The 113880-nt window shown below is 71.0% G+C and carries 97 protein-coding genes and 1 pseudogene (2 of these 98 running past the window's edge); 45 read left to right on the forward strand and 53 right to left on the reverse strand.

What is annotated here, in order from left to right:
- On the reverse strand, positions 1–238 hold the 5' portion of the coding sequence (locus tag OHA17_RS04245; RefSeq protein WP_406504163.1) for a GlxA family transcriptional regulator. 755 nt of this gene lie to the left of the window's left edge; 238 of the gene's 993 nt are visible here — the first part of the coding sequence; it begins with the start codon at positions 236–238; the stop codon falls past the left edge of the window.
- Positions 239–376: 138 nt separating this feature from the next.
- Between OHA17_RS04245 and OHA17_RS04250 the strand changes: the two genes are divergently transcribed.
- Positions 377–580 carry a hypothetical protein gene (locus OHA17_RS04250; RefSeq protein ID WP_406510631.1) on the forward strand — a complete coding sequence of 68 codons (204 nt, stop codon included), beginning with the start codon at positions 377–379 and terminating at the stop codon, positions 578–580.
- Between the two features lie 142 nt (positions 581–722).
- Positions 723–2216, forward strand: a complete 1494-nt coding sequence (locus OHA17_RS04255; RefSeq protein WP_406504165.1) for a flotillin family protein — start codon at positions 723–725, stop codon at positions 2214–2216.
- Positions 2217–2330: 114 nt separating this feature from the next.
- On the opposite strand, the gene OHA17_RS04260 is transcribed toward OHA17_RS04255, so the two are convergent.
- A complete protein-coding gene (locus tag OHA17_RS04260; RefSeq protein WP_406504167.1) occupies positions 2331–3782 on the reverse strand; it encodes an APC family permease in 1452 nt (483 codons plus the stop codon).
- A gap of 162 nt (positions 3783–3944) precedes the next feature.
- Here OHA17_RS04260 and OHA17_RS04265 point away from each other — a divergent pair, with 162 nt between their 5' ends.
- From OHA17_RS04265 to OHA17_RS04275, 3 genes are all read left to right on the forward strand, one after another.
- The gene (locus OHA17_RS04265) at positions 3945–5120 is read left to right on the forward strand and encodes an ROK family protein (RefSeq protein ID WP_406504169.1); all 1176 of its coding nucleotides are present in this window, start codon (positions 3945–3947) and stop codon (positions 5118–5120) included.
- Between the two features lie 202 nt (positions 5121–5322).
- Positions 5323–8070 (forward strand): glycosyl hydrolase 2 galactose-binding domain-containing protein, encoded by a 2748-nt coding sequence (locus OHA17_RS04270; RefSeq protein WP_406504171.1) that lies wholly within the window; start codon positions 5323–5325, stop codon positions 8068–8070.
- Positions 8067–8636: an SRPBCC family protein gene (locus tag OHA17_RS04275; protein WP_406504173.1), complete on the forward strand. Its 570-nt coding sequence runs from the start codon at positions 8067–8069 to the stop codon at positions 8634–8636. Before OHA17_RS04270 ends, OHA17_RS04275 begins: the two co-directional genes overlap by 4 nt.
- A gap of 40 nt (positions 8637–8676) precedes the next feature.
- Here the strand turns inward: OHA17_RS04275 and OHA17_RS04280 are convergent, their stop codons facing one another.
- The 4 genes from OHA17_RS04280 to OHA17_RS04295 are packed head-to-tail and all read right to left on the reverse strand — an operon-like array spanning position 8677 to position 12756.
- On the reverse strand, positions 8677–9822 hold the full coding sequence (locus OHA17_RS04280; protein ID WP_406510632.1) for an RNA polymerase sigma factor: 1146 nt from the start codon (positions 9820–9822) through the stop codon (positions 8677–8679).
- An 8-nt stretch (positions 9823–9830) separates the two neighbouring features.
- The gene (locus OHA17_RS04285) at positions 9831–10238 is read right to left on the reverse strand and encodes a YciI family protein (protein WP_053725410.1); all 408 of its coding nucleotides are present in this window, start codon (positions 10236–10238) and stop codon (positions 9831–9833) included.
- A 44-nt stretch (positions 10239–10282) separates the two neighbouring features.
- On the reverse strand, positions 10283–11809 hold the full coding sequence (locus OHA17_RS04290) for a carboxylesterase/lipase family protein (RefSeq protein ID WP_406504175.1): 1527 nt from the start codon (positions 11807–11809) through the stop codon (positions 10283–10285).
- 29 nt (positions 11810–11838) lie between these two features.
- Positions 11839–12756 carry an MBL fold metallo-hydrolase gene (locus OHA17_RS04295; protein WP_406504177.1) on the reverse strand — a complete coding sequence of 306 codons (918 nt, stop codon included), beginning with the start codon at positions 12754–12756 and terminating at the stop codon, positions 11839–11841.
- A gap of 136 nt (positions 12757–12892) precedes the next feature.
- Here OHA17_RS04295 and OHA17_RS04300 point away from each other — a divergent pair, with 136 nt between their 5' ends.
- Positions 12893–13819: a helix-turn-helix domain-containing protein gene (locus OHA17_RS04300; protein ID WP_406504179.1), complete on the forward strand. Its 927-nt coding sequence runs from the start codon at positions 12893–12895 to the stop codon at positions 13817–13819.
- Here OHA17_RS04300 and OHA17_RS04305 read toward each other — a convergent pair.
- On the reverse strand, positions 13758–14504 hold the full coding sequence (locus tag OHA17_RS04305; RefSeq protein ID WP_406504181.1) for a TetR/AcrR family transcriptional regulator: 747 nt from the start codon (positions 14502–14504) through the stop codon (positions 13758–13760). The two genes, OHA17_RS04300 and OHA17_RS04305, sit on opposite strands and share 62 nt — an antisense overlap.
- A gap of 98 nt (positions 14505–14602) precedes the next feature.
- On the opposite strand from OHA17_RS04305, the gene OHA17_RS04310 reads away from it, so the two are divergent.
- The 6 genes from OHA17_RS04310 (at position 14603) to OHA17_RS04335 (ending at position 20779) form a co-directional block, all read left to right on the forward strand.
- A complete protein-coding gene (locus tag OHA17_RS04310; protein WP_406504183.1) occupies positions 14603–15466 on the forward strand; it encodes an SDR family oxidoreductase in 864 nt (287 codons plus the stop codon).
- Between the two features lie 198 nt (positions 15467–15664).
- Positions 15665–16168, forward strand: coding sequence for an LURP-one-related/scramblase family protein (locus OHA17_RS04315; RefSeq protein WP_406504185.1), 504 nt, complete (start codon positions 15665–15667; stop codon positions 16166–16168).
- Between the two features lie 166 nt (positions 16169–16334).
- Positions 16335–17036 carry a metal-dependent hydrolase gene (locus tag OHA17_RS04320; protein WP_406504187.1) on the forward strand — a complete coding sequence of 234 codons (702 nt, stop codon included), beginning with the start codon at positions 16335–16337 and terminating at the stop codon, positions 17034–17036.
- 195 nt (positions 17037–17231) lie between these two features.
- The gene (locus OHA17_RS04325; protein WP_406504189.1) at positions 17232–18044 is read left to right on the forward strand and encodes an SAM-dependent methyltransferase; all 813 of its coding nucleotides are present in this window, start codon (positions 17232–17234) and stop codon (positions 18042–18044) included.
- Between the two features lie 281 nt (positions 18045–18325).
- Positions 18326–18739, forward strand: a complete 414-nt coding sequence (locus OHA17_RS04330) for a hypothetical protein (RefSeq protein ID WP_398873268.1) — start codon at positions 18326–18328, stop codon at positions 18737–18739.
- Positions 18740–19639: 900 nt separating this feature from the next.
- Complete coding sequence (locus OHA17_RS04335) at positions 19640–20779, forward strand: 4-hydroxy-3-methylbut-2-enyl diphosphate reductase (RefSeq protein ID WP_406504191.1); 1140 nt, start codon at positions 19640–19642, stop codon at positions 20777–20779.
- Positions 20780–20871: 92 nt separating this feature from the next.
- On the opposite strand, the gene OHA17_RS04340 is transcribed toward OHA17_RS04335, so the two are convergent.
- Positions 20872–22263: a hypothetical protein gene (locus tag OHA17_RS04340; protein WP_406504193.1), complete on the reverse strand. Its 1392-nt coding sequence runs from the start codon at positions 22261–22263 to the stop codon at positions 20872–20874.
- A gap of 537 nt (positions 22264–22800) precedes the next feature.
- Here OHA17_RS04340 and OHA17_RS04345 point away from each other — a divergent pair.
- The 9 genes from OHA17_RS04345 (at position 22801) to OHA17_RS04385 (ending at position 32700) form a co-directional block, all read left to right on the forward strand.
- Positions 22801–23673, forward strand: a complete 873-nt coding sequence (locus OHA17_RS04345) for an ACP S-malonyltransferase (RefSeq protein ID WP_406504195.1) — start codon at positions 22801–22803, stop codon at positions 23671–23673.
- Positions 23674–23701: 28 nt separating this feature from the next.
- Positions 23702–25576: an acyl-CoA dehydrogenase gene (locus OHA17_RS04350; protein WP_406504197.1), complete on the forward strand. Its 1875-nt coding sequence runs from the start codon at positions 23702–23704 to the stop codon at positions 25574–25576.
- Positions 25573–26643, forward strand: a complete 1071-nt coding sequence (locus OHA17_RS04355) for a 3-oxoacyl-ACP synthase III family protein (protein ID WP_406504199.1) — start codon at positions 25573–25575, stop codon at positions 26641–26643. The genes OHA17_RS04350 and OHA17_RS04355 overlap by 4 nt, the downstream gene beginning before the upstream one ends.
- Positions 26640–27488, forward strand: coding sequence for an SDR family NAD(P)-dependent oxidoreductase (locus tag OHA17_RS04360; protein ID WP_406504200.1), 849 nt, complete (start codon positions 26640–26642; stop codon positions 27486–27488). The genes OHA17_RS04355 and OHA17_RS04360 overlap by 4 nt, the downstream gene beginning before the upstream one ends.
- 20 nt (positions 27489–27508) lie before the next feature.
- A complete protein-coding gene (locus OHA17_RS04365; RefSeq protein WP_406504202.1) occupies positions 27509–28564 on the forward strand; it encodes a beta-ketoacyl-ACP synthase III in 1056 nt (351 codons plus the stop codon).
- 2 nt (positions 28565–28566) lie between these two features.
- The gene (locus OHA17_RS04370; protein ID WP_406504204.1) at positions 28567–28836 is read left to right on the forward strand and encodes an acyl carrier protein; all 270 of its coding nucleotides are present in this window, start codon (positions 28567–28569) and stop codon (positions 28834–28836) included.
- On the forward strand, positions 28836–30065 hold the full coding sequence (locus OHA17_RS04375) for a beta-ketoacyl-[acyl-carrier-protein] synthase family protein (protein ID WP_406504206.1): 1230 nt from the start codon (positions 28836–28838) through the stop codon (positions 30063–30065). Before OHA17_RS04370 ends, OHA17_RS04375 begins: the two co-directional genes overlap by 1 nt.
- A 601-nt stretch (positions 30066–30666) precedes the next feature.
- Positions 30667–31524: an oxaloacetate decarboxylase gene (locus OHA17_RS04380; protein WP_406504208.1), complete on the forward strand. Its 858-nt coding sequence runs from the start codon at positions 30667–30669 to the stop codon at positions 31522–31524.
- An 81-nt stretch (positions 31525–31605) separates the two neighbouring features.
- Complete coding sequence (locus tag OHA17_RS04385) at positions 31606–32700, forward strand: bile acid:sodium symporter family protein (RefSeq protein WP_406504209.1); 1095 nt, start codon at positions 31606–31608, stop codon at positions 32698–32700.
- A 548-nt stretch (positions 32701–33248) separates the two neighbouring features.
- On the opposite strand, the gene OHA17_RS04390 is transcribed toward OHA17_RS04385, so the two are convergent.
- The gene (locus tag OHA17_RS04390; RefSeq protein WP_406504211.1) at positions 33249–35594 is read right to left on the reverse strand and encodes an FtsX-like permease family protein; all 2346 of its coding nucleotides are present in this window, start codon (positions 35592–35594) and stop codon (positions 33249–33251) included.
- Positions 35591–36334 (reverse strand): ABC transporter ATP-binding protein, encoded by a 744-nt coding sequence (locus OHA17_RS04395; RefSeq protein WP_406504213.1) that lies wholly within the window; start codon positions 36332–36334, stop codon positions 35591–35593. The genes OHA17_RS04390 and OHA17_RS04395 overlap by 4 nt, the downstream gene beginning before the upstream one ends.
- A gap of 194 nt (positions 36335–36528) precedes the next feature.
- Here OHA17_RS04395 and OHA17_RS04400 point away from each other — a divergent pair, with 194 nt between their 5' ends.
- The 3 genes from OHA17_RS04400 to OHA17_RS04410 all read left to right on the forward strand — a co-directional run bounded on the left by OHA17_RS04400 (position 36529) and on the right by OHA17_RS04410 (position 39039).
- Positions 36529–37338 (forward strand): sensor histidine kinase, encoded by an 810-nt coding sequence (locus OHA17_RS04400; protein WP_406504215.1) that lies wholly within the window; start codon positions 36529–36531, stop codon positions 37336–37338.
- Positions 37339–37373: 35 nt separating this feature from the next.
- The gene (locus tag OHA17_RS04405) at positions 37374–38129 is read left to right on the forward strand and encodes a response regulator (protein WP_406510633.1); all 756 of its coding nucleotides are present in this window, start codon (positions 37374–37376) and stop codon (positions 38127–38129) included.
- Between the two features lie 580 nt (positions 38130–38709).
- A complete protein-coding gene (locus OHA17_RS04410) occupies positions 38710–39039 on the forward strand; it encodes a hypothetical protein (protein WP_406504217.1) in 330 nt (109 codons plus the stop codon).
- 755 nt (positions 39040–39794) lie between these two features.
- Here the strand turns inward: OHA17_RS04410 and OHA17_RS04415 are convergent.
- The 3 genes from OHA17_RS04415 to OHA17_RS04425 all read right to left on the reverse strand — a co-directional run bounded on the left by OHA17_RS04415 (position 39795) and on the right by OHA17_RS04425 (position 42224).
- Positions 39795–40103 (reverse strand): SCO5918 family protein, encoded by a 309-nt coding sequence (locus tag OHA17_RS04415; RefSeq protein WP_406504219.1) that lies wholly within the window; start codon positions 40101–40103, stop codon positions 39795–39797.
- Between the two features lie 104 nt (positions 40104–40207).
- Positions 40208–41719 (reverse strand): DEAD/DEAH box helicase, encoded by a 1512-nt coding sequence (locus tag OHA17_RS04420; protein WP_406504221.1) that lies wholly within the window; start codon positions 41717–41719, stop codon positions 40208–40210.
- Positions 41720–42020: 301 nt separating this feature from the next.
- Positions 42021–42224 carry a cold-shock protein gene (locus OHA17_RS04425; RefSeq protein WP_031141049.1) on the reverse strand — a complete coding sequence of 68 codons (204 nt, stop codon included), beginning with the start codon at positions 42222–42224 and terminating at the stop codon, positions 42021–42023.
- Between the two features lie 310 nt (positions 42225–42534).
- Here OHA17_RS04425 and OHA17_RS04430 point away from each other — a divergent pair, with 310 nt between their 5' ends.
- Positions 42535–43680: a DUF4185 domain-containing protein gene (locus tag OHA17_RS04430; protein WP_406504223.1), complete on the forward strand. Its 1146-nt coding sequence runs from the start codon at positions 42535–42537 to the stop codon at positions 43678–43680.
- Positions 43681–43698: 18 nt separating this feature from the next.
- Here OHA17_RS04430 and OHA17_RS04435 read toward each other — a convergent pair whose 3' ends face one another.
- The 18 genes from OHA17_RS04435 to OHA17_RS04520 form a co-directional block, all read right to left on the reverse strand.
- Positions 43699–44139 carry a DUF5994 family protein gene (locus OHA17_RS04435; RefSeq protein ID WP_398873232.1) on the reverse strand — a complete coding sequence of 147 codons (441 nt, stop codon included), beginning with the start codon at positions 44137–44139 and terminating at the stop codon, positions 43699–43701.
- Between the two features lie 91 nt (positions 44140–44230).
- Entirely contained in the window at positions 44231–45121 is an 891-nt protein-coding gene (locus OHA17_RS04440) for a slipin family protein (RefSeq protein ID WP_406504225.1), read from the reverse strand.
- A gap of 79 nt (positions 45122–45200) precedes the next feature.
- Entirely contained in the window at positions 45201–45473 is a 273-nt protein-coding gene (locus tag OHA17_RS04445) for a hypothetical protein (protein ID WP_406504227.1), read from the reverse strand.
- A 5-nt stretch (positions 45474–45478) separates the two neighbouring features.
- Positions 45479–46066, reverse strand: a complete 588-nt coding sequence (locus OHA17_RS04450; protein ID WP_406504229.1) for a DUF5994 family protein — start codon at positions 46064–46066, stop codon at positions 45479–45481.
- Positions 46067–46281: 215 nt separating this feature from the next.
- On the reverse strand, positions 46282–48813 hold the full coding sequence (locus OHA17_RS04455; RefSeq protein ID WP_406504231.1) for an aldehyde dehydrogenase family protein: 2532 nt from the start codon (positions 48811–48813) through the stop codon (positions 46282–46284).
- Entirely contained in the window at positions 48810–49982 is a 1173-nt protein-coding gene (locus tag OHA17_RS04460) for an acyl-protein synthase (protein WP_406504233.1), read from the reverse strand. The genes OHA17_RS04455 and OHA17_RS04460 overlap by 4 nt, the downstream gene beginning before the upstream one ends.
- On the reverse strand, positions 49979–51118 hold the full coding sequence (locus OHA17_RS04465) for a GNAT family N-acetyltransferase (RefSeq protein WP_406504235.1): 1140 nt from the start codon (positions 51116–51118) through the stop codon (positions 49979–49981). Before OHA17_RS04465 ends, OHA17_RS04460 begins: the two co-directional genes overlap by 4 nt.
- Positions 51115–52443: an MFS transporter gene (locus OHA17_RS04470; protein WP_406504237.1), complete on the reverse strand. Its 1329-nt coding sequence runs from the start codon at positions 52441–52443 to the stop codon at positions 51115–51117. Before OHA17_RS04470 ends, OHA17_RS04465 begins: the two co-directional genes overlap by 4 nt.
- On the reverse strand, positions 52440–53708 hold the full coding sequence (locus OHA17_RS04475; protein WP_406504239.1) for a phenylacetate--CoA ligase family protein: 1269 nt from the start codon (positions 53706–53708) through the stop codon (positions 52440–52442). The genes OHA17_RS04470 and OHA17_RS04475 overlap by 4 nt, the downstream gene beginning before the upstream one ends.
- Before the next feature lie 327 nt (positions 53709–54035).
- Positions 54036–55094 (reverse strand): class I SAM-dependent methyltransferase, encoded by a 1059-nt coding sequence (locus OHA17_RS04480; RefSeq protein ID WP_406504240.1) that lies wholly within the window; start codon positions 55092–55094, stop codon positions 54036–54038.
- A gap of 56 nt (positions 55095–55150) precedes the next feature.
- Positions 55151–56347 carry a glycosyltransferase gene (locus OHA17_RS04485; protein WP_406504242.1) on the reverse strand — a complete coding sequence of 399 codons (1197 nt, stop codon included), beginning with the start codon at positions 56345–56347 and terminating at the stop codon, positions 55151–55153.
- Positions 56344–57201, reverse strand: a complete 858-nt coding sequence (locus OHA17_RS04490) for an alpha/beta fold hydrolase (protein ID WP_406504244.1) — start codon at positions 57199–57201, stop codon at positions 56344–56346. The genes OHA17_RS04485 and OHA17_RS04490 overlap by 4 nt, the downstream gene beginning before the upstream one ends.
- Complete coding sequence (locus OHA17_RS04495; protein WP_406504246.1) at positions 57192–57545, reverse strand: acyl carrier protein; 354 nt, start codon at positions 57543–57545, stop codon at positions 57192–57194. Before OHA17_RS04495 ends, OHA17_RS04490 begins: the two co-directional genes overlap by 10 nt.
- Positions 57542–62083: a type I polyketide synthase gene (locus OHA17_RS04500; protein ID WP_406504248.1), complete on the reverse strand. Its 4542-nt coding sequence runs from the start codon at positions 62081–62083 to the stop codon at positions 57542–57544. Before OHA17_RS04500 ends, OHA17_RS04495 begins: the two co-directional genes overlap by 4 nt.
- Before the next feature lies 1 nt (position 62084).
- Complete coding sequence (locus OHA17_RS04505) at positions 62085–68924, reverse strand: SDR family NAD(P)-dependent oxidoreductase (RefSeq protein WP_406504249.1); 6840 nt, start codon at positions 68922–68924, stop codon at positions 62085–62087.
- Between the two features lie 12 nt (positions 68925–68936).
- The gene (locus OHA17_RS04510) at positions 68937–69272 is read right to left on the reverse strand and encodes a hypothetical protein (protein WP_406504251.1); all 336 of its coding nucleotides are present in this window, start codon (positions 69270–69272) and stop codon (positions 68937–68939) included.
- A gap of 110 nt (positions 69273–69382) precedes the next feature.
- Entirely contained in the window at positions 69383–71524 is a 2142-nt protein-coding gene (locus OHA17_RS04515) for an alpha-galactosidase (protein WP_406504253.1), read from the reverse strand.
- Between the two features lie 330 nt (positions 71525–71854).
- Positions 71855–73111 carry an ROK family protein gene (locus OHA17_RS04520; RefSeq protein WP_406504254.1) on the reverse strand — a complete coding sequence of 419 codons (1257 nt, stop codon included), beginning with the start codon at positions 73109–73111 and terminating at the stop codon, positions 71855–71857.
- A gap of 154 nt (positions 73112–73265) precedes the next feature.
- On the opposite strand from OHA17_RS04520, the gene OHA17_RS04525 reads away from it, so the two are divergent.
- Positions 73266–75095, forward strand: a complete 1830-nt coding sequence (locus tag OHA17_RS04525) for an RICIN domain-containing protein (protein ID WP_406504256.1) — start codon at positions 73266–73268, stop codon at positions 75093–75095.
- A gap of 119 nt (positions 75096–75214) precedes the next feature.
- On the opposite strand, the gene OHA17_RS04530 is transcribed toward OHA17_RS04525, so the two are convergent.
- The 3 genes from OHA17_RS04530 to OHA17_RS04540 all read right to left on the reverse strand — a co-directional run bounded on the left by OHA17_RS04530 (position 75215) and on the right by OHA17_RS04540 (position 77781).
- Complete coding sequence (locus OHA17_RS04530) at positions 75215–76021, reverse strand: VOC family protein (protein ID WP_406504258.1); 807 nt, start codon at positions 76019–76021, stop codon at positions 75215–75217.
- Between the two features lie 418 nt (positions 76022–76439).
- Complete coding sequence (locus OHA17_RS04535; protein ID WP_406504260.1) at positions 76440–76721, reverse strand: hypothetical protein; 282 nt, start codon at positions 76719–76721, stop codon at positions 76440–76442.
- 169 nt (positions 76722–76890) lie between these two features.
- A complete protein-coding gene (locus tag OHA17_RS04540) occupies positions 76891–77781 on the reverse strand; it encodes a LysR family transcriptional regulator (RefSeq protein WP_406504261.1) in 891 nt (296 codons plus the stop codon).
- A 106-nt stretch (positions 77782–77887) separates the two neighbouring features.
- Here OHA17_RS04540 and OHA17_RS04545 point away from each other — a divergent pair, with 106 nt between their 5' ends.
- The gene (locus OHA17_RS04545) at positions 77888–78253 is read left to right on the forward strand and encodes a YybH family protein (protein WP_406504263.1); all 366 of its coding nucleotides are present in this window, start codon (positions 77888–77890) and stop codon (positions 78251–78253) included.
- 84 nt (positions 78254–78337) lie between these two features.
- Here OHA17_RS04545 and OHA17_RS04550 read toward each other — a convergent pair whose 3' ends face one another.
- Complete coding sequence (locus OHA17_RS04550; protein WP_398873194.1) at positions 78338–78739, reverse strand: VOC family protein; 402 nt, start codon at positions 78737–78739, stop codon at positions 78338–78340.
- 192 nt (positions 78740–78931) lie between these two features.
- Between OHA17_RS04550 and OHA17_RS04555 the strand changes: the two genes are divergently transcribed.
- Positions 78932–79603 (forward strand): NADPH-dependent FMN reductase, encoded by a 672-nt coding sequence (locus tag OHA17_RS04555; RefSeq protein WP_406504266.1) that lies wholly within the window; start codon positions 78932–78934, stop codon positions 79601–79603.
- A 321-nt stretch (positions 79604–79924) separates the two neighbouring features.
- Here OHA17_RS04555 and OHA17_RS04560 read toward each other — a convergent pair whose 3' ends face one another.
- The 3 genes from OHA17_RS04560 to OHA17_RS04570 all read right to left on the reverse strand — a co-directional run bounded on the left by OHA17_RS04560 (position 79925) and on the right by OHA17_RS04570 (position 81641).
- Positions 79925–80656, reverse strand: a complete 732-nt coding sequence (locus tag OHA17_RS04560) for a ubiquinol-cytochrome c reductase iron-sulfur subunit (RefSeq protein ID WP_406504268.1) — start codon at positions 80654–80656, stop codon at positions 79925–79927.
- A complete protein-coding gene (locus OHA17_RS04565; RefSeq protein WP_406504270.1) occupies positions 80646–81293 on the reverse strand; it encodes an RNA polymerase sigma factor in 648 nt (215 codons plus the stop codon). The genes OHA17_RS04560 and OHA17_RS04565 overlap by 11 nt, the downstream gene beginning before the upstream one ends.
- Before the next feature lie 69 nt (positions 81294–81362).
- Positions 81363–81641 (reverse strand): hypothetical protein, encoded by a 279-nt coding sequence (locus tag OHA17_RS04570; RefSeq protein WP_406504272.1) that lies wholly within the window; start codon positions 81639–81641, stop codon positions 81363–81365.
- 564 nt (positions 81642–82205) lie between these two features.
- Here OHA17_RS04570 and OHA17_RS04575 point away from each other — a divergent pair.
- The 3 genes from OHA17_RS04575 to OHA17_RS04585 are packed head-to-tail and all read left to right on the forward strand — an operon-like array spanning position 82206 to position 85102.
- Positions 82206–82586 carry an acyl-CoA thioesterase gene (locus OHA17_RS04575; RefSeq protein WP_406504273.1) on the forward strand — a complete coding sequence of 127 codons (381 nt, stop codon included), beginning with the start codon at positions 82206–82208 and terminating at the stop codon, positions 82584–82586.
- Positions 82587–82625: 39 nt separating this feature from the next.
- Positions 82626–84161, forward strand: coding sequence for an acyl-CoA dehydrogenase family protein (locus tag OHA17_RS04580; RefSeq protein ID WP_406504275.1), 1536 nt, complete (start codon positions 82626–82628; stop codon positions 84159–84161).
- Positions 84158–85102, forward strand: a complete 945-nt coding sequence (locus tag OHA17_RS04585; protein WP_406504277.1) for a DMT family transporter — start codon at positions 84158–84160, stop codon at positions 85100–85102. The genes OHA17_RS04580 and OHA17_RS04585 overlap by 4 nt, the downstream gene beginning before the upstream one ends.
- A gap of 152 nt (positions 85103–85254) precedes the next feature.
- On the opposite strand, the gene OHA17_RS04590 is transcribed toward OHA17_RS04585, so the two are convergent.
- Positions 85255–85482 (reverse strand): hypothetical protein, encoded by a 228-nt coding sequence (locus OHA17_RS04590; RefSeq protein ID WP_406504279.1) that lies wholly within the window; start codon positions 85480–85482, stop codon positions 85255–85257.
- Positions 85452–87074 (reverse strand): class I adenylate-forming enzyme family protein, encoded by a 1623-nt coding sequence (locus OHA17_RS04595; RefSeq protein WP_406504281.1) that lies wholly within the window; start codon positions 87072–87074, stop codon positions 85452–85454. Before OHA17_RS04595 ends, OHA17_RS04590 begins: the two co-directional genes overlap by 31 nt.
- 240 nt (positions 87075–87314) lie before the next feature.
- On the opposite strand from OHA17_RS04595, the gene OHA17_RS04600 reads away from it, so the two are divergent.
- Together OHA17_RS04600 and OHA17_RS04605 are read left to right on the forward strand one after the other, a co-directional pair.
- A complete protein-coding gene (locus OHA17_RS04600) occupies positions 87315–87902 on the forward strand; it encodes a DUF2975 domain-containing protein (protein WP_406504282.1) in 588 nt (195 codons plus the stop codon).
- Positions 87902–88135 (forward strand): helix-turn-helix domain-containing protein, encoded by a 234-nt coding sequence (locus OHA17_RS04605; protein ID WP_406504284.1) that lies wholly within the window; start codon positions 87902–87904, stop codon positions 88133–88135. Before OHA17_RS04600 ends, OHA17_RS04605 begins: the two co-directional genes overlap by 1 nt.
- Positions 88136–88207: 72 nt before the next feature.
- Here OHA17_RS04605 and OHA17_RS04610 read toward each other — a convergent pair whose 3' ends face one another.
- From OHA17_RS04610 to OHA17_RS04620, 3 genes are read right to left on the reverse strand one after another with little or no spacing between them, the layout of a single operon-like run.
- The gene (locus OHA17_RS04610; RefSeq protein ID WP_406504286.1) at positions 88208–89059 is read right to left on the reverse strand and encodes an aldo/keto reductase; all 852 of its coding nucleotides are present in this window, start codon (positions 89057–89059) and stop codon (positions 88208–88210) included.
- Between the two features lie 38 nt (positions 89060–89097).
- Positions 89098–89778 (reverse strand): alcohol dehydrogenase catalytic domain-containing protein, encoded by a 681-nt coding sequence (locus tag OHA17_RS04615; protein ID WP_406504288.1) that lies wholly within the window; start codon positions 89776–89778, stop codon positions 89098–89100.
- Positions 89779–89825: 47 nt separating this feature from the next.
- A complete protein-coding gene (locus tag OHA17_RS04620; RefSeq protein ID WP_406504289.1) occupies positions 89826–90803 on the reverse strand; it encodes an aldo/keto reductase in 978 nt (325 codons plus the stop codon).
- A gap of 218 nt (positions 90804–91021) precedes the next feature.
- Between OHA17_RS04620 and OHA17_RS04625 the strand changes: the two genes are divergently transcribed.
- Positions 91022–91930: a helix-turn-helix transcriptional regulator gene (locus tag OHA17_RS04625; RefSeq protein WP_406504291.1), complete on the forward strand. Its 909-nt coding sequence runs from the start codon at positions 91022–91024 to the stop codon at positions 91928–91930.
- Positions 91931–91951: 21 nt separating this feature from the next.
- Here the strand turns inward: OHA17_RS04625 and OHA17_RS04630 are convergent, their stop codons facing one another.
- Together OHA17_RS04630 and OHA17_RS04635 are read right to left on the reverse strand one after the other, a co-directional pair.
- Positions 91952–93367 carry a DHA2 family efflux MFS transporter permease subunit gene (locus OHA17_RS04630; RefSeq protein ID WP_406504293.1) on the reverse strand — a complete coding sequence of 472 codons (1416 nt, stop codon included), beginning with the start codon at positions 93365–93367 and terminating at the stop codon, positions 91952–91954.
- Positions 93368–93414: 47 nt separating this feature from the next.
- Complete coding sequence (locus tag OHA17_RS04635; RefSeq protein ID WP_406504295.1) at positions 93415–95010, reverse strand: flavin-containing monooxygenase; 1596 nt, start codon at positions 95008–95010, stop codon at positions 93415–93417.
- Positions 95011–95462: 452 nt separating this feature from the next.
- Here OHA17_RS04635 and OHA17_RS04640 point away from each other — a divergent pair, with 452 nt between their 5' ends.
- Complete coding sequence (locus tag OHA17_RS04640) at positions 95463–96827, forward strand: (2,3-dihydroxybenzoyl)adenylate synthase (RefSeq protein WP_406504297.1); 1365 nt, start codon at positions 95463–95465, stop codon at positions 96825–96827.
- Positions 96828–97254: 427 nt separating this feature from the next.
- Here the strand turns inward: OHA17_RS04640 and OHA17_RS04645 are convergent.
- Both OHA17_RS04645 and OHA17_RS04650 read right to left on the reverse strand, forming a co-directional pair.
- Positions 97255–97923 (reverse strand): annotated as a pseudogene (locus OHA17_RS04645) (DUF4157 domain-containing protein); the annotation flags it as partial.
- Between the two features lie 150 nt (positions 97924–98073).
- Positions 98074–99120: a glycosyl hydrolase family 18 protein gene (locus OHA17_RS04650; protein WP_406504298.1), complete on the reverse strand. Its 1047-nt coding sequence runs from the start codon at positions 99118–99120 to the stop codon at positions 98074–98076.
- A 71-nt stretch (positions 99121–99191) separates the two neighbouring features.
- On the opposite strand from OHA17_RS04650, the gene OHA17_RS04655 reads away from it, so the two are divergent.
- Positions 99192–99653 (forward strand): type II toxin-antitoxin system PemK/MazF family toxin, encoded by a 462-nt coding sequence (locus OHA17_RS04655; RefSeq protein ID WP_406504300.1) that lies wholly within the window; start codon positions 99192–99194, stop codon positions 99651–99653.
- A 42-nt stretch (positions 99654–99695) separates the two neighbouring features.
- Here OHA17_RS04655 and OHA17_RS04660 read toward each other — a convergent pair whose 3' ends face one another.
- A complete protein-coding gene (locus OHA17_RS04660) occupies positions 99696–100550 on the reverse strand; it encodes a TIGR02452 family protein (RefSeq protein ID WP_406504302.1) in 855 nt (284 codons plus the stop codon).
- 135 nt (positions 100551–100685) lie between these two features.
- On the opposite strand from OHA17_RS04660, the gene egtA reads away from it, so the two are divergent.
- Genes egtA through egtD form a run of 4 tightly spaced genes read left to right on the forward strand, consistent with a single transcriptional unit; the run spans position 100686 to position 104951 of the window.
- Positions 100686–101939, forward strand: a complete 1254-nt coding sequence (gene egtA, locus OHA17_RS04665; RefSeq protein WP_406504304.1) for an ergothioneine biosynthesis glutamate--cysteine ligase EgtA — start codon at positions 100686–100688, stop codon at positions 101937–101939.
- Entirely contained in the window at positions 101936–103237 is a 1302-nt protein-coding gene (gene egtB / locus OHA17_RS04670; RefSeq protein WP_406504306.1) for an ergothioneine biosynthesis protein EgtB, read from the forward strand. The genes egtA and egtB overlap by 4 nt, the downstream gene beginning before the upstream one ends.
- Positions 103237–103989, forward strand: coding sequence for an ergothioneine biosynthesis protein EgtC (egtC, locus tag OHA17_RS04675; RefSeq protein ID WP_406504308.1), 753 nt, complete (start codon positions 103237–103239; stop codon positions 103987–103989). The genes egtB and egtC overlap by 1 nt, the downstream gene beginning before the upstream one ends.
- Positions 103989–104951, forward strand: a complete 963-nt coding sequence (gene egtD, locus OHA17_RS04680; RefSeq protein WP_406504310.1) for an L-histidine N(alpha)-methyltransferase — start codon at positions 103989–103991, stop codon at positions 104949–104951. Before egtC ends, egtD begins: the two co-directional genes overlap by 1 nt.
- Before the next feature lie 54 nt (positions 104952–105005).
- Here the strand turns inward: egtD and OHA17_RS04685 are convergent, their stop codons facing one another.
- Positions 105006–105452, reverse strand: a complete 447-nt coding sequence (locus OHA17_RS04685) for a nitroreductase family deazaflavin-dependent oxidoreductase (RefSeq protein ID WP_398872905.1) — start codon at positions 105450–105452, stop codon at positions 105006–105008.
- A 251-nt stretch (positions 105453–105703) separates the two neighbouring features.
- Here OHA17_RS04685 and OHA17_RS04690 point away from each other — a divergent pair, with 251 nt between their 5' ends.
- Together OHA17_RS04690 and OHA17_RS04695 are read left to right on the forward strand one after the other, a co-directional pair.
- Positions 105704–106192, forward strand: a complete 489-nt coding sequence (locus OHA17_RS04690; RefSeq protein WP_406504312.1) for a DUF2243 domain-containing protein — start codon at positions 105704–105706, stop codon at positions 106190–106192.
- 2 nt (positions 106193–106194) lie between these two features.
- On the forward strand, positions 106195–107034 hold the full coding sequence (locus OHA17_RS04695) for a cytochrome c oxidase assembly protein (protein ID WP_406504314.1): 840 nt from the start codon (positions 106195–106197) through the stop codon (positions 107032–107034).
- Here OHA17_RS04695 and OHA17_RS04700 read toward each other — a convergent pair.
- The 3 genes from OHA17_RS04700 to OHA17_RS04710 all read right to left on the reverse strand — a co-directional run bounded on the left by OHA17_RS04700 (position 107014) and on the right by OHA17_RS04710 (position 110416).
- Positions 107014–108375 carry an NAD(P)/FAD-dependent oxidoreductase gene (locus OHA17_RS04700; RefSeq protein ID WP_406504316.1) on the reverse strand — a complete coding sequence of 454 codons (1362 nt, stop codon included), beginning with the start codon at positions 108373–108375 and terminating at the stop codon, positions 107014–107016. The genes OHA17_RS04695 and OHA17_RS04700 overlap by 21 nt on opposite strands.
- Before the next feature lie 211 nt (positions 108376–108586).
- Complete coding sequence (locus OHA17_RS04705) at positions 108587–109078, reverse strand: peptidylprolyl isomerase (protein ID WP_406504318.1); 492 nt, start codon at positions 109076–109078, stop codon at positions 108587–108589.
- A gap of 84 nt (positions 109079–109162) precedes the next feature.
- On the reverse strand, positions 109163–110416 hold the full coding sequence (locus OHA17_RS04710; RefSeq protein ID WP_406504320.1) for an extracellular solute-binding protein: 1254 nt from the start codon (positions 110414–110416) through the stop codon (positions 109163–109165).
- Between the two features lie 240 nt (positions 110417–110656).
- Between OHA17_RS04710 and OHA17_RS04715 the strand changes: the two genes are divergently transcribed.
- Positions 110657–110878 carry a dodecin gene (locus tag OHA17_RS04715; protein ID WP_053725434.1) on the forward strand — a complete coding sequence of 74 codons (222 nt, stop codon included), beginning with the start codon at positions 110657–110659 and terminating at the stop codon, positions 110876–110878.
- 131 nt (positions 110879–111009) lie between these two features.
- On the opposite strand, the gene OHA17_RS04720 is transcribed toward OHA17_RS04715, so the two are convergent.
- Positions 111010–111498: a hypothetical protein gene (locus OHA17_RS04720; protein ID WP_406504322.1), complete on the reverse strand. Its 489-nt coding sequence runs from the start codon at positions 111496–111498 to the stop codon at positions 111010–111012.
- An 81-nt stretch (positions 111499–111579) separates the two neighbouring features.
- Here OHA17_RS04720 and OHA17_RS04725 point away from each other — a divergent pair, with 81 nt between their 5' ends.
- Together OHA17_RS04725 and OHA17_RS04730 are read left to right on the forward strand one after the other, a co-directional pair.
- A complete protein-coding gene (locus tag OHA17_RS04725) occupies positions 111580–112602 on the forward strand; it encodes an LLM class flavin-dependent oxidoreductase (RefSeq protein ID WP_406504324.1) in 1023 nt (340 codons plus the stop codon).
- A 55-nt stretch (positions 112603–112657) separates the two neighbouring features.
- Positions 112658–113880: the 5' portion of an ATP-binding cassette domain-containing protein gene (locus OHA17_RS04730; RefSeq protein WP_406504325.1), read on the forward strand. 1120 nt of this gene lie beyond the right edge of the window; only the first 1223 of its 2343 coding nucleotides appear in the window; its start codon is at positions 112658–112660; its stop codon lies beyond the right edge, outside the window.

Below are 113880 nucleotides of genomic sequence, written 5' to 3' on the forward strand. Positions count from 1 at the left end.
CGGGCACCAGCAGGGTGTCGACCCCCGCGCCGACCTCGTCGAAGGACAGGTCGGCGAGCAGCCGCACCCCCGCCGAGGTCCGCACCTCGCCGGAGGCGGGCCCGGCCAGGCGGACCTCGTATCCGGCGCCGCCCGCGGTCTCCCGGTTGGCCAGGGCGAAGACCTCGGCCGGTCCGGTGACGTCGAGGAGGTCGACATCGGGGAAGACCGCGATGACGACCCGGTGCGAAGTGGGCATGACCCCATCCTCACCGCCGGCCCCAGCGGCCGCAATGACGATTCCCTGTCACATCCGGACACGGGACCGGGCCACCCGCTCGCCGGAGCCCCGTCGCCGCATGGCCTCTCGGGTTAGGCTCCCCCGATGAGCGAGGACATGGTGGGGCTGCTCGGGCGGGTGACCGGAACGATCGGGCCCGGCCTTGTGGGCGAGGTCATCGTCAGGATCCGGGGCGGGGCCGAGCACTTCCTGGCCCACCCCGCGCCGGGCACCGGCCGGATCGAGACGGGGACGGTCGTGACGGTGGTGGAATATCTGCCTCCACGCACCGTGTACGTGATGTCCGCATACGACAACTGAGCGCTCCCACGCTCAAGTTGACCTGCGCTTTCACCCGTGCGTATCAAGATTGCGACAAGGAATCGTCAGCGTCTTCACGACACCCGCGGCCGGGAGCAAACTCCCTCCATCAGTGCCGAGCGGCACTGCATGAAGGGGGCGCATGCCGATGGTCATCGGCGTCGCGGCGGGACTGGTTCTCGCCGCCATCATCGTTCTGGTAGGCCTGTTCAAGCTGATGTGGCGGGTGGCCGAACCGAACGAAGCACTCGTCATCTCCGGTTCGAAGCACCGGACCGAGGGGCTCGGCGAAGGCATGGGGTTCCGGATCGTCACGGGTCGCGGAACCCTCGTACTGCCTGGTGTGCAGGCGGTCAGGAAGCTGTCGCTCGATCTCAACGAGACCGAGCTTTCGGTGGACTGCGTGACGCAGCAGGGCATTCCGCTGAAGGTGCGGGGCGTGGTCATCTTCAAGGTGGGCGACGACTTCGTGTCGATCGCCAACGCGGCCCGCCGCTTCCTCGACCAGCAGCGCATGATGGCGGAGCGGGTGCACAACGTCTTCGCCGGTCATCTCCGTTCCATCGTGGGCGGGTTGACGGTCGAGGACATGATCCGGGACCGGGAGAAGCTCACCGGGCAGACCCGGGCCGCGTGCGGTACGGAGATGGAGAAGCTCGGCCTGATCGTCGACTCGTTGCAGATCCACGAGATCGAGGACCCGACCGGGTACATCAAGAACCTGGCGATGCCGCACGCGGCCGCGGTGCAGCGCGACGCGCGGATCGCGCAGGCCGAGGCGAACCTGCGGGCCACCGAGGCCGAGCAGGCCGCGTTCGCGCGGATGTCGGAGGCGACCCGGGACAGCGAGATCCTCCAGGCCGGCTATCAGGCCGAGCGGGACAAGGCCGCGGCGAGCTCCCGGCAGGCGGGCCCGCTCGCGGACGCCGCCGCCCGGCAGGAGGTCGTGGTCCAGGAGACCCGGGTGGCCGAGCTGGAGGCGCAGCGCCGTGAGCAGCAGCTCCAGGCGGATGTGCGCAAGCCGGCCGATGCCCAGGCGTACGAGAAGCGGACGCTGGCCGAGGCCGAGCGTGACGCCCGCATCTCGGCCGCGCAGGCCAAGGCGAAGGAGACCGAGCTCGCGGCGGCGGCCGAGGCGACCCGGGTCAAGACGGCCGCGGCCGCCGAGGCCCAGGCCACCGAGGCGCGCGGGCTCGCGGCCGCGAAGGCGACCCGGGCGACGGGCGAGGCCGAGGCGTCGGCGACGCAGGCCAAGGGTCTCGCGCAGGCAGAGTCGGCGAAGGCCCAGGGCCTCGCGGAGGCCGAGGCCATCAAGGCACGCGCGGCGGCCCTCGCGGAGAACCAGGAGGCCGTCGTCGCCCAGCAGCTCGCCGAGAACTGGCCGCAGATCGTGGAGGCGGGCGCTTCCGCCTTCGGCAATGTGGAGCACATGGTGCTGCTCAACGGCGCCGAGGGCATGTCGGAGATGTTCGCGAAGGCCCTGACGATGGGCGGTACGGGTCTGGGACTGGCGCGGCAGCTCCTCGCGTCGATGAACCAGAACGGCGACTCCCCGAACGGGCATGCCCCGGGCACGAGTTCGCCTCTCCCCAAGTCGATACCGATCACGGAGGAGGTCCGGCCGGGCGACAAGTAGCGTACGGATACGTGGCATTGGCCATCGTGCGCAACCAGAGCCTCAAGTGCCCTATGGGATAAACGATTTGGTCCCCGTCCGGCATGCGGACGGGGGCCTTTCCGCAGAAGCGGCTCAGGCGGCGGGCAGTGTCTGCGCCGAAGTCTCGTCGAGGTACTCCTCGCGGATCTCGCGCGGCCCGAACGGCCAGACCTTCTCGAAGCGTGCCCACAGGACGAAGGCGACGCAGCCGAGTGCCAGCCAGGCCAGCGACCATTCGATGGGGTGGCGGCCGGGCGAGTTCTTGTCGGCGTAGCCGTAGATGGTGAGCCAGCCGACGAGGGCGATCAGGCTCGGCAGCGGGTAGAGCCACATCCGGTAGGGGCGGCGGAGCCCCGGCTGCCGCCTGCGCAGCACGGTCACGGCGAGGATCTGGGCGAGCGCCTGGACGATGACCATCACCGTGGTGAGGAGCTGGATGAGGGTGGTCAGATCGGTGTGGCGGCCGATCATGAAGCCGACGGCGGTGATGACGCCCATGGTGACCAGGCCCAGCATCGGGAAGCGGTGCTTGGGGTGCAGCTTGGCGTACGGGCGGAAGAACACCTTGTCGCGGGCGGCGTCGTACGGGACCCGGGAGCCGCCGAGCAGCCCGGTGAAGACGGAGGCGAACGCGGTGACCAGGATGAGGACGGTGACGACGTCGGCGGCGCCCTTGCCCCAGGTCTTCTCCAGGACCGCGGAGGCGACCGAGGTGGAGGCGATGTCGTTCGGGTCCAGCATCCGCTGCCAGTCGATGACGCCGAGGGTGCCGATCTGGAGCAGCAGGTAGATCGCCATGATGCCGAGGACGGAGTAGATGATGGAGCGCGGCAGGGTGCGCCCGGGGTCCTTGATCTCGGCGCCCATGTAGGCGGTGGTGTTGTAGCCGAGGTAGTCGTAGATGCCGATGGTGAGGCCTGCGGCGAATCCGATCCAGAAGTGACTGCTCGTCAACTCGAAGGCGCCAGAAGGGTAGTTGAAGGCGAGGTGCGGGCTGAAGTCGGTGACGGCGGCGGTGATCACCAGGGCCACCGAGGCGATCATCACGACCCACATCACCGCAGTGATCCTGGCGATGTGCTCGATGCCGCGCCAGAGCAGCAGGACCACGAGGACGATGATGCCGAGCCCGATCAGGTCACCGGAGGTCTTGCCGAGGTCCGGGGCGAGGTAGCCGAGGTACTGGACGAATCCGACGACGCCGGTGGACATGATGAGCGGGATGAAGAGCATGGCCGTCCACACGAAGAGGAACGGCATCAGCCGGCCCGTGCGGTACTGGAAGGCCTGGCGCAGATAGACGTAGCTGCCGCCGGATCCGGGCAGCGATGCGCCGAGTTCGGCCCAGATCAGCCCGTCGGCCAGGGCGAGTATCGCGCCCGCGACGAAGCCGATGACGGCCTGCGGCCCGCCGAAGGCGGCGACCATCAGCGGGATGGTCACGAAGGGGCCGATCCCGCACATCTGGCTCATGTTGATGGCGGTGGCCTGGAAGAGTCCGATCCGGCGGACGAAACCGCCGGCCGGCGGAGGGGTTCCGGACACTGGGGTCCTCCCTGGGCTGATGACGAGAAGAGGAAGCTCTGCTGCCGATTCGCCAGTGCAGGGATTCGCCTCGGCGTTGGGCGTGCTTAAGTTAAGGACCTTTACTTTCACCGTCAAGGGGTCGTCAGTGAACAGCTCGGACCGATGCGTGAGAATGATGCGATGACCAGCAGCGACGAGGGTGGCGACCTGCCCTGGAACCCGCAGCGGCAGCGCAGTTCCAACGAGCGGCTGCTGCTCGACCGGCTGCGCGCCGGGGGCCCCGCGTCCCGGGCCCAGCTCGCGCGGGACACCGGCCTGTCCAAGCCGACCGTGTCCAGCGCGCTCGCCTCGCTCGAACTGGCGGGCCTGGTCCGCGAGGCGGGCACCATCACCCCCGAGCGGGGCCGGGCCGCCGTGCTCTACGCGCCCGACCCGACGGCGGGTTACGCCCTCGGCGTCGACATCGGCCGGGCCTGGCTGCGGATCGCCCTGGCCGACCTCGACGGCAAGGTGGTCGCCCGCTCCGAGGTCCGCAACCACGCCCGCACCTCGGCCACCATGGCCGACCTGGTCGTCACCAGCGCGCACCAACTCGTCGAGGGTTCGGGCGTGGACGCGGACAAGGTCGCCCAGGCCGTGGTCGGCACCCCCGGCGTGTACGACGCCGAGAAGCGGCGCGTCCGCTATGCCCAGCACCTGCCGGGCTGGGGCAGGCCGGGCCTCTTCGACCAGATGCGGGAGCGGCTCGGCATACCGCTCGCGGTCCACAACGACGCGAATCTGGCGGCGCTCGGCGAGTACACCTTCGGCGTCGGCGCGGGCAGCAGGCTCTTCGTGTACGTCATGATCGGCACCGGCCTCGGGATGGGCGTGGTCAGCGAGGGCCAGCTCTTCACCGGCGCGCACGGCGGCGCCGGCGAGATCGGCTTCCTGCCGTGGCCCGGCCGCCAGAAGCCGGACACCCTGGAGGACGCGGTCTCCGGGGACGCGGTCGTCGCGGCCGCGCGCTCGCTCGGCATGGCGGGCCCGCTCACCGCGAAGGACGTCTTCGACGCGGCGCGGGCCGGAACTTCCCCCGCGGTCAAGGCAGTTCAGCTGGAGGGCGAGCGGATCGCGCACACCGTCGCGGTGGTCGCGGCCGTCCTCGACCCCGATCTCGTAGTGCTCGGCGGCGGCGTCGGCCACAGTGCGGACCTGCTCCTGCGGCCAGTACGGGAGACGCTGCGTACGCTCACCCCGCTGCGGCCGAAGGTGGCGCGGAGTTCGCTCGGGGAGGACGCGGTGCTGCTCGGCGCGGTGGCGACCGCGCTCGGCACGGCACGGGACGTGGCCTTCGAGCGGCGCTCGGCGCACTGAGGACACCGCGTCACCCCTCAGGCCTGCGATTGACATGCCCCTCTCACCCCTCTAGCTTGCTGGTACGAGTTAGTAAGGTTTCTTTACTTGGATTTCTTCACTTGGGCGGTTCCCCTTCGTCGAGTTCGTCGAGCCGCTCCTGAACCCCGAGCTGTTCTCGACTTGAGCTGTTCTCCAGCCGAGTCGCCCTAGCGATGCGCGGATGTTCCGACCAGCCCCCTGGGAGACCGCCGTGTTCCACCGCCCCGCCTCCGTGCGCCGAAGGACCGCCGCTGTCGCGGTACTTGGCCTGGTCCTCGCCCTCACCGCCGGCACCTCGTCGGCGACGCCCAGCACGCCTCCTGCCAACGGCCGGGCGACCGTCGTCGCCTCGACGCCGGGCAGCACGACCGCCCTCGCCGGATATGCGATCCAGTCGACGGCCAAGGTCACCGACTCCCCGGCCGCCGTATCGAGCCCCGGCTATCCCACCACCGGCTGGGTCGCGGCCGCCCCGCGCTCCACGGTCCTGGCCGCACTGCTCGCGGCAGGCAAGTACGCGGACCCCTTCTACTCGACCAACCAGCAGAAGATCCCGAAGTCCGATTTCACGGTCCCCTGGTGGTACCGCTCGGACTTCACCGTCGCCGACACGGCATCGCGCACCTACCTCGACTTCAGCGGGGTGATCTCCGCCGCCGATGTGTACGTGAACGGCAAACAGGTCGCCGACAAGGGTACGGTCACCGGCGCGTACACCCAACACGAGCTGGACGTAAGCGAGTTGGTGAGGTCGGGCGCGAACACGGTGGCCTTCCGGGTCCAGCCCAACGACCCGAAGAAGAACCTCACGATGGGCTGGATCGACTGGCTGCAGCCGCCGCCCGACGAGAACATGGGCATCGTCCGCGATGTGGTCGTCAGACGCGGAGGCTGGGTCGCGCTGCGCGACGCACATGTGGTGACGTCTCTCGCGGTGCCGTCCCTGTCGTCCGCCGACCTGACCGTGAAGGCACAGGCCCGCAACGACTCGGCGGCCCCGGTCACCGCGACCGTCTCCGGCACGATCGGCCAGCTGGCGTTCAGCCAGGACGTCACGCTCAAGCCGCACGAGACGAAGCCGGTCACCTTCACCCCGGCCGACTTTCCCCAACTCCGCCTGACATCACCGCAGGTGTGGTGGCCGGCGGGCATGGGGGCGCAACCGCTGTACGACCTGAACCTGACGGCGTCGGTCGCCGGGAGCGCGTCCGATACGGCTCGCGAGTCGTTCGGCATCCGCGATGTGAAGGCCCCGCTGAACGCCGATGGCGCGCGCCAGTACTCGGTCAACGGGCGCCCGCTGCTGATCAAGGGCGGCGGCTGGTCCCCGGACGAGTATCTGCGCTGGGACCACACCTATGTGGAGGACCGGCTCAAGTACGCACTCGACCTGGGGCTCAACACGATCCGCCTGGAAGGGCACATCGAGCCGGACGAGTTCTTCGATCTGGCCGACCGCTACGGCATTCTGACCCTGCCCGGCTGGGAGTGCTGCGACAAGTGGGAGGGCCAGGTCAACGGCGGCGAGTCGGGCGACAAGTGGACCGCCGCCGACTATCCGGTGGCGAAGGCGTCCATGGCGGCGGAGGCCGCCCGCCTGCGCGACCACCCGAGCGTGATCTCGTTCCTGATCGGCAGCGACTTCGCCCCCGACAAGACGATCGAGAAGAACTACGTGGACGCCCTGAAGGCGGCCGACTGGCCAACCCCGGTGGTGGCCGCCGCGTCCGACAACTCCGCGCCGATCACGGGCAGTTCGGGCATGAAGATGACGGGCCCGTACGACTGGGTGCCGCCGGACTACTGGTACAACAAGCAGGAGGGCGGGGCCACCGGGTTCAACTCCGAGACCAGCGCGGGCCCCGACATCCCCACCCTCGACACCCTGCGCCGCATGCTGTCACCGGCGGAGCTCGACACCCTGTGGAAGTCCCCGTCGGCGAAGCAGTACCACCGCTCCCCCTCCTCCACGTTCGCCACGCTGAAGCTGTACGACGACGCCCTGGCCGGCCGTTACGGCACCCCGACCGGCCTCGCCGACTACGTACGCAAGGCGCAGCTGGCGCAGTACGAGAACGTGCGGGCCCAGTTCGAGGCGTACGGCCGCAACGCGAAGGACGCCACGAAGCCGGCGACCGGGGTCGTGTACTGGATGTTCAACAGTGGATGGACGTCCCTGCACTGGCAGTTGATGGACCGATACCTGGATCAGGGCGGCGCCTACTTCGGTGCGAAGAAGGCGAACGAGCCGCTGCACATCCAGTACTCGTACGACAACCGCGCGGTGTCGGTCGTGAACAGTCGCCGGGACGCGGCCTCCGGGCTCACCGCCCACGTCTCGCTCTTCAACCCGGACGGCACCCGCGCGTACGACCGCACGGTGACGGGTGTGGACGTCGGCGGCGACGGCGCGAGCACCACCGCGCTGACCGTCCCGGCGTCGGTGGGCGGCCTGTCGACCACGTACCTGGCCAAGCTGGTGCTGAGCGACGGTTCGGGCAAGGAGGTGAGCCGCAATGTGTACTGGCTCTCCACCAAGCCCGATGTCCTCGACTACGCCCACACGGACTGGTTCCACACCCCGACCACGGCGTACGCCGACCTGAAGGGCCTGGCCGCGATGCCGAGGGCGACGGTGTCCGCGAGCGGGACGACGAAGGTGGACGCGGACGGCACGTCGACGACGACGGTGACCGTACGGAACACGGGCCCGGGGAAGACCCCGGCACTCCTCACGGACGTACACCTGGTGAACTCCGACGGGACCCCGGTCCTCCCCGTGCAGTGGTCGGACAACCAGGTGAGCCTGTGGCCAGGGGAGTCGACGACCCTGACGGCGACGTACCGCACGGCGGACCTGCACGGCTCGGCGCCGATGCTGCGCGTGTCGGGGTGGAACACGGCGACGGCTACGGTGCCCGGGAATTGACGCGCTTCGCCGAGCTGTGGATCAGCCGGTTCGACCGCGGGCGGGTCAACGCCCTCGCGGACCTGAAGAGAGCATTGGAGCAGCCCCCCATGGACAGCAAGACGTTCGTGTACACGACCTACATCCGCACCACCCCCGAACGGCTGTGGCAGGCCCTGACGGACTCGGCCTTCACCGAGCAGTACTGGGGCCTGAGCTTCGAGAGCGACTGGAAGAAGGGCTCGCCGCTCGTGTGGAAGCAGGGCGGAGCGACGGTGTCCGACCCCGACCAGATCGTCCTGGTCTCCGATCCGTACCGCCAACTCGCCTACACCTGGCACTCGTTCACGGACGAATGGGCGAAGGCCGTGGGCATCGCGGAGGACGTACGGGCGCAGATCGCGGTGGAGCGCCGGTCGAACGTCACCTTCGACCTTGAGCCGCAGGGCGACCAGGTCAAGCTGACCGTCACCCACGACTTCGACCCCGAGGGCATCGTGCACGGCATGTGCAGCCAGGGCTGGCCGCCCGTCCTCTCCAGCCTCAAGACGCTGCTTGAGACGGGCGAGCCGCTCCCGTCCCGCTGAGTCGCGATCTCGGCCGACCGGCCATGACGTCAGCGGGCCGTCAGCGATGCCCGTGGGCGTTGAGCCGGGCGGCCTGGCGCGTCAGGTGGTCGCGTTCGGCGAGGTTGGCCGCCTTACGGGCCGCCTCGGCGTAGAGCCGCGCCGCCGTCGCCAGGTCGCCTTCGCGCTCGTGGAGGTACGCCGCCACCGCGGTGTGGCGGGGCAGCGCGTCGTCAAGGGTGGCGAGCACCGCGAGGCCGGCACGCGGCCCGTCGGCCTCACCGACGGCCACCGCGCGGTTGAGCCGGACGACCGGGCTGTCGGTCAGCCGCACGAGCTCGTCGTACCACTCGACGATCTGCACCCAGTCGGTCTCCGCGGCGGTCTGCGCGTCGGCGTGCAGCGCGGCGATGGCGGCCTGCGCCTGGAACTCGCCCAATTGGTCGCGGGCGAGGGCCGCTTGCAGGATCGCGACGCCCTCGGCGATCGCTGCGGTGTCCCACCTGCCGCGGTCCTGTTCGGCGAGCGGCACCAGGCTGCCGTCGGGCCCGGTCCGCGAAGCACGCCGGGCGTGGTGGAGCAGCATGAGGGCGAGCAGCCCGGCCACTTCGGGGTGGTCGACGACGGCCGCGAGCTGCCGGGTGAGCCGGATCGCCTCGGCCGCGAGGTCGACGTCGCCGGAGTAGCCCTCGTTGAAGACCAGATAGAGGACGCGCAGCACGGTGGCGACATCGCCTGGCTGGTCGAACCGTATGCCGGAGACGGTGCGCTTGGCCCGGCTGATGCGCTGCGCCATGGTCGCCTCGGGCACCAGGTAGGCCCGGGCGATCTGACGGGTGGTCAGCCCACCCACGGCGCGCAGCGTGAGCGCCACTGCGGACGACGGCGTCAGCGACGGGTGGGCGCACAGGAAGTACAGCTGGAGCGTGTCGTCCGCCGAGGGCACGGGCCCGGGCGCCGGTTCCTCCTCCACGCGGTCCTCACGCCGGCGCCGGGCGGTGTCCGCCCGCGTCGCGTCCAGGAACCGGCGCCAGGCCACCGTGACCAGCCAGCCCTTCGCATCCCGCGGAGGGTCGGCCGGCCAGGCGCGGACCGCCTCCACCAGCGCGTCCTGCACGGCGTCCTCGGCCGCCGCGAAGTCGGCTCCGCGGCGGACGAGGACGGTGAGCACGCTCGGCGTGAGGCTGCGCAGCAGTGCCTCGTTCACCGGGGACGTCACTCCGTGATCGTGGGCGGCGCGGCCAGGAACGGGCGCACCTCCAGCCACTCGTGGATCGGCTTCCCGCCCGCGCCCGGAGCCGCGGACAGCTCCCCGGCCAGCTCGACGGCCCGCTCGTAGGAGTCGACGTCGATCACCATCCAGCCGGCGATCAGGTCCTTGGTCTCGGCGAACGGCCCGTCGGTGACCGGCGGCCGCCCCTCGCCGTCGTACCGGACCCACGCCCCCTCGGGAGCGAGCGCCTGCCCGTCGACGAACTCCCCGGTCTTCTCCAGCCGGTCCGCGAAGTCCTGCATGTACTGCATGTGCGCCGAGATCTCCTGCGGAGTCCACTGGTCCATGGGCACGCAGTTGACCGCGGACGGGGCGCCACGGTAGTGCTTGAGCAGCAAGTACTTGGCCATGATGTTCTCCTCGGTACTGATGCGACCCATTGTGGTCGCGCTCACTACGGGGACGGAGCAGATCCCGGGTTCTCGACATGGCCGCCACATCTTTTTTCTGGCTCTTCCGCCGGCTGATGTCTGCCGGAGCGTCTCCCACTCGGTCCGAGTGAGCTCGTACTCAAGGTCCGGGCTTTCGTCCAGCCGGGGTCCCCCGTGCGGGCGAACGCGACCCAGGCGCCGTGTACCTCGGCTGCGAGTCCTGGCGGGGCGGGGTCGGGGCCGAGCAGGCCGGTGTTCCCGTGCAGCCGGGGTTCGTCGGCCGTGTCGAACACGAAGGGCAGTTCAACGGTGTGGGCGGCGCCGAGTCGCCCGTCCAGGGCCGTCGAGCGGTACCCGAACGAGTAGAGGTGGGTGCGGCCGCCCGAGATCCGTGCGTGGGCCTGCGCCATGCGCGTCGTACCGGCTTGGAACAAGGCCTGTCCGAGTACGGCGGAGTGGAGTTCGCCCGGTGTCGCGTTCGGCCGCGCCGCGCGCAGAGCGGCGAGTTCGGTCCCCGGATCTGCCTGGACGCGGGTGGCGGCGGCGAGCAGGTCGGCTTCCGTCGTGGACTCCAGGTGGCCCTTCGGTACGAGGTAGAGGTGCCCTTCTTCGGTGTTGGTGCCGATGAGCAGGTCGACGTTGCCGGCCGGGCCTTCGGCGAGGGTGTCGGCGGGCTGGACCGGCAGGACCAGGCTGAAGGGGCTGAGCCCGGCCAGCGGGTCCCTGGCCGTGCGGGTGTCGAGGTCGAGGCCGGCCAGTGCGGGCAGGATCGCCAGGAAGCGCTCGTCCGGGATCGGGGCGAACGCCTCGGCGGTCGGTTCGACGCCCAGTGCGGCGGCTGCCGCGGCGGCGACCCGTTGCGCCTGTTCGGGGGTGAACGCGCCGGTTCCGTTGCCGCTTTGGATGATCGCCCGCCGGAACAGCCCGGTGGCCCGCGGTGTCGCGAGCAGCGCGCCGGTGAGCGTGGCGCCCGCGGACTGTCCGAAGATCGTGACGTTGTCGGGGTCGCCGCCGAACGCCGCGATCGTGTCCTGTGTCCAGCGGAGGGCGGCGAGCACGTCGAGCAGTCCACGGTTGGCCGGGGCGCCCGCCAGATCGAGGAAACCGGGGATGCCGAGGCGGTAGTTCACCGTCACGAGGACGACGCCGTCGCGGGTGAACGCGCTGCCGTCGTAGAGCGCGGCGCGGTTCGAGCCGGTGACGAAACCGCCGCCGTGCACGAAGACCATGACGGGGCGCCTGCCGTCGTCGGCGGCGGGCGTGTGGACGTCGACGGTGAGGTACTCCTCGCCGGGCACCCAGCCCGGTCCGAAGTAGGGGGTCATGTCGAGTGGGCCGAAGTCGCGGGTCGGCTGGGGAGCGGTGGGCGAGGGCTGCGCGGCGTCGCGGACGCCGGACCAGCCCGGGTGCGGTGCGGGTGGGGCGAAACGGCCGGCCCCGGTCGGTGCCGCCGCGTAAGGCAGGGCGCGGTAGCGTTCGCCGGATCCGCCACGGATGCCGCGCACGGCGCCCGCCGGGGTTGTGACGACTGGATCTGTTTGCTGCGGCACGGGACACGTTTCCTCTCTGGAAGGGGACCTCAGGAGAGGCGGGAGTAGCCCGCCCACTCCTTGATCGCGAACTTCGACCCGCGGCGGACGACCTCTGCGGCGCCTTGGCCGCCGAAGTGCGCCGGGAAGACAAGTGCGTTGTCGTCGGCGGCGCGGCCGAGCAGCTTGTGCCGGGTGGCGCGGGCTTCCGCCGGGTCTTCACAGAAGCAGGAGTTGGTCTCCGGCTCTGCGACTTGCAGCGGCGTGTGCACCAGGTCCCCGACGAACAGGGCCTGATCGCCGCCGGATTCCAGGGTGAGTACGGACGAGCCGGGGGTGTGCCCGGGAGCGAGGTCCAGCCGCAGGTTCTTGTCGATCCGGTACGTCGTCTCCCACAGGTGGGTGAGTCCCGCCTGATGGACCGGCGAGACGCTGTCCTCGAAGACGTTCTGATTCCCGCGGCCCAGTACGGTCGTGTTCTCGTTGGCCGGGTCCCAGAAGTCGAAGTCCCGCCGGGTCATCAGGTACGTGGCGTTCGGGAAGGTCGGCACCCAAGTCCGGCCGTCGAGGCGGGTGTTCCAGCCGACGTGATCGATGTGCAGATGGGTGTTGACCACGATGTCGACATCCTCGGGCCGCACCCCGGCGGCGGCGAGGTGGTCGAGGTAGTCCGTGTCCAGGCGGCTCCACACCGGCGCGTAGGGCCGGTCCTTGTGGTTGCCCACGCCGGTGTCGACGAGAATGGTGCGTCCCTCACTGCGCAGCAGCCAGGACTGGATCGCCGACTGGCACTCGTCCGTCCGGGGGTTCCAGAAGTCGGGCGCCAGCCATGCGCGGTGCTCGTCCCACGCGCCGTCGGGGCTGTCCGGGAAGAACTGGCCCGGGGACATCCGCGCCGAGCCGTAGAACTCTTTGATGCGGGTGACCGTGACGTCTCCGAGAGTGATCTGCTCCGGGTTCTGATCCATGTGGTCCGTCCTCAAGCGGGGTATGTCGCCGAATGAGACCGAGCCTGGACAAGCGAACGGGCCCGCACCACTCCCGCCTTGTCCTACCCCTCGCAGGGTGTGGCTGAGTGCGGGCCGCGCACCGAATACTGGGGCGATGAACGGACCCGGCCCGCTCGGCACCTTCCTCCAAGCCCGACGGGCACGACTGCGCCCCGAGGACGTCGGCCTGCACGACTTCGGACCGCGCAGACGGGTGGCCGGGCTCCGGCGCGAGGAACTGGCCCAACTGGCGGGCGTCAGCGTCTCGTACTACGCACGACTGGAACAGGGCCAGTCCCGCGGCGCCTCGGCCGAGGTGCTCGACGCGATCGCCCGCGCTCTCCTGCTCGACCACCACGAACGCGAGCACCTCGACCGGCTCGCCGACGCCACCCGCCACGCACCCCGGTCACGCCGCCCGCGCCCCGAGAAGCTCACCGACGAAACACGCGACCTCCTCCGCGCCGTCAACGGCGTCCCGGCGATCGTGCTCGGCCGCCGTACGGACGTACTGGCCTGGAACACCCTCGGGCACGCCCTCCTGGCCGGCCACCTGGACTTCCACGGCCCCAACGACCCGGCACGACGCCCGAACATGAGCCGAATACTGTTCCTGGACCCACACTGTCGAGAGCTGTACGCACACTGGGAACCCAAGGCCCGCGCGGTGGTGGGCAACCTGCGCATCGCCGTCGGCAGGCACCCGGACGACCCGCTGCTCTCGGAGCTGATCGGTGAACTGACCGTGAAGAGCCCGGAGTTCGTCGCGCTGTGGGCGGACCACCGCGTGACGCCCTGCGACGCCGCCTCCTACGAGTTGCACCACCCCGTCGTCGGCACGCTGACGGTGACACAGCAGACACTGTCCATCGCCCGCTCACCGGACCAGGCACTCATCGTGTGCACCACTCCCGCCGGTTCCTCTTCCGAAGAGGCCCTCGCGCTGCTCCGGCAGGTGACCGGCCGCCGGGCGCCATCAATCACCCTTCGGCGGCAAGGCGGTTCAGCCACTCCTTCAGCAGATGTTGCTCGGCGCTGCTGAGGTTCGTCCGGTCGGTCAGTGCGGCGCGCAGCGCGCGGGCCGCGCCGGCCGGGCCCGATTCCTGTACTGCGGGCTGCTGGTTGGTGACAGCGGTGACCATGGACTCCCGCAAGGTGGTCAACAGGGCCGGGTTGCGCCGGTCCTGGGGCAGGGACAGCCAGGTGAGGACCGCGCCGCGCGCCGTGGCGTTGATGATCTGGACCGCGAGTTCCTCGTCGACGCGGAGCCAGCCACCCGCGGCGAGGCGCCGGATGCGGCCCCTGAGGATCTCCATACCGGCCTTGAAGGCGGCCGACGACGTCCTGTTGGGCTCGGTGTACATCAGCGTGAACAGTGCGGGGTTGGCCAGGCCGAACTCGATCGCGACGTCCCAGCCCGCTCTCAGGTCGTCGATGGGGTCCTGGGGGTCGGGGTCGACGTGCTTGGTGGCGAGAAACGCGGCGAAGCCGTGCTCGGCCACCGCGTCGAGCAGGCCGTCCTTGTCGCCGAACAGCCGGTAGAGGGCCGGTGGCTGCAGGCCCGCCGCATCGGCGACCGCGCGGGTGGTGACCGCGTCGCGACCCCCGCGCGTCAGCAGGTCGATGGCGGCCTCGACGACGCGCTGCCGGGTCTGTTCCCGGCTCGGGGGCGTGGTCTCGGGCTTGTCGGCGGTGTTGCCGCTCCGGCCGCGTGAAGGCGATGGCATGAATCAATGGTACCGCAGGAGAATTTCCATCGTTATTATCAGTGCTACCTTGAACGTGATTCCACTGGAACCACGCCATCGCGACACTGGAGCACATCATGATCATCGTGACCGGAGCCACCGGGCAGCTGGGACGTCAGATCGTCGAGCGGCTGCTCACGCTCGTCCCGGCGGACCAAGTCGGCGTCAGCGTCCGCGACCCGCGGAAGGCGCAGGCGTTCGCCGACCGAGGCGTACGGGTGCGGCAAGGCAGCTTCACCGACCCCGCCGGCCTCGCCCACGCCTTCCAGGGCGCCTCACAAGTGCTCGTCGTCTCCGTCGACAAAATGGGCGAGGAGTGCGTCAAGCAGCACCGCACCGCGATCGAAGCAGCCGTCGCGGCGGGCGCCCGCCGCATCCTCTACACGAGCCAGATGGGGGCCGGCTCGACGTCGCACTTCCAGGCGTGCCGCGACCATGCCGCCACAGAGGAGATACTGCGCGCCTGTGGCGTGCCGTTCACTTCGCTGCGCAACGGCTTCTACGCCGCCAGCGCGGCGCACTTCGTCGGCAACGCGGCGGAGCGCGGCCGGCTCGTACTCCCTGCGGACGGTCCGGTCGCCTGGACCGCGCACGCCGACCTTGCCGACGCAACTGCCGCCATCCTGGCCGACGAAGGCCGTTTCGAGGGCCCCACGCCGCCGCTCACGGCTCAACAGGCACTCACCTTCGACGACATCGCCTGTATCGTCACCGAGGTCACGGGCCGCACCACGACGAGGATCACCGCACCCGACGACCAGTTCCGGGAGCAGCTGGTGAGCCAGGGTGCCCCGGCTGAGACGGCGGATCAGTTGCTCGGCATCTTCGCCGCCAGCCGTGCCGGTGAGTTCGCCGCCGTCGACCCGACACTCACCCGCCTGCTCGGCCGTGAACCCATAGCCATGGGCGCGGTGTTGCGCGAGCGGCTGTCCAGGGACTGATCCGGAGCCCTGGGTTCCACTTGCCCCACCAGCGCCTTTCCAGGTGCGACTGCTGTCGGCGGCCTTCCATCAAGTTGATTTCAACTTTGCGCAATTCGGCAACTATCATGCACGGCACGGGCGTTCCTCGCTCACGGCCAACGGTTACGCCGCTGGACTCGCGCAGCCCGGGAACGTGACTGACAAGGAGGGGACTTGATGCGTTACCTGGTACGCGATCGCATGCTCGCCTTCCACGAAGAAGCCTGGATCGAGACCGAACAGCGGCAGAAGCTGTACAAGGTCAACAGGAAGCTGTTGCGTCTGCGGACCACGTTCCACTTCATGGACACCCGCGGCGACCAGGTGGCCGGCATCGTCAAGAAGAGGGTGTCCCTCCACCACACGATCCTCATCCGGCGAGACGGCAAGGCAGTGGGCCGGATCAGCAAGCGGAGGTTCCGGATCTTCGGGGACCGGTTCAAGGTCAGCCTGCGGGACGGCCGGCGGCTGAAAGTGGTCGGCAACTTCTGGGACCGCGAGTTCGACATCCAGCACGCGGGCACCACCCTCGCACACATCTCCCGGCGGTGGTTCGGCATCCGTGACGCCTACGCGGTCGATGTGCTGAGCGAGCAGGACGCGACGTTGCTGATCATCCTCGCGGTGTGCGTGGACCACACCCTCGAAGACCGCAAGGGCGAAAGGCTCACCAACCTCTAGGCCATTGCCACCCGAGACGAGTCATGCCGGTTACCCCCCGGTGGAGTTGGCGGCTGTCGACGGGCAGAGCAGGATCCTCACGTCCGGCAGGCGCTCCGGGAGCGCCTGCCGGACTCAACAGAGCGCCGCTGAGGCGGCGCCCGATCGGGAGAGAACGAACAACGCCATGATGGGCCACTCTCATGCCGTCAGCGGTGCCCTGCTCTTCGCGGGGACCGCGCCGTACCTGCCGCCGTTGGTACTGCACGCGCATCTTGCGCCACAGGAAATCCTGATGGGCACCGTGCTGTGCGCCGGCGCCGCGCTGCTGCCCGACCTGGATCACCACGACGGAACCATCGCCAACTTCCTGGGTCCGGTCTCCAAGCTCCTCTGCCGGTTCGTCGCCTGGATCTCCGGCGGCCACCGCCACGCCACGCACTCGCTGTTCTTCGTGGCCTTCATGACCCTGGGCAGTTGGGCCGGAGTTTCCTACCTGGGCCGACCGTTCACCCTGAGTATGACCTTCTTCCTGCTGGCCCTCGCGGTGCGCGCCCTCAACATCTGCCCGCCCGGCCATGGCTTCCACGCCTGGGGCACCATCGTCGCGATGGCCGGTGTCGGCACGGCCGCCATCGCCAAGTTCATCCCGTCGGCGCCCGGTTGGCTGCCCTACGCCATCGGCCTCGGCTGCCTGGCTCACCTTCTGGGGGACTCGATCACCAAGCGCGGCGCCCCGTGGCTGTGGCCGCTCAAGAACCGCTACGAGATCGTGGTGATCAAGCGCAGCGGAAACAAGCTGGAGACGGAGATACTCACCCCGGCCATGGGCGTGGCCACCATCGCGCTGCTCTGGTTCAGTGTGCTCTCGCCCCACCCCATCAGCTGACGGACCGACGGACCGTGCGAGCAGCTCGACCGGCGGGCCGGTGGGGATGTTTCCACCCCGGCCGGGGGGGGGCATGGCAGCCGAATCCCGGGACGTCGTGATCCACGAGCATCACAATGGCAGTAACGTTCCGCTGTCGCCGTGGCGGCCAACCGTCCAGGACTCCTCGTGGGTGAGCAAGAGAAAGAGGAAGACGTGAGTGAGAGCCAGCACCCGTCCGACGTGTCGGGCAGGCTGAATACCGGGGTCGCGCACAACGCACGGGTGTGGAACTACTGGATCGGCGGGAAGGACAACTACGAGGCCGACCAGCAGGTTGGTGACCAGGTCGCCGCGATGTTCCCAGTGATCCGGGACGTGGCTCGCGCGGACCGTGCCTTCCTCGGCCGTACGGTCCGATTCCTCACCGCCGACTGCTCGGTGCGGCAGTTCCTGGACATCGGCACCGGACTGCCGACCCTGGACAACACCCACGAGATCGCCCAACGGATCGCACCCGAGTCCCGGGTCGTCTACGTCGACAACGACCCCATCGTGCTCGTCCATGCCCGCAGCCTGCTGACCGGCACTCCCCAGGGAGTCACCGATTACATCGACGCCGACGTCCACCACCCGGACCGCGTCATCGAGGGCGCCTCGGACACCCTCGACCTTGAGCGGCCCGTCGCTGTCCTGATGCTGGGAATCCTCAACTTCGTCCTCGACACGGGCCAGGCGCAGGACATCGTGCGCCGCATCATGGCCTCGGTCCCCTCCGGCAGCTATCTCGCCCTCACCCACCCCACCACCGACACCGACCTCGGCGGCGAGGGCAACATCGAAGCCATGAAGTTCTGGAACAAAAACGCCACGCCACCGATCACCGCCCGCAGCCGCGCAGAGATCAGCGCCTTCTTCGACGGCCTGGACCTGCTCACTCCCGGTCTCGTGTCCTGCTCGCAGTGGCGCGCCGAGTCCAACTCCGCTGCCGTACTCCCCCAGTTCGGCGCAGTCGCCGTAAAACCCTGACAGACGCCGGCACGTCTACGCCGAAGGACAATGTGCAGGCGCCTGGTGCCGTGCTCGCCGCCCTACGCCTGCCGCGTGACCGCAGCGCCGCCGGCCACGGTATAAGTGCAGCCTCGACCCGCCAGCGAGTGGCTCGCCAGCATCGGACCAGCGAAGTGAGTGTTGGCCCAAATGGGGGCAATTGGTGACGTATTGCGCATGCTCGTCGTTCCAAGGGGCGACGGGCTTCCCTCAGGACGAGCCTGTCACCCCTCTCTGATCCACCGAACGGGAGCACAACCGTGATCAAGCAGGTTCTCGCCGGGGCGGTTTTCGCCACCGCCGCAACGATGGCCATCGCCGCGCCCGCCTCGGCCACCACGGGCCCCCAGGCCCCCAAGACGCCCGCCAACGGGCTCCAGAGCATCCCCGCCAGCGCGCTCGCCGGCATCCTCGCCAACGCGCTCGCGCAGGGCGCGACCGTCAGCGGCACCGGTGCCACGGACTTCGCGACCCGCAACGGTGACACCGCCATCGTCGGCGAGGCGGGCGGCATCCTCAACACCTACGGTGCCTCGCTCGTCAACGTCGACGGTCGCTGCCTGGTGCCGCTGCCGGAGGGCGAGGGCATCGGCGGGCACCTCCTCGGCGGCCCCAAGGCCGCGTGCAACATCGCGCCCGTCGACCAGTTCCAGGCCCCGCAGAAGCTCCTCTGACCCTTCAAGACCGCTGACCTGCCCCACACAGCACACCGGCCCCGTGCTGCTGCCCGCACACCCTCAGGTGTGGGCAGCGGCACGGGGCCGGCAGGCACGTAACCACGCTGATACCTTCGCCGCCAGCACGGCGAGGGAAAGGCGGCGAGCCCGGCACTGGGTGCGATCTCCCCGTTCCGTGCCAGCAAACGAACTCCACACACGCCGCCCAGCGACAGCACCCGGCGCCCACCCCATCTCCCATCCGCTGACAGTGGCAGCGCGTACGCCGCGTCCCAGAGACGGCCCACACGCTCCTGTGGCCCCTGCGGGGACGGGCGCTGCCCCACCCAGGATGGTGACAGCGGTCGGTGTCACAGCGGCGAGGACGGTACGGATGCGCGTGGAAGCCCTTTTCGCGGTGGTCTGATCGGACACGACAGAAGTGCCGTCCTACCCTCCGGTGCACGACATCGACCGCAGCGCTCCCACCCGAATGAGCCTGATCCACCAGCCCAGCTCACGGGATTGCCTCAGCTGTCCCACCAGCAGGTCCTTCCGCGGATCGGCCTGCCGGTGACGACCGGAAAGGTCGAGGGGCCAGCACCTGCACGGCAGTGTCTCGCGTGATCACCGACCGCGACAGATCCTCCCGGTCCCTCTCCTGCCGGACCGCCAACTCCGCTGCCTCGGCCCGGAGTTCTGTCACACGCTGTCGAGCCGCGGCCTCCCGCGCCGGAGTCTTTCCTGCAACGCCCGCAACGACACACACCATGGCGCCCCACCTCCACCTGTCCATGGTGGGAGCACGGGGGCATCCGGCGGCAACAGGAGCAAGTCCCTGCCTCAGGTCGAACCGCACACGACTTCGTGGGAGGCGCCCCGTGACGCGCGTCCTCTCTCTTCCCCTGGAGTAATTCGATGAACCGCAGTGTGCTGTTGGAGACGCTGGAGGGCTGTGTTCCCGCAAGGCGGGGCGCCTTGATCGTGGCCCGGTCGTGGATGCATCCCGATCGGGGCCGGGTCGGCTGTCCGGCGCACCCCGCTGTGATCGCGGCCGCCGAAGAGGCCGGCCTCGCCGTCCAGGCGTGGGACCTGGGCGTCGAGCAGCAGGTGAGCGGGGAGACGACTCGTGGCGAGGGAACGATCTTCGCCGTGTCGTACGAAGATCCGGGAGGTGGTTTCCGCGGTCTCGCGGTCGCCGCGCATCGCGCGGACTTCGCCGCGAGGGCGTGGGCCGGCGAAGAGATCGCCTCGTGGCGGTCGGTGATGCGCACCCGTCGGACCTTCACCCTTGATCCTGCCGACGGTCCCGCGCCGCGCAGCGGGGACACCGCGGCCTTTGCGGGGGTGTTCCCGGCGCAGCCCGAACCGCAGGACAGCGCATGGGCGGCCTGTGGTTGCGCTACTCAGGCGCGTTGCCCTGCAGCAGGGCACAGCGCGTCCGCCATGCGTTCCTTCCGGGCGCGAGGGGATGAGGTTGTGCTGGTGGGGGAACCTGTGTGGGGCTCAGGCGTCGGCGTTCCGGTTGAGTCGGGGGGCGGTGAGTCGTACCGGGTCAGGTCGGTCCGGGATGCCGAGGCTCTCACGGCCTGTGCGCCGGAGCGACTCGCTTTCGTGGTCGCGCCAGGCAGCGTGAGCGTCGAGGTTGCCCGGTTGCTCGCGGTCCTGCGCAGGAGGTTTCCCCGCTTGCGCGGACAGCACCCTGATCAGTGGTGCTACACCATGACCGACCTCCTCTCTGCGGCGCGTTCCTCGCTGGCCGAAAGCGATGTGCTGTTGCTGGCGGGAGCCGGTGCCAGTCCGGTCACGGCCGCTGCGCAGGCTGCCGCCGCCCTGACGCCGGTCCACCGGATCAGTGCGCTGGGCCAGCTTCGGCCCCGCTGCATCGATGTCGCAACGCTGACGATCGCCGACTGCGGAGCCCGGTTGGGTGGCCAGGTGCTGCAGGTGTTGTCCGGTCTGGGCCCGCTCGGCGTGCTGAGGCGTGCGACCCGTACCGAGTCGGTGCCCGTGGCGTCTCCGGTGGGCGGTGAGCAGACCGGCCGGGTCCGCTCCTGATCGCCGCACGGCCGGTGGTACGAGCCGGGTTGATGACTGATCGCTGTTCCTTGCCCGTGTGGGTCAAAGGCCTGTTGCTTTTGGGGTGCGGCTCATGGCGGGTCCTCTGCGTCCTTCCCGGTCGCGCGTCGGGGCCGTAGTTGTTGTGCTCGGTCGAGGAGGGCCGCAGCTGCGCGGTTGTGGCGGTAGGGACGTATGCGAGCGATGAGTGTGGCGAGGTGTCCATCCACGCGGGCGCTGCTGATCTGGGAGTGCACGGTGAGGAATTCGGCCCAGGTGTGACAGGCGAGTTCGAGACTGCCGCAGTTGAGCTGGGCCTCGGCGAGCTGGGCGAGGGTGATGGCGCGGGAGCGGTTCTCGGTGGGCGGCCGGTGGCGCAGGGAGGCTTGCAGAGATGTGGCCGCCCGGCGGTGATCACCCAGACTGCCCGCGACGACGGCGTGGTGGAGGGCCAGAGCTGCCGGGTGGTAGGCGCCGACCGGTGACGTGCTGGAGGCTGCCCCGTCGAGCAGGCGCTCGGCGGCTGTCAGATGGCGGGCGGCGGCCTTCGGGTCGTTCAGGCTCGCGCGGGTCACGGCGAGCTGGCCGAGGAAGAAGGCCTGTTGGCCGGGCGGGGTGTGGGGGAGGCCGAGGCTGACGGCCTGGGCAGCGAGCCGGTCGGCCTGCGGGAAGTGCCCCAGCGCGTGAGCCTGGACGCTCAGTCCTCGCAGGCCCAGTGCGTAGCCGGCTCGGTCGCCCGCCTCGTGGGCCAACGCGAGCGAGGTGAGGTAGTACTGCTGGGCTCGGCGGTGGAGGTTGGAGTCGAAGTGGGCGAAGGCACAGAGGTAGGCCATCTGCCCGGCGACCGTGCACAGACCGCGACGGAAGCGGGGCTCGGCCGGCAGCCGGAGCCACCCGGCCGCACTGATGGCCAGAAAGCGGCTCAAGGCCTCGCGCATGACACCGGCGCCGAAGCAGGCGTCGGCCCGGGAGAAGACCGGCAGCAAGGACTGGCAGGCGGCCACCTGCTCCGGCCCCACGACCGGGTCCCCCGTACGGGTGCTGACGGACCGTTCTGCCCGCGGTGCCCAGGTCGGGAGGGCCAGCCCGGCAAGGCTGTACACGGCGCCGAGAGAGTGGCCGCCCTGGCCGGGTGGCTCGTTGAGGTGTTCCAGCATGTCCACGGCAGCGTCTCCCCACGGCACTGGACCGCTCGCACCCGATTCGGCAGGAGCAGGGTTCAGGCCAGTGTCGGTGACGCTGACGGGTCTGCCCAGGGCTCGGGACAGCACTTCTGCCGCGAGTTGGGCGATGTGCGGGCGGGGCCGGGTGCCGGCGAGCCAGTGGGACACCGTGGTCCGGTCGTAGGTGAGCGGCCACCCCTGTTCTGTCGCTGCCGCATTGAGCTCGCGGGCGAGCCGGGCACCGCTCCAGCCCGTTTCGGACAGCAGCCGGCGCAGTGGCTGGTTGGGAATTCGGCCGGGTGTCGTGCGGCGGGACGGCATGGGCACTCCGCTTTGCGACGTTCAACATCCGTTTCTGTTCAACACGTTGCCCCCTGGAACGCCGCGTCCCTGAGGCCGAGGCGGAGCAGTCTTCAGAGTGAGACGTGAACGGGAGCAGCGGAAGGGCGCATTGGGGCGTTCGTCCGCGTCAGCGTGGGCGCCCGTACGTACATGCCATGTCTCGGTCCCTCAGAATTGCCACGCCGAGGTGACGTAATGCCCGTGACGGGTATCCATGGTTCTCCTGTGGTCCGCGACCACGGCGGCACGGCCGGTCCCCGCTGTTCCGAACACCTTTCCTGGACGGCGGCTGGGCTGCTCGCCCAGGTCTTCGGCGACCCGACGGCCGGTTGGACCCGGCGCCGGGACGACGGGCCGCCCTCTTCGGGAGCAGTACCGGCCGGTCCTGAGGAGAACACCGTGCAATGGCAGCGGACGAGTACGACGGCCGCGCCTGATCCCCGCCATGTTCACCTCTTCGCAGGGCAGGGGGACTTCCCCTTGTCACCGCTGCTTCGGGCGGCTGGTGCGCACGGGATGCTGCGCCGGGTCATGGGTGAGGTGTTCGAGGAAGTGGACCCGGTGGCGAAGCGCCGCGGACTGCCGATGCTGGCGCCGTGGTTGCTGGGTCCGGCACCTCCCAACGGGCGTGATCTCGCGCGGGCCCCGGTGGGGGTGGCGCAGTTGGCCTTGTTCGGGGCGTCTTTGACGGTGCACCGGGCCCTCAGCGAACGCTTTGGGCCTCCTGACGCGGTGGTCGGGGTCAGTTTCGGGGAGATCGCCGCGTTGACCGCGGCAGGCGTCTTCGACGTGCCTCAAGGGGCGGCGATCGCCTGGGAACTGGGCCGAATCCTGACGAGTTCCTGTCCGGGCGGTCTGACCCTGCTGGGCTGCGGGCAGGCCGCGGCCCGCGGCATGGTGTCGCAGGCCGGCGGCCGGGAGGTCGTGGTGGCCTGCGTGAACGACCCCCAGGAATGCGTTGTCAGCGGCCCCGTCGATCAGTTGCGGCGGGTGGAGAAGAGCGCTGCCGCGACGGGCATCGCTTCCGCGCGGCTCCGGCTGCCGTTCTCCTCCCACCATCCTGCGCTGGGCCGGCAGGCCGAGGAGTTCGCACAGGTGGTCCGCCGCTATCCCACACAGCCCATGAGCTGTGCGGTCCTGTCCGCCGTCGCCCGCCGCCCCTACGTTCCGGGAGACGACGTGCCGGCCCGCCTCGCCGACTGCCTGGTGTGGCCCGCCCATGTACCCGATGCCGTCGCGCTGGCCACCGGGCATGCCCTGCCCGGACAGAGGGTGCGGCTGTTCGAAGCCGGCACTGGCAGCGCCTTGGCCGCGAACGCCCGGCGGATCCTGAAAGGGCGGTCCGTCACGGTGCATGCGCCACTGGCCGATCCCGGCTTCTCCTGGTGACCGCCCCTCCCCCGCTCCGGAGGCCCCCATGAACGCCCCCTCACTCCCCCGCTCCGACACCGGCCCGCTGCACGAGCTGGTGCACAGTGGCTGTGCGCCAACGTTCCTCGCGGCCCTCCACGAGGCACTGCGCCACCACCCCGCGCCCGACCCTCCCGACCCCACCGGCAGGGACGCCCGCCTGACGGCACGCCTGCGTCAGCTGACCCGCGCCCTCCCCCGGGCCAGGGACCTGTTCCGCTCCCCCGCACAGCTCGCCACCCTCATCGCCTGGAGCGCGGCGGCCGAGCCGGCCCTGTGCATGACCGTCATCAATCACAGCGTCCTGGGGCTGGGTTCCCTGATCTGTCTGGCCCCTGACCACGGCCCTCTGCGCGAACAGTTCGAGACGCTGGAGACAGCCCGCGCGAAGTGCTCCTACCTGGTCACGGAGATCGGCCAGTCCAACAGTCACCTGGCCACCCGCACGGTCGCCGAATTCGATGCACAGACCCGTGAGTTCATCCTGACCACGCCGGACCAGGGGGCGGTCAAGTTCTCCAGTACCGCCGCCCACGGCATCCCCCGCGTCGGCGTCGCCCTGGCCCGGCTGGTCGTGGAGGGGGACGACTGCGGCGTCTTCCCGTTCCTGGTCGAACTCAGCGACGCATCCGGTCCGCGGCCCGGCGTCGAGATGACCGGCCCGGTCGAACTCAGCGCCCTGCCGCTGGACTACGCCTACGTCTGCTTCACCGGCGTACGGCTGCCATGGGAGCACTGGCTGCGCGACGATGCGACCATCGGCCCGGACGGCGCCTTCCACGAACCGCTCGGCTCACCGGACCGGCGCCTGGCGCGCACGCTGTGTGTGGGGCAGGCCCTGTGGGCCACGCTGCCCGCCGCGGCCGCGGCCCTCGCCCGGCAGGCCGGGGTGGCAGCCGTCCGCTACGCACGCCGGCGCCGCACCCAGGGGCGCCTCGCCCCCGGTACACCGCTGCTCGACTACCGCAGCCAGCAACATGCGGTGCTCGGCGCCATGGCCGATGCCTTCGCTCTGACCTGCGCCGCCGCCCGCGCCCTTGAGCTGTGGACCGCCTCCCGGTCCGCACAGCGCAAGGGCTATCCCGACGGCACCGACCCCATCGGGTTCGCCCCGTGGTCTGCCGTGAGCCGGCCGCTGTCCGCGTACAAGGCCCACAGCATCCGTGAGGCAGCGCGGATCACCGCCCTGTGCCAGCGCCACTGCGGGTTCGCCGGATTTCTGGACGCCAACCGTCTCGCCTCGTATCGCGGGTTCCTCGAAGCTTTCGAACCCGCCGGCGGAGACAGCCAGTTGATCTGCTACGACCTCGGGCGGGCCCTCGCCGACGAAGTCACCGCACCTTCATCGGACGACGTCACGCCCTTGCCGCCGCTCCAGGACCCGCAGTGGTGGCCCACGTTGCTGCGTCGGCACACCCAGGAGCTCACCCGCCGGCTGACGACCCGTCGTGACGCTTTCGCCGCGGCGGGCCACCACGCCAAGGACAGCTTCGCGGTGTGGAACCCCCTGCTCGACGAAGCGGCCGAGCTCGGATCCGCGTACGCCGCCCGGCTGGCCGCCGATGACGTCACCCGCACCCTGACCGCGATCACCGATCCCGAGACCCGGAGCCGCCTGGACCCACTCGCCGCGCTGCACGGCGCCCTGGCAGCCCGCCGCCATGCCGGCTCCCTGCTTGCCGCGGGAACGCTGGCCCCCGCCGACCTGGACGAGCTGCCGCAGGTCACCGACCTGCTCTGCGACGCGGTTCTGCCCCACCTCCGCTGGCTGGAGGACGCTTTCGCCCTGCCCTCAGACGTCGTCCCCGCCCCCCTGGGAGCCGAGGACTACAACCAGGCCCTCGCCCAGACCCTCACTTGGAAGCATGGAGCGATGTCATGAACCGTCCCGCTTCCCCACGCCGCATCGGAATCCGCGGCATGGGCAGCTACCTGCCCCGGCATCTGCGCACCAACGAGGAGGTGGCCTGCCAGACCGGAGTGAGCGCCGAATGGATCCACGAACGCACCGGCGTCCGCAGCCGGCACATCGCCGCCCCCGACGAAGCCGCCTCCGACCTCGCCGCCTGCGCCGTGCGAGCCGCCGCCACCGCCGCCGGTCTGGACGCGTGTGACATCGGCCTGCTGATCTGCGCCACTTCCACCCCCGACGAACTCGGCCCCTCCACCGCCTGCCGTATCCAAGCCCTCCTCAAAGCCGACCACGCCGTGGCCCTCGACGTCAGCGCAGCCTGCTCCGGCTGGCTCTTCGCCATCAAGGTGGCCCACGACTGGCTGCGCGCGGAACGCGCACCCCGCTACGCCGCCGTGGTCGGCGTCGAGGCCTACTCGAAATTCCTCGACCCCACCGACCGGGCCACTTCCGTGCTCTTCGCCGACGGAGCGGCTGCCGCCATCCTCGGCCCCGCCGACCTCGAAACGGGCTTCCAGGACTTCTCGTTCGGATCCGACGGCACCCTCGCCGATCACGTCCTCATCCCCGCCGGCGGCAGCCGAAACCCCGCCACCGCGGCCACCCTGGCCGACAAAAGCCATTGCATCCAGATGGACGGACGCGCTGTCGGCCGCTTCATCAGCGCCATTTTCCCCCGCCTGGTGAGCGAGGCCCTCACCCGCAACAACCTGGACCTGGGCGACCTCGACTGCCTCATCGCCCACCAGCCCAACCCGGTCCTGCTGCACCGCCTGGGCGAGGAGCTCGGCCTCGACGCCGGCACGCTCGTCATCGTCGGCGACGAGGTCGGCAACATCGGCGCGGCCAGCGCCCCCTACGCCCTCACCGCCGCGGCCGCACGCCATACCCTGCGCCCCGGCGCCCGCATCCTGATCACCGTATTCGGAGCCGGCATGACCTGGGGCAGCGCCCTGCTCACCTGGAGCGGTGCCCCCGCCGTACGCATCGGCCCCACCCCCGTCGCCCAGCCCCGACAAGAAGGGACCCTCACATGACCACTGCTCCCAGCGCCCTCGACCGCTTCCGCATCGACGGAGCGCGCGCCCTGGTGACCGGAGCCTCCCGAGGCATCGGCAGAGCCGTCGCACTGGCCCTCGCCGACGCGGGTTGCGACCTCGCCGTGTCCGCCCGCACCTCAGCCGCCCTGGACGCCACCCTGCGAGGCGTCGAAGAACGCGGCCGCAAGGCCGTCGCCGTCCCGGCCGACCTCACGCACCCCGGCGCACCGGCCACCGTCGTCGACCAGGCAGCCGCCTTCTTCGGCGGCCTCGACATCGTCATCCACAACGCCGGCGCCCTGCCCACCGCACCGGACGGCTCCCCCGTCATGGTCCCCCTGCAGGGCAGCGAACAGAGCCACTGGGACCAGGTCATCGCGCTCAACGTCAACGCCACCGCCGCGCTGTGCCGGGCCGCCCACCCCTACCTGGCCGCCTCCCGGAGAGCCAGCCTGACCCTCATGTCCTCCGTCGCCGGACTGGTCGGCACCCCCATGATGGAGGCCTACGCCGCCTCGAAAGCCGCCCAGATCTCCCTCGCACGCAGCCTCGCCACCGGCTGGGCCCGTCAGGGCATCCGCGTCAACGCCCTTTGCCCCGGATGGACCCGCACCGACATGACCGAATTCGCCGCCACGGGCCCGCTCTCCGACTGGCTGATGGCGCACGTCCCGCTCGGCCGCTGGGCGGAACCCGACGAAGTCGCCCTCGCGGCCCTCTTCCTGGCCGGCCCGGCCGCGGCATTCCTCACCGGCCACGCCCTCGTCCTGGACGGCGGCCTGTCCGTCCCCGACGGAGGACTGGCCGGCATCCCCAAACCGCCCTCGCCATTCGCCGCCTGACCTCGCTCCCGAAGGCACCCATGCATTTCGACGACACCACCGCCGTCATCACCGGCACCGGCTCCTGTCTCCCCGCAGACACCCTCAGCAACAACGACATCATCAGCACCGGAGACCTCAAAACCACCGACGACTGGATCCGTACCCGCACCGGCATCACCCACCGCAGGCGCATCAGCCCGGGGCAGGCCACCAGCGACCTCGCCACCGCAGCCGGCAGCGCCGCGATCGACTCCGCGGGAAGCCCCACCGTGGACATGGTCATCCTCGCCACCACCACCCCCGACCACCCCTGCCCGGCCACCGCACCCCAGATCGCCCACCGTCTGAACCTGGGCACCGTGCCCGCCTTCGACATGGCAGCCGTCTGCTCCGGGTTCCTCTACGCCCTGGCCACGGCCACCGCCCTCATCCGCGGCGGCCTCAGTCACACCTGCCTGGTCATCGGCGCCGACACGTACTCCACCATCGTCGACCCCCACGACCGTGAAACCGCCGCCCTGTTCGGCGACGGGGCCGGGGCCGCCGTCCTGAGCCGGGGCAGCCCCGCGACACCGGGCGCGATCCATGCGGTCGACCTCGGCTCCGACGGCAGCGGCCGCGACCTCATCACCATCCCCGCGGGCGGCTCCCGCCAGCCGAATCACCAGCCCCCGCCCGAACCCACCGCCCACTACTTCCACATGCACGGCCGAGAGGTCTACGCACGCGCCGTCCGCCACATGACACGCTCCGCCCACCAGGTCCTCACCACGGCCGGCTGGGCCCCGGAGACCGCACGCGCCTTCATCGGCCACCAGGCCAACCAACGCATTCTCGACTCCGTCGCCGACCGTCTCGGCCTGCCGACCGAGCACTGCTTCGGAAACATCGCCCGCCTCGGCAACACCGCCGCGGCCTCCATCCCCCTCGTTCTCACCGACCCCGCCGTCCACCACGCCCTCCACCCCGGCGACCGCACCGTCCTGACCGCCTTCGGCGGCGGCCTCACCTGGGCCTCCATCGCCCTCACCTGGCCATCCGCCACCCCCCGCAGCAAGCCTGCCGAACCTCCGAACCCAGCAAGGAGCCAGTAGCCATGGACACCGTCCTGACCCACCTCACCACGGTCCTCACCACCAAATTCGAGGTGCCCGCCGACCTGATCACGCCCCGCAGCACCCTCGCCGACCTCGAACTGGACTCCCTGGCAGCCGTGGAGCTCTACGTCACGCTCCAAGAACACTGGAACGTGCCCCTGGACGACAGCGAGGCCACCCCCGACCGCACCGTCGGGGAAATCTCCCGAACCATCACCACCCTCCTGCCCCAGCGCGAACAGCCCGCAGCGGGCGACGAGTCCGGCTGATGCCCGACGCCCTGGCCGTCACCGGCATCGGCCTCGTGACCCCGGGCGGAATCGGGACCGAGGCCACCTGGCAGGCCGTATGCGCCGGACGCTCCACCGCCCGTACCGATCCTGAACTCGCGGGACTCCCCGTCGACTTCACCTGCCGCGTCCCCGGCTTCGGCCCCGACGCCCTGCCCGGCACACGCCAGCCGTGGCGCTACGACCGCTCCACCCAACTCCTGCTCGCCGCGGCCGCCGAGGCCCTGCGCTCAGCCCGCCTCGATCCCGCCGACTGGGACCCCGCCCGCATCGCCCTGGTCGTCGGATCCGCAGCGGGCGGCATCTCCACCCTCGAAACCCAGCACCGCAGATTCCTCGACCACGGCATCACCGGCCTGTCCCCGCTCACCCTCACCGCCTACCTCCCGAACATGGCCGCCGGCCACCTCACCCTCGCACTCGGCATCACCGGACCGGCCCTGCAGACCTCCACCGCCTGCGCCTCCGGGGCGAGCGCCATCATCACCGCCGGCCTCCTCCTCGACATGGGCCTCTGCGACATCGCGCTGGCGGCCGGGGGCGACTCCATGACCACCCCGCTGTGCGCGGCCGCCTTCGCCAAAATGGGAGCGCTCTCCCGGCGCACACACGACCCCGCGCGCGCCTCCCGCCCCTTCGACAAGGACCGCGACGGCTTCGTCCTCGGCGAAGGCGCCGCCGTGATCGTCCTCGAACGCACTGCCCACGCCGCGGCCCGCCAGGCACCGACCAGTGCCTACCTCATCGGCCACGCCACCACCAGCGACGCCCATCACCCCACCACCCCCCATCCGGAGGGCGACGGGCTGCGCCGTGCCGTCCTCCAAGCACTCCACACCGCCGACGCGACCACCCACGACGTCGACCACATCAACGCGCACGGCACCAGCACCCGCCTCAACGACCGCACGGAAGCCGCCGTCATCCGCGCTCTGTTCGCCTCCCGTCCGCCGTCCGTCACCTCCGCCAAAGGCGTCCTCGGCCACACCATGGGCGCAGCCGGAGCCATCGAGGCGGCCCTCACCGTCACGTCCCTGCAGCGCTCGACCGTCCCGCCCACCGCCAACTTCGCCGAACCCGACGCGGCCACCGCCGACCTCGACCTCGTCACCGGCCGTGCCCGCCGGCAGCGCCTCACCGTGGCCCTCAGCCACTCGCTCGGATTCGGCGGCCACAACACCGTCCTCGCCTTCTCCACGAGCACCTGACCCCCGCCCCGCCCTGCGGCGCGGGGCCGGCGGGCCTCCCGGGGACAGGTCACTGCATTGGATTTGAATCAGTCCTGCGGCCAGCACGGCGTGGCCAATTCCCCTGCGACAGGTGGCGTAATCCAGCGCATTAGCTGCCCACTGGGGCCATGCGGATCGATTCGGACTATCAGGCGTCGACACTGCCGAATCTGACAGGTGGTCAGTTACTGAAGCCGTCGCGCTCGAAATGCCGCTGGACCTGCGGTCGCGCCCTTTTTCGGTAGGCCTTCCCGTGGTGGCCGCGGTCGGCGACGACCGGCGCAAAATTAGCCACGAGCCTCCCACATTACGAAGTCATGGCTGTTGCATGACCAACTCTTTTCCTATGCTGCTCGTGCCGGGAACGAGATCAGCAATTCCTGTAATTGCTCATGCCGTTGACCGCGCGCAAGGGAACGAACCGCACGCACGACAGACATGTGCACACAGAAATGGGGCCACACCGAAACGGCATGGCCCCAGGGACGCTTTGGTATGCAACGCCTCGCACCGGCCGTCGACTTGGCAGGCAACGGGCCGGCCGCGAGACACATGACCGCGACCTCATCGGAGGGTACCCGTGAATCACCCCAACCGGCTACGCACCGCGATACACAGCGACGGCACCACCCCCCTGATCGGCATTTTCGACATGTTCTCCGCGTCCGTGGCGGCGCGGCACTACGACGGGATGTTCGTCTCGGGATTCGGCTTCGCGGCCTCCCACTACGGCCTGCCCGACATCGGCTTCATCGCCTGGCCCGACATCGTCGCGTTCGTCCAACGACTACGGCTCGCCTTCCCCCAGCAGCACCTGCTGGTCGACATCGACGACGGTTACGTCGACCCGGAGACGGCGTGCCACGTGGTCCAGCAGCTGGAGAACGGCGGAGCCTCCGGGGTCATCCTGGAGGACCAGCAGCGCCCGCGCCGCTGCGGCCACGTGGACGGCAAGCAGGTGCTGGCGCTCGACCAGTACCTCGAAAAGCTCGACATGGTCCTCAAGGCACGCCAGGACCTGGTCGTCGTCGCGCGCACGGACGCCACCGAGGAGGAGGAGATCCTGCGCCGGGCCAAGGCCCTGGCCGCGACCGACGCCGACGTGATCCTCGTCGACGGGGTACGCAGCATCGACTGGATCCACAAGGTGCGCCGCGTCATCGGCGACAAGCCGTTGCTGTTCAACCAGATCGCGGGCGGCAAGTCGCCGCGGCTCTCGCTGACGGAGCTTCAGGAGCTTGGCATCGACGTCGCGATCTACAGCACGCCCTGCCTGTTCGCCGCCCAGACCGCCATCGACGGCGCGCTGAGCGAGCTCAGGGCAGCCGACGGCCGGCTGCCCGAGCACACCCCGGCCAGTGTCGGCGTCGCCGAGTGCCTGTCGCTGCTTGAGCGGAACATCAGCCGCCACCACGGCCGTGTCCCGGCCGGCGCCTGACGGTGAATCGGGAGGGGCCGCGTCGCTTGAGCGGCGGCGCGGCCCCGCGCCTCGTAAGTCCCGCTCCGTACAAGGAGATCCATGCTCCTCATCCTGCGCTCGGTCGCCCGTCACGTCCGGCACCGCGTGGACTGGTACATCGTCGCGCTGTTCGCCGTCATCGGCGTGGCGACGCTCGCCCCGGTCGAGGGGGCAGCGGCTGACGGCGTCTCGCTCGCCGTCCGGGTCGCCGTCGGGCTGCTCTTCTTCCTCTACGGTGCCCGCCTCTCGCCGCAGGCGGCGTACGACGGTCTGCGGCACTGGCGGCTGCACGTCCCCATCCTGGCTCTGACCTTCGTCGCCTCTCCTCTGGCGGGACTGGCGGCCGGGCTGCTGCCGGGTGCGGTGCTCAGCTCGGAACTGGCCGTCGGTGTCCTCTTCCTGACGATCCTTCCGTCCACCGTGCAGTCCTCGATCGCCTTCACGTCGATGGCCCGGGGCAATGTGGCGGCGGCCATCTGCTCGGCGTCGTTCTCCACCGTCCTCGGAGTGGTGCTGACGCCCGTCCTGGTGGTCGCCCTCATCGGGCAGACCGGCGGCGAGGGAATGCCGATACGAACCTCGCAGCTCGGGGACATCGCCCTTCAGCTCCTGGTGCCCTTCCTCGCCGGGCAGGTGGCGCGGCGCTGGGTCACCGAATGGCTGGGCAGACACCGGGCGTTGATCACCGTGTGCGACCGGGGCTCCATCCTGCTCGTCGTCTACTCCGCGTTCAGCCGGGGCATGACCACCGGCATCTGGCAGCGCGTCTCGCCCGGGCGGCTGCTCCTGCTGGCCGCGCTGTGCGTACTCCTGCTCGTCCTGGCCCTACAGCTCGCCAACGGCACTGCGCGCCTGATCGGCCTGCCGTACGCGGACCGGGTCACCGCCGTGTTCTGCGGCTCGAACAAGAGCCTGGCCAGCGGGCTGCCGATGGCCACTGTGCTGTTCCCGGCGGAGCGGGTCGGGATAGTGATACTGCCGCTGATGCTCTACCACACCATCCAGTTGGTGGCCTGCGCCTGGTTGGCCCGCCGCTGGTCGACCAACCGATCCGCCGACCCGGGAACCAATGAAGACCGCGGAACGGGGATGGGAATACGGACGGGCGGCAGCAGTAGCAACCCCCGTGAGGGAACGAGTGCCAACCCCGGATGAGTGGACCACCTCGGCGGAAACCAAGCCCTCGTCACCGCGACACTCGACCGTCTAGCCCCGACCCTTCGTCCCCTGGCCGAGCCGACCGGCTCGCGGTACATCACCATCATGACCCCGCACGGCGGCTGCCCCGGCGACTCGGCCGGGCGGAACCACACCGCGAGGTTCTCGAAGAACGCGCAGGACCACCACAGGAGTACAACGGGCGCGATGAAGCAGGAAGGCCACGCAAGCCCAAGGGACCCGGCCCAGGTCCGGCGACGAACGTTGAGCCGCCTGTCGGGAGGCGGTCCGCGCCCTGCGGCGTGAAGACGCCTCCGGACACGAGCTGTTGACCGCCTGAACTACCCGGCTCGCGGCGGTACTTGACCGCCACGGCGGACGGCAGGCCGACGGATTTCCGGGCGGCATGGCATGGCAGTCCGCACCGCGTTCACGTGCGGGACCTGGGCGGGACGCCCGCTGAACATGCCGTGCGCCGGACCCGGCCGCCGCATCCATCGCCATCGCCACGTGCAGGGCGGCCCTGGCTCGAAGCGGCTCGGCTGTCATTCGGTGTGCAGGACCCGGGCGATGGTCTGCTGGGCCGCCGTTCGCGCCGGTAGCACCGCGCCCAGTGCGGCGATCGCCACCCCGGCAAGGGCCAGCAGCGCCATGGATCCCGGGTGCCAGACGTCCAGCATCCGGTCCGGGAGAGCGAGGTGGGCGCTGCTCTCGGTCAGCGGGATCACCACACGATAGGCCGCCACCCCCAGCGGCAGCCCAAGGATCCCGCCGATCAGACCAAGCCCCGCCATGGACACCACCAGCATCACGGTGACCTGACGTGGGGTCATGCCGATCGACTTCAGCATCCCGAGGTCGCGCCGCCGCTCCCGGCTGCTCAGCACGACCGTGTTGAACACCCCCATCGCGGCGACCACCGACAGCATCAGCGTCAGCGCGGAGGCGGAGCCGATCACCGTCATGGCTCCGGCGTTCACCGATGTCTGCGCGCTCGGATCGAGTCCGGGGTCGGCGGCCCGAACGGCCTTCATATAGGCGGCGGTATCGGCTTGGGGGCTGAGCCGCACCCAGTACTGGTTGGCCTGCGCGCCCGGCGCCAGGGCGGTCAGTGTCGACCAGTCGGCGCGCATCATGTCCGCCGGCCCGGACATGACCTCACCGACCAGGGTCACGCGCTCCGTGCGGCCGTCCGCCGCGCCCAACGTGAACGAGTCACCGAGGCTCACGCCGTGCTTGGACAGGAATTTGCCGGAGGCCACCACCTCTCCGCGGGCGCGCATCCACCGGCCTCTGGCCAGGTCGTCCTGCAGTACGGACCGGCCCTCGCGCGCGCCTTGGATCGTCACGCCCTGGCTCTGGCCGAGCAACCGCACATCGGCGAAGCCCACGGCGGAGACGTCCGCCGCCTGCGGCAGACCGCGCAACAGCGTCTGTGCAGCGACGTCGTCATGATGCGGGACGGATTGTCCGAACCTGGCTTCCCCTCGCCAGACGACGACTTGGAGTCTGCCGGCGCCTTCGACGGCGTCGCCGTAGGAGACCATGGTGGTCGCCAGGCCGGTCGCGAAGGTCACCGTCGCCACCCCGAGCAGCACCGCGGAGACGGTGAGCAGGGCCCGTCCGGGCCGGGCGAAGGGCAGCCCGAGCCCCAGGGTCACCGAGCGCGGCAGTCGCGCGCCGGTCAGCCACCGCTGCACCTTCAGCCCCCGTCCTCCGCCGGGAGCGCTGCCCGCGCTGATCGCACGTGCCGCGGAGAGCCGGTGTGCGCGCAGCGCCGGGATCAGCGCGGCCAGCACCACGACCGCGGGCATGCCCAGCGCCGTGGACACGTACACCCAGGAACCGACCGTCGGCGCGACGTTCACCGTACCGAGTTCCGCGCCCTGGAAGACCTGGTGCAGGAGCGGCCGCGCGACCACTGCGCCGAGTGCCGTCCCGACCGCCGCGCCCACCGTCGCCGGGACGCAGACCATCACCAGATAGACCGCGACCACCTGATTGGGCGTGAATCCCAGGGACTTGAGCACCCCGATGTGCCGGAAGCCGGACACCACCGCACCACTCACCACATTGCCCACGATCAGGACGGCCACCAGCAGGCCGAGGATCCCGAAGGCCATGAGGAACGGTACGAAGGCATTGGGCTGGGAGGCGATCTGCGCCTTCAGCGTCAGGTACGACTGATGGGCCACCAGCGAGCCCGACGGCAGGCCGGTGGTCACCGCTGTCGTGCCGGCCGTGATCTGACGGGGCGTCGCGGCCCGGTCGAACCGGTACAGCATCTGGTACGCCGTGGGGTGCAAGGCTTCGATCTGCTCCGGGGACACCCACGCCTGCGCGGTTCCGCTCACGCTGGACGCGAGGCCGACGACGGTCAATGGCGCAAGCCCGGGCAGCTGGATCCGTTTGCCGAGCGGGGAGTGTGGCCCGGTGCCCATCCCGGGCGCATCCGGCAGCGCCAGGACGAGTTGGCCGGGGCCGGTGGCCCAGTGCCCGGCGAACAGGTCCAGGCGGTCGACCGGTCCCCCCGGGTCCGCCCGCCCCACCACGGTCACCGGGCCCGTCCCCATCCCGGGCAGCTCGTCGGCCACGCTCCGCGGCAGGTCGACCACGGCTTGCGGAAACGGTCCCGCCGCGCCCCGAACCCCCGGACGGTGCGCGGTCCGCGCCACCTGTGCGGCCGGCACTTTCGCCGCGTCGAAGGTGGCGACGACATGCGCACCCCGTGCCTGACCGAAGAGCCGGTCGAACGGTCCGGACACGACGTCGAGCAGGCCGAGGGCAACCACGAGGGCCATGCTGGAGACGAGGACCACCACTGCGATCACGGAGGTCTGCAGCCGACGGCGGCGCACAGCCGCGCGTGAGGCTCGCCACACCGCGCTCATGCCGAACGCTCCAGGGTCCGCTCGCCGGTGATCCGGCCGTCCGCCATCGTGACCAGGCGACTGGCGCAGCGCATGGCGAGCCGCCGATCGTGCGTCACCAGCATCAGGGTCTGGCCCAGTTGGTTGAGGTCGATGAGCAGGTCCATCACCTGCTCGCCCGCGTGGCTGTCCAGCGCGCCGGTCGGCTCGTCCGCCAGCAGCAGCGCGGGACGGTTCATCAGCGCGCGAGCCACCGCGACCCGTTGGCGCTCGCCACCGCTGAGGGCCGCGGGGTAGACGTTCCTGCGGTCGGCGATGCCGAGTTCGTCGAGCAACTCCAGGGCTCTGCGCCGGGCTTGGCGGGCCGGTGTTCCGGTGAGCTGGGCGGCCAGTGCGATGTTGTCGATCGCGGGCAGGTCGTCGATGAGGTTGAAGAACTGGAAGATCATGCCGATCCGACGGCGCCGGAAGAGCGCGAGGCCGGTCTCGTTGATGCTGCCGAGATCCTCGCCGTGCACACGCACCGAGCCTGCGCTAGGCCGGTCAAGGCCGGCGATCATGTTCAACAGGGTCGACTTGCCGCAGCCGGACGGGCCCATCACCGCCACCGCCTCGCCCGCGCCGATCTCCAGCGTCACTCCGTCCAGGGCGACGGTGTCGCCGTACTCCTTGCGCAGGCCCCTCACTTGGACGACGTCCTGGCCGCGCACGGTGGCCGGGCCGGTTTCCGGGGCCGCGCCCCTGATGTGTTCGGTGGTCATGACAGGGACGGTAGGCGGCGTGGACGGTCGGGGCGTCAGCCCCTGGAGGTAGTCCGCGGCGGCACTCATCCTGGCGATGTACGAGCTGGTCCTGGAGGTGGACGTCCGCTCGCCTCCTGCCTGGCAGGATGGACGCCGTGTGGATATCGGGAACGGGCTGGCTACTGACTGCCCTGGTGACGGGGAGCCTGACGGTGGCCGGCAGCACCACCGTGCTGCTTGCCCGCGCCCGCCGCCGTTACCGCAAGGTCCTGGAGGACCGGCGCTGGCTGCTGGAGCGCGAACGGGAGGCCGCCGCGCGCACCGCGGTGACGGCCGAACGCGCACGCATCGCCCGAGAGTTGCACGATGTCGTCAGCCACAAGGTCAGTCTGATGGTCGTTCAGGCGAGCGCCGCCCGCGAGGTGCTGGCCGCGCTGCCGAACGAGGCCGAGACCGCGCTGCGGGCCGTCGAGGGCGCGGGGCGCGACGCCATGACCGAACTGCGCCATCTGCTGGGCCTGTTGGCTCCCTCGCCGAACGGCGACGACGACGGGGATGAGCGGCACGGCGACCTCTCCGGGCTCGCACCTCAGCCGAGCCTGAGCCAACTGGGCACCCTCGTCGACCGGATCGCCTTCGCCGGCCTCCCGGTCGAGGTGCGCATCTCCGGCGAACCGCGCCCACTGGCGCCCGGCATCGACGTCACCGCCTACCGGATCATCCAGGAGGCGCTCACCAACGCGCTCAAGTACGGCGACGGCGGCAAGGCGTCGGTGACGGTGCGCTACGCCGACCACAGTCTGCGGGTCGAGGTCCTCAACAGCGGACCGAGCGTGCTGTCCGCCGACCCCACGAGCCCGGGTGCCGCACCGGGTGACCACAAGCGCCGGTACAACGGAGCCGGGCGTGGCCTGATCGGTCTTCGCGAGCGCGTCGCCGTCTACGGCGGCCACTTCGACGCCCGGCGCCGTATCGGCGGCGGTTACCGCGTCCGCGCCCGCATCCCTCTGGAGAGCCCGTGACCGAGCCACCCCCCGACCCGCGCGCCCATGGGACCATCGGTCGGGATCCCAACCCTCCCGGCGAAACAAGCGGTCCGCGCGTCCTCATCGCCGACGACGAGGAGCTCATCCGCACCGGCTTCCGCCTCATCCTCACCTCGCGCGGCATCGAAGTGGTCGGCGAGGCCGCGGACGGCGTGCAGGCCATCGCGGAAGCCCAACGGCTGCGCCCGGACGTCCTCCTGATGGACATCCGGATGCCCCACCTGAACGGCTTGGAAGCCGCCAAGCGCGTCCTGCGCCTGCTCCCGGACTGCCGGGTCCTCATGCTCACCACGTTCGACCTCGACAGCTACGTGTACGCAGCGCTCGCCGCCGGGGCGAGCGGCTTCCTGCTCAAGGACGTCACCGCCGCCCACCTCGCCGCGTCCGTACGGCTGATCAACACCGGCGACGCACTGCTCGCCCCCTCGATCACCCGCCGTCTGGTCGAGCGCTACGCCACCGCCCGCGGTGCCGACCAGTCCCCCGGCCAGGCCCCCCGCCCCACGGCCGGGGCCTCCGTGGTCCGCACACCCGCCATCCATCGCGACCTGGCCGCGCTGACCCCGCGTGAACTGCAGGTGCTGGCCCTGATGGGCCGTGGCCTGTCGAACACCGACCTCGCCGAAGCCCTCACCCTCAGCGAGGCCACCGTGAAGACCCACGTCGCCCGCGTCTTCGCCAAACTCGCCCTCCGCGACCGCGCCCAAGCCGTCGTCCTGGCCTACGAAACGGGCCTGGTGACCCCTGGTGGCTCGGCCACCGACTGACAGGCTTCCACGACGGATCGGTCCCGGATCCGCCTCCTGGGGCCGCTCGATCAAACGCGGCAGCCACGGGGCCCCTCCGCATGCCGCCGCGAACATCCACCCATGGACCAGTAGGGATTCCTACCCGGTGCGGTCAAGTTGGCATCGATGTCCTTCAAGAGACAGGAAAGCTCCATTCGATCATTCGACCGTGCCACGTCAACCCTGCTTGGCTTCCCCCCAGCGATCGGCGCACCACCCGCATCACACCGCACCAACCTCACATGCCGTGTCACAGACCACGGTTGGTTCCACCTTTCCGCCGGAGCAGGCCGGGAGGATTCGCGCCGCATCCGCGCACCGGTCCGGGACGCCTCAACAAGCGTTTCCTGCACGAGAGTTCAGTACGGCTCGTACATCCCCTCTCCCGTCCCGCGGTGCGAATCCGGCGTCCCGTACGGCCGCTGAAACACCTCTCCGCCGTTGCGCCTCGCTGCCCGCATTCAGGTAACAGATCGCCCGCCGACCGGCGCCACGCGATCTGTTGACACCTGGGGTCTCGGGTACCGCGTCCGCTCCGGTCCCCGGGGCGTCCGCTTCCGTGCCGGCCCGGACGATCACCCTCGACGAGCACGCCGCAGACAGGGTCATCGAAGTGCGCGCGGGCACGAGGGTCCTGATTCGGCTGCACAGCACGTACCGGTCCGCGCCCACCAGCTCCGACACCCGAACACTGGCCCCCGTCGACAGGAGCGTCACCACACCCACGAGGACCTGCGAGCCGGGCGCAGGCTGCGGCATCGCCTTCGCCGACTTCGCCGCCCGCCGGGCGGGCACAGCCCAGATCCTGGCCCACCGCAACTCCTGTGGTGAGGCGAGGCCTTGCGGTCCGGGCCAGGGCGACTTCGCCGTCACGATAAAGATCACCTGACTCAGGTCCGCCGCCGGCTGCGCCACGCGCTGAGGACGTCGACGAACAGCGCGGCCAACACGTCGACGCGGCCCCTGCCGGGAACGTCACGCCTACAAGAATCACCCGGAGGCGCGGGGCCGGGTCCACCTCGTGTGGGGATTCGCCAAGGACTTCGGACTGTCAGGCCTCAAAGCGGGAGCAGTGATCTTCCCGTACCGCTACCGGGAGGGGCAGAACGCGGCGCAGTTCTTCTGGCTCGGCCTGCGGGCCTATCTGCCCCCGGCCGGGACGGCGGTGATTCCGGCTGTGCTACACGGCCGTCGACACCAGCGAAGTCATGGCTTCGGTTGGCAGGGTGGCCGACCTCTTGGCGCCGTGGCGGAACGGTCGCCGTTGACCTTCCCGGTGCGGGGCGGACGCACGGTCCGCCCCGCCGCCCACGGGCACGACCGTGGCCATGGCGCGCTGGGCCCCCGCAGCCGCAGGCGGCCCACGGCTATTGGCAGCATCAGGGGGCCGCCAACTCGGCCAGCCGCTGCCCGCAGTTCACCGGTGATCGGGCGCGGCCACAGGGCGACCGTGCGCAGGAGACCGAGGCGGCACAGCAGCCCGCTGGGGACCTACGCGGTTTCGCGCCAGGTGGACTCGTGGGCTGCAGCTGGCGTTCGTCTTCCCACTGCCTCGCGTAGTCGGCCAATCGAGGCCGTAGACCTCGAAGCGCCAACAGGTGATTCCTGCCTTGCGGGTGCGGGCCATGGCCCCGGCGTCGTGCGTTACGCGAGCGCGGGCGAGCCGAACAGTGCCGAGGCGGCCTCGACCGGAGTCAGGGTGGGGGCGGGCGCCGCCTCGCCGATCGCGGCGCACTTGAAGCCGAGCGCCGTCATGGCCCGTACGACTTCCTGGGCGCTGAAGTCGCGGCGGTCCTGCCGGGTGATGACCGAGCCCACCTGCTTGGCGGGGTAGTGGCGGCGGCCGATCAGTACGGACTCACCCACGAGGGGTTCGGGCTTGACGCCCTTCATGGACTCGATCACCCCGCTCTTGGTGAGGTCGAACGGGAAGCGGGCGATGACACAGCGCATGTTGCCTCACAGAGAGAGGAGGGGCGGCCCGAGGGGCCTGGCGGGAGGTGGCTTGAGGGGGAACGACGCCCGGTGCCTGAGGGGCGACCGGTACGTGAACGGGCTTACGCCGCGGCGTTGTTGGCGCCGGAGGTCCGCTGACCGGCGCCGCGCGCGGACTGGCCGGCGCGCCGGTCCTGGGACGCGCGGCTGCGGCGGCCGCGGGACGAGGCGGCGCTGCGCCGGGAGCGTTCCACGACGGGCACGCTGATCGTGACCGGGATGCCCGAGGGAGCCTGGGCGCCCGTGATGCGGCTCAACTCGGCGTCCCCGGACCGTACTTGGGTGGTCTGCGGCACGATGCGCGCGGTGGCCATCAGGCGGCTCATGTCGCGGCGCTGGTTGGGCGTGACGAGGGTGACGACGCTGCCGGACTCGCCGGCGCGGGCGGTCCGGCCGCCGCGGTGCAGGTAGTCCTTGTGGTCGCTCGGCGGGTCGACGTTAACGACCAGGTCGAGGTTGTCGATGTGGATGCCCCGGGCGGCGACGTTGGTGGCCACGAGCGCCGTCACATGACCGGTCTTGAACTGGGCCAGGGTCCGGGTGCGCTGCGGCTGGGACTTACCGCCGTGCAGCGCGGCGGCGCGCACCCCGCTGTTCAGCAGGTGCTCGGTCAGCCGGTCGACGGCGTGCTTGGTGTCCAGGAACAGGATCACCCGGCCGTCGCGGGCCGCGATCTCGGTGGCCGCCCGGTTCTTGTCGGCGCCGTGCACGTGCAGCACGTGGTGCTCCATCGTGGTGACCGCGCCCGCCGACGGGTCGACGGAGTGGACGACCGGGTCGGACAGGTAGCGGCGGACCAGGAGGTCGACGTTGCGGTCCAGGGTGGCCGAGAACAGCATCCGCTGGCCGTCCGGACGTACCTGGTCGAGGAGTTCGGTGACCTGCGGCATGAAGCCCATGTCGGCCATCTGGTCAGCTTCGTCGAGCACGGTGACGGCGACCTGGTCGAGGCGGCAGTCGCCCCGGTCGATGAGGTCCTTCAGGCGGCCCGGGGTCGCGACGACGATCTCCACGCCGGAGCGCAGCGCACTGGACTGCTTGCCGATCGGCATGCCCCCGACCACCGTGGCGAGGCGCAGCCGCACGGAGCGGGCGTACGGCATGAGTGCGGCGGTGACCTGCTGGGCGAGCTCGCGGGTGGGGACGAGGATCAGCGCGAGCGGCCGGCGGGGTTCGGCCCGCAGGCCGGCGGTGCGAGCGAGCAGAGCGAGGCCGAAGGCGAGGGTCTTGCCCGAGCCGGTGCGGCCGCGGCCCAGGACGTCCCGGCCGGCGAGCGAGTTCGGCAGCGTCGCCCCCTGGATCGGGAACGGCACGCTCATGCCTTCGCGGCCGAGCGCGGCCAGCAGTTGCTCCGGCATCGCGAGATCGGCGAAGGCTTCCACGGCGGGCAGTGCGGGGGTGGTCGTCACCGGCAGCGCGAATTCGCCCTGCGCGGCGGAGGGCCGTCGGCCGTAGCCGCCCGAACGGCCGGCGGAGCCGGGGCGGCCACCGCCCCTGGGTACGCCGGAAATTCCGGAGCGGGTACGGGTTCGGGAGAAGCGGTCGTTCGCGGCGTTCGTACGGGTGCGGTTCACGGGGAACCTTCCTTGATGCGGCACGTATCAAGGAATTCCCGGAAATCGAACGGAACAGGGAATCGCGAGAACGAGCCAAGCGGATGCGAGGGCGAATCGGGCCGCGCTGACATATGCGGGGCGGTCGCCGGATCGCCGAGCGACTGAGTCGCCGGGGCGTGGAATTACGGTGGGCCCGGCGGCCCGGACGGGCGGAAAATCGTCGCGGGCACGGTACGGCGCGGGCACTCTGCCCGGAAATGCAACGAGCTGGGGCCCGCACCCCAAGGTGCGGGCCCCAGCTACGAAGTACGCGTCGGCGTCAGGCGGGAACGATGTTCTCGGCCGTCGGGCCCTTCTGGCCCTGCGCGATGTCGAAGTTCACCTTCTGGCCTTCCTGAAGCTCACGGAAGCCCTGGGCGGCGATGTTCGAGTAGTGGGCGAACACGTCCGGACCGCCACCGTCCTGCTCGATGAAGCCGAAGCCCTTTTCCGCGTTGAACCACTTCACGGTACCAGCAGCCATGTCAATCTCCTTCGGGGCATTTCCCGGAGTCCGCACCGTGCGCACTCCGCGTCACTGCGATGATTACCCCGCCGGATCATGACCGGACATACAAAAATGCGCTCACCGGCACGAGCGGCCGGCAAGGGCACCTGAAGTTTCGGGAACCACAACTGCAACTGATATCGACAGTAGCACGCCCTCATCGCCGGGGACCGGACAATAATTCAACTCCGCCAGCCACAGGAAAAACCCTCACCGCGCCCTATGCCGATATCTCTCTTCGCGGCGAGAGATATGGGAGTCTCGCGTTCATGGCGAACCAGGGAGTGTGGGTACGGGGCTGCTGTGCGACGGGCGGGGTGCTGAACCGGCCCTGGAACACGCCGTGTTGAGGCGGTCGGTGGTGTGGTGGGCGGCCGTCGGCGCCGTGCTCGGAGGGCATGCGCTGATGGGCCGGCCGCCCGGCGCGCATGCCGCCGCCCGGAAAGCGCCCGACCGTCTCGTGGTGACCAAGGTGGGCGATCTGACCGGGCCCGGGATCACGTCGCGGTTCGGGATGGAGGCTGCCGACCTGGGGATTTCCGCCCGAACCCCGGACGGACGGCTCTTGTTCGTGTTCGGGGACACATTCGAGGAGGCGCGGGTGGGCGGCGACGGGTGGCGCTCGCCCGTCGCGCTCTACGCACGCATGCTGCCGGGCGGGGAGGTGGTCTGGACCGGCGCGGTGGGCGGGCGGTACGCACAGCAGTTGAGGCAGTACCGTCACGACGGCTCCGAGCTGACGACCGTGCTGCCCACCGACGTGATCACCATCGGCACGGACATGTATCTGCATGTCGCGGTCCACCAGGGCTTCGGGAACGTGCGCTGGAGCGAGATCTGGCGTTCGCGCGACTCGGGGGCCACCTGGCACCCCACCGACGCCCGCTTCCCCGGCGGCCTGCACGGCGGGTGCTTCCAACTGCTCACCTGGGGGCTCGGCGACGACGGGTACGTGTACGCGTACTCGACCGGGTTCCAGCGGGACAAGCCGGCCATCCTCCACCGCGTCCCCAAGAACCGGATCACCGACCCGGCCGCCTACCAGCCGTGGGGCCGGGCCGGGGGCACCTGGGCCTGGGGCAACCCGCCCACCCCCGTCCTGCCCGGCAGGATCGGCGAGATGTGCCTGCGCCCGCTCGAAGACCAGTGGCTCCTGACCTGGTTCGACGCGGGCGAGTACCGGATCGACGCGCTCGTCCTGGACTCCCCCATGTCCGCGCACCACACCCCGGCCGCGCGCCGCAGGACCCTGATCCGGGGAGGAACCTGGACGAGCGAGGACGATAGGCACGTGGCCCAGCTGTACGGCGGCTACATCATCCCCGGATCGACCCTCGACGACCTGCACCTGTCGGTGAGCCAGTGGAACACGGCGGAGGGGTGGCCCTACCGCGCGATGCACTTCCGGATCCGCGGCGACCTGCTGTCCTGACCGCGGGGCGGCCTCGGCTCAGTGGGCGAGTTCGGGCTCTCGCGGGAAGAGGTCCCGCTGCGAGGGGCCGCCCGGGGCGGTGGCGCTGGACATCAGGCGGGCCGCCTCCGCCTTGGCCGTCAGGGGCGGGACGACCAGCAGGTCCCATCTGCCCCGTCCGGGAGCGAGCAGGCAGATCGTGTTGGGGGTGTGGCGGCCGGTGGCCCGGTGCAAGCGGATCACGTGGTTGGCGACGAGGATGCGGCCGGGAAAGGCCGACCACATGCCGGGGTTCACGGCCACCTGGGCGATCTGCGGCCACGAGTGGGGCAACGCGTGGATCAGGGAAGGGAGTTCGGCCGTCAGGTCGTCGGTGCGGGGCCACCAGGCACCGTCGATGAGGTACGGGCCAACCGTGGGCGGTGTCAGCCGCAGGCGTACCGGGCGCAGGGACGAAGCGGAGCGGAGTGTGGTGGTCATGGCGGGCCCTTCGTTCGGGATGGGGACGCGGCCGATCGGCCCGGGTCTGCGAGCTCTGGTGGGACGGGGCCGTAGGAGGACCGGCCCCTCGTCACCCCACTCTCTGGCTCGGGCCTGGTTTGTTGTTGGGGCCCGGCTCGTGGACGGCCTCGGCCTTGGCCGGATCGACCGGGTCCGGTGTCGGGGGCAGGGGCGGTGTCGGCGTACCGGCTGCCGCCGATTCCCTGCTGAGGAACGCGCCCAGTTCACCGATCGTGCTCATCAGCGGCGCCGGGAAGACGACGGTGGTGTTCTTGTCGACGCCGATCTCCACCAGGCTCTGCAGATTGCGGAGTTGGAGGGCGAGCGGGTGCGCCATCATGGTGTCCGAGGCGTCTCCGAGTGCCGCGGCGGCGAGCGATTCGCCCTCGGCGTTGATGATTTTGGCGCGCTTCTCGCGCTCGGCCTCGGCCTGGCGGGCCATCGCGCGCTTCATGCTGTCGGGCAGTTGGATGTCCTTGAGCTCGACCAGGGTGACCTCGACGCCCCACTCGGCGGTGGCGACGTCGAGGATCTCGCGGATGCCCAGGTTGATGCGGTCGGTCTCCGACAGCGTCTCGTCCAGGGTGTGCTGGCCGACGACCTTGCGCAGGGTGGTCTGGGCGATCTGGTTGATCGCGGCGTGCACGTTCTCGATGGCGATGACCGACTTCACGGCGTCCACGACGCGGAAGTACGCCACGGCCGACACGTCCACGCTGACGTTGTCGCGCGTGATGATGCCCTGCGACTGGATCGGCATCGTCACGATGCGCAGCGACACCCGGTGCAGCACGTCGACGAACGGGATGATGGTCCGCAGACCGGGCGTGCGGGTGCCGGCCAGCCGCCCGAGCCGGAAGAGTACGCCTTGCTCGTACTGCTTGACGATCTTGAGGGCCATGGCGAGCGCCAGCAGGAGCAGGATGACGACGACGATGACGAGGGTGATCAGAAGCTGCATGGTGCCGCTCCAATGGATGGGGAGCCCGGTGATCCTGAGCGGAGCCCCGGGGTCGCGTCACGGGGGGACGCGTCACGGATCAACTGCCGTGTTCCTGGCGGATGCGGCGCCGGGGGCGGAGGCGTCCGCGACCGCCGTCGCGCTGGTCGCGTCGGGCCGGGACGGCGGGAGCATCGAAACGGCCGGGAACCGGTTGCGCGCCGCCGTCGGGTCCTCCCCGGCCGCCGGGCTTCAGCGGGCTGTAGTGGTGCACGGCGATCCGGTCGGCGTGCTGGGCGTTGAGCCGGTGGATGACGTACGTCGCCAGGACGATCAGGATCAGTGTGACGGCGATGGTCAGGGCCGTGGTCATGGTGATCACATCCCGACCAGGAGGCGGCTGGGCCGGTCCGGCACGCCGATGTGCGTCGAGGTGGCGCCGCCCTCGTACTCCTTCGACTCGTCGGGATCCATTGCCCGGCCGGCCGCCGTGGTGCCGTGGTGGGCTTCTTCCTCCGCGATGAGCGCGCTCGCGGTCAGCGGCCGGCCGGCCGCGTCGGTCGCGTCGGCCATCAGGCGGGCGGCCGCGTCGGCGCTGGTGTGAGGCGGGATGACCAGCAGGTCGTAGCGTCCGGCGCTGTAGGAAAGCAGCAGCAGCTTGTGCGGGTCCTGCTCCTTGAACCAGCCTGCCTTCACCACGTGTCCGGCCACGGGGATCTTCCGCGGGATGACGGGCCAGTGCTCGGGGTTCACGGCGATGCGGGTGATCCGGCTCCCCAGGGCGTCGTCAAGTACCGCGATGAGGGCGGGGAGTTCACGCAGAAGGTCGCGGGAGCGCGGCCACCAGGCACCATCCAGGAGCCCGGGGGGTGCGTCGGGGGATTTCAGCATCACACGGGCCGCCGGGCCTGCGAGCGCTTCGCGCTGCGGACGGTGCACGTCGATGTCGGTGATGGTCGCGATCATGGCGCGAACCCGTCTCCAGGCCGCCGCCCGTGGACGCGGCCCGGTGTCATTGCTCACCGAGAACGACGTCAGCATGGAGGCCAGTGTGCGAAATACTCCCGGTACTTCGACACTACTCCGCGGTGGGGCCGGACGGACGAGTACGGCGGAGAACGTTGGAGCGGACCCCGCCGCCGGTCCGCGAGACTTCCTCGCGGACCGGCTGGGGCGACGGGTCAGGCGTGCTGGTCCGCGGGCCGCTGTGCGTGCCTGCGGTCCACGACCGCCGGGAGTTTGCCGCTCGTCGGCGTGCGGTACAGCGCTGCTCCGTCGACCGCCTCGACGGTGAAGTCGAGCAGGTTCTCCTCGACCGCCGAGCGCACCTCCGGGTAGGCGGCGAGGAAGGCGTCGCGCGCCGTGTCCGGGTCGGGGGCGTGGGACCGCTCCATCCGAAGCGTGAGGCCCTCGCGGGCGGGCCCGCTGGTCAGGAGGGCCTGCATCTCGCCGCTGTAGCGCAGCTGCTCCTGCGCGACGGCGGCGAAGCGGCGGTAGTTCAGGAAGTACGTCGCCACCCGCATCACCTCGCCGAGCCGGCCGAGCAGTTCGAAGCGCGGGGCGTGGCTGCCGCACGGGCAGCGTCCCGGCAGGGCGCGTCCGAGGTCGCCGATGACGTACCGGTCGAGGTGCTGGCCGCGGCGGGCCCGGGTGGTGAAGACGAGCCGGCCGGTCTCCCCCGGCGCCACCGGGCGGTCCGCGTCGACCTCGACGATCTCCAGGGTGTGGAGGTCGGCGTGGAGGTGGTGGACGCCGCCGGTGCTGCGCGTGCACTGGTAGCCCAGGGGGCCGAGGTCGGTGCTGCCGTAGGTGATGGAGTGGACGACCTCGATGCCGAACGTCTCGACGAGGATGCGGCGTTGCTCGTCGGTGAAGTGCTCGCCGCCGTAGTAGATCTTGCGGATGCCGCCGTAGGAGCGCAGCAGGTCGGCTTCCTCGTGCAGGAGCTGCCAGAGGTAGGAGGGCATCCCGAAGAGGGTGTCCACCTCGTACGCGACGATCATCTCCGCGGTGGCCCGGTGGTCGGGGCCCGCGGCCATCGGCATCTGGACGCCGCCCAGGCGCTCCAGGATGGAGAAGAAGCTGATGAACCCGCCGTACATGCCGCCGCAGTAGAAGAGGTTGGCGGTGCGGTCACGCGCCGGGTCGTAGCCGGCGGCGAGCAGGCCGCGGGAAGCGGCCCGCATCTGCGTGTCGTAGTCCTCGTACGTGAAGAGCGACAGGGCGGGCGTGCCGGTGCTGCCTCCGCTGCGGAAGTACAGCTCGGCGTCGCCGAGCTCGACGCCGCGGTTGAGGTCCTGGACGGCGGCCTTGTCCAGCAGCGGCCCGGTGGGGCGGGGGAAGGCGACCGGGCGGGCGAGGTCGTCGAGGCAGGCGGTGGTGGCGAAGCGTTCGTCGGCCTGGACGGCGACGCGGCGGCTGTAGCGCTGGAGCGCGTATACGCCGTCGTGCGGTTCCCCGGAGTAGCCGGCCGTCATGGCGCCGACGGGCGTGACCCGGGTGGCTCCGGCGGCCAGGACCAGGGTGGAGAGTTCGGCGATGTCGGTGCGGCTGCCCGCGAGGCCCGCCGTCTGGAGGTAGCGGCGCATGGGGCGCAGCGTCGCCATCAGGTGTTTGCGGGGCAGCGGCTTGACCCAGACGGTGCGGTGCAGCGGGGAAGCGGTGAGGGCCGGGCGGGTGTCGGCCATGACGCGCCACGTGCCGTCAGGGGCGGCGAGGACGCGGGTGAAGCCGAGGTGTTCCTCCAGGCGGGCGAGGTGCTCGGTGGTGGTCAGTTCCGCGTACTCGGCCGGGTCGAGCTCGTGCGTGGCGGGCGCCGGCCGGGCGGCGAGGGCCGCGGCGAGCCGGTCGCAGAACGCGTGGAGTTCGCCGGTGTCCTCGGTGTCGAGGTAGACGACCTGGGGGCTGGAGCAGGCCTGCTGCTCGAAGAGGCAGACGTCCTCGGCCAGGGCGTTCAGGGTCGCCTCGTCGGCCCAGGCGTCCCGTGTGAGGTAGGCGAAGGAGATCTTGTGTCCCCACTCCACGAGGCGGCAGCCGGCCGGGACGTGGGCGGCGACGCCCGCCACGGCCGACTCGCCGCCCCAGACCGCGACGGCGTCGGCGGGTGCGCACATCAGGCGCAGCCAGTCCTGGCGGGAAGAGGAGAAGCGCAGCACGATGACGCGCTCGGCGAGGGCGCCGGTCGGGTCCTGCGCGACGAGTTCGGCGAGGAGGTGTGCGGCGAGGAGGGTGTCGGCGCTGCTGGTCTTGAGGACGTTCACGTTGCCCGCAAGGAGTCCCTCGATCAGGCTGAGCGGGGCAACGGTGGCGGCGTTGCCGGGGGCTATGTGCGCGACCAGGCCTACCGGCGCCCAGGCCTCGTAGACCGTCTCCTTGGCGTCGGGGCGGTTCAACCGCTGCGGGGAGGTGGCGCCCAGTTCGCGGCGGAGTTTGCGGGTGAGGGCGCCCCGGTCGAGGAAGGCGGCGAGTTCGGCGTACAGCTCCTCGGCGCCGCCGTCCGCGGGCAGGTGGGGGGCCAGCCGGTCCCGGACGGGGTGGCCGGGGTCGCGCAGGGCTCCCGCGAGGGCGTCGCAGGCCGCCAGGACGGTCTCGGTGTCGAGGGGCTCGGCGAGCGCGGCCTCGACGGCGGCGGGCAGCGCGGCCAGTCGGTCGGCGGCCTCGTCGTCACCGATGAAGGCGCCCTGCCAGTAGTGGTGGTTGATGGTGTCGGTCATGACATTCCCTTCATCAGTTCGGCGGCGGCCACGGCACAGCTGCGGTTGCGGCTGACTCCGGCGCGACCGTGGATGGTGAACCACGGTGTGCCCAGCTCGCAGCCGCACTCGTCGCCCGGGTGGAGCGAGGCGAGGTCGCCCATGACGACGCTCTGCGCCGGTACGGAGGTGATGTACGGGGACACCAGGTGGAGGTAGCCGCGTTCGCCGTACGGGAGGGGTTCGAGGGTGCGGGTGGAACGGATGAAGACGCGGGACCAGACGGGTGCGTGGAGGTTGTGGTGCGCGCACTCGATGTACGGGACGCAGTGCTCGACGGAGCCGAAGGTGTCGCGGATCCGCTCCGAGGGAACGCCCAACTGCTCGGTGACGCGGGCGTACAGCTCGTGTTTTCCGATCTGCCGGTCGGTGTGGCCCTTCCAGCCGCCGCCGAGGATGATCAGGGAGCCTTCTGGCAGCTCCAGTGGCGGCAGGCCCATGGCGCGCATCCGTTCCAGGGTGAACCAGAGGAACGCGGGGAAGCCGAGGATGCGGACCGGGGCGTCGTCGTCGGCGAAGCGGCGCAGCGCGGCGACGCAACCGAAGGGGTCGAATTCGTGCCCGTTGCCGGTGTTCCGCAGGGCGTACTCGACCTGCCGGGCCGGGGCGAAGTCGCACAGGTAGTTGTCGGTGAACGAGGTGCCCAGGTTGAGGTCGCGGGCGGGTTCATAGCTGTAGAGGAGGTAGTTGACCGGCTGGTCGGGGGTGATCCAGCCGTTGTGGTCGAAGATGCGGGCGACCATGCGCTGGGCCGAGCGGATCGTCCACTCGTCGAAGAACATCTGCGACTTCTGTCCGGTGGTGCCGGAGGAGGTCAGGTGCAGGTGGACGTCGTCCCGGGGGATGGAGAGGACCGCGTGGCGCTTGAAGAAGTTGGCGTGCACCAGGGGTGCTTCGTACGGGGTGCCGGAGAGGCCGGCTTCCCGGGTGCCGGCGTCCTGGAGGCCGCGGAAGAACGGGGACCGGTCCCGGTGCCAGGCGTTGATCTCCGCCATGGCCCCGGTGAACAGTTCCTCCTCCGCGGGACCGCAGGTGTAGGGATCGCTCAGATCGCAGAGCTGCTGGAGCCGGGCGAGGGCGGCGGCGTCGGGGACGTCGACGGGGGCGAGATGGGGGTTCGAGGGAGTCATGGAGCGACCTCACGTGCGGGCAGATGCGCCGACGCCCAGGCCGACACATAGGAATCGAGGAAGGGCTGGAGCGGCGGATCGACGACCACGCCGCGGAAGTCGATGTGCTCGGTGGTGCGGGACATCACCACGTAGTCGTGGAAGCCGTCCCCGTCCCGGCGCATGGCCGGGTACACGGCCCCGGCGATGAAGCCCTGGGCCGCGAAGGCGGACAGCGCGGCGTGGTGTTCGAGGGGGACGAGCGCCTCGACGTAGCCGGCGCCCGCGCGGGTGAGGGTGCGGGTGACCGGCTCCAGCCACCCCGCGGCGGCCGCCGGGTCGGGGTGGGCGGCGACCAGGGCGCAGTAGCCCCCGGTGCGGTTGAGGTAGGCGTACACCTCGAAGCCGCCTCCGTCGGCGGGGGTCAGGAGGATGTTCGGGGTGTGCAGCGGGTAGAACCAGCGGCCGCCGTCGGGGAAGTGGGCGTGGAAGCGCCGGCGGACGAAGGCCGGCGCCTCGATCACTTCCAGTGGCGCGGCCCCGGGCCCGGCGGGCAGCGGCAGCGGCGGCGTGGGCCGGGCGTTCGCGTAGCTGATGCCGAGGCTCGCCCCGGCGGTGCCCAGGAGCGGTGCCAGGAGGGCGGGCACCTCGGCGACGGGCACCCGGCGGTCCAGCACCCCGGGCGAGTGACGCGCGTAGAGCGCGAGGCTTTCCCGGCTGCCGAGGTCGACCGCGTTGGGCAGGATGCCCAACGGGCGGAAGCCGTGGCGGGCCACGACCCGCTGGGGTCCGGCGCTGACCGTCCGGACGGTGGCGTACACCGAGTCGAGGGTCCCGGCGTCGAGGGTGGCGGAGCACAGCGCCTCGGTGAGCCGTCCGGCGAGCCCCGATCCGCGCTGGTCCGGGTGGACGGCGAGTCCTTCGAGGCGGCCGATGCGGGTGCCGGCCTCGCCGTGGATCGCGGCCGAACCGGCGAGGGCGCCTGTACGGGGGCAGCGGGCGACGAGCCAGAGGGTGTGCGGGTCGCGGATGAGCCGGGACATCTCGGCGGGGTCGGTGCCCAGCGCCGTGGGGTAGTGAGGTCCGTAGACGGCGTAGTACAGCTGGCGGAGGTCGGCGATGTCCGTCGGCGCGGCCTGCTCGATCACGGCGGTCATCGGGTGCCTCCGGCGGCGGGCGTGGGGGTGGCGGACGGCGCCGGGTGCGCGGCGGTTTCGTCGTCCGGGTCGGCGGCGAGTTCCGCGGTCGTACGGGCCTGCCCGGGCAGCAGGAGCAGGGCGAGGGCGGCGGGCACCAGGCCGGCCGCCTGGATCAGGCACAGCGTCCGGGCGGAGAGGTGGTCGCCAAGGAGTCCGAACAGCAGCGAGGCGACCGGGAAGGTCGCTCCGAGCACGGCCTGCATGACGGCGAAGAAGGCGGGCTTGTCGGAGGCCGGGACCAGGCGCTGGAACAGGGCCACGAAGCGGACGCCGATCACTCCGACGCACCAGCCCGTCACCAGGAGGGCGCCGGCGATGACGGGCCGGGCGGCGATCACGCCGGGCACGGCGAGGGCGACGGCCATCGCGCCCAGGCAGGCGGAGCCGGCCACCGTGGGACGGCCGGGCACCCGGGCGCCGGTGAAGGAGCCGATGAGCGTGCCCAGGCCCAGGGACGCCTCCAGGAGGGACACGGTGGCGCCGTCGCCGTGCAGGACCGTGGCCGTGTACAACGGCATGACGACGAAGACGGCGGTGGTGAAGAGGTTGGCCGCGGTGAAGCAGAGCAGGATGGCACGGACGTACGGCAGCGCGCCCAGGATCTGACGCAGCGTCCGCCGCGGGGCGGGCTCGGCCGGGTCGGCGCCGGGCCCGGTGCCGTCGGTCGGGGTGCGGAAGCGGACGGTCGTGATGAGCACCGCGGCCGTGCCGTTGGCGACGGCGCAGCCCGCCGCGAGGCCGGCCACTCCGGCCACGTCCACGACGAGGGCACCGAGCAGGGCTCCGCCCAGGCTCGCGAGCGACTGGGTGGACAGTTCGAAGCCGGTGGCCGCCTCGATGTCCTGGTCGTCGACGAGTTGGGGCACGGACGTGGTCAGGCACGGGTCGAAGAAGGCCTGGCAGGTCGCCAGGGCCAGGGCCGCCGCGTAGACCGCGACGACCGGCAGGTCGCTGGCGGCGGCCCAGCCGGCCAGTGCCGCGGCGGCCGTTCCCGCGCCGGCTGCCGCGGCGCGCAGCAGCGAGCGGTGGGAGCAGCGGGCGATGGCGCGGGCGACGAGCGGGGCCAGGGCCACGGCGGGCAGGGTGCTGACGGCCATGAGCAACCCGGCCGCGAAACCACCGTCGCCGGAGGCCGCGTAGCCGATCAGCCACCAGGAAGTGCCCACCTGGAACATGCGCGTCCCGGCCTGGGTGAGCACCTGGCCCAGCCATACCGCCCCGAAGGCGCGGTTGCGCAGGACGAGCGGGAGCCGGCGGCCGGGTGCCGCCGTCGGGGTGCTCATGCGGTCGGCCTCTCGTCGAGGACGCGGACGAGTTTGCCGGAGCGGGAGTTGACGACGAGGTCGCGGTGACGGGTCCACTCGACGCCGAGGGGGTGGACGAATCCCGTGTCGACGCTGTCGGGGTAGAGCGGCCGGGCGGTGTTCAGTCCGGTGACGACCGCCTTGGCCAGGACGTCCAGCACGGCCGGGTCGTGCCCGGGGGCGGTGGCCAGGCGCAGTATGAGGCCGTCGCGACCCGCCCAGCGGCGTACGACGAGTTGCGTGCCGGTGACGAGGCCGTCGGTGTCGGCTTCGGCGACAGCGCTGGTGGCGTCGTCCCAGTACAGCGAGACGGGCCCGACGCGTACGCCTTCCTCGGCGCGGCCCAGGATGCGGAACGCGCCGCCTTCGGTGTCGGTCCACTCGGCGCGGTCGCCGGCGGGGTAGCGGATGACGGGCATGAGGCTGCGGAAGAGCTGGGTGACGACGACCCGCCCGGGGCGGCCCGCCTCGCGGATCGGTTCGCCGGTCGTCTCGTCGAGGATCTCCACGACGGTGTGCGGGGTGAAGGGCCGGTGCGTGCGCGTGTCCGGGCCGGCGACAGGCCTGCCGAGCAGGCCGCCGTCGACGCTGGCGTAGCCGAGGGAGCGGGGTACGGCGTTGGGGAACGCGTCCGCGAGGAGGCGACGCTGGTCGGAGAAGAGCGCCTCGCCACCGAAGAACAGGAGCTCCACCTGCGGGAGTTGGCGGCCCGCCGCCGTCAGGTGCTCGGCGAGCCGGCACAGGGTGGTCGGCGTGCCGGCGACGACGTGGGCGCCGAAGTCCTGGAGGGCCGAGGCCGTCGACTCCAGGGGGGCTCCGCCGCCGATGGGCAGGCGCACATTGGCCACGGGAGCGTGTGCGAGCGAGTCCAGGATGAACAGGAAGCTCGCGTAGAGCTCCCCGGCGTAGAACAGATCGGCCACCCGATGACCGGGCCGCAGACCCGCGTCGACGAGGCCGGCGCCGAACGCCGTGACGAACTCGCGCCACTCCTCCCGGGTGTAGCAGGAGAAGCGCGGCGTGCCGGTGGTGCCGCCCGTCTTGAACACGACGGCTTCTGCCAGGGGGGCGGTCAGGACGCGGTTGTCGTGCAGGGTATTGGCCGCCCAGAACGCGTTCTGATCCACCACGGGCAGATCGGTGAGGCTGTTCACCTCGGGCGGCAGGTCTGCGTAGAGGTCGGCATAGAAAGGGGAGCAGTCTCGGGCGAAACGCACGAGGTCTGAGAACCGCTGGACGGGCATGCTGCCTTTACCTGGAAGATGAAAGTTGAACGGGAATGGAGATAGGTGGCATCCACGGCGCGCAGGTCCCCCGACCTCACCTGTTGACCAATCAACAAAGTGCGCGTGTCCTGCAGTTCGCAGGCGTGAGCCAACCCTGATCCCCACTCACATCATGGAACACGGAGAACGCACCACCAAATCGATGGCAGGCGCAGCCGCGTCACAGAACGCGATTCCGGCCCGCGTGGCCGAAAGTGCGGCGCCGGGAAAATGACGTCGAGGCTGCCCGGAGATCCGTTCCAGCGCCTTTGGAACGGGTGAATGAAAGAGAACGGCGGTGGGCTCTCACCCGTCGCGGCGGGCGATCACCCGGTACGCGTTGGAGAACCGGGTCCGCCGCAGCAGCGGGTTGATCAGCTGGTCGAGTCCGTACGCCACGATCAGCACCGGCACGGCCGCCCACACCAGCGCGAACCGAGCGGCCCGGGCGGCGCGGCCCGGGCGGTGGGGCCGCCAGGGTGCGTCGTCGCGCGGCAGCAGCCGGTCGAACAGGAACCAGGTGGCGCACGCCAGGTCGGCCGGGATGTGGGCGTCGCGGCGCTCGGCCACCTCGACGGTGAAGCCGAGCTCGCGCAGCCGTCGGCAGAGATTGCCCATCGGGACCATGTTCAGGTGCTGGGGCTGGAACCAGGGCAGCCAGAGCCGGCCGAGCAGCCGTCCCGACAGCGACTCGGGGTCGGGGACCTCTATCAGGAGATGGCCGCCGGGTGCCAACGCCCTGTGCGCGGCGTCGAGTTCGCGGTGTGGGTCGAGGGTGTGCTCCAGGTAGTGGAACATGCTGACCGCGTCGTAGCGGCCCGCCATCTCGTCGGCGAGGTTCACGAAGAGTCCTCGGTACGCCTCCTGGATCCGGCCTTCCTTGGCCGCGAGTTCGACGCCCTCGCCCATGTCGAGGCCGTCGAACTCGGTATCCGGCAGCACCTCCTTGGCGGTGGCGCAGAAGTGGCCCAGCGAGGTGCCGACGTCCAGCCACCGGCCGGGCAGGGCGACCCGCCGCAGGGCCCGGGCGCTGCGACGGAACCGTTTCTTGCTGCCGTTGCCCTCGAACATCTTGGCCGTCGTCTCGGCGCCGAGCCCGTCGTAGAAGTCCCGGTAGTAGAAGTCCAGACCCTCCTGGCTCAGCCGCGGGTTCTGGAAGACGTGGCCACAGCCCCGGCACTGGTCGAGGACGAACTCGCCCGGCTTGCCCTGGATGAGATCCGTGGTGCGGAACTTGCGGCGCAGCTCGGTGCCCAGGCACCACGGGCAGTCGGTGCGCGCCGGCAGGAAGAAGCGGCCCGTGCCACGGGCCAGCTCGTCCTGGTACGAGGGGCGGAGCTGGGCGATCCGTTCACTGTCGGGCATGTGCGTCCCTCTCTGTGGGGGCTCTGTGCGGGCTCGTCCGGGGCTGTGCGGGGGCTTCATCGGGGGCGTCTCGCGACGGGCGTGGCGGCGGCGAGTTTCTCCAGGTGCGTGGCGGCGGCCGACTCGCCGCCGGCGGTGCGGAAGGCGTCCCGGACACGGCGGGCCGCGTCCCGGTAGCCCCGCTCGGTCACCACCGAGTCCAGGGCCGCGCCGATCTGCTCGCGCCCCGCCCGAGCGAACCTCACCCTCAACCCGGCCCCGGCGCCCACCACTTGGGTCGCCACGACCGGCTGGTCGTCCCGGATCGGGGCGACCACCAGCGGCACCCCGTGCCACAGCGCCTCGGTGACGGTGTTGTGCCCCGCGTGGCAGACGACCGCCGACATCCGCTCCAGGACGGCGACTTGCGGCAGGTGCGCCCTGACCAGCACATCGGGCCCGGGTGGCACCGCCCCGAGCAGCCCGCCGGGGTCGCAGACCACCGCCCGCAGCCGTCCGGCGCGGGCCCGGACCGCCGCGACGCTCTCGGCGAGGAAGCGGCCGCCCGCGTCGATGTTCGCCGTACCCAGCGTGACCAGGACGGATGCCGTCCCCGGCGCCAGGTCGAGCCACTGCCAGGGGAAGTCCCCGGAGGCGGCGCGCCGGGTGGCCAGCGCCGGCCCGACGAAGCAGAGGTCCGTCTCCGGCGCGGTGTACGGGCCGGTCAGCTCGGGGGTGGTGAAGGCGAGGGTGAGCGCCGGTGAGAAGCGCGGGTCGTACGTGGCGGCCGGATCGCCGATCCGCTCCCGCAGCTCCCGGAGCAGCCCGATGAGCCAGCCGCGCACGCCCGGCATCGCGGCCATGCTCTCGGTGAGCTCGGCCGAGGTGGTCGACGAGGTCGCGAACGGCACACCGAGCCGCTCCGCCACCAGGGCGCCCGCCACGGTCTGCTGGTCGGCCACCACCACGTCCGGCCGGAAGGCGGTGATCGCCGCCGCCACCCCGGGCGCCATCGCCTCGGCGAGCGGGCCGAGGAAGTCGGCCCACAGGAACTTCAGGGCGGCGATCCCGCGCAGTTGGGGCGGCCGCCCCGCGAGGTGGTCGGGCCCGGCGCACACGTACACCCGGGGCCGCTCCCCCACCAGTCGCTCGACGATCGCCGGCCGCCCCGCCCACGCCACCTCGTGGCCGCGCGCGGTCAGCTCGGCGGCGACGGCGGCCGCCGGGTTGATGTGCCCGGTCAGCGGCGGCACGACGAACAGGAAGCGGCTCACCGGACCGGCCCCGGTCCGCTGGGCTCGGCCGCGACCCCGGCATGCTCGCGGACCCAGTCCAGGGCGAGCCGCCCGACGGCGTCGGAGGCCTCGACCAGGACCGAGTGCTTCTGCCCGGGCACCACCGCGACCGAGCAGTGCGGCAGCAGCGACCGCAGCCGGGCGGACTCGGCGGCCACCAGGCCCTCCTGCCCGTTGACCAGGAGCACCGGGCAGCGGACCCCGCCGAGCTGTTCGTCGGTGAGCACCCGTCCGGTGGGCATGTCCTCGGCGATGGTGGTGGCGCGTACGAGCCGGGCGGCGGCCCGGCCGAGCCGGCGGATGTGCGCGTCGTGGCGGGCGTCGCCGGTCCGGGTCGAGGAGAGCGTCCCGTACTGCTCGGTGAACCACACCAGCGCCTCGTCGTCCCCCATGTCACCGGCGTGGCGCAGGGCGTTCGTCATCGTGTGGGACCAGGCCCGGCTGGCGGGCCCCGACTCGACGACGGTGACGGTGGCGACGCGCTCGGGCCGGTGGACGACGAAGTCGAGGGCGACCGTGCCGCCGAAGGAGTTGCCGACGAGGTGGACGGGGTGGGTGATGCCCAGTTCGTCGAGCAGGGCGTCGAGATCGGCGGTGAAGTGCTCCAGGGTGTAGCCGCTGGGCGGGCGCTCGCTGCGGCCGTGTCCCCGCAGGTCGAACATCACGGCGTCGAACCCGGCCGCCGCGAACCGGGGGCCGAGGGTGAAGTAGTAGCTGGCGAGGCTGTCGATGAAGGCGCCGTGGACGAACACCACGGTCGCGTAAGGACGTTGGTGGGTCGGGCGCAGCCGCTGGACGTGCAGGCCGAGACCGTTCGCGCGGATCATGACCATGGCGTCGCTCCCGCTTCCGGGGCCGCGCCGAGGCTGTGCAGCACATGGTCGACGAGCCGGCCGACGGACAGCTCGATGACCTCGTCGATCTCCAGAGAGGCCACGAACTCGGCGAAGTTGACCTGTTCGCCGTACCGCTCCTGGAGGTTTCCGGACAGCATGACGAGGTCGATGCTCTCCAGCTCCAGGTCGTCGCCGAACAGGGTCTCGGGGCGGATCTCGGCGGGGTCGGGGGCATAGTCCCCGAGCACCTCCACGATCAGAGCGGCGATCTCGGCCAGGACCCTCTCCTCGTCCGGAGGTGCGAGGGGGGCGGGCCCGGGGGGCCGTTCGCTGGTGGTCACTGAGTGCTCTCCTTGAGGGTCGTCGCAGACGTGGTCCAGGCCACGACATGGGTGGGGTCGACGAGGGTGCAGTGCACGTGGTGGCGGCGGCCGTCGACGGTGACGGTGAGGGAGTCGGGGGCCGCGCCGGTCACTTCGAAGGCGTGCGGCCGCCCGCCGAACCCTGTGCCCTCCGCCTTGGCGGCGGCCTCCTTGACCGCCCAGAACCGGGTGAACCACAGGGCCTCTGACTCGCCGGGCCCGGCGGCGACGAGCCTGCCGAGAAGGGCGAGTTCGCGGGGGCCGAGGGCGACGCGGTGGGTCTCGGGGGTGCGGTCCACGATCTCTTCGACGTCGATGCCGACGCCGTTCGCGTACGGGCCGTGCCCCGGCGGGCGTACGAGTGCGACCGCGAGGTCGCCCCGATGGGCGAGGGACAGGTCAAGGGCCGGGAGCCTGCGCCCGTGCACCCCCACCGCGCGCGGCCGCCCCGACTTCTCGTTCACGATCTCGATCTCGGCCGGGAACACCGCGCCCTCGCCGCGCTCCCACAGCCACCGCCGGACCGCGTCCTTGGCGGCGATCCGGCCGAGCAGCCACTGCCGCCGGCCGCGCGGCGGCCGCGCCTCGTACGCCGCCCGCTCGGCCCGGCCCAGTTGCATGCGCGTCAGCAGGTCGCGGGAGGCCAGGTCCGGCCATGCGTCCCGCAGCAGGCACCAGCCGCCGGGCTGCGCCTCGGCGAGGGCGCGGTGTTCCGGGTAGCCGCCGGACCTGCGCGCGTCGAGCCCGGAGAACCGGCGGTCGCGCCAGCCGGAGAGCTCCGCCCACACCGTCCCGTCGGGGAGGCTGAGCCGGACGTCCGCGAGGAGAGTGTCCTCGGTGAGCGAGGTGATGACGGCATGGCAGTCGACGCGGGTGCCGGTGGGCGGGGGCGGCCCGTGGAAGCGGGCCCGCTCCAGGGCGACCGGGAAGATCACGGTCCGCGTGTGGTGGGTCGACATCAGCCAGTAGCCGAGGAGTTGGCCCACGTTGTCGAGGAGCGCGCCCGGCGCGGACGGCGTGGTGATCGTGCCCCGGACGTGGCCGGGCCCGACCCCGCGCAGCGCGGTGACGCCCCGGAAGGCGGGCCCGTGGAACATCCACCGGTCCTCGTACAGCTGGGCCGCCGCGATGTCGGGCGGGCGCTCGTCGGCCGCGTCCAGGGGTGACGCGGGTGGCGGGGCCGGGTAGGCGGGGGCGAGTTGGACGGTCGCGCGGGCGTACGGCCCGAACGCGACCGCCCACCGGCCGCGGCCCTGCGGCCTGGCGGTGATGGTCACATCCACGGCCGGGATGGCGTTGACCCACTTCTCCAGCCGCACGTCGTGCACGGCGACCGCCCGCTGCCCGGGCGCGGCACACTCGGCGGCGGCCATCAGGTGGTGCAGGACGGTGGTGGCGGGGACGACCGGATGCCGGTCGGCGGGATCGGGCCAGCCGGGCCGCTGCGGGAAGAAGCAGTGGTCGAGGAGGTACGGCATGGCCGTGGTGGAGACGCGGAGTCGGGTGCGGTGCTCGGGGGGTGGGGCGGCGCTGTCCGGCGCGGCCGGTGTGCCGGACACCGCCGGAGCCCCCGCGCCCTCCAGTACGGCCGTGACGCTGTCCACCGTCTCCCGCATCAGCGCGTCGAGCTCGGCTGCGACGGGGTGGCGCCGGGTGAGGGAGTCGCTCAACAGGCGTGTGGGGGTGGGGAGTTCAGCCTCAGACTCCGTACGGGGGCGCAGCTCGGCGCGTAACTCGTCCAGGCGGTGGGGGTCGAGCGGGACCAGCGCGGCCGTGAGGTCGAGGGGGATCGGGGCGGCGGAGGTGGTCGTCGCTTCGGAGACACGCGGCCGGGCGGGCCGGGCGGGGCTCGGCGCGTACCCCTCCGCCCACAGCCCCGTCTCCACCCGGAGCAGTTGCGCGAGTCCGCCGCGCCGGGGCGAGTTGGCGCTGAGCGTGAGGTGGTCGCGGTCCTTGAGGGTGTCGTCGATCAGCGAGGCCAGACGGCCCGTGCCCACCTGGACGAAGGCGCGGAAGCCCGCCGCGTACATGGCGTCGGTGAGCGGCCGGAACCGTACCGGCTCCAGGAGGTGGCGGACGAACAGGGCGCGGACCTCGTCGGGGCCGGCCGGGAAGGGGGCCGCCGTGGTGCCGGACCAGACCGGGACCCGCTGCGGAAGGATCTTCGCCGCGTCCACGCCCCGCTTCATGGGGCCCAGATACGGGGCGAGCATCGGTGTGTGGAAGCCGGAGCGGAACGGGAGCACCTGGCAGATCACGCGCTCGGCCCGGAGCTTCGCCGCGAACTCCTCGACCGGCTGTTCCGGGCCGCACACCATCGACTGACCGGGCGAGTTGTCGTGCGAGAGGACGAGGTCCGGCCAGTCGGCGAGCGCCTCGCTCACCCGGGCCGCCGGGGCTCCGATCGCCGCGAACGCAAGGCCCGGCACCCGGAGCGAGTCGGGGTCGAAGGAGGCGAAGAAGTCGTCCGCCTCGTCGGCCGCGAACATGCCGCCCGCGATCATCGCCGTCCATTCCCCGACGCTGTGTCCGGCGACCCCGTCGGGCCGGACGCCGAGCGCGCGCAGGGCTTCGTCGAGGATCCGGCCGACGCGGAGCACACCGAGCCCGTGCCGGGCGACATCGGTCGCCTCGGTGTACGCACGGCCCGGCAGCCGCAGCCCGTAGTGCTCGGCCACCTCATCCACCCGGGGGGCGAACTCGGCCTCCAGACCGGGGAAGACGAACGCCACCTTGCCCCCGCCCGCCTTCCCCAGCAGCGGGCGCGGGGCGAACCACACGTCGCTGCGACCGCGCCACGGGCGGCCCTGGGCGACCGCCCGGCGGGCGAGCGCCAGCCGCTTGGCGGTCGGATCGACGATGCCGAGCCGGGCGGCGGGGGTCTCCGAAGTGCCCTGCGTGTACGGGACGGAGGCACTTGGCCCGTACACGGCGGAAGCAGCCTGCGCGTGCGAGGCGTCGCCCCGCGCCCGTACCGTCGTGTCGTCCGCGTCCAGGAACCGTGCCAGGTCCTCGGCCGTGTCGGCGCTCAGGCGCAGCACCCGCTCGGGTTCGCGCACGGCCGCCCGGTGCCGGGCGGGCACGGCGCCCGGGGCCTGCTCCAGGACCACATGGGCGTTGATCCCGCCGAACCCGAACGCGTTGACGGCGGCCCGGCGCAACGGCCCCTCCCACGGGCGGGCGAGGGCCGCCGGGCGGAACCGGGTGCGGGCGAGGGCGGGGTGCGGTTCGTCGCAGTGCAGGGTCGGCAGCAGGGTCGCGTGGTGCACGGCGAGGGCCGCCTTCACCAGTCCGGCGACGCCCGCGGCGGGCATGCAGTGGCCGATCATCGACTTCACCGAGCCGATGACGGCCGTGTCCGCTCCGTCGGCGCCCGGCCCGAACACCTCGGCCAGCGTGGCCAGTTCGGCCGCGTCGCCCGCCGGAGTGCCGGTGCCGTGCGCCTCCAGGAGGCCGAGGGAGCCGGGGGCGCGCGGATCGAGGCCCGCCGCTCGCCAGGCCTGCCGGACGGCGCGGGTCTGGCCGCCCGGGTCGGGGTTCATCAGCCCGGCGGCGCGGCCGTCACCCGCGACGCCGGTGCCACGGATCACCGCGTACACACGGTCGCCGTCGCGTTCGGCGTCCGCGAGTCGCTTGAGGACGACGACACCCGTGCCCTCTCCGACGAGGATGCCGTCGGCCGCCGCGTGGAAGGGGCGGCAGCGCTGACTCGGCGAGAGGGCGCGCAGTTGGGCGAAGACGCTCCACAGGGTGATGTCGTGGCAGTGGTGCACCCCGCCGGCGAGCATCAGGTCGCAGCGGCCCGCGGCCAGTTCGCTCACCGCCTGGTCGACCGCGATCAGCGAGGACGCGCAGGCCGCGTCCACCGTGTACGCCGGGCCCCGCAGGTCGAGCCGGTTGGCGATGCGGGACGCCGCCAGATTGGGGACGAGCCCGATGGCCGACTCCGGGTGCTCGGGGCCGAGCGTCTCGGTGAAGGCGGCCCGCACCCGGTCGAGCTGGTCCGGGGCGAGGTGGGGCATGAGCTCGCCCAGGGTGCGCGTCAACTGGTGGGCGGTGCGCACCCGTTGGTCGAGGCGGACGAGGCCCGGGCCCAGGTATCCGCCCCGGCCCAGGACGACACCGACCCGGCCGCGCTCGGGCAGCCGCTCCTCGCCGCCCGCGTCCGCGATCGCCCGGGCCGCGACCGAGAGCGCGATGAGCTGGTCGGGCTCGGTGCCCGCCACCGAGCTTGGCATGATGCCGAAGCGGGCGGCGTCGACCTCGGCGAGGCCGTCGACGAAGCCGCCGCGCCGGCAGTAGATCCGGTCGGCGGCGCCGCCCTGGTCGCCGGGCCGGTAGTAGACCGGGTCCCAGCGCCCCTCGGGGACCTCCCGTACGGCGTCCACACCGTCGACGAGGTTGCGCCAGTAGGCGTCCAGATCCTTGGCGCCGGGCAGCAGGACGGACATGCCGACGATGGCCACGGGGATTTGACACTTCGTCAAATCAGCTGTGTCGGGAGTCACTTCGACCATGTCACAGGACCGATGCCGTGTAGACGACGGACGTGGCCGACTCGTCGCCCCAGGCCAGCTCCCGCAGCAAGGCCAGCGCGCCCTCCTCGCGGTCGATGAGGGCCACACCGCGCCGGGCGTACTCGCGGGCGAGGTGCGGGGTGACCATGCCACCGTGCACCGCGGACGGCGCCCACGGCCCCCAGTGCACGGTCAGCGCCCGCCGCCCGGTGCGCCGCGCCCACCGCTCGCCGAGGCCCGCGAGCGCGTCGTTGGCGGCGGCGTAGTCGCTCTGGCCCCGGTTGCCCAGGACGGCGGAGACGCTGCCGAACAGCACGGCCGTGCGCGGGCCTTGGGGCAGTTGGGACGCGGCGTCGAGCAGTGCGCGGGCGCCGTCCACCTTCGTCGCGTACACCCGCCGGAACGACTCGGGGTCCTTCTCCTCGATGAGCCGGTCCTCGATCACGCCCGCCGCGTACACCACCACGTCGATGCGCCCGCGCTCCGCCTGGATCTCCTTGACGACTTGGGCCACGGCCGCGCCGTCACGCATGTCGGCGACGCGGTACGCGGCGGGGCTGCCGAGCCGCCCCAACCGGTCGAGGGTGTGGGCGACTTCACGGCCCGCGAGGACGTTGGCGACCTCTCGCTCGATCGCGGCGGGAGCCAACTCGCCCCGGGCGGCGAACAGCGCCCGCAGCGCGGGCGCGTCGGCGGCGCCCGCGAGCTCCGGTTCCTCGGGCCCGGCGGGCAGCGGGGTCCTGCCGAGGAGCTCGATCCGGCAGTGGGAGGCCGCCGCCAGCGCCATGGCGAAGTCCGCGGTGATTCCGCGTGCGCCTCCGGCGAGCACGACGACACAGTCCCGGTCGAGCCCGAGCGCCGCCGCTTCGGCGGCCCCGTCCCCGGCGGGCCCCGCGCCGGTACGCGCCAGGCCGCCGAGGCCGCGCTCCACGAGCTCGTACCCGTAGCGCCCGGCATCGGTGCGCACGACGACGGGGGCGTGGTCCTCGGCATACAGCTCGGCCAGCAAGAAGTCGGCCCGCCGGGCGGCGGTGGCCGCCGGGTCGAGGTCGACGACGCGGGCGGCGAGGTCGCCGTACTCCCGCCCGATGGTCCGGAACAGCCCGTGCAGCCCCGCCCCCGCCTCCTCTCCGGCGCCGGGCACGGTCCTGCCGCAGATCAGCCAACGGGGTGCGAGGCGCAGGGCGGCCCGGAAGACCTCGAAGGCCCCGGGGAGCAGCGCCCCGCCGCCGTCGGACGGGGCTGCGGGGAGCACGGCTCCCAGGTGGAAGACCCCGTCGAGTGGGCCGTCGGCCGCGTCGAGCCGCCGGTCGGTGTCGTACGCGAGGACGTCCGCTCCCCTGTCGACCAGCCGGGCCGCCAGCTCCTCGGCGGTCGCGCCGCCTCCGAGCAGGGCGAAGCGCCTGCCGTGGAGGTCGGGGTCCGGCGGTGCGGCGGGCACGTCGAGGGGCGTCTCCTCAAGGAGGCAGCGGCGCGGGGCGACGCCGCGGACGGGCTCAGGACCGGCTTCGGCGATCACGGGCACGGGCTCGGACTTGGGCTCGGCAGGACTCTCGTGCCCCGTGATCCACGCCGTGATCGCGGCGACCGTCCGGGCCCGCGACAGCTCCTCCATCTCCGCGTCGTCGAAGGTGCGGGTCCCCGCGAGGTGACGGGCCAGCTCGCCGACGATCTCGGTGCGCTTGATGGAGTCGATGCTCAGGTCCGCTTCGAGGTCCAGATCGGGTTCGATCATGTCGGCCGGATAGCCGGTCCGTTCGCTGATGACGGTGAGCACGGCCTGCTCGATGTCGACCACGACCGGACGCGGGGCCTCGGCGGCCGGAGCCTCCTCGGCCACGGCCGGTTGGGGAGCTGCTTCCGTACGGGCGGGGAGAGGAGGCACCGGCGGCGGGGAGGCGGCGCCGCCCATGGCCCCCAAGTGCGTGAGCAGAACGTCCCGTTGGGCCGCCACGAGCTCGCGTGTCGTGCGCAGGTAGTCCGCGATGAGTTCGCGCTCGTCGTGCCGGGGGTCGCTGTCGCGCGTCACCGTGCTCGTCTCCAGACTGACCCGTCGGGCCGGTTTCAGGGCTCCGGGGAGCAGTTCGCCGGAGCGGGTGCGGACGAGTTGGCCGTCCACGGTCCAGCCGCTCGGCTCCGGCCGCGCCGGCACCGCGCCCCGGCCCTGGAGGAGCCGTTCGGCGCGTACCGGCACGCCCGCGACCGCGAGTCTCGCCAGGGACTCAAGGAGTCCGCGCAGCCCGGCGCCGGGGCGCGGCTCGCAGGCGACCGCCAGGTGTGGCCGGTCTCCCAGGATCTGGCCGACGAGGCCGGTCAGCACGGCGCCAGGGCCCGCCTCGACGAAGATCCGCGCCCCGGCCGCGTACATCGCCTCGACCTGTTCGGCGAAGCGCACCGGGGACCCGATCTGCGCGGCCAGTTCGGCTCGTACGCCGTCGGGCCGGGCCGGATAGACGGCGGCCGTCCGGTTGGCCCAGACGGGGAACTCCGGCGCCCTGACCGTGTGCCGGGCCAGGACCGGGGCGAACCGCTCGCCCGCGCCCGCGACCAGCGGACTGTGGAAGGCGCAGGCGACCGGGATGCGCCGCACGCCGTGTCCCGCGCCCTGGAGGTGCTCCATCGCCTCGTCGACCAGGACGGTGGGGCCGGAGACAATGGTCTGCCGGGGGCCGTTGCGGTTGGCGGCCACGACCCGGCCGCCGAGACCGGTCCCGGCGAGGACGTGCTCCACGTCGGCCGGGTCGGCCGTGACCGCGGCCATCGCGCCGGGGTCGTCGCCGAGCGAATCCAGGATCGACTCGGCCCGGTGGGCGCTCAGGTCTAGCAGCACGTCCGGGGTCAGTGCTCCGGCGGCCGCCAGGGCCACCAGCTCCCCGTAGGAGTGCCCGCCCGCCATGTCGGGGCGTACGCCTGCCCAGTCCAGTACGTGACTCACCGTCAACTCGACTATCCCCAGGGCTGGTTGAGCCATCCGCGTGTCCTTCAGCGCCTCCTGCCGGCGGTCGGCCGCGCCCGGCTCGAAAGCTTCGGGCGGATAGAGCGCGGAGGCGTACGCCCCGCCCTGCCGCACCAGGTGCGCGGCCTCCGGGAACGCGACGAGGAGCTCGGCGAGCATGCCGGGGCGCTGGCTGCCCTGACCGGGGAAGAGGAAGGCGACCTTGGGGTCGGTTCCGAGGCCGCCGGGATCGGGCCCGTCCATATCGAGCCCGTCCGCCTCCGGCCTGCCGGCGAGGCTGCCCGACTCGACCCCGTCCGTCGCGGGCCCCTCCGCCGCGTACACCCCCCGTCCCCGCTCCCCGTCCGCCGCCTTCCGCAGCAGGCCGCGCAGTTCGCCCACGCTCTGCGCGACGACCGCGATCCGCACCGGGCCCGGCCGGGTCGCGGCGCGCCGGGCCGCCACCAGCGCCGCGTCCCTCAGCCGCAGGCCCGCGCCCGGGCCGTCCAGCTCGCCAAGCAGCCGCTCCGCCTCCCGTCCGGCCGCCGCGGCATCCGCGCCCCGGAACAGGAACAGCTCGGCCGGCCACGCCTCGTACCCCTGGACCGGTGGCGCGCCCGCGTCGTGGGCGGTGAGCACCGCGTGGAAGTTGGTGCCACCGAAGCCGAACGCGCTGACCCCCGCGATCCGTTCGGCCACCGGGGCCGCCCACGGCCGGGCCTCGGCGTGGAACGCGAAGGGACTGGTGGCGGGGTCCCAGGCGGCGTTCGGCTCCTTGAGGTGGAGCGTGGGCGGAGTGATCCCGGTGTGCAGGGCCATCGCCGCCTTGATCAGGCCCGCCAGTCCCGCCGCGCACTTGGTGTGGCCCAGCTGGGACTTGACGGAGCCGAGGGCGCAGCCGCCCGGCGCCGCGCCCGACTCGGCGAACACGGCCGTCAGCGTGGCCAGTTCGGTGCGGTCGCCGACCACGGTCCCGGTGCCGTGCGCCTCGACCAGGCCGACCCGGGCGGGCGAGACCCCGGCCGCCCGGTAGGCCCGTTCCAGCGCGGCCCGCTGGCCCTCGGGCCGGGGCGCGGTGAGCCCGAGGGAGCGGCCGTCGCTCGCGCTGCCGATGCCCTTGACCACGGCGTACACCCGGTCGCCGTCCCGCTCGGCGTCGGCCAGGCGCTTCAGCGCGACGCAGGCCACCCCCTCGCCGAGCACCGTGCCGTCCGCCGAGGCGTCGAACGTGCGGGAGCGGCCGGTCGGGGACAGCGCGCGCACCGACGAGAACAGCAGGTAGTCGTTGATCCCGTTGTGCAGGTCGGCGCCGCCGCAGAGCACCAATTCGCTGCTGCCGGAGACGAGTTCCTTGCAGGCCACGTCCAGCGCGGCGAGCGAGGAGGCGCAGGCCGCGTCGACCGTGTAGTTGGCGCCGCCGAGGTCGAGGCGGTTGGCGATCCGGCCCGCGATGACATTGGCGAGCATGCCGGGGAAGGAGTCCTCGGTGAGCTTGGGCAGTTGCTCCTCGACGGCGGGCGGTATCTCCCCCAGGTAGGCGGGCAGGACCGTGCGCAGGGTGGTCGCGCCGGAGAGGTCACTGCCGGACTCCGCGCCGAAGACCACGGACGTACGGGAGCGGTCGAAGGGCCGCTCGCCGTACCCGGCGTCCTCCAGCGCCCGCCGGGCCGCTTCGAGGGCGAGCAGTTGTACGGGTTCGATGCTGCCGAGCGAGGCGGGCGGGATGCCGTACGCGAACGGGTCGAAGGGGATCGGCGGCAGGAAGCCTCCCCACCGCGACGCGGTCGTACCGGCGCGCTCGCCCGTGGCGTCGTGGTAGATCTCCGGGTCCCAGCGGTCGGCGGGGACCTCGGTGACCGCGTCGACGCCGCCGACGACGTTCGCCCAGTACGTCGCCAGGTCGGGGGCCTGGGGAAACATACAGGCCATGCCGACGACGGCGATGTCGAGCGGCTGCGCGGCAGGCTCCTCGACGGCGTCCTCGGCGGCGCCCAGTGCTTCGGCCAGCTCGGCCGCCCGCCGCTCGGCGAAGGCGGCGGCGCCCCGGCTCACCGCGTCGTGCAGCGCGCCGACGGTCGTGGCCGCCGAGCGCAGCACGGCCACCTCCCCGGCCATGAACATCCCGGCGTCGAGCTGGCGTTGCTCGGAGACGGCTCGCAGCTCGTCGCCCTCCCGCTCCACCCCTTTGCTGGCGATCCGCAGCCGCCCGATGTTCAGCCGCTCCAGCTCCTCCCAGGCCCGGCGGTCGGGGGTGCCGTCGGCGCCCAGACGTGCGCGGGCGGCGGCGTAGTCGGCCGTGTACGGGCTGGCGACACAGCGAGTGGCGTGGCCCGGGGCGCTCTCCAGGAGCGCGGTGGCCCCGGCGGCGATCACCTGGCGCTGGAAGACCGGCCGGATCGCGCCGCACTCGACCGCCTCGGCCGTGAAGAGGTAGGCGGTGCCCATCAGGACGCCGACCGCGACGCCGCGTGCGGCGAGCGGCGCGGTGAGCACGGCGGCCATGGCCGAGGAGCGCTCGTCGTGGATGCCGCCCGCCAGCAGCACCTGGAAGTCGCCCGCGGTGCCGGGTGCGCGAGCCACGTACTCCTCGACCACCGCCAACTGCGCCTCCCAGAGCGGAAAGCTGTTGCGCGGTCCGACATGTCCGCCGCATTCGGCGCCTTCGAAGACAAATTTGCGCATGCCCATGTCAATGAACTGTTTGAGCAGCGTGGCCGACGGCACGTGCAGGAACGTCTTGATGCCGACCGCCTCCAGGTCGGCCGCCTGGGAGGGGCGGCCCCCGGCGATGATCGCGTGCGTGGGCCGGACCGCCCGTACGGCCGCCAGTTGTTCGGCCCTGATCCTGCTGTCCGTGAAGCCGAGGATGCCCACGCCCCAGGGCCGATCGCCCAGTTCGTCGCGGGTCTCTTCGAGCAGGGCGCGGCTCTGCTCGCCGTCGGACAGGGCGAGCGCCAGCATCGGCAGCGCCCCTTCGCGCGCCACGGCCGCCGCGAAGCCCGCCCGGTCGCTGACCCGGGTCATCGGGCCCTGCACGAGGGGCAGGCGGGTGCCCAGGGCGTCCGCCAGCACGGAGCCCGCCGTCAGGGTCCGTGCCACGGCCGGGTCGCCCACGGCAGCGAGAATCGCCCCGCGCACCCCGCGCACCGCACCGGCCACGGTTCCCCACCGCTCGGCGAACCGGGCGGCGAGGAACCCGTCCTGACCTACGGGGAGTTGGAGTCCCGTACGGGCGTTCCGCAGCGCCCGGACTCCGTCGACGACACTCGTCTCGGACCCGTCCATCGTGCGCAGCGCGGCCGCCGCCTCGTCCGCGATCCCGGACTCCGCGAGCAGGGCGAGCTGGGTGTCGAGGACGACCCCGGCCGCGCCGCCGACCACGGCCGCCGCCGCCGTGCGCGGGCCGATGCCCCCGCAGGCCCACACGGGCAGGTCGTACGCCGGGTCGGCCAGCAGCGCCTGGAGGAGAACGAATGTGCCCAGATCGCCGCTGCGGCCCCCGCACTCGCTGCCGCGCGCCACGAGCCCGTGCGCGCCGTCAGCCGCGACCCGGCGCGCCTCCTCCCGGTCTCCGGCCTCCACCAACACCCGGCATTCATCGGCCAGTTGGCGGACCTTCCAGTCGGTGTCGGCGGCGAGCAGCACCACGGGCGGGAGGGTGCCGCCGCACTCCTCGGCGACCTCCTCGGGCGTCAGCGCGCAGGACGGCCCGACGCGGACGGCAAACGCGCCCGCCGTCCAGCGCCGCACCCGCGCCAGCGCCTCTCTCGCACGGCGGTCGCCCGCCCCGAGATCCAGTACGCCGAGTCCGCCGGCCCGGTGGACCGCGGCGACCGATCGCGGGTCGGGCAGGCCTAACGGGCTCAATCCGATGACAAGTTCAGGGTTCGGCGCTACGGGCGTCATGAACACTCCGAATCAGACCGATGAAGCTGCGAGGGGGGTGGCGGCAGCGGTGAGCCCCGGGGCATCGGGGAGCGGCGGGCCCGCCGGACGACCGGGGGCGGACCGTCCGACGGCGCCGGACCGCGGGTGGGGCTCGTGCCACTGCCTGGAGGTGCGCTGATACGGGGACTTGCGCTGCCGATACAGGGAGGTGCGCTGCTGCGGGGACGTGCGCTGGTGCCGGAACTCGTACCGTTGCCGGAAGTTGTGGTGGCGCGGGGTCGCGCGGGGGCCGACCTTACCGATCGCGAGGAGCGGCTGCCAGGGCGCCTTGCGCCCCGCCGCCCCCGGTCGTCCCGGCTTCCCCATCGACTCCTCACCTTCCCTGACGCTCCGTCATATCTGACGTGTCGTCATATTGCAATCGTTTCCGCGCCGTCGGAGGCTGGGCGCCCGGTCGGCTTCGAGGACGAGGCAGGTCAGAGCCTGGGGCCGGCCAAGGCCGGAGGGGCCATCAGGGTCCAGCCCTGGCCGGGCGCCGCCGCGTCGGGTTGGCCGAGGACGACGGAAGAGGTGGGCGCGGGCTGCGGGGCGTCCAATGCCAGGCCGGTCGCCACGCTGGTGATGGTCAGTTGGCCGGTGGCGGTGTTCTGGACCACTCGCCATTTCTGGTACGGGCTGTTCGGGTCGTAGCCGTTCAGCACCCAGGCCCGTCCGCCGGCCGAGGCCGGACCGGTGAGCGTGCCGTGGACCTGCGTACCGGTGGAGCAGTTGTCGGTGATGTGTACCGTGCCGTCGGGGTTGGGGTCGAACCGCCACTGCTCCGAAGTGTGGGAATTCCACCAGGTGTTGATGTCGCCGGTCGCCCCGTCCGGTGCGCTGCAGGTGCCCTGGACCTCCAGGACCTGACCGCCGGTTCCGCCGGCGCCGATGCCGTGATACCGGCCGTCCCCGATCACCGCCGCCGGGCCGGTGGTCGGCAGTGGCCTGAGCCGGTACAGGGCAACGCCGTGCGGGGCGACCGGAGCACTGATCGTCCCCGTGACGTTGCCGGTGGCGCCGGTCCACAGCTCTTTGGAGGAGTAGCCGGGGCCGGTGAGACCGAGTGCGCTCAGGCTGGTCGAAATGGTCTGCGCGTTGGACGGGTCCTGGTTGACCAGCAGCACGGCGGTGTCACCGTTGGCCAGGGGCCGCTTGAGGACGAGCGGTGCGGTGCCGCTGCCCGGCGGATCGCCCACCAGGGTGGCGGGCTTGGCGCCGTCCTGGTCCACGGCGACGACGTCGGCGTTCTTGTAGATCGCCAACGCCGAGTCGCTGATGCCGGTAGACCACGTGACGCCGTCGCTCGTGTGCTGGGAGTCGGCTGAGGTGCGCAGGTCCGCGCCGGAGATCAGCGGGGAGGCCATCATCGACAGAATGGACAGCTCGCTGCGCGACTCGGTGTCGGACATGGGCTTGTGGCAGAGGCAGGTGTCGGCGACGCCGTACAGGCCATAAGGGCTCTGCCAGCCGGCGAACATCATGTCCATGTCGTTCCAGCTTCCGGGCCTGACGTTGCCCGGGTAGCGCAGGGCGGTCCCCAACTGCCCGTTGTACAGGACGCCTTCCAGGTCGGGGCCGCGGTCGCCGCCGATCCTGCACAGGTTCGCCACCTGCCCGCACCACACGCCGGTCGGGGCGTACCCCGGGGCCTGGCGCGCGGGTGTGCCCGCCGCGACGACCACGGGGTCGGTACGGGCCGGGTCGTCCGGCGCCAGCAGGTACGGCACACCGGTGTGCACGGGCTGCGCCGACACGCTGAGCACCACACGAGGGCGTCCCTGGGCTGCGGACGCGGCGTCGAGCGCCCGCTGGAAGTCCTGGACCCGGGCGTAGATGGACCGCGTCAGTTCCCTGCCCTCGCCCTGGGTGTAGTAGTTGTGGCCGTCCGGGCCGACGATCTGCGGACCGTACGGACAGTCGTCGTACTTCACGAAGTCCACGCCCCACGCGACGAAGTCGGCGGCGTCGGCCGACTCGTGCCCGAGACTTCCCGGGTGCCCCTGGCACGTGGTGTAGGTGTCCGTGGCGTACAGGCCGAACTTCATGCCCTTGCTGTGGGCGTACCAGCTCAGGTACTCGATGCCGTTGACGGTCCTGCCGTTGACGGTCCTGCCGTTGACGGTCCGGGACGGGAAGTGGTTCGGATCCGGGATCAAGTGGCCCGTGGTCAGGTCGAATCCGGTCCCGTCGGTTCCGCTCGTGGGGTTGCGGTTGGCGTCGTAGAGCTGCATGGCGCCATAGGAGTTCTTGACCAGGTCGGTGCTCTGGCCGTCGCGGTGGTTGAGCGACCAGCCGTCGTCGATGGTGACGGTGTTGTAGCCCGCCGCGACCAGACCCTTCGAGGCCATGAAGTCGATGGTCTGGACGACTTGGTCCTGGGTCACCGCGGTGCCCAGGGTGTTCCAGGAGTTCCATCCCATCGGAGGGGTGGAGGCAACTCCGTTGTCCAGGGCGGCCGCCGGGGACGACATGGCGACCACGGCCGTGAGGCCTGACGCCGCCAGCGACAGCGCCGCGAGGGCACGAAGCGTGGCGCGTGGCCGGAAGCCGGAGCGGGAGCGGGGCATCGCTAAACGCATGAAGGCACTCCAAGTACGCGACTGAAGGAACGAGGGGGTGCGTTGGGTTCTGTTGAATCCATCCCCAGAGGTCGACGAATGAGGGAATCTTCAAACAGAAAGCAACGCATGATAGCCAGTCAGAAAAGCAGGCCTCAAGGCTTCGCGCAGGATCAGCCGCTCACGCTCAACGCCGAAAGGCCAGGGAAAAGTCGGATCGTCGACCCTCTTGACATCCCTGTGCAATGGCACTGTGATATGTCACATCACTGTTGAGCGTGTTGGATTCTGATGGTTTGACGGGCCCTCGGATGCCGCACCTCAAGTCGGCGCTGAGCCGCGTCGCATCGTTCAAATCGTCGCCGGGTCGTCGAACACCGCGCCCAGCGCGAGATGCGCGCCGCCACGGGCCGCCGCCGCGAACCCCAGCGTGGAGAGCCGGACTTCGCAGCCGCCTGCGTTCGGGGCCATGACCCGCTCGTGCACCACCTCGCGGACCCGCTCGATCATGAGGTCTCCGATGTGCGTGAAGTAGCCACCGAGGACCACTACGCGGGGGTTGAGCACATCGGCCAGCAGCGCTACGCCCAGACCCAGATCGTCCGCGACCCGGGCCATCGCGGCGCGGGTGCGCGGGTCGCCGTCGTGGACGCGGGTGCGCAACAGGGCGAAGCGGTCGTTGAGTTCCACGGCCGGGTCGTGCAACGCGTCGCCCTCGTCGGCGGCGAGCCGCAGGATGGCGTCGAGCCCGACCATCGTCTCCCAGCAGCCGCGCCGTCCGCAGGCACAGGGCCGGCGCTCCGGGTCGAGCGGCATGTGGCCGACCTCGCCGGCGAACCCGCCGGCGCCGCGCAGCAGTCGGCCGGCGCTGATGACGCCCGCGCCGATGCCGCGTTCTCCCGTGACGCACACCATGTCGTGCACGTCCGTGCCGCGCGCCAGTGCGTACTCGGCGAGCGCGGCGAGCTTGGCGTCGTTGTCCAGGGCCAGGCGCGGTGGGGGCGCGGCGAGCCGGGCCCGCAGCCCGTCGGTGACGGCGATGTCGCACCAGCCGATGGCCGGGGCGTACCGGGCGGTGCCGGTCGCCGCGTCGACGACGCCCGGTACGGCGACCGTGATCCCCACGGGGCGAACTCCGCTCTTCTGAACGGTGGTTCGGCAGGCATCGATCTCGCGGGCGGTCAGGTCGAGCACGGCCTCGGAGCCGGCCGCGCCGACCGGGACGGTGACCCGGCGCTCGTGGAGCGGTTCGCCGTCCAGAGCGAGCGCCAGGACCTGGACGTAACTGGTACTGATCTCCACCCCGATTCCGCAGACGGCATGACCGTCGAGGTGGACCAGGGTGCCGGGGCGCCCGACGGCGCCCTCGCGCCGGGCCGGCCCCTCCCGGACCAGGCCGAGGGCCACGAGCTCCGCGACCAGGCTCGTGACCGTCGGCTTGGGCAGGCCGGTGTCGGCGGCGATGCGAGCCCGCGAGCGGGGACCCGCGTCACGCAACAGGCGCAGCACCACGCCGAGGTTGGTGCGCCGTATCGCTCCCCGGTCGCGCGACTCCGTCGCCCAGGACGGTTCGGTGTGCGGCGGCGATGCCGCCCGCAGGTCGGGCACGGGTCCTCCATCTCCGGCAGGTGCCTTGACAGCCACTTTGTTAGTTCGGATCCTATTCAAACTAATTTGACGTCGCCGTGAACTCCCCCTGATTCTCGATCAGTTGACCCTCGGGCCACCGCCGTGCGGTCGGCCCGCTCCGAGAGGAGTGTTCGTGCCCGTCCGCATCGCAACGAAGATCACCGGCGTGCTCGTCGCGACGGCCGCCGTGCTGTTCGGCACGCTGCCGGTCGCCCCGGCGTCCGCCCGGGAACCCGCGTACACCGTCGCCATCGGCCCGAGGGGCCCCTGGGGCAACCCCGACGACACCCCGGCCACTCCGTACGTCGACAAGGACGGCACGTTCTACTACCAGTCGGCACACTCGTTGTACGGCGCGAGCGACGACCGTGCCTGGACGTTCTACTCCGGCAAGGACTTCGACTCCGCCACGCGGTCGAGCGCACTCAGCGACGCCGTGAACCCGAAGAACTCCCAGGACCGCAACAACGACACCACCTGGCGCTGCAACAACAGCCCGACCGGCCGTCAGGCCACCAGGGCGCCCGCGGGCTCCAGCTACGCGCAGCCCAACTACTGTGACCTGATCGGTGTCTGGGTGGATCCGGACACCGGCGACTGGTACGGCCTGGTGCACAACGAGTTCACCCCGAGCCCGTTCGGCGACGGCCTGCACTACGACGCGATCGACTACGCGGTCTCCAAGAACCAGGGCCGCACCTGGGACATCCAGAGCCACGTCCTGACCTCGCGGTACAGCACGGAGCGCGGCGACACGACGGCGTTCGCGCACGAGACGTACGACTACGGCAACGGCGACCCGCGCCTGTTCGTGGACACCGCCTCCGGCTACTTCTACGTCTACTACGACTCACGGGTGATCCCGAAGGGCGGTGTCTCGGGCGGCTGGACGGACGGCAGCCGGGCGCATGTGGCCCGCGCCCCGATGTCCGGCAAGATGGCGCCGGGCTCGTGGTCGAAGTGGCACGACGGCTCCTGGTCCCAGCCCGGACTGGGCGGCCTGGAGAGCAACTTGGAGCCGGTCGACGCCACGCACACCACCGGCTACACGCCCGTCGCACACGACTACGACCCGGCCAACCCGGGCACCGTGGCCCAGCAGCAGGCAAGCGGGACCCTGCCCGCCAAGTCCGATCTGCTCACCATGAACATCGCCTACGACGCCTACCTCGGGCAGTACATAGGCGAGCCCGAGACGGTCAAGCAGGACGGCACGGAGAAGCAGCGGTTCTACGTCACCGACAACCTCGCCACCCAGAAGTGGCGACTGATCGGCGATTCCGGGGACTACCGCTCCGGTTCCTGGTATCGCTGGCTGCTCGACCCGGTGAGCCGTACCACCAACACGGTCGTCGGCAAGACGTTCCGCTCGTACTGCTCGTTCTTCTGCTCCAACGGCTCCGACGGCGAGTACTACGACACGACGGTGACAAGGAGCGCCTCTCCGCCGGCGCCGGTCGACCCGGGCAAGGCTTACACCATCGCGAGCGGGAGCGGCCGCTACCTCGCCCAGGCCGCGGGTGGTTCCGCGACCACCTCGTGGCCCTCGCCGGGTGATTCCGCGCTGGCCAAGTGGGTGTTCAGCCCGAACGGTGACGGCTCCTACCGCATCGCCAACGCGTCCACCGGGCAGCTCCTCGGCGTCGACTCGACCTCGACAGCGGGCCGCGCCTGGGCCGCCGAGCCGACCGCCACGAAGGCACCGGCCGGCGGGCCGACCGCGGGGCAGCAATGGTTCGTCGTCGCCAACACCACTTCCGCGGGCCGGCCCACCGGCACGTTCCGGCTGGTCAACCGCTACAGCGGGCTGGTAATCGGGCTGTCCGCCACGACGAACCGGCTCGCCGAGACCACACCGACCCGGGCGTGGACCGACATCACCGGCAGCAAGGTCGGCGGCGCACGGACCGCCGCCGAGCAAACGCTCACGTTCACGGCGGTGGCGAGGTCGTCCAGGCGGTGAGGCCGTTCTCCACCGGCCCGGCCTCGTATGCCCATGGCGGGTGGACCGAATCGGACCAGGACGGTCCGTTCGGTCCACCCGGCGGATCGGTGCGACAGGTCCGTGCGACCGCGTCCCGATCAGGCGGCTTCGGGCCCAGTCGCCTTGATGATCGCGAACGCCCCGCCCTGCGGGTCCTGAACGACGGCCATGCGGCCCGCCATCATGTCGAACGGCGGCTTGAGGACGGTGCCACCCGCCCTGATCAGCGCATCGACCGTGCTGTCGGTGTCGTCGACCGCGAAGTACGTCAGCCAGTGCGAGGGCGTGCCCGGCGGCAGGCCGTCGATGCCGGAGAGAGCCTGCATGCCGCCGACGGTCCGGCCGTCCACGTTGAGCGCGAAGTAGCCGTCCGCTTCCTCCATCGCGGCGGCTGTGATGCCCAGCGTCTTGGAGTAGTAGGACGAGGCGGCGTCCGTGTCGCTGGTGTTGAGCTCGTTCCAGATGATGGCGCCCGGCTCGTTGACGATGCCCGCACCGGGGAAGTCCTTGGCCTGCCAGAGGCCGAAGACTGCGCCCGTGGGGTCGCTCGCGACAGCCATCCGACCGAGCGTCATGACGTCCATGCCCGGCACCATCACCTGGCCGCCGTTGCTCGCGCTCTTCTTCTCCGTGGCGTCGAGGTCGGCGGTGGCGAGGTAGGTCGTCCACACCGTCGGGGGCATCGGGTCGGGCGTGCTGCCGTCCGGATTCATCGCGGCCATGATCCCGGCGACCGGTTGGCCGTTCAACGAACAGAGCGCGTAGCCGCCGGTTTCGGGCGGCCCCACCTCTCCCTGCCAGCCGAACAGATCCCGGTAGAAGTCGAGAGCCGCCTGCTGATCGGGAACCATCAAATCGACCCAGCAGGGGGTGCCGGGCGCGTACGGACCACTGACTTTGGGCATGAGCAGCCTCCGTGGACTGACTGGGCGGGTCCCGGAGCGGCGTACGCAGAGAAGGCCGGCCCATGGTCTGACTGTGGATGTGACCTCACATCCACTCAACCATTGGTCGGCGTGGGGTGCACGGTCACGGGTGGCCGTCAGGTGCGGCCTCGTCAACCGTGGACGGGCGGTCAGGGTCGGGCCGCCGCGAGGGGCACTCCGGGGCCTTGACCCTTCCGGCGTTGCTTCGGATCGGCGGTGCGGACTTCCGTCCGCACCGCACGATCACGCAACTCCAGCGGATGTTTCCCGTGGGCAGCCATGGCCGCGACGCTCATCATGCACCGATGGGCCGTCGCAGGCGCTCGCCCGAGGCCAGAGACTCAACTCCCTGGCCAGGTGCGATGCGGCAGCCACAGGACTTCGCAGCAACCCCGGGTCAGAGGGCGCTGTTGTTGCAGCCCATGCTCGAACCCATGTGGGTGTTCTGCGCACCCGGGTTGCCCTCGCCGTTGAGCGCGTTGCCCAGCAGACCGTTGAGGATGCCGACCTGGCCGAGGACGTCGACGTTCAGGTCGTGCGACTTACAGTTGCTGCTCTGCCCGATAGCGAACTGGTCGCCGCCCTTCCCGCCGTCGTGCGCCTGCGCCGTGCCCGCGGCCAGCATTGCGAAGCTGCCCAGGGCAGCGACCAGGACGGCCGCCTTGCGAAGCTCGTTCATGTGATCTCCAATGGAGTGACGTGGATACGATCCGTGGCAGATCGATTCCTTACGGTCACGAAAATTAATATTAAAGCTCCCCAAACCGCCCGATGGCGCGCCGGAATCCGCCGACCTTGTTGCGGAACCACCCTGAAGTCGTAACGCATACGAACGGCCCCTCCCCGTGCTATATGGCGTCGGGCTCGGTGAACGCTCGTCGGCCGTGCACGAGTAGCTCACGTACCGCTGGGCCGTGCGTGCTCTTCCAGATCAGGGCGAGCAACGCTGGTGTTTCCACGTCATCGATGGTGCGTGCGGTGAGGCGGTCGCGGTAGCTCGCGGCCATCGAGTTGCTGAGGACGGCGACGCCGAGCCCGCGGGCGGCGAGGTCGGCGATGGCGTCCGCGGCGCTGGCTTGCAGCGCGATCGCGGGGTGGAGGTTCTGCGCGGCGCAGGCACGGTCGAACACCGTGCGCAGGCCGGTGCCTGGTGGCATGCACACGATCGGGTGGGCGACCAGGTCGCGCAGCGTGACCTGCCGCTGTTCGGCCAAGGGGTGCCCGGCCGGAACGGCTACGACGAGCCGCTCGCTGATGATTGTCAGCGCGTCCAGCCCATCAGGGGTGGCGGTCGCGGTCCCGATGAGAGCCACATCGATGGTGCCGGCGCGCACCCCCTCGACGAGCCGGTCGGAGCCGTCCTCCAGCAGGGAGATCTCTACACGGGGATGCGCCTGGTGGAACGCGGAGAGAGCGTCGAAGAGCGGCGTGAGAGTGCAGCCGATGACCATCCCGACCGTGAGCCGACCGCGGATCAGATCGGTGACCTCGTCCACCGCCTGGCCGACCGCGCCGGCTGCGGCGAGCGCCGCGCGGGCGTGTTCGAGCGCGGCCTTTCCCGCGACCGTGAGGGTGACGGTGCGCGCGGACCGGTCGAAGAGCTCGGCGCCGAGTTCACGTTCCAGCTGTCGGATCTGGGCGCTGACGCCGGACTGGCTGATGTGCACCCGCTCGGCCGCCCGCGTGAAGTTCTGCTCTTCGGCGACCGCGACGAAGTATTCCAACTGCCTCAGGTCCATGACTGGAGATTCTACTTACCGGAAGAACCATCTGTTGGACTTCTGATGAGCCGACGACCAGGCTGGGAGTCACAGCAGCCCGACGCAGGAGAAGAGGCAAGGAACCATGTCGGAATACGAGAAGGCCATGCGCCCCGAAGACATCACGCGCTTGTTCGTCGAGCGGTCCAACGCCGGTGATGCGGCCGGGGTCGCCGCGCTCTACGAAGAGAACGCGGTGATGGCCTACCCGCCCGGCAGCGAGACCGTGGGCCGGGAGGCGATCCGTGCGCTGTGGGAGAAGGTGCTGGCCAACCGTCCCCGCTTCGAGCCGGAACAGCCGCTGCCGACGCTGATCAGCGGAGACATCGCCCTCACCTCGACCCCGCCGAAGGACGGGACCGGAGCCCGGGCGCAGGTCGTCCGGCGCCAGCCCGACGGAAGCTGGCTGCGCCTGCTCGACCAGCCCGAGTTCGTCCCACCCGCCCGCTGATCCAGCCGGTCCTCGCGGGACAACGCCGGTCATTCATCAGGAGGCGTCGGCGGCGGGCGGCGTGAGTCCCGCTCGCCGATGTGGTCAGGCGACCAATTCACTGATCTCGAAGAGATGCCCGTCGGGGTCGCGGAAGAACGCCCGGATCTCGTAACCCCGATCCACCGGCGGAGTCAGGAAATCCGCCCCCCGCGTCCGCAGGGTTTCGTACGCGCCACGGCAGTCACGTACCCGAAAGATCAATTCAGCGCTGACCCGGTCGGCGTCCGCGGGCGGCGCCATGGTCACGGTGGGCTTGTCCTCGGTCGGGCCGCCACCCTCGACCAGGAGCATCCACGCTCCCAGCATGCTGAGCACGCACGCGGACCCGTACTCACGGTCGACGCGCGCCCCCAGCACCTGCTCGTACCACCGGCGCGAGGCCGCGACGTCGGAAACGACGAGCAGCCGGGTCATCTCCATGTCCTCGGCCGGAAACACGCTCATGGGATGACGCCTCCTCGCGACGGGTCCCACCGCTCGGGGGCCGTTCCCTCCCATACTCGGGCCTTGCGCCCGTCGCGCCACCGGAGCAGCATGCCCTCGCCGAGTCGCCGGTGGTAGGGGGACGAGCCACCATGGGCAGGGCGGCCCTCGCACGCCACCGTCGTCCCTTTCGACACGTGGAGGTCCGATCCCATGACCACAGATACCGCGCACGGGGCAGGCCACGATCTTGTGAGAGTGCTCGTCTTCGGGGCGTCGATGCGTGCCGATTCCCTGAACGGCCGTCTTGCCTCGCTGGTCGCCAAGCTGGTGGAACGTGCGGGCGCGACAGTCGACCTCGCCCATATGCGGGAGTTCTCCATGCCGGTCTACGACGGGGACGTCGAATCGGCCGAGGGGCTGCCGCCCGGCGCGCTGGCCCTGCACGAGCGCCTGAAGGCATGCGACGCGTTCGTCATCTCCGCTCCCGAGTACAACGCATCGGTGCCTGGAGTACTGAAGAACGCCGTCGACTGGGTGTCGCGCGTCAAGCCTCAGCCGTTCAAGGACAAGCACGCGCTTCTCGTTTCGGCCTCGCCCTCCATGGTCGGAGGCAACCGGGGGCTGTGGGCGCTCCGGGTCCCGTTGGAACACCTGGGCACCCGCGTGTATCCGGACATGTTCAGTCTCGCCAAGGCGCACGAAGGCTTCACCGAGAGCGGTGACTTGGCCGATTCCGGACTCCAGGAGCGCCTGGCGGACGCGGCGGCCTCCTTCCTGCGGCTGGTGGAGGCCGACACCCGTTACGTCTGTCTGCGCCGCCGCTGGTACGAATTCCTGGGCGACGGTACGGACGCGCCCGTCACACAGCGCGCGCAGGACTGATCGCCTTCCACGGCCCCGCACCCGGCCCGGTCACGTTGTCACCGTCACGGTGCCGTGCATGAAGGGGTGGGTCGTGCACAGGTTGACGGAAACGGAGCCAGCGGCAAAAGGGCTCTTGCCGCCGGCTCCGGTCTGCCGGGAACCGCTCTCCGCAGGTGCGCCGGCGCCGGGCATCGCAGAGTGCCCGGCCGGCGCGGACGCGCTCCCACCTCCCAGCCCATGCCGACTTGTCCGGCGTGCGGGATTCGGTGTGCGCATCTGATTCCCCCGTATTCGGCCCGCCCCTGCGGCGAACCCGGCAGGCCCCCCGTTGTGCGGGCCTCACCCTTGAATAGGAGGCGGGGTTACACCTGATGGAGGCGGCACGTACACCTGGACCTGTCCATCCGCCTCACGCACCGCGATCCGTGGCAACGCCGCGAGGTGGATGGGGAGTTGGTGGTGCAGGACTTCGCCGGTGACCGCAAAGGCGGAGTTGTGGCACGGGCAGTCGAGCTGCCGAGCCGCTCGGTCCAGAACGAGCGCACAGCCTTGATGGGTGCACACCCCGGAGACGGCTCGCAACCGGGCGCCGTCACGCGAAACGAAGCCGGACACGGCCCCGGTCGCGAAGCCGCGCACCGCACCGCTGGGAAGGTCGGCGCCGGCGGCGACCGTCCGCCACTCCCCTCGGTTCGGCTGGAGCGTCGCCGACGCCGAACCTCCTTGCTCCGTCGGGCCCGTGGCACCACCGTCGAGCGATCGCCCCACGATCACACCAACAGCCGACGCGGCCACCAGCGCTCCACCCTGCACGACACGCCGGCGGGTACTGCCCGGTCGCCGCTCCGCCACGGGACGAGCCCCTGGCTTCCCCTCGGCCATCTCTCGGGCAAGTCGTGCATGCAGCGCGCTGACGAACTCCTCGCGCGGTACGTCGCTCCCCGGCCGGGCCGCCCGCAGGGTGATGGCCGTGCGCAGCACCTCGGTGTCCTGCGGCCGGGTCCGGAAGGGCCGCGGCCGGCCCGACCGCAGCAGCGCTTCGACGTAGCGCCACAACGCGTCAGAGCTCATCGCCCTCGCCCTCCTGCCCCGCGGCCGGTGCCGTGCCACGGGCCGCGTGGCGCAGTGCCCGGTGCTGGAGCACCTTCGCGTTGGTCACGGACACTCCGAGTTCGGCTGCCGCCTCCTTCACCGATCGTGCTTCCAGGAAGCGGAGTTCGAGGATGCGCCGGTACCGCTCCGGGAGAGCGTCGAGTATCGCCCGAGCCCGCTGCGGCGCGTCCGACATCTGGCCGGAAGGCTCGCGTACCGCGAGCTCGTCCAGGTGGTCCGCTGCCAGCGTCGTCACCTCGTGCCCCAGCACGCGCCGCCAGTGCGCGGCAAGAACCGTGCGGGCGGTGGCCAGTAAGTAGGCGCGCACCTCAGGCACGGTGGCCGTGGTGCGCAGGGGGCCGAGCGCGGCGAGAAACACCTCCGTGGTCAGGTCCTCGGCGTCCATTCTGTTGCCGACCCTGGAGAACATCACCCGGAACACCAGGCTCACGTTGTCCCGGTAGACCGATTCCCAGTCCGCGTACACCTCACCGCGCACGAGCCGCAGCCGCTGCGCATCCGCGTCGGCGGCCGGCCCGTCCCGGTCCCGCAAGCGCGCAGCGACGTCCCGGCCGCCAGGTTCGCGCCCGCGTAGTTTCGGTCGGCGAATCGCCATGCCTCACCATCCCGGCCCACCGCTCCCCCAGGGCAACGGCCTTCCCCCACAAGGAGATAGCAGGGAGGGTTACACCGTGGGGCGGGTCAGAACAGCTCGTAACGGACCGGATCGTCGGGGAGCGTGACGTGGAGGCCCTCCTCGCATCACCTGGCGGGCCGCCATCAGGAGTCCGCCGAACGCCGCGACGCAGGCCAGGCCGTACCCCGCCATGTAGTCCGCGGCGCTGATCGCCCCGCTGCGCGACCGGACGATGACGTACGCGGCGCCGCCCGCCGTGAGCAGGATCGCGCAGTAGGCGAGCACGAAGAGGTGGGCGAGGAGGTAGCCGAGCCGATGGGTGGTCATTGCGAGATCAGGGTGTCCACACGGCCCTCGGCAAGCTCGGCAGCATCTCTGACAGGGCGTCAGCCGCATGCTGGGCCCGCCACCACGGGCTCGCGACGACCCGCCGCGCGGCATCCCGGATAACCGCGCGGACTCCCTCGCCGCCGCGTGGCGGCGTCACGCGATTCAAGCCACTTTGAGGTTTATTTGAGGTCGGACTTAGGTGCCATATGCAATTAAAATACTTCCAAGAGTGCGCCCGGATCAGTAAGTTTTAAGTCAAAGCCAGCTGCCACTTTCCAACGACCATGAGCTTGATGCAAGATGCACGTGCTGACGAAATGCCTCTCTTCGAGAGGGCGGAAACCGCGCCACACTCCCCCACCGAAGTATTCACCCACAAGCCGATGGAGCGCTTCCATGCCCATGGGATCGACTGCGTTCATCTGAAACTTCACGGGTGGCGAGCCGCCTTTTCAACCCAACACTGGCTTCCTCCGAAGTATGGGGCGGCCGGCGCCTGGGTGTCCGGACGATTCCCACCCAGCCCATCCAGCATCGCGACCAACCACAGAAGGGCAGAACATGAAGGTGACGATTTCGCCGCGCTTCTCCGAAGTCGACGTACTCGGCCATGTCACCAACTCCGCAGTACCGGTCTGGTTCGAACATGGCCGGTTGCCAATTTTTCGACTGTTCAGCAAAGAACCGAACATGCGCGACCTCGCGCTCATCCTGCGCCGGTACGAGATCGACTTCACGCGACAGATCTTGGCGTCCGTCGACGTCGCCATCGAGACGAAGGTGACGAAGATCGGCAACACCTCGATCACCATCGAGCAGATCGCCACGCAGAACGGCGCGGAAGTCGCAAGCGGCACCTGCATCATGATCCACTTCGATTACGAAAGGGAAGCCACCACCAGCATCCCGGATCATCTGCGGGCCGAATTGAGCGCACTGTAGCGCCGGAACCAATTCGCCAACCGAGATTGGACCACTATCGTGAGCGTTTCACCCAACCCACTAATTGACCTTGGCTCGCCGGAATTCCTTGACAATTTTCGGCGCGGTATCGACGAGTTCGACAGTGCACGACTGCCGCAGGAGCCGTTGTCCCGGGAAAGTCTGCGAAAGCTGGTCGACTTAGGCATCTACCTGCCGGCCATCCCTCGCGAATACGGCGGCCGGGAAAGCCACCGGGAGATGTGCGAGGTCATCGAAATCATGTCCGAGCGCAACCTGCCGCTGGGCATGTACACAATGATCGTGACTGTCCTGTTCCTCCGCAACGTTTCGGCCAGCGGTGATGACCTCCTGAAGAAGGAGGTCTTCGACGATTTCGCCAACAACCCCGTCATCGGCGGTCTCGCTTTCACCGAACCGAGCAGTGGCTCGAACCTCGCGCGCATGGAGACCACGTACCACGACGACGGTGACGAGTACCGGATCACTGGGACCAAGCACTGGCAGGCGTTCAGCGAGCAGGCGGACTGGTGGATCATCTGCGCCAAGCATCCGGAGCGCAAGGAGTTCGCCTACTTCGCCCACAAACGATCAGACGGCGGATTCGTGACCACCGAGGTCTACGACAGCCTGGGGCTGAAGAACCTCGGATACGGACTGAACACCCTGGACCTGCGCGTGCCTCGCCACTACAGGCTGACCAAGACCAGGGAACGCCTGGGCGACGCCGCCGAGATCCTCTGTGCGTCCCGGTTCAGCAAGGCCGCCATGGGCAGCGGATTCCTGCGCCGGTTGCATACCGAGGCCCTGCGCCAGGTCAGTACGAGGAAGATCGGTGACGGCACGCTGCACGACATCGACTACGTGCGGTACAAAGTCAGTCGCATCAAGCAGAACTACGTCGTGTGCAATGCACTGTACCGGCAGCTGATGCTGGCGGAGAATTACCTTGCCGACATGGAAAACAGCATGTTCGCCTCACTTGCGACCAAGGTGCTGGCTTCCGAGAGCATGCTGGAATCGGCTATCGACTACCAGCAGCTGTGCGGCGGCGACGGATATCGGACGGGCGCGCCGGATAACATCGCCGCGTACGCCCTGCTCGACGCGCGCGTCTACACCGTTTTCGACGGAACGAATGACCTGCTGTGCCAGCATCTGGCCAATCTGTTCCTGCAGCAGTTCCAGCGGTCCGGGCTCCGATCCCCGTTGGAATTCATCGGCCAGTTCGTATATCTGGAAGACGCGTTCCTCCACCTCACCGACATCAATATCAGCTATATCGCCGACGCGTCCTCCCAGGACAAGGTCGTGATCCTGGGCCGCATCCTGTCCAGGATGTACGGAATCAGTGCGCTGCAGAAGTCATCCCAATCGGCCGCGCCCAACGCTCGGCTCGCCGTGGACAGCGCCGACTACCCGAAGGCGATCGCAGTGCTGAAGAACGAGATCGTCGGCCTGGTCAACGAGTACGAGCTGGCCGGCCGCCTCGCCGAAACCCAGGCGGCGTCGGGTGAGATTCGTCCGCGTGCCGCCATGATCGCTGCCGGCTCCAAGGTTGGAATGCACCAGTGACGGGCGAGAAAAGGAATCTCAGGGTTTCGCTCATCGCGTTAGTGTTCGTCATCATCTACGGATCTGGATTTGTGGGCGGTCGATATGGCCTGCCCTATGCGGAGCCCTTCTACTACCTGGCCATCCGGTTCGGCGCGACCGCGGTCATCCTCTTCACCCTCATCATATTCCTCAAGGTCAGCTGGCCAAGATCTGGTTATGTCCACCTCATCCTCAGTGGCATCCTGCTGCAGGGTGTGTTCTCCGTCGGGGTGTTCTACGCGCTCTACCACGGAATGACCCCCGCGGTCTCGGCGCTGATCATCGCGCTGCAGCCAATTCTGGTGTGGCTGATGGTCTCCGTCGTGACCGCGAGAAAGGTCCGGCTTCTTTCAGTGCTGGCCCTGATCGGCGGGCTGGCCGGTGTCGCCATCACGGTGTACCGGGGCCTGGAGTCGTCATCCGGGCTCACTCCGACCAATGTCGCCTTTGGTTTCCTCGGCCTGCTGGGCCTGTCCACCGGGCAGTTCTACTACCAAGTGAAGAACCCTGGCGCACACCTGTTGATCAATGGATTCGTCCAGTCCGGCTCGTCGGCCGTTGTCATGCTCGTCGGCGCACTGATCTTCGAGCGGGGCGTCATACGGTGGACACCGCAACTGCTCCTTTCGGAACTGTGGATGTCGGTCGGTGTGTCGATCGGTGCGCTCAGCTTGCTCTTCGTCTTGATGCGTTCGGAGAGCGCGGACCGGGTGGCGTCGTACTTCTACGGCGTACCGATCGCCGCGGGGCTGATCGCCTGGCCGGTGCTGGGCCAGCGCCCGACCATGTCGGAGATCATCGGGTTCGCGGTCATCGTGGTCTCGATCGCCGTCTTCAACCGCAGCAGCAGGCCACCGAGCGGCAAGGACGCTGCCGCGGTGCCGGTGGAAAACTCCGTGGCGGTGGCAGACCGCCCCTGAGTTCAGGCGCACTCCCGGGATCTGGACGTGCCGGCCGCGAGACCCTGAACTCGCAACCGGCGTCGCGGTTGCGCCTCTTGTTCCGGCGAGAGCTCCACCCGCAACGGTCCTGCCACGACACCTCTCTCCGGCAGGACACATCACCATCCGCATCACACTTCACCAAGATTGCTCAGGAGGGTCGGGGACTGGAAACGGGGCGGAAGCCACCGTGCCAGTCCCCGGCGCTGCGAGGCGAGGATGGTCGGCTCCGCGAGCAGGTCGTCGACGATCCCCAGCCGGGTGCCGGGAAAGCGTTCGTCAACATCCTTTCCCAGCAGGCGATCCGCGCCTTCGGCAGCAGCGGCGCCTACGACGTGTGCAAAGCCGCGCTCGTCCACGCGGCGCGCAGGGCCTTTTTGTCCACCTTGCCGACCTTGGTCGTCGGCAGCTGGGACAGCAGCACGGTCTTGCGGGGCCTGTAGAGCTCTCCCAGTTCGGCGGTCACCGCGGCGCCGACCTCGTCCGGGTCGATGTCGGCACCTTCGGCCGTGGCCAGGAAGATCTGTACGGCCTCCCCGTACTCCTCGTCCGGCACGCCCAGCGCCGCCGCGTTGCGCACGCCGGGCAGGGTGAGCAGGAAGTCCTCCAGGACGCGGGAGTAGACGTTGTCGCTGGTGCTGCCGGTGACGATGATGTCCTTGGCACGGTCGACGAGATAGAGGTATCCCTCGGCGTCGAGATAACCCATGTCACCAGTGCGCAGCCAGCCGCCCTGCAATGCCTCCGCGGTGCGCTGCGGGTCCTCGTAGTAGCCCAGCATCACCGTCTCACCCCGCACACACACCTCCCCGACCTGCCCCACGGGCAGCGCCACCGCGCTGTCTTCACCACGGACCTCGATCTCGGTGTCGGATATCGCGCGGCCGCAGCTGCGCCAGAGCTCCGGCCGCTGGGCTCCCTCCGAGGCGAGGTCCTCCGCACCGAACGCGGCGATGCCGAGCCCCTCGGACTGCCCGTAGCCCTGGCTGACCACCGGCCCGAAGACCTTGACCGCCTGCTGCAGCCGGCTGGGCGACGAGGCCGCGCCACCGACGACGATCCGCCGCAGCGCAGGGAGGGCACCCACCGTGCACTCCGGGTGGTCGAGGAGCGCGTACAGCATCGGCGGTACGAACATGGTGGTGGTGATCCGCTCCTCGCGCAGCACCTTCAGTGCGGCACCCGCCTCGAACTCGGGCAGCACGACAAGGGCGGACCCTGTCACCAGCGCCTGGATCGAGGTGAGGTGGCCGCTGCCGTGGGTGAGCAGCGTGGAGGCGAGCACCCGGTCCGTGCCCGGGTTCATGGCCGGGAAGAACGCGGAGCCGGATCCCTGTGGGCCGTCTTCCACCGAGGCCACCAGCATGTTGTAGAGCCGGTGGCTGTGTGCGGCGAGCTTGGGGCGGCCCAGGGTGCCGCCGGTGTAGAGCACGGTGACCGGCTCGTCCGCGCCCGGGGCCCGCACGTCCTCGGGGCGCACCGCCGGGCACTCGGCCGCCAGGGCCAGCAGGTCCTGGCACTCCAGCTCGCACGGACCAAGGCTGACCAGCACGGGGGCGTGGACACTGCGGCCGGCCGCATCGGCAGCCCGCGCCGCGAACAGCGGATCCGTGACCACCACACGCGCACCCGACTGCTCGACCAGCGCGGCAAGCTCACCCGGCCCCGGCTCCGGCGGCAGGAACACCACACGACAACCGATCAGATGCACCGCAAGCTGCACCAGAACAGAGTCCACACGATTGGCCAGGAACAGCCCCACCCCGTCGCCGGGCGCGAGCCCCTGCCGACGCAGCGCCTGCCCCAACCTGAACAGCCGCCGCCGGGCCTCGGCCCGACTCAGCCGCTGCGCACCCTGGACGAGCGCCTCGGCATCCTCATCCTTGTGCCAGTGCTCCAAGATGCGGTCCACGTACGTCCGGGGCGATGTTTCCTGTGCGTTAACGATCATGGACACATGCAAACATGCCGCTCGGGAGCCGCATCTCGCAGGGGGGCAACTTCGGCCATCGGCTGGCGGAGTGGGCAGCCGAATTTTCATCCCCGTACATCGAGGCCCGCGGCCGAGGTGGCCTCGTCAGCGGCCTCGCTATCGACCTCGCCGTCGACCTCGCCGTCGGTCCGAACTTGTCGAATATCGATATGCTCCGCTAGCGTTGGGCATATCGAAAGTCGATAGGGAGGGCATGCGGTGAACACACGGCTCACAAGGATCCTGGCCCCGGTGACCTTTGCGTTGGCGATGCTCTGCGGGCTCACCTTCATCGGCACCGCGATCACGCACATACTCGACGACGGGGCGGTCTGCGTGCAGACGGGATTCTGGCGCAATGGCTCACTGCCACCCGACAGCCTGCCGATCGGCCAGGGCGTGCAGGCGTCCAGCACAGCCACGCGCCTCTGCCAGGACAGCCCCTCCGCGGCTCAGCGCGCCGCCGACCTCGGGGGCGAACTCCCCTGGCTGCTGTTCGGCTCCCTCTCGCTGCTGCTGTTCTCCCGCCTGTTGAAGGCGGTCCTGCTCCAGGGGCCGTTCACCGACGCGGTGTCGCGACGGCTCTCCGTGCTCGGCTGGTTCGTTGCCGTCGGCACGCCGCTGGCGGGTCTGGTCGTCGGCTGGTCGCAGTCGTGGCTCGTCGGGAGCATGACGCCGATCGCGGGTTCCGGGCCGACGGTCTCCGGGCCGCAGGTGCTCGTCCTCGCCGGCCTGACCGCAGTGATCATGGGGAAGATCATGCGCGAGGGCGTGCGCATGCGAGAGGACCTCGAAGGGACCATCTGATGCCCGAAGAGGAACGCCACGGGATCCGGGTCCACCTCGACCACCTGCTCTCCGAGCGCGGTATGACGCTCACCGAGCTGTCCGCGCAGGTGGGCATCACCGTCGTCAACCTGTCCGTGCTCAAGAACGGGCGAGCCAAGGCCATCCGCTTCTCGACCCTGTCGAGGATCTGCGATGTCCTTCAGTGTCAGCCGGGAGACCTGATCACCCACGACCCGGCTGAGCCGACCTGACCAGCCATCCCACGGCGGAGTCCGCCGAGGAGTGCCCGGGCTGTCCCTCAGCATCCCGTCGTGGCGAGGCCGTCACGCGTCGAGGCGGTGCCCGCCCAGCCTGGCGACGATCTCGGGGTCTCGGTGGTCGAAGAACAGCGAGCTGCCGGTGTCGAGGGTGGCGATCTGCGCCATCTGCTCGTCGGTGAGCCGGAAGTCGAAGACGTCGAAGTTCTCCGCCATCCGTTCGGCGCGTACGGACTTGGGGATGGCGATGACGCCGCGCTGGGTGAGCCAGCGCAGCACGACCTGCGCCACGGACTTGCCGTACTCCTTGCCGATCTCGGCAAGGAGCGGGTTGGTGAACAGGTCGTTCCTGCCCTCGGCGAAGCCGCCCCAGGACTGGATCCGCACCCCGTGCTCGCTCATCAGGGCCTGGTAGTCGGCGCGTTGGAAGAACGGGTGGGTCTCGATCTGGTTGACCGCCGGGACGATGTCGTTGTTGACGATCAGGTCGAGCAGCCTGTCGGGGTAGAAGTTGGCGACACCGATCGCCTTGGCCAGCCCCTCGCGGTTGAGGGCCTCCATGGCGCGCCACTGGCCGTAGACGTCGCCGAAGGGCTGATGCATCAGGTACAGGTCGAGGTGGTCCAGGCCCAGCTTGTGCAGCGAAGTCTCGTACGCGCGGCGGGTGTTGTCCTCGGCGGGAGCGTCCTGCACCCACAGCTTGGTGGTGACGAACAGCTCCTCGCGGGCGATACCGCTGGACTTGATGGCGCGGCCTACGGCCTCTTCGTTGCCGTAGGCGGCAGCCGTATCCAGCAGGCGGTAGCCCGCGGCCAGCGCATCCGACACGGCGCGCTCGGTGTCCTCGGCGGGGATCTGGTAGACGCCGAAGCCGAGCAGCGGCATCTCGACGCCGTTGTTCAAGGTCGCGTACTGCATGGGGGATTGTCCTTTGCTGAGAGTGGAGGTGGGGGCGGTCAGGGGGTGATGAGCGCCTTGAGGACCTGGCGGTCGGCCATGGCCCGGTAGGCGTCCGGAGTCTGGTCGAGGGTGAAGGTGCGGTCGAAGACGCGGCCAGGAGTGATGGTGCCGTCCAGGACGTCGGGCAGCAGCTGCTCGCCGACCGCGCCGTCCCCGACCACGAGCACCGCATCGCCGCGGCCGACTCCGGCGGTGACAGCCCCGTGGTGGCCGGTGGTCATCGCGTCCGACAGCGCGAGCAACGACGGCAGCAGCGCCGAATCGGCGGCCACCGGCAGCTTCACCAGGGTGCCGTCGGCATAGGGGACGCGGACGTCTTCGCCCTGCCCGCCGTCCACGCCGTCGAAGCCGTACCGGCCGCCGCCTCGGCACGAGATGTGCAGGCCCTTGGCGCAGTAGTCGCAGGTGTTGCCGCTGTAGGTGAACGGGGCGACGACCAGGTCACCCGCCTTCAGGCCCCTCACGTCCGTGCCCGTCTCCTCGACGACGCCGAGGAACTCGTGGCCCATGGGGCGGCCGGTGTCGGTGGCGGGCATCGACCGACAGGGCCACAGGTCGCTGCCACACACGCACGCGGCCACCGTGCGCACCACCGCGTCGGTCGGCTCGACGATCTGGGGGGCGAGCCGGCCTTCGACGCGGACGTCTCCGGCTCCGTACATCACTGCTGCACGCATGAGGGGTTACTGCTCCAAACGGGGGTCGTGCGGGGCGGTGCGGGTGATCAGCGTTCGAGCAGCCGCGCCTGTGCTTCGGTGTGGGTGTCGCCTGCGGCGGGCGGCAGGCTGCTCAGCTTGTCCAGTTGCTCGCTGGTCAGCGAGACCGTGTCGGCGGCGGTGTTCTCCTCCACCCTGCTGACGCGCTTGGTGCCGGGGATCGGGGCGATGTCGTCGCCCTGGGCGAGCAGCCAGGCCAGCGCGACCTGTGCGGGCGTGGCGCCGGCCTCGGTGGCCAGGGCCTTGACCTGGTCGGCGAGCGCCAGGTTGTGCTTGAAGTTCTCGCTGGTGAAGCGGGGGTTGTCGCGCCGGAAGTCGGAGGCGTCGAACTGGTCGGTGGAGCGGACGGTGCCCGTCAGGAAGCCGCGGCCCAGCGGGGAGAACGGCACCAGGCCGATGTTCAGCTCCCGCAGGACGGGCAGGACGCGGTGCTCGACGCCGCGGGTCCACAGCGAGTACTCCGATTGCACCGCGGTGACCGGCTGGACGGCGTGGGCGCGCCGGATCGTGTCCGGGCCGGCCTCCGAAAGCCCGAAGGCGCGCACCTTGCCGGCGGTGATCAGTTCGCCGACGGCGCCGGCGGTCTCCTCGATCGGCGTGTTCGGATCCACCCGGTGCTGGTAGTACAGGTCGATGTGATCGGTTCCCAGCCGCTTCAAGGAACCCTCGACGGCGGTGCGGATGTTGGCCGGGCCGGAGTCCAGGTTCCTGGCGCCGTCGCCGCCGTGCGAGACCAGGCCGAACTTCGTGGCCAGCACCACCTGGTCGCGGCGCCCCTTCAACGCCCTGCCGAGCAGTTCCTCGTTGGTGTAGGGGCCGTAGATCTCGGCGGTGTCGATGAGCGTGACGCCCAGTTCCAGCGCCCGGTGCACGGTCCTGATCGACTCCGCGTCATCGGTGCCGGAGCCGGTGTAGCCGTGGGACATGCCCATCGCGCCCAGGCCGATCCGAGAAACCTCCAGGTCACGCAGCTTGATGTAGCGCATTTCGTCCTCTCCGGTTCGTGGCGTCGCCCGGCACCCTCACTCTCGCCCGGTCCGACAGGCCGTGCCTGCGGTAGCCGACGGTGGAAACCGGGGTGCCGGGTCTTGCTCCCTCACCTTCGCCCGGATCGCGCCGGTGTGGCAGGGCGGGCCCTTCGGGGGTCACGACAGGGCCCCCCTCCCGCCCGCGCAGCGGGTGCCCAGCGGGTGAGACTGGAGCCATGGCATCGATGAGCGCGCACAGCGAGGGCGCAGAGCTGGGCCGCTACCTGCGCGCCCGCCGCACCCAGACCACCCCCGAACACGTCGGCCTCACCGTCGGCGCCGGCGTCCGCCGCACCCCGGGGCTGCGCCGCGAGGAAATCGCCACCCTCGCCGGGATCAGCATCGACTACTACGTGCGCCTGGAACGCGGCAAGGAGACCCGCCCCAGCCCCGCCGTCCTCGACGCGCTCGCCCGCGCCCTGCGCATGGACGACCAGGAGCACCAGCACCTGCGCGAGCTCGCCGCCCGCGCCGCCCGCTACGTCTGCGAACCGCCACCCGCACCGAGCCGTACCGTGCGCCCGCATCTGAAGCTGCTGCTCGAATCACTGCGCCCGAATCCGGCGTACGTCATCAGCCGCAGCATGGACATGCTCGCCTGGAACCCCGGCGGCCTCGCCCTCTACGCGGGCCTGGACGACTGGCCCGTCAACCACCGCAACCTGGCCCGCTACTTCTTCCTGCACCCCGCCGCCCGCGACCTGTTCGCCGACTGGGACCGGCAGATCGCCGCCTGCGTCGCCCGCCTGCGCGCCATCGCCGGCACCGCACCCGACGCCCCCGATCTGACCAACCTCGTCGGCGAACTCCTTCTCAAAAGCCCCGACTTCGCCGGTCTCTGGGAGCGCTACGAGGTGACCGGACGCAAGCCCGCGCACAAGACGTTCCACCACCCCCAGGTCGGCACGCTCACCCTCACGCCCCAGTCCCTGCACGTGGAAGGCACCCCGGGCCAGCGCATCGGCGTCTACACCGCCGAACCCGGGACCCCCGACCACGACGCCCTGCTCCTGCTCGACATGACGGCACCGCTGCCGACCGAACGCCCCGCGTCCGCCCCGAAAGCCGGCGGTCAGCAGCCGTAAGCCCTCATGCCGTACGGGAATTCAGTGCTGCTGCGCGGAGCTGATCCCGCGGCGCTGTGCCAAGGCGAGCTCCGCCTCGTTGCGCAGCGGCTCTTCGGAGGTCGCGAGCGCGAGCCCAAGTCCCACGATCATGAGGGGAACCGTCCAGAAGAAGACCGCTTGGTAGGCGGCGACGCTCTGCGCCAAGCCGGGCCTGGACGACCCGAGTGCCCCGGTGAGGATGGCGCCGAAGAGCGCGGCGCCGAAAATGCTCCCCAGAGATCTGAAGAAGTTCAGCACTCCGGTCGCCACGCCGAGGTTCTCGTGGTCCAGTGCGTTCTGGCCGACGATGAGGCAGACCTGGACGAGGAATCCGAGGCCGATGCCCGCGGCGGCCAGCGGGATCATCAGAGATCGGGGGCTGGTGCTCTGGTCGGCCTGGCTGACGGCGGTCATCGAAAGGCCGACGAGGACCGTTCCGACGACGGGGTAGAGCTTGTAGCGGCCGGTTCTGGTGATGAGCGTTCCGGAGATCACCGCGGCGACGACCAGCCCGAGCAGCAGGGGAATCAGATAGAGGCCGGCGGAGGACGCCGACCGGTGCTGGACGGTCTGCAGGAACATCGGGACGTAGAGCATGCCTGCGAACAGGACCATGCCGGTGAGCAGGAACTGAGCCGTCGCCAACGTGAAATTCGTCGAGCGGAAAAGACGGAGCGGGGTGATCGGTGTGGTGGCCCGGCGCTCGACGAGCAGGTAGCAGGCGAGGCACAGGAGAGCGAAGGCGGCGAGGGCCAGGATGAGGGGCGAGCCCCATGGATGGGCGTGCCCGCCCCAGGTGGCGATCAACACCACGGACGTGGTGAACGCGGCGGCCGTCAGTGCTCCGAGGAGATCGACCCTGCCGCTCCGCTCGGGCAGGGGAAGGCGGAGCCGGGCCGCGACGGCGAGGAGGGCGACGATGCCGATGGGCACGTTGACGTAGAAGATCCAGCGCCAGGACAGTCCGTCGGCGAACGCTCCGCCGAGCACCGGGCCGGCCACGAGCGCCACGGCGGCGACCGCGCCCAGGAGGGCCTGGAGTCTCACTCTTTGACGCGGCGGTGCGAGGTCACCGGTGATGGCCATCACCAGCGATGTGATGCCTCCGCCGCCAATGCCCTGGAGGGCGCGGGAGAACGCCAGCACGGTGAGGCTCTGCGCCAGCCCGCTGAGCAGGGATCCCACGAGGAAGACGACGATCGAGAACTGAAAGATCCTCTTGCGTCCGTACATGTCCCCGAGCTTGCCGAGAACCAGGGCGGTGACCGAACTGGGGAGGAGGTACGAAACCGCGATCCAGGAACTGCCGCCGGTGTCCGCCCTCAGGTCACCGGCGATGCTCGGCAGTGCCGTCACCACGATCGTCTGGTCGAGATTGGCCATGAAGAGCGCCAGCATCAGCGGGATCATCAGCATGATGACGGCCTCCGGATTCCATCGTCGGTGCGTGGCATCTGTACGCGCTACTTCTTGGAGTCGGCACGCGAAGACGCACCCGGGCCAGGGGCCTCGTCGTGGTCGTGAGCGCCGTTGCTGCCCGTCCGGGCCTCCCCGGTGCGATCTTGCGCCGGTACTTTGGCGCCGTGGGGTGGGAACCACGTGTAGCGGTGGGGATCGAACGCGTGGAGCTGCCGCCGCAGTCGCCGGGTCGACCAGGGCCAGCAGAACGTGTTCACGCCGGCAGAGCTGAAGTAATAGCTGGAGGGTCCCGCCGTGTTGTAGACGGTGGTGCTCAACGCCGCTTGCAGAGCGGTGTTGTAGGCCTCTTCCACCTCGGGCCGCACCTCCATGGCGGGGTGGTTGCTCCGTCCCAGGTGCGTCAGCGCGTCGGTGATGTAGCGCAACTGTGCTTCCAGGACGGTAGGGACGGCGACGTTGCCGTTGAGGATGTTGGGGCCGAGGAGAAGGAAGAGGTTGGGATATCCGCTGACGCTGGTTCCGAGATAGGCGCGTCGGCCTTCGTGCCACGTCTCGTCCAGCGTCATGCCCTGAGTTCCGTACACCTGACGCGCGAGGGGTGTTTCGCCGATCTGGTAGCCGGTGGCCAAGACGATGACGTCCGCGCCGACTTGTCGCCCGTCGGCCCCCACGACGGTGCTGCCCTCGATGTGTTCGGCGCGGGTGGGGTGCAGGCTGACGTTGGGGGCCGAGACCGCCGGGAAGTAGGTGTCGGAGGTGAGGAGCCGACGGGCTCCCAGCCTGTGCCTTGGCGTCAGCGCCTCGCGTAAGACACGGTCGCGGACGCATCGGCGCAGATACAGGCGCGCCCCGGCCTCCAGCGGAGGCAGCAGCCAGGGGTGACGCAGGGCCAGGCCGATGGCCTCTTGCGTCCAGTGGTGCATTCCCCGTACCAACCGCCGCGCCGTGGGCCGGCGTTCCAGCAGGCTGCGGACCTTCGCGGGCAGCGCATAGTCCGGCTTGGGCAGGACCCACGGGGCCGTGCTCTGGAATACGTCGATGTGCGCGCCGCGGCGCTGGAGTTCGGGGAGGAACTGCACGGTGGAAGCCGCGTTGCCGACGACGGCGATGCGGCGGCCCGTCAGTTCGGCGCCGTGGTCCCATCGGGCCGAGTGGAAGACGGGGCCCGGGAAGTCCGCCAGGCCCGGGATGTCGGGGTACCGGGGCTGGTGCCAGGGGCCCGTCGCCATGACCACGAATCTCGCCCTGTACTGACCCCTTGTCGTGGTCACGAGCCAGCGTCGCCCGGGCTGATCCCACTTGCAGGCCAGCACCTCGACCCCGTAGCGAATGACGTCGTCGCAGCCGTGTTCGGCAGCCGTGTCCTGGAGATAGCGCAGGATTTCCGGCTGAGCGGCGAACGTACGCGTCCACGCGTGCGGCGCGAAGGAGTACTCGTAGAGGAACGACGGCACATCGCAACCGCACCCGGGGTAGGCGTTGTCCCGCCAGGTGCCACCAAGTCGTTCCGCCTTCTCCAGCACGACGAGGTCGTGGAACCCGGCCCGGCGCAGGGTGGTGGCCGCGGCCAGCCCGGACAGGCCGGCGCCTACGACGAGGACCCCTACCTCGCGCGTGGTCTCCACTGTCCCGCTCTCCATCACACAGCCTCCCGGGCCATTGCGTCAGCAAACGACGCGCAACGTAGCAGGGGCCGCGCATGGCGGGAGCCGTTCCTTTGTGCAGTCGGGAGGGTCCCGAACCCCGCTACCAGCGGGCTCTCATCGATGGAACGTTCCTGCCCGGAGGGGAGATTGACCCATCTGTGTAGTGCATGTCCATGTCCGTCGTTGCCACCCACGAAGTCGAGGCGCTGCCCGCCTCCTGCTGGATCCACTGGCCAGCGTTCGCGAAGTTCCTGCTGGTCAGCGGCGCCCCTTGGACCTTCTGCTGAGCGAATGCAGCGTCCCTGGTCGGGAAAGCGCATTGAGCTCGGGGGTGGCCGAGGGGTTGGATTGCCCGGGTCGAGACGGCGGGGCCGGGGTCGCCCCCTGCATCGAGCGGGCCGGGGCCCGACCCACTCGGCCCGTACGGAAGGAAGCGAGTGGCGCCTATGCTCAACGGTTGCACGCCCTGGCCCGAGGAGTTCGTCGACCGCTACTGGATGTCCGGGCACTGGCGTGGCTACACCCTCGACGACCTGCTGCGCGACTGGGCCCAGCGGTACGGACCCCGGACCGCGCTCGTGCACGGCGCCACCCGCATCACGTACGCGCAGCTCAACCGGCGCGTGGACCGCATGGCCGCCGGGCTGCGGCTGCGCGGCATGCGGCCCGGGCAGCGGGTCGTCGTCCAGCTGCCGAACGTTCCGGAGCTCGTCAGCACCGTCTTCGCGCTGATGCGGGTCGGCGCGGTTCCCGTGTTCTGCCCGCTCTCCCACCGCGCGCCCGAGGTGTCCCACCTGGTGCGGGTCACCGAGGCCGTCGGCTATGTCGCCCCCTCGACGTACCAGGGCTTCGACCATACGGCGATGGCCGCCGACATCGCGGCCCAAGGGCCCTTCCTGCGACGGGTGTTCACTTATGAGCCGCCCGGCACCTCGTCGCCGTACGGCGGCTTCTCGACCGACGTGTCGAGCTGCCACTACTTCCCGCTGGGCTCCCTCGACTCGCCGCCCGGTCCGGCGCTCGCGCGGAGCGCCGGCGAGGTGGCGCTCTTCCTGCTCTCCGGCCGCACCGCCGGGACGCTGAAGGTCATCCCGCGTACCCACAACGACTACGCCTACCAGGCGCGGGCCGCCGCCGAGCTGGTGTCGCTCACCGAGAACGACGTGTATCTCGCAGCCCTGCCCGCCGAGTCGAACTTCGCCTTCGGCTGCCCCGGCATCCTCGGCGCCCTCTCCGTCGGTGCCACCGTGGTCCTGGCCGACACCCCGGAACCCGCCGAATGCCTCCCCCTCATCGAGCGAGAGCGGGTCACCATCACGTCGCTGGATCCCGGCACCGTCCAGCTCTGGCTCGATCAACTCTCCATGAATCAAGCCGACTTGAGCAGTCTGCGTCTCGTGCAGATCGGTGGCGCGACGCCCTTGCGACGGGCGACCGCCGAGCGGATCGGCCCCGAACTGGACTGTCGCCTGCAGCAGGTGTACGGCATGGCCGAGGGGCTGCTCACCCTCACCCGGCCCGGCGATCCGGACGAGACCGTGCTCACCACGCAGGGCCGCCCCCTCTCCCCCGCCGACGAGATCCGCATCGTCGACAGCGACGGCACGGACGTGCCCGACGGGGAGCCGGGCGAACTCCTCGCCCGGGGTCCGTACACCCTGCGGGGCTACTACCGGGCGCCCGGCCACAACGCGCGCGCCTTCACCGCCGACGGCTTCTTCCGCACCGGCGCCCTCGCGCGGCGCACCCCGGACGGCGATCTGGTGGTGACCGGCCGCCGCGCGGAACAACCGGCCGGCGAGCCCGGCTGACCCGGGGTCACCTCGTCAGCGTGCCGTCCGGGACCTCGCGGACGGTGACCTTGCTCCGCTGCCGATTCAGCGCGGCGGCCACGACGTCGCCGATGCCGTCCGGGTCGTTCAGCTGCGGGGCGGGTGACTCGGAGCGCTCGATGGCCCGCGTCAAGTACTCCGGGTTCCACGACGAGACGGCTCCGCTGACCTCGATGGACTCCACCCGGCGCTTGCCGATGCGCGCCTTGATCGCGGGCAGGATCTGGTCCGAGAACAGCTTGCCTTCCATGCGGAACAGGCTGGCATGGCCGCCCACCTTGCCGCCGTCGCGCAGGTACGCGGTGATGACCAGGCAACTGGTCACGCTCGGGTACGTGACGGTGCCGCCCGGTCCGACCTCGTCGACCTCTCCCTCGGCGATCGAAACGGCGGTGTCACCTTGGGCGCGCTGTACTGCGACTTCGGCGCGCTGTACGGCGCCATCCGCGGCCGCCTCCTCCGTGTGAGCCGCCTCGGCCCGCTGCACCGGTGCGCCCGACATCGCCCGCGTCGCGTTGGCCTCGGCTTCCTTCTCGAAGCGGTCGGAGGGGTCGGAGACCTTGAGGCCGGAGCCGTTGTCGGTGCCCGCGACCGGGCCTTGGCGCTGCTGGATGACGTGGGTCAGCTCGTGGGCCAGGGTGTGCTTGTCGGATCCGCCGTCGCCGATGACGACGTGGCTGCCCGAGGTGTACGCGCGGGCGCCGACCTCCGCCGCCGAGGCCTTGGCGGCGCTGTCGTTGTGGATGCGCACGTCCGAGAAGTCCGCGCCCAGCCGGGACTCCATGTCACCCCGGGTCGCGTCGTCGAGCGGCTTGCCTCCGCTGCGCAGTACGTCGTGGACCGCCGAGCGCTGCACCTGCGGCTCCTCGGCCTGCTGGTGCCCGCACCCGGCGCCGTGCTGGTGCTGCTCCTGTGCCCAGGGGTGCCCGGCCCGGCGGAGCAATTGCACCACGGCCGCGTTCCCCGCCGTGCTCTGCAGGGCGAGCCGCGCCCCGCCCTCGGCTTCGGGCTTTCGGGTCGGTGTGCGCCCGTTCTTCTCGGTGGCGTTCTCCATGGCGTTGTCTCGGTCGTGCAAGGGGTGCCTCTTCCCGCGCAGGATTCCAACTCCAACTCACCCTGGATACGCCCGAGTTGGACCGTCGGCCAGGTACGTGAGGGCAGCACGCGGCTGACCGAAAGGGCAGATACCCGCCTGCGCCGAACCACCGTCACGTTCCAGCCATGTTCAGGCCTTCCCCAGGACCGGCCACAGGGCCGGGTCCTCGAAGTTCAGGGCCCAGATCGTCGTGTTGCGAATGCCGTAGCGGCGCAGCACCGGCAGGTCCGCGGTGACGCCCGCGGCGTCCTGGTACCAGACCTCGCGGACGCTGTCGTCCTCCTCGTATGTGAAGTGCGGGGTCTGGGAGTCCGGGTCGAGGCGGTAGGGGGCGCCCTGCGCCACGCGCAGCGCCTCGGCCTCGCGCCAGGTGACGTGGCGGGTCTTGCCGCCGGGCACCCAGTCCCAGCCGTAGGCGGGCAGGCCCATCTCCAGCTTGTCGGCGGGGATCAGCGCGGTGGCCCGGCGCAGGATGTCGTCGTACCACTGCGGGCTGGCCAGCGGGCCGGCGCTGCCGCCCTGCCAGTGCAGGTCGTACCCCATGATGCGGACCCTGTCGGCGGCCTTGCCGAGCTCCGCGTAGTCCCAGATCCGGCCGGTGTTCGCCGTCTGCGGGGACACCGTGAGCACGCACTGCTTGCCCAACGCGTGCAGCCGTCCGCAGAGTTCCCCGGCGAAGGCCGCGTAGGCGGCGCGCACCGTCAGGTAGTCCGCCTCACCCGTCGGGGCGATCGACTCGTAGTCGATGTCGATGCCGTCGTACGACCGGCTGCGTACGAGGGCGAGCAGGGTCTCGACGTGGATGGTGCGGCTGGTGGGGTTCGTGAGGATGGCCGCGAGCTCGCCGGATTTCATCGTCTCCATGACCGTCGGCACGACCTTGATGCCGGCCTGGTGGAGCCCGTCGATGATGCGGGTCTCCCCCGCGCCCGGGTGGCCGTCGATCTTGTCCGCCGCCTTCGCCTGGTACCAGAACGGGCTGACGGTGTGCAGTTGAGCGGCGTGCCGCAGGGCGTCCGCGTACCCGCCCTCCTGGTCCCAGTACGGGAGCCAGCCGGAGACGGTGCGCGGAAGCGGCTCGTCGGCGGATGCCCGGGGCTGGACGAGGGCGGTGAGCAGCGCGGCGGCTGCGCACAGGACGACGAGGCGCAGGCGTGCGCCGGAGCGAAGGATCATGGGCCCGAGCCTGCGGCCCGCTCGGCGTACCCGCTCTGCGGGTTGGGCCGTACAGGCCCTACGGTGTCCGGATGACTGCGTATGTCGACGACCACACCGACCGTCCCCCGCTGCCCGGCCAGAGCGGCCCGACGGCCACCACCGAGGCCGATCCCCACGACATGGGGGCGGTCCGCATGGGCTACGCCCCGGACCGCGACGGCGACCCCGATCCCGGCGAGATCGTCTGGACTTGGGTGCCTTTCGAGGAGAACGACGGGCGCGGCAAGGACCGCCCGGTGCTTGTGGTGGCCCGCGAGGCGGCCGGCACGCTGCTCGCCGTGCAGTTGTCCAGCAAGCGGCACGACCACGACCGCGAGTGGGTGCCGATCGGCGTCGGGCCCTGGGACCGGGAGGGCCGCGAGTCCTGGGTGGACCTCGACCGGGTGCTGCGGCTGCACGAGCGGGGCATGCGGCGTGAGGCGTGCGCCCTGGACCTGCCCCGCTTCACCCTGGTCGCGGACCGGCTGCGCGAGCGGTACGGCTGGCGCTGAGGCCATTCGGGTCGACGCGTTCGGGTCGACGCCGACGCGCCGCTATCGCTTGAAGGCCGCCTCGAAGGCGCCCAGGGTGGTCCGATCCCCCGTCCGGTCCAGGACCGCGAAGACGACCTCGTCGAAGTGGCCCGCGAACCGGCCATCGCCGGTGAGGTGGTCGCGGAACGCCGCGGCCACCCGCCCCGGGTCGTTCCGGAACACCCCGCACCCCCAGGCCCCGAGCACCAGGCGCCGGTAGCCGTGCAGGGCCGCCGCCTCCAGTACGCGTCCGGCGCGCGCGTCGAGCACGGGCCCGATGCGGTGTGCCTGTTCGGGTGTACGGGTCCTGATCACCCCGGCGTTCGGGGCGGGCGAGGTCAGGAATCCGGCGAGGTAGGGCGCGTCGAGGAGGCGGCCGCGGTCGTCGCGGAACACCGGGACGCCGGGCGAGTGGATGACCCGGTCGGTGTAGAACACGTCGCGGTCGCCGCGGTGGTGGGCATAGAAGTCCGGTGCGCACAGCAGCGTCGCATACAACGCGGACGAGCGGCAGAGCGCCTCCTCCTGGGCCTGGGCGCCGTTGAGGAAGCCGCCGCCGGGGTTGCGTGCGGAGGCGAAGGTGAGGACGGCGACCTTCCCGGACGCCCCGGCTTCGCCGACCGCCCCGGCCTGCCCCGCCTCGCCCACCAGCCGCCTTGCCGCGTCCAGGCTGCTCTCTCCCGTCACCTCGACGCGCGTCACGCGGTCCCGGTCGGGCGTGACGGCGAGCGGCTCCGGGCCGTGCAGGGTCGTGCCCGCGAGGGCGGCGGCCAGCGGCTGGGCGATCGACACGGTACGGCCGGTCTCGCTCTCGTACCGGCCGGTGTCGGTGATCTCCACCGTGCGGCGCGCGATCCCGCGCAGTCGTGCACTCATGAGGTGCATCGTGAACGTCCGCGGAAGATTGTCGCAATCGAATATCCGTCCGAGCAGGCGCTCTTGTGCGATGCGACGCCAGAGTCTTAGGTAGGACGGCATGTGCATCCGAGCCCCGGAAGGGGGCAAGCGTCCATGAACACCAGTGAGTTGACGGAGACAGAGGCCGACGACCTGCTGCGATGTATCTGTTTCAAGACGGGTCCGCCACGCGCTGTCGGCGTGGAGCTGGAATGGCTCGTCCACGATCTGCACCACCCCCGGCTTCCCGTCCGGCACGAGCGTCTGGAAGCCGCCTACGCCGCCTTACGCACCCTGCCGCTGCGGTCGCCGCTCACCGTCGAACCCGGCGGCCAGCTTGAGCTCAGCTCGCTGCCCGCCGCATCCCTCATGGAGTGCATCTCCACCGTCTCCGCCGATCTGACGGCGGTTCGCGCCGCCCTCGAAGAGCGCGGCCTCGCACTCGTCGGCCTCGGTCAGGATCCCTGGCATCCCCCGCGCCGCATGCTGCGCCAGGCGCGGTACGACGCGATGGAGGCCCATCTCGACCGTTCGGGTCCGGCCGGCCGGGCCATGATGTGCTCCTCGGCCTCCGTCCAGGTCTGCATCGACGCCGGGTACGAGGAGCCCGGCCCGCTCGGCTTCGGGCGCCGCTGGCTGATGGCCCATCTGCTGGGCGCGGTCCTGGTCGCCGCGTTCGCCAACTCCCCTTTGCGAGACGCCGAGTTGACCGGCTGGCGGTCCACCCGGCAGGCCAACTGGAGCGACATCGACCCGGTGTGCGCGCTCGCCCCGCCTCTGGAAGAGCCGCCCCGCGAATCCTGGGCCGCACACGTCCTGGACGCCCCGGTCATGTGCGTACGGGCCGAGGAGGGGCCGTGGTCGGCGCCGCCGGGTCTCACCTTCCGGCAGTGGCTGCGCACCGGCCTGCCGCGGCCGCCGACCCGCACGGACCTCGACTACCACCTGACCACCCTGTTCCCGCCGGTGCGGCCGCGCGGCCATCTGGAACTGCGCATGATCGACGCGCAGCCCGGCGACCACGGGTGGACCGTGCCGCTCGCCGTGACCAGTGCGCTCTTCGACGACCCGGAGGCGGCCGAGATCGCCTACCGGACCGTCAAACCCCTTGCTGAGCGCACCGGTTCGCGGCCCGCGCCGCGCAACCCGCTCTGGCGGGCGGCCGCCCACGACGGGCTCGCCGACCCCGAGCTGCGCGAGGCCGCCACCGCGTGCTTCACGGCGGCGCTCGGCGCGCTCCCCCGCCTCGGCGCCTCCCCCGAGCTCCAGGACCGGGTGGCCGCCTTCACCGACCGCTATGTCGTACGGGGCCGATGTCCGGCCGACGACACTCCCTCACCCGTCCCACCGAAGGACATCCGCATATGACCGACCCGGAGCTGCTCAGGGCCCGCGCCCTGACAGCACTCACCGCTGCGCGCGCCCGCACCGGCGTGCTCACCTCCAGTGTCGAGGACCGTGAACTGACCGCGCAGCACTCGCCGTTGATGTCCCCCCTCGTCTGGGACCTGGCACACATCGGCAACCAGGAGGAGCAGTGGCTGCTGCGTGCCGTCGCCGGGCAGGACGCGATCCGGCCCGAGATCGACTCGCTGTACGACGCCTTCGAGCATCCGCGCGCCGCCCGCCCCACCCTGCCGCTGCTCGCCCCCGCCGAGGCGCGCCGGTACGCCGCCGATGTGCGGGGCCGGGCGATCGACGTCCTGGAGCGCACCCCGTTGCACGGCGGCCCGCTCACCGATGCCGCGTTCGCCTTCGGGATGATCGCCCAGCATGAACAGCAGCACGACGAGACCATGCTGATCACTCATCAGCTGCGCAAGGGCTCGGCGGCGCTCACCGCCCCCGAGCCGCCGCCCGGCAGCACCGAGGGCCTGCCCGCCGAAGTCCTCGTCCCCGCCGGCCCGTTCACCATGGGCACCTCGACCGAGCCGTGGGCGCTGGACAACGAGCGCCCCGCGCACCACCGCATCGTGCCCGCCTTCCATCTGGACACGACCCCGGTGACGTGCGGGGCGTACCTCCGCTTCATCGAGGACGGCGGCTACCGCGAGGAGCGCTGGTGGGAGCCCGCGGGCTGGGCGATGGTCCGCGAGCACGAGCTGGGCGCGCCGCTGTTCTGGCGGCAGGAGGGCGGCCAGTGGCTGCGCAGGCGGTTCGGGGTGACCGAGCCGGTACCGGTCAACGAGCCCGTTCTGCACGTCAGTTGGTACGAGGCCGACGCCTATGCCCGCTGGGCCGGGCGGCGGCTTCCGACCGAGGAGGAGTGGGAGAAGGCGGCCCGCCACGACCCGGACTCGGGCCGCTCCCGCCGCTACCCGTGGGGCGACGGCGACCCCACCCCGGCCCACGCCAACCTCGGCCAGCGCCACCTGCGACCCTCGCCCGCCGGAGCGTACCCCGAAGGCCAATCGCCCCTGGGCATACGGCAGTTGATCGGCGACGTGTGGGAGTGGACGTCCAGCGACTTCCTGCCCTACCCGGGCTTCGTGGCCTTCCCCTACCGCGAGTACTCGGAGGTCTTCTTCGGGCCCGGGCACAAGGTGCTGCGCGGCGGGGCGTTCTCCGTGGACGAGGTGGCCTGCCGGGGCACCTTCCGCAACTGGGACCTGCCGGTCCGGCGCCAGATCTTCGCGGGCTTCCGTACTGCCCGGGACGCCGACTGATGTGCCGTCATATTGCCTATGCGGGGCCGCCCTTGGCTCTGGGCGAGCTCCTCGTGCGGCCGCCGCACGGGCTGTACCGGCAGTCGTGGGCGCCGCGCCGCCAGCGCCATGGCACGGTCAACGCCGACGGCTTCGGCGTCGGCTGGTACGCGGACGGCGATCCGGTGCCCGCCCGCCACCGCCGGACCGGGCCGATCTGGGCCGACCCGAACTTCGCGGACCTGGCCCGGGTCGTCCGTACCGGAGCGCTGCTCGCGGCGGTCAGGGACGCCACCGAGGCGGGCGCGGACGGCGAGGCGGCGGCCGCACCTTTCGCCTCCGGACGCTGGCTGTTCAGCCACAACGGCGCCGTGCGGGACTGGCCGCGCAGTGCGGCGCCGCTCGCCGCCGCGCTGCCCGCCCAGGCTCTGCTCGGCCTGGAGGCCCGCTGCGACGCGGCGTTCGTCTGGGCGCTGGTACTCAACCGGCTGACCGGCGGCGACGAGGCGGGCCAGGCGATGGCCGACACGGTCACCGAGCTGGCTGCCGCGGCTCCCGGCTCGCGCCTGAACCTGCTGCTCACCGACGGCGAGACCATCACCGCCACCACCTGGGGCGACACCCTCTGGTACCTGCACTCCCCCGGCCGCTGCACCGTCGTCGCCTCCGAGCCGTACGACGACGACCCGTACTGGCGCGAGGTGCCCGACCGCACCCTGCTCGCCGCCACCCGCACCGATGTCCTGCTCACCCCCCTCAAGGAGCCCCAGTAGTGCGCCCGTTCCAGTTGACCCGCACCCTGCCCGAGGACGCCACCGGGGCCGCACTGCGCGCCGATGTGCTGCACGGGCTGTCCCTGACCCCCAAATCCCTTCCGCCCAAGTGGTTCTACGACGCGCGCGGCAGCGACCTGTTCGAGGAGATCACCCGGCTTCCCGACTACTACCCGACGCGGGCCGAGCGCGAGATCCTCACCGACCGCGCCGCCGAGATAGCCGCCGCGACCGACGCGCACACCCTGGTCGAACTCGGCTCGGGATCCTCCGAGAAGACCCGGCTGCTCCTGGACGCGCTGCCCGCGCCGCTGACGTACATACCGGTCGACGTGAGCGAGAGCGCGCTGGCCGGCGCGGCCGAGGGGCTGCTCGCCGACCACCCGGGCCTGCGCGTCCACGCGCTGATCGCGGACTTCACCCAGGTCCTCGAACTGCCCGAGGCGCCGGGCCCCCGCCTGGTGGCGTTCCTCGGCGGCACGATCGGCAATCTGCTGCCCGCCGAGCGGGCCGAATTCCTCACCTCGGTAAGGAAGTTGATGGCGCCGGGCGACTCGCTCCTCATCGGGACCGATCTGGTGAAGGAGGAGTCCGTCCTGGTCCGCGCGTACGACGATCCGACGGGGGTGACGGCGGCGTTCAACAAGAACGTGCTCAGCGTCATCGACCGTGAACTCGGGGCGGACTTCGATCCGGACGACTTCGACCACGTCGCGCTGTGGAACCGCGAGGAGGAGTGGATCGAGATGCGGCTGCGGGCCCGCCGCGACGTGACCGTGAAGATCCCCGAACTGGATCTCGTGGTCTCCTTCACGGCGGGCGAGGAGCTGCGTACCGAGGTGTCCGCGAAGTTCCGCGAGTCGGGCGTACGGGCCGAGTTGACGTCCGCCGGGTTCGTTCCGTCGCGCTGGTGGACGGATGCCGCCGGGCGGTTCGCGCTCTCGCTGGCGACCGCGGGCTGAGCAGCCGTGCGGGCCCCGTGGCGCTCGTGCCGCGGGGCCCGCACGAGGGCCGGGTCAGTGGCCGCCCGGTACGGGCTCCAGAACGAAGACCGGGATCTCGCGGTCCGTCTTCTTCTGGTAGTCCGCGTAGTCGGGGAACGCCGCGACGGCCCGCTCCCACCACTCGGCCTTCTCCTCGCCCGTCACCTCACGGGCCGTCATGTCCTGTCGTACGGTGCCGTCCTGGAGCTCCACCCTGGGGTCGGCGACGACGTTGTAGTACCAGACGGGGTTCTTGGGCGCGCCGCCCAGCGAGGCGACCACCGCGTACCGGCCGTCGTGCTCGACCCGCATCAGGGGGGTCTTGCGCACCTTGCCGCTCTTGGCGCCCCGCGTCGTCAGCAGGATCACGGACATGCCGCGCATCGTCATGCCTTCGGTGCCGCCAGAACGCTCGATGAGCTCGACCTGCTCACGCACCCACTGGGTGGTGCTCGGCTCGTACTCGCCGTCGAGAGGCATGCTGGGATCCCTTCGTCGTTGAACCTGCGGACCGGCCCGGCTTCGGCCGACTCACGTACAACATACGGCGCCCCTCCCGTCTTCCCCGCGACGCCACGGCTCCCGCGGGGAGGGGAAGGCCGGATCGGGACGTACGGGGCAGGAAGGCCGGATCCGGACGCTTGTTCGTGCCGGGGGCGGGCAGCGGGACCGGGTGTGCTTGTTCCGCGTCGGACGATCTTCCGCAGACTCCTATCGAGGACGTGCCGCCGATGGCGACTCCATCCGCTTCCAGAACCGCCCCGCAGCAGCCCAGAGGCCTTCCGCTGTGTGCCCGTTCGGCCTGGTCCGGCGTGCTCATCGGGGTGGGCATCGCCGCCTTCGTCGATGAGACGGTCTTCCACCAACTGCTGCACTGGCACCACTTCTACGACCGCTCGACCCCAGGCGTCGGCCTGGTGTCCGACGGGCTCTTCCACGCCTTCGGCTGGTTCGCCGTGGTGATCGGCCTGTTCATGGTCGCCGATCTGCGCCACCGGGCCGGCCTGGCGGGGCGCGCGCTGGCCGGGGGCATCCTGACCGGCATGGGCGCGTTCCAGCTGTACGACGGCACCGTCCAGCACAAGCTGATGAAGCTGCACCAGATCAGGTACCACGTCGATCTCACCCCGTACGACCTGACGTGGAACATCCTCGCCGTGCTGTTCCTCGCGGTCGGGGTTCTGCTGCTCCGCGCCGCCCGGCGCGCCAACACCCGCTAGCCGTGCTGGAGTTGACGGTTCATCAGCATGGTGGTGGGCAGCTGGGCGGGGCCGCTCTGCTCGCGGCCGGGTTCGCGTTGGGCGGCGGGGCCGGCTATCTGCTGGCGGCGGCGCGGCTGCGGCGGCGCGGGGACCGCTGGCCGCTCGCGCGGGACCTCACTTTCGCGGCGGGCGCCGCGGTCCTCCTCGCGGCGACTCTTGTCACGCCGCCGGGCGGACCGTTCACGGCCCACATGGCCCAGCACGTGGCCACGGGGATGGTCGCGCCGCTGCTGCTCGTCCTGGCCCGCCCCGTCACGCTCGCGCTGCGCTCCCTGCCGCCGGGCGGGCGCCGCCGCCTTCTGGCCGTCCTTCGCTCCCGGCCGGTCGGGCTGCTCGTGAATCCGCCGGTGGCCGCGCTGCTCGACCTCGGCGGGCTGTGGCTGCTCTACCGCACCCCGCTGTTCGCCGCCGCACACGAGCGGCCGTGGCTCGCGGTCCTGGTCCACGTCCATGTCTTCGCGGCCGGGCTGCTGTTCTCGGCCGCCGTCTGCTCGCTCGATCCGCTGCCGCGCCGCCATGGCGTGGTCCTCAGGTCGGCCGCGCTGGTCGGCGCGGGCGGCGCGCACGCCGTGCTCGCCAAGACGCTGTACGCGACCGCTCCGCCCAGCACCGGTTTCGCGCCGGGCGACCTCTCGGCCGCCGCCGAGCTCATGTACTACGGCGGCGACCTCGTCGAAATCGCCCTCGCGGCCGTCGTCGGGCTCCAGTGGTACGCGGCCGGCGGCCGCCGCCTCGCGCGCGAGGGCCGCCGCACCGCGGGGACCGGGGAGCCGCCCGCTTCAGCCTCCTACGGTCAGTGAAGCCGTGTGCGCGCGGACCTGCTCCGGGGTCAGATAGGCGTCCGTGTACTCGAAGTCCTTCAGCGTGGCGGGCTTCTGGGCCTGGAAGCCGGTGCGGACGAAGTCGTCGCCCGCCACCGCGTTCAGCATCCAGTTGGTCAGGACCCGGGTCTTGGCGACATTGGTGCGCAGCGCCGACCAGTGGTAGCCGCGCGCCACCGCCTGGGCGGGCAGGCCGCGCAGTTCGATGCCGAGCGGCTTGGAGACGGCGTCGCGGCCGCCGAGGTCCACGACGAGCCCGAGGTCCTTGTGGACGTACGGCTTCAGCGGCTGGTCGCGCAGCGCGGCGACGATGTTGTCGGCGAGCTTCGGGCCCTGGCGCATGGCGTGCTGCGCGGTGGGCGGGCAGAAGGCGCCCTCGCCCTTGGCGAGGTCGGGCACGGCCGCGGCGTCGCCGAGCGCGAACACGCCGTCCAGGTCCGGCACGGTCAGCTCGGGGGTGACCAGGAGCCGGCCGCGCTCCGTCTCCGCGTCGAGCGTGCCCACCAGGGGGCTGGCGGCGACGCCCGCCGTCCAGATGAGGGTGCGGCAGGGCAGGACGCGGCCGTCGGTGAAGGTGACCTTGTCCACGCCGGCCTCGGCGACGGACACCCCGAGCGACACCTCGATGCCGCGCTTCTGGAGGATCTCCAGGGCCGCCCTGCCGAGCCTGTCGCCGAGTTCGGGCATGAGCTTGGGCGCGATGTCGATGAGGTGCCACTTGATCTGGCGCGGGTCAAGGCGGGGGTACCGCTTGATGGCGTTCTGGGTGATCCGCTGGAGGCAGGCGGCGGTCTCGGTGCCCGCGTAGCCGCCGCCGACCACGACGAAGCGCAGCCGGGAGGCCCGCTCGTCCTCGTCGTCGCTGGCGTCGGCCAGGTCGAGCTGGGAGATGACGTGGTCGCGGATGTACGCGGCCTCCGCGAGGGTCTTCATGCCGCGGGCGTGGTCGAGCAGCCCGGGGATGTCGAAGGTGCGGGTCACGCTGCCGGGGGCCAGCACGATGTAGTCGTAGGGCTGGTCGAGTGTCTCGCCGGTGATCTTGCGGATGACGCAGATCTTCGCCTTGGGGTCCACTCCGATGGCGCCGCCCGGGATGATCCGGGTGCGGTGCTTGGCGCTGCGCCGCAGCGACACGGCCACCGACTGCGGGGTCAGGACCCCGGCCGCGACCTGCGGGAGCAGGGGCAGATACAGCTGGTAGGAGAACGGGGTGACCAGGGAGATCTCCGCTTCTCCCGGTTGGAGGCGGCGTTCCAGGCGGCGTACGCATTCGACGCCTGCGAAGCCGGCGCCTACGACGAGGATCCTCGGTCGTGCCACGGTGTGCGTCCTTTCCCTGGGACCTGTGAACGGGGACGAGCAGTGGGCCGTCCACTGCCCGAGTGCCCCTGACCGCCGTTCGCCAACACCCCCATAGTGATCAACGGAGCTCGGCCGCACCACCGAATGCCCCAACCCGGCGACAAGAAACGGCGCCGCCCGTCCGGGGTGGACCCGGTCGGACGGCGCCGTTCGTGAGGGTGGGCGGACGTCAGGCGACGGTGCCGCTCTTGCTGATGGCGACCTTGGCGCTCAGGGCGCCGCTGCGGCTGCCGAGCTTCTCGATCTGCTTGACGAGGTCCTCGCCCTCGACGACCTCGCCGAAGACGACGTGCTTGCCGTCCAGCCACGAGGTGACGACGGTCGTCACGAAGAACTGGGAGCCGTTGCTGTTCGGGCCCGCGTTGGCCATCGACAGCAGGAACGGCCGGTCGTGCTTGAGGACGAAGTTCTCGTCCTTGAACTTGGCGCCGTAGATGCTCTTGCCGCCGGTGCCGTTGCCGTGCGTGAAGTCGCCGCCCTGGAGCATGAACTCCGGGATGACGCGGTGGAAGGCGGAGCCCTCGTAGCCGTAGCCGTTCTGGCCGGTGGCGAGCTCGCGGAAGTTGCGCGCGGTCTCCGGGACGACGTCGTCGAAGAGCCGGAAGACGATGCGGCCGGCGTCCTTGCCGTCAATGGTGATGTCGAAAAATACGTTCTGCATGGACCCCATCCTGACATCAGCCGTCCCATGACCCAATCCCGGCTCGCCCCATCGGCCCCGACGAGGCGCAAAACCGGGCCCCGCTCAGGGGAACAGCAGGGTCGTGATCCGGTCGGAAGCGGTCTTGGCGGCCTTCTTCGGGTCGGCTCCGTCGAGGACGGCCGTCATGTACGGCTTGATGGGGTTGTCGGCCTCGACGGCCGCCCACTGCGGCGAGTTGGGCGTGGCCCGCCCCTGCGCCGCGCCCTTGGCCATCGCGGCGGTGCCGGCCCGGCCCTCGACCGCGGGGGCGAGCGTGGACTTGTTGGGCACGTAGTTCATCGTGGTGGCGAGATCCGTCTGCCACTTCTCGCCGGTCAGCGCGGCGACGACCTGGACGGCCTCGGCCCGGTGCGCGGTCCTGCGCGGGATGATCAGGTCCGAGCCACCGGTGAAGACCGCGCCCGGCTTGGCGTCGGTGGGCCCCGGGATCGGGAAGTAGCCCAGCTTGTCCGCGAGCTTCGGGTTGGCCTTCTGGACGGCCCTAGCGGCGCCGGGCACCGCGATCATCTGCGCGACCTTGCCCTTGGCGAAGACGTCGGCCTGCGGCGGGGTCGCCTCGTCCGCGTTCCTGGGGCCCCGGCCGAGCGCCTGGAGCTGCTTGTAGAACTCCATGCCGCGCAGCGCGGCCGGGCTGCCGAGCGTGCCCTTCCAGTCGCCGGTGTCCTCCTGGGCGAGCTCCCCGCCCTCGTCCCAGACGAATCCGGCCAGCGTGTACCAGTCCTGGCCAGCGAGGTAAATGCCTTGTGTGGAGCCGGAGTTGAGCTTCGCGGTGTCGGCGAGCCACTCCGCGCGGTTCTTGGGCGGCTTGGTGATTCCGGCGGCCCCGAACAGGTCCTTGTTGTAGATGACGACGCGGTTGGCGGCGTACCAGGGGATGCCGTACTGCATGCCGTCCACATTGCCGGGCTGGGCGAGGCCCGGCAGCCAGGCGTCGCTGCCCCAGTCGCGCAGTGACTCCAGGGTCATGTCGAGCAGGCCGCCGCTCGTCGCGTACTGGGGCACCTGGGTGTTGCCGACCTCGATGACGTCCGGCGCGTCGCCGCCCTTCAGGGCGGCCGTGATCTTCTCGCCGATTCCGGTCCACTCCTGGATCCGGACGTCGAGTTCGACGCCCTTGTGCTCCTTCTCGAAGCCCTGCTCGAAACGCTGCACGAAGTCGTCGGAGGCGCTGTCCTTCATCAGCCAGACGGTGACCTCGGTGGTGCCGTCGCCGAATCCGGGTATCGCACCGCAGCCACTGAGGGCGCATACCGAGACGAGGGCCGCGGAGCAGGCGAGAGTACGGCGGATCTTCACGAAAGGTCACCTTCTGCGTGTGGGCAAGCAGTCATGACCCGACGTGGGGGCAAGCGCGCTGTGGCTTGTTCGGGTGTGGCTCGTGAGTTTGGTATGGACCAATGAGGCGGTCAAGCCCCGGAGGGGAGCGAACTTTCCCGGCCGCCGCCGGACCGGCCCGGCCGGGGCCCGGGCCGCTGTCTCGCGGAGTGCGGCCGGGTGGGGCACCGTGGAGTAACGCGACGAGAGGAGAGCACCTCCATGTCCCACCACACGTACCGCGTCAGCGAGATCGTCGGCACCTCTCACGAGGGCGTTGACCAGGCCATCCGCAACGGGGTCGCCCGCGCGGCGCAGACCCTGCGCAACCTGGACTGGTTCGAGGTGACGCAGGTCCGCGGCCACATCGAGAACGGCGTGATCGAGCACTACCAGGTCGGCCTCAAGGTCGGCTTCCGGCTCGACGACGACGCCGAGGTCTGACCCAGGGGTCGAGAATTCCGGCCCCGGGCCACGGCTGAAGTCTGACCCTGGACCTCAGCTTCAGGCTTCGCGTCGGCGGACCCGGTTTCCGGCCCGCCGCCACCCTCAGCCGGACCGCGCCGAGCGGCCTCTCAGGTGCGCCCCTCGCGCTCCTGGGCGTCCTTCAGCGCCTCGCCGGCCACGGCCCACCGGGCCCGCACGACGCGGAACCCTGCCTGCTCGACGGCATCGCAGACCAGCTCGTCGTCGTCGACCAGCATGCGGATCTCGCGACCCCGGCCGAGCCCGCGCAGGATCTGCAGCTTGGTGACGCGGGCGGGGCGCCGGTCGTCGTTGCGCCGCATGTGCAGGGCGCCGGCCGGAAGGCCCTGCTCGGCGAGCCAGGACAGGGTGTCCTCGCGGCACCGTTCGGGCCGTCCGGTGAGGTAGACGACCTCGCAGTCCCCGGCGGCCTCACGGCACAGCGCCACGCCCTCGGCGAGCGGCGGGTCGGCGGGCGCCGCCGCGAAGAACGCGTCCCAGTCGCGGGGCCCGCGGTCGAGGAAGCGCTGGCGGTGGGAGCTGTCCGCGAGCGTGCCGTCCAGGTCGAAGACGGCCAGGGGCCGGGTGTTGTCGATCACGCCCCCAGGCTAGAACCGGCCACCGAGGCAGCGGCGGCCGGGGCGCGGGAATCATGGCGCGTCCCAGACGTTGAACCCCATGTGACCTCAGTGATCGCGACGACCCGTTTCTCCGTACTCGACCGCTCGCGCATCCGCGCCGGGCACGACGGACCGCAGGCCCTGCGGGACACCGTCGCGCTGGCCCGCGAGGCCGAGCGGCTCGGGTACCACCGGTTCTGGGTCTCCGAGCACCACTCCGTGCCCGGCGTCGCGGGCTCCGCGCCGGCCGTCCTGGCCGCGGCCGTCGCGTCGGCCACCTCCACGATCCGGGTCGGCACCGGCGGCGTGATGCTGCCGAATCACCAACCCCTCGTCGTGGCCGAGGAGTTCGGGGTTCTGGAATCGCTTTTTCCGGGGCGCATCGACATGGGGCTCGGCCGCTCGGTGGGCTTCACCGACGGAATCCGCAAGGCGCTGGGCCGCGACAAGAAGGACGCCGACGACTTCGGTACGCAGTTGGCCGAACTGCTCGGCTACTTCGACGGGACCCAGACCGCGCACCCCCAGGTCCACGCCCGCCCCGCCGAGGGCCTGGCCGTCCCCGCGTTCGTCCTCGCCACCGGGCAGGGCGCCCTCGTCGCCGCCGAGGCCGGGCTCCCACTGGTCATCGCCAACGTGCGCGGCGAGGACGCGATGCTGCGGGCCATCGACGCCTACCGCGACGGCTTCCGTCCCTCGGCGCACTTCGAGCGCCCGTACGTCGTCGTGTCCGGCACGGTCGCCGTCGCGGACACCACGGAGGCCGCCCACCGGATCCTGGTTCCGGAAGCCTGGTCGACGGCGTACTCCCGCACCCAGGGCGAGTTCCCCGCGCTGTCCCCGGCCGACGACATCCTCGCGCGGGCCATGACGGACGGCGAGCGGACCCTGTTCGCGGACGCGCTGCGCAGGCAGGTGTACGGGACGGAGGAGGAGGTGGCCGACGCGCTGGAGAAGCTCATCGAGCACAGCGGCGCGGACGAGTTCCTCGTCACGACCAGCACGTACGACCGTGAGGCGCTGCTCGACTCCTACCGGCGGCTCGCCCGGATCGCGGACCTGGCCGCCCGTCCGAAGGCCTGACCGCGAGCCCCGGGCCGAAGATCGCGCGCCGACACCCGAACCGTAGAATTCCGGTATGCAAACCCCCTCTGACCCGTACGTCCGTGTCCGCGGCGCCCGCGAGCACAATCTGCGCGGGGTGGACGTCGACATTCCGCGTGACTGCATCGCCGTGTTCACCGGCGTCTCCGGGTCGGGGAAGTCCTCGCTCGCGTTCGGCACGATCTACGCCGAGGCGCAGCGCCGCTATTTCGAGTCGGTGGCGCCGTACGCGCGCCGGCTGATCCATCAGGTGGGTGCGCCGAAGGTCGGCGAGATCTCGGGGCTGCCGCCCGCCGTCTCCCTGGAGCAGCGCCGCTCGGCGCCCTCGTCGCGCTCCTCGGTCGGCACGGTGACCACCCTCTCCAACTCGCTGCGCATGCTGTTCTCGCGGGCCGGGGACTATCCGCCGGGCGCCGAGCGCCTCGACTCGGACGCCTTCTCGCCCAACACAGCCGCCGGCGCCTGCCCCGAGTGCCAGGGCCTCGGCCGCATCCACCGCACCAGCGAGGAACTACTCGTCCCCGACCCCTCGCTGTCCATCCGCGAGGGCGCGATCGCCGCGTGGCCGGGTGCCTGGCAGGGCAAGAACCTCCGCGACGTGCTCGACACGCTCGGCCACGACGTGGACCGCCCGTGGTGCGAGCTGGCTCAGAAGGACCGGGACTGGATCCTGTTCACCGACGAGCAGCCGGTGGTCACGGTGCACCCGGTGCGCGAGGCCGGCCGCATCCAACGCCCTTACCAGGGCACGTACTTCAGCGCCCGGCGCTATGTGATGAAGACGTTCGCGGAGAGCAAGAGCCAGACCCTGCGAGCGAAGGCCGAGCGGTTTCTGACGGCGGCCGACTGCCCGGTGTGCGGCGGCAGCCGGCTGCGTCCGGAGGCGCTCGCCGTCACCTTCGCGGGCCGTACGATCGCCGACCTCGTCGCCCTTCCGCTGACCTCGCTGGCCGAGCTGCTGCGCACCGCGGGCGGCGGCCCGACGGCCGACGCGCTCACCGCCGACCTGCTCTCCCGCATCGGCCCGGTCCTTGAGCTGGGCCTCGGCTATCTGAGCCTGGACCGGACCGCGCCCACCCTCTCGGCGGGCGAACTGCAGCGCCTGCGGCTCGCCACCCAGCTGCGCTCCGGGCTCTTCGGCGTGGTGTACGTCCTGGACGAGCCGTCGGCGGGGCTGCACCCGGCCGACACCGAGGCGCTGCTCACGGTCCTCGACCGGCTGAAGGCGGCGGGCAACTCGGTGTTCGTCGTCGAGCA

Source organism: Streptomyces sp. NBC_00212, from assembly GCF_045206365.1.
Classification (GTDB): domain Bacteria; phylum Actinomycetota; class Actinomycetes; order Streptomycetales; family Streptomycetaceae; genus Streptomyces.

What these genes read in the sequence shown, in the direction of transcription:
- OHA17_RS04250 (WP_406510631.1), top strand. Translation starts at nt 377, where the DNA reads ATGGTGGGGCTGCTCGGGCGGGTGACCGGAACGATCGGGCCCGGCCTT.
- OHA17_RS04255 (WP_406504165.1), top strand. Translation starts at nt 723, where the DNA reads ATGCCGATGGTCATCGGCGTCGCGGCGGGACTGGTTCTCGCCGCCATC.
- OHA17_RS04265 (WP_406504169.1), top strand. Translation starts at nt 3,945, where the DNA reads ATGACCAGCAGCGACGAGGGTGGCGACCTGCCCTGGAACCCGCAGCGG.
- OHA17_RS04270 (WP_406504171.1), top strand. Translation starts at nt 5,323, where the DNA reads ATGTTCCGACCAGCCCCCTGGGAGACCGCCGTGTTCCACCGCCCCGCC.
- OHA17_RS04285 (WP_053725410.1), bottom strand. Translation starts at nt 10,238, where the DNA reads ATGGCCAAGTACTTGCTGCTCAAGCACTACCGTGGCGCCCCGTCCGCG.
- OHA17_RS04295 (WP_406504177.1), bottom strand. Translation starts at nt 12,756, where the DNA reads ATGGATCAGAACCCGGAGCAGATCACTCTCGGAGACGTCACGGTCACC.
- OHA17_RS04300 (WP_406504179.1), top strand. Translation starts at nt 12,893, where the DNA reads ATGAACGGACCCGGCCCGCTCGGCACCTTCCTCCAAGCCCGACGGGCA.
- OHA17_RS04305 (WP_406504181.1), bottom strand. Translation starts at nt 14,504, where the DNA reads ATGCCATCGCCTTCACGCGGCCGGAGCGGCAACACCGCCGACAAGCCC.
- OHA17_RS04310 (WP_406504183.1), top strand. Translation starts at nt 14,603, where the DNA reads ATGATCATCGTGACCGGAGCCACCGGGCAGCTGGGACGTCAGATCGTC.
- OHA17_RS04315 (WP_406504185.1), top strand. Translation starts at nt 15,665, where the DNA reads ATGCGTTACCTGGTACGCGATCGCATGCTCGCCTTCCACGAAGAAGCC.
- OHA17_RS04320 (WP_406504187.1), top strand. Translation starts at nt 16,335, where the DNA reads ATGATGGGCCACTCTCATGCCGTCAGCGGTGCCCTGCTCTTCGCGGGG.
- OHA17_RS04335 (WP_406504191.1), top strand. Translation starts at nt 19,640, where the DNA reads ATGAACCGCAGTGTGCTGTTGGAGACGCTGGAGGGCTGTGTTCCCGCA.
- OHA17_RS04340 (WP_406504193.1), bottom strand. Translation starts at nt 22,263, where the DNA reads ATGCCGTCCCGCCGCACGACACCCGGCCGAATTCCCAACCAGCCACTG.
- OHA17_RS04345 (WP_406504195.1), top strand. Translation starts at nt 22,801, where the DNA reads ATGCTGCGCCGGGTCATGGGTGAGGTGTTCGAGGAAGTGGACCCGGTG.
- OHA17_RS04350 (WP_406504197.1), top strand. Translation starts at nt 23,702, where the DNA reads ATGAACGCCCCCTCACTCCCCCGCTCCGACACCGGCCCGCTGCACGAG.
- OHA17_RS04355 (WP_406504199.1), top strand. Translation starts at nt 25,573, where the DNA reads ATGAACCGTCCCGCTTCCCCACGCCGCATCGGAATCCGCGGCATGGGC.
- OHA17_RS04360 (WP_406504200.1), top strand. Translation starts at nt 26,640, where the DNA reads ATGACCACTGCTCCCAGCGCCCTCGACCGCTTCCGCATCGACGGAGCG.
- OHA17_RS04365 (WP_406504202.1), top strand. Translation starts at nt 27,509, where the DNA reads ATGCATTTCGACGACACCACCGCCGTCATCACCGGCACCGGCTCCTGT.
- OHA17_RS04370 (WP_406504204.1), top strand. Translation starts at nt 28,567, where the DNA reads ATGGACACCGTCCTGACCCACCTCACCACGGTCCTCACCACCAAATTC.
- OHA17_RS04375 (WP_406504206.1), top strand. Translation starts at nt 28,836, where the DNA reads ATGCCCGACGCCCTGGCCGTCACCGGCATCGGCCTCGTGACCCCGGGC.
- OHA17_RS04385 (WP_406504209.1), top strand. Translation starts at nt 31,606, where the DNA reads ATGCTCCTCATCCTGCGCTCGGTCGCCCGTCACGTCCGGCACCGCGTG.
- OHA17_RS04390 (WP_406504211.1), bottom strand. Translation starts at nt 35,594, where the DNA reads ATGAGCGCGGTGTGGCGAGCCTCACGCGCGGCTGTGCGCCGCCGTCGG.
- OHA17_RS04395 (WP_406504213.1), bottom strand. Translation starts at nt 36,334, where the DNA reads ATGACCACCGAACACATCAGGGGCGCGGCCCCGGAAACCGGCCCGGCC.
- OHA17_RS04415 (WP_406504219.1), bottom strand. Translation starts at nt 40,103, where the DNA reads ATGCGCTGTGTCATCGCCCGCTTCCCGTTCGACCTCACCAAGAGCGGG.
- OHA17_RS04425 (WP_031141049.1), bottom strand. Translation starts at nt 42,224, where the DNA reads ATGGCTGCTGGTACCGTGAAGTGGTTCAACGCGGAAAAGGGCTTCGGC.
- OHA17_RS04435 (WP_398873232.1), bottom strand. Translation starts at nt 44,139, where the DNA reads ATGACCACCACACTCCGCTCCGCTTCGTCCCTGCGCCCGGTACGCCTG.
- OHA17_RS04440 (WP_406504225.1), bottom strand. Translation starts at nt 45,121, where the DNA reads ATGCAGCTTCTGATCACCCTCGTCATCGTCGTCGTCATCCTGCTCCTG.
- OHA17_RS04445 (WP_406504227.1), bottom strand. Translation starts at nt 45,473, where the DNA reads ATGACCACGGCCCTGACCATCGCCGTCACACTGATCCTGATCGTCCTG.
- OHA17_RS04450 (WP_406504229.1), bottom strand. Translation starts at nt 46,066, where the DNA reads ATGATCGCGACCATCACCGACATCGACGTGCACCGTCCGCAGCGCGAA.
- OHA17_RS04455 (WP_406504231.1), bottom strand. Translation starts at nt 48,813, where the DNA reads ATGACCGACACCATCAACCACCACTACTGGCAGGGCGCCTTCATCGGT.
- OHA17_RS04460 (WP_406504233.1), bottom strand. Translation starts at nt 49,982, where the DNA reads ATGACTCCCTCGAACCCCCATCTCGCCCCCGTCGACGTCCCCGACGCC.
- OHA17_RS04465 (WP_406504235.1), bottom strand. Translation starts at nt 51,118, where the DNA reads ATGACCGCCGTGATCGAGCAGGCCGCGCCGACGGACATCGCCGACCTC.
- OHA17_RS04470 (WP_406504237.1), bottom strand. Translation starts at nt 52,443, where the DNA reads ATGAGCACCCCGACGGCGGCACCCGGCCGCCGGCTCCCGCTCGTCCTG.
- OHA17_RS04475 (WP_406504239.1), bottom strand. Translation starts at nt 53,708, where the DNA reads ATGCCCGTCCAGCGGTTCTCAGACCTCGTGCGTTTCGCCCGAGACTGC.
- OHA17_RS04480 (WP_406504240.1), bottom strand. Translation starts at nt 55,094, where the DNA reads ATGCCCGACAGTGAACGGATCGCCCAGCTCCGCCCCTCGTACCAGGAC.
- OHA17_RS04490 (WP_406504244.1), bottom strand. Translation starts at nt 57,201, where the DNA reads ATGGTCATGATCCGCGCGAACGGTCTCGGCCTGCACGTCCAGCGGCTG.
- OHA17_RS04500 (WP_406504248.1), bottom strand. Translation starts at nt 62,083, where the DNA reads ATGGTCGAAGTGACTCCCGACACAGCTGATTTGACGAAGTGTCAAATC.
- OHA17_RS04505 (WP_406504249.1), bottom strand. Translation starts at nt 68,924, where the DNA reads ATGACGCCCGTAGCGCCGAACCCTGAACTTGTCATCGGATTGAGCCCG.
- OHA17_RS04510 (WP_406504251.1), bottom strand. Translation starts at nt 69,272, where the DNA reads ATGGGGAAGCCGGGACGACCGGGGGCGGCGGGGCGCAAGGCGCCCTGG.
- OHA17_RS04515 (WP_406504253.1), bottom strand. Translation starts at nt 71,524, where the DNA reads ATGCGTTTAGCGATGCCCCGCTCCCGCTCCGGCTTCCGGCCACGCGCC.
- OHA17_RS04530 (WP_406504258.1), bottom strand. Translation starts at nt 76,021, where the DNA reads ATGCCCAAAGTCAGTGGTCCGTACGCGCCCGGCACCCCCTGCTGGGTC.
- OHA17_RS04535 (WP_406504260.1), bottom strand. Translation starts at nt 76,721, where the DNA reads ATGAACGAGCTTCGCAAGGCGGCCGTCCTGGTCGCTGCCCTGGGCAGC.
- OHA17_RS04540 (WP_406504261.1), bottom strand. Translation starts at nt 77,781, where the DNA reads ATGGACCTGAGGCAGTTGGAATACTTCGTCGCGGTCGCCGAAGAGCAG.
- OHA17_RS04545 (WP_406504263.1), top strand. Translation starts at nt 77,888, where the DNA reads ATGTCGGAATACGAGAAGGCCATGCGCCCCGAAGACATCACGCGCTTG.
- OHA17_RS04550 (WP_398873194.1), bottom strand. Translation starts at nt 78,739, where the DNA reads ATGAGCGTGTTTCCGGCCGAGGACATGGAGATGACCCGGCTGCTCGTC.
- OHA17_RS04555 (WP_406504266.1), top strand. Translation starts at nt 78,932, where the DNA reads ATGACCACAGATACCGCGCACGGGGCAGGCCACGATCTTGTGAGAGTG.
- OHA17_RS04560 (WP_406504268.1), bottom strand. Translation starts at nt 80,656, where the DNA reads ATGAGCTCTGACGCGTTGTGGCGCTACGTCGAAGCGCTGCTGCGGTCG.
- OHA17_RS04565 (WP_406504270.1), bottom strand. Translation starts at nt 81,293, where the DNA reads ATGGCGATTCGCCGACCGAAACTACGCGGGCGCGAACCTGGCGGCCGG.
- OHA17_RS04570 (WP_406504272.1), bottom strand. Translation starts at nt 81,641, where the DNA reads ATGACCACCCATCGGCTCGGCTACCTCCTCGCCCACCTCTTCGTGCTC.
- OHA17_RS04575 (WP_406504273.1), top strand. Translation starts at nt 82,206, where the DNA reads ATGAAGGTGACGATTTCGCCGCGCTTCTCCGAAGTCGACGTACTCGGC.
- OHA17_RS04595 (WP_406504281.1), bottom strand. Translation starts at nt 87,074, where the DNA reads ATGATCGTTAACGCACAGGAAACATCGCCCCGGACGTACGTGGACCGC.
- OHA17_RS04605 (WP_406504284.1), top strand. Translation starts at nt 87,902, where the DNA reads ATGCCCGAAGAGGAACGCCACGGGATCCGGGTCCACCTCGACCACCTG.
- OHA17_RS04610 (WP_406504286.1), bottom strand. Translation starts at nt 89,059, where the DNA reads ATGCAGTACGCGACCTTGAACAACGGCGTCGAGATGCCGCTGCTCGGC.
- OHA17_RS04615 (WP_406504288.1), bottom strand. Translation starts at nt 89,778, where the DNA reads ATGCGTGCAGCAGTGATGTACGGAGCCGGAGACGTCCGCGTCGAAGGC.
- OHA17_RS04620 (WP_406504289.1), bottom strand. Translation starts at nt 90,803, where the DNA reads ATGCGCTACATCAAGCTGCGTGACCTGGAGGTTTCTCGGATCGGCCTG.
- OHA17_RS04625 (WP_406504291.1), top strand. Translation starts at nt 91,022, where the DNA reads ATGGCATCGATGAGCGCGCACAGCGAGGGCGCAGAGCTGGGCCGCTAC.
- OHA17_RS04630 (WP_406504293.1), bottom strand. Translation starts at nt 93,367, where the DNA reads ATGCTGATGATCCCGCTGATGCTGGCGCTCTTCATGGCCAATCTCGAC.
- OHA17_RS04635 (WP_406504295.1), bottom strand. Translation starts at nt 95,010, where the DNA reads ATGGAGAGCGGGACAGTGGAGACCACGCGCGAGGTAGGGGTCCTCGTC.
- OHA17_RS04640 (WP_406504297.1), top strand. Translation starts at nt 95,463, where the DNA reads ATGCTCAACGGTTGCACGCCCTGGCCCGAGGAGTTCGTCGACCGCTAC.
- OHA17_RS04650 (WP_406504298.1), bottom strand. Translation starts at nt 99,120, where the DNA reads ATGATCCTTCGCTCCGGCGCACGCCTGCGCCTCGTCGTCCTGTGCGCA.
- OHA17_RS04655 (WP_406504300.1), top strand. Translation starts at nt 99,192, where the DNA reads ATGACTGCGTATGTCGACGACCACACCGACCGTCCCCCGCTGCCCGGC.
- OHA17_RS04660 (WP_406504302.1), bottom strand. Translation starts at nt 100,550, where the DNA reads ATGAGTGCACGACTGCGCGGGATCGCGCGCCGCACGGTGGAGATCACC.
- egtA (WP_406504304.1), top strand. Translation starts at nt 100,686, where the DNA reads ATGAACACCAGTGAGTTGACGGAGACAGAGGCCGACGACCTGCTGCGA.
- egtB (WP_406504306.1), top strand. Translation starts at nt 101,936, where the DNA reads ATGACCGACCCGGAGCTGCTCAGGGCCCGCGCCCTGACAGCACTCACC.
- egtC (WP_406504308.1), top strand. Translation starts at nt 103,237, where the DNA reads ATGTGCCGTCATATTGCCTATGCGGGGCCGCCCTTGGCTCTGGGCGAG.
- OHA17_RS04685 (WP_398872905.1), bottom strand. Translation starts at nt 105,452, where the DNA reads ATGCCTCTCGACGGCGAGTACGAGCCGAGCACCACCCAGTGGGTGCGT.
- OHA17_RS04690 (WP_406504312.1), top strand. Translation starts at nt 105,704, where the DNA reads ATGGCGACTCCATCCGCTTCCAGAACCGCCCCGCAGCAGCCCAGAGGC.
- OHA17_RS04705 (WP_406504318.1), bottom strand. Translation starts at nt 109,078, where the DNA reads ATGCAGAACGTATTTTTCGACATCACCATTGACGGCAAGGACGCCGGC.
- OHA17_RS04715 (WP_053725434.1), top strand. Translation starts at nt 110,657, where the DNA reads ATGTCCCACCACACGTACCGCGTCAGCGAGATCGTCGGCACCTCTCAC.